104 protein-coding genes and 1 tRNA gene (1 of these 105 only partly in view) are annotated in these 115035 nt (G+C 70.3%); 47 read left to right on the top strand and 58 right to left on the bottom strand.

Annotation, left to right across the window (positions count from 1 at the left end; translation table 11 throughout):
• Positions 1-99 precede the first annotated feature (99 nt).
• Positions 100-5121, top strand: a complete 5022-nt coding sequence (locus tag GEV27_RS15950) for a hypothetical protein (protein WP_153935006.1) — start codon at positions 100-102, stop codon at positions 5119-5121.
• A 57-nt stretch (positions 5122-5178) separates the two neighbouring features.
• Positions 5179-5658 carry a hypothetical protein gene (locus tag GEV27_RS15945; protein WP_153935005.1) on the top strand — a complete coding sequence of 160 codons (480 nt, stop codon included), beginning with the start codon at positions 5179-5181 and terminating at the stop codon, positions 5656-5658.
• A gap of 152 nt (positions 5659-5810) precedes the next feature.
• On the opposite strand, the gene GEV27_RS15940 is transcribed toward GEV27_RS15945, so the two are convergent.
• Positions 5811-5884: transfer RNA gene (locus GEV27_RS15940), tRNA-Met, on the bottom strand.
• 122 nt (positions 5885-6006) lie between these two features.
• On the opposite strand from GEV27_RS15940, the gene ilvA reads away from it, so the two are divergent.
• Entirely contained in the window at positions 6007-7272 is a 1266-nt protein-coding gene (gene ilvA / locus GEV27_RS15935) for a threonine ammonia-lyase IlvA (RefSeq protein ID WP_309222315.1), read from the top strand.
• Positions 7273-7289: 17 nt separating this feature from the next.
• Here the strand turns inward: ilvA and GEV27_RS15930 are convergent, their stop codons facing one another.
• The 4 genes from GEV27_RS15930 to GEV27_RS15915 are packed head-to-tail and all read right to left on the bottom strand — an operon-like array spanning position 7290 to position 12298.
• Positions 7290-10208: a UPF0182 family protein gene (locus GEV27_RS15930; protein WP_153651833.1), complete on the bottom strand. Its 2919-nt coding sequence runs from the start codon at positions 10206-10208 to the stop codon at positions 7290-7292.
• Positions 10209-10238: 30 nt separating this feature from the next.
• A complete protein-coding gene (locus GEV27_RS15925; protein ID WP_208430683.1) occupies positions 10239-10748 on the bottom strand; it encodes a PPA1309 family protein in 510 nt (169 codons plus the stop codon).
• A complete protein-coding gene (locus GEV27_RS15920; RefSeq protein WP_309222314.1) occupies positions 10739-11818 on the bottom strand; it encodes a PDZ domain-containing protein in 1080 nt (359 codons plus the stop codon). Before GEV27_RS15920 ends, GEV27_RS15925 begins: the two co-directional genes overlap by 10 nt.
• A gap of 57 nt (positions 11819-11875) precedes the next feature.
• Positions 11876-12298, bottom strand: coding sequence for a molybdenum cofactor biosynthesis protein MoaE (locus GEV27_RS15915; RefSeq protein ID WP_153651832.1), 423 nt, complete (start codon positions 12296-12298; stop codon positions 11876-11878).
• 65 nt (positions 12299-12363) lie between these two features.
• Here GEV27_RS15915 and GEV27_RS15910 point away from each other — a divergent pair, with 65 nt between their 5' ends.
• Together GEV27_RS15910 and GEV27_RS15905 are read left to right on the top strand one after the other, a co-directional pair.
• Complete coding sequence (locus GEV27_RS15910; protein ID WP_153651831.1) at positions 12364-13659, top strand: zinc-dependent metalloprotease; 1296 nt, start codon at positions 12364-12366, stop codon at positions 13657-13659.
• On the top strand, positions 13656-14234 hold the full coding sequence (locus GEV27_RS15905; protein WP_309222313.1) for an NUDIX domain-containing protein: 579 nt from the start codon (positions 13656-13658) through the stop codon (positions 14232-14234). The genes GEV27_RS15910 and GEV27_RS15905 overlap by 4 nt, the downstream gene beginning before the upstream one ends.
• Here the strand turns inward: GEV27_RS15905 and GEV27_RS15900 are convergent.
• Entirely contained in the window at positions 14167-14658 is a 492-nt protein-coding gene (locus tag GEV27_RS15900) for a M48 family metallopeptidase (protein WP_153909358.1), read from the bottom strand. The two genes, GEV27_RS15905 and GEV27_RS15900, sit on opposite strands and share 68 nt — an antisense overlap.
• 309 nt (positions 14659-14967) lie before the next feature.
• Positions 14968-15126, bottom strand: a complete 159-nt coding sequence (locus tag GEV27_RS17610) for a DUF5679 domain-containing protein (protein WP_168217181.1) — start codon at positions 15124-15126, stop codon at positions 14968-14970.
• 184 nt (positions 15127-15310) lie between these two features.
• Between GEV27_RS17610 and GEV27_RS15895 the strand changes: the two genes are divergently transcribed.
• Both GEV27_RS15895 and GEV27_RS15890 read left to right on the top strand, forming a co-directional pair.
• Entirely contained in the window at positions 15311-16123 is an 813-nt protein-coding gene (locus GEV27_RS15895; protein WP_153935004.1) for a hypothetical protein, read from the top strand.
• 27 nt (positions 16124-16150) lie between these two features.
• On the top strand, positions 16151-17530 hold the full coding sequence (locus GEV27_RS15890) for an AarF/ABC1/UbiB kinase family protein (protein WP_309222312.1): 1380 nt from the start codon (positions 16151-16153) through the stop codon (positions 17528-17530).
• On the opposite strand, the gene GEV27_RS15885 is transcribed toward GEV27_RS15890, so the two are convergent.
• Positions 17498-19546, bottom strand: coding sequence for an ATP-dependent DNA helicase UvrD2 (locus tag GEV27_RS15885; protein ID WP_153651828.1), 2049 nt, complete (start codon positions 19544-19546; stop codon positions 17498-17500). The two genes, GEV27_RS15890 and GEV27_RS15885, sit on opposite strands and share 33 nt — an antisense overlap.
• 73 nt (positions 19547-19619) lie before the next feature.
• Between GEV27_RS15885 and GEV27_RS15880 the strand changes: the two genes are divergently transcribed.
• On the top strand, positions 19620-19862 hold the full coding sequence (locus GEV27_RS15880) for a mycoredoxin (protein WP_153651827.1): 243 nt from the start codon (positions 19620-19622) through the stop codon (positions 19860-19862).
• Positions 19863-19946: 84 nt separating this feature from the next.
• On the opposite strand, the gene nudC is transcribed toward GEV27_RS15880, so the two are convergent.
• The 5 genes from nudC to moeZ are packed head-to-tail and all read right to left on the bottom strand — an operon-like array spanning position 19947 to position 28751.
• The gene (nudC, locus tag GEV27_RS15875) at positions 19947-20822 is read right to left on the bottom strand and encodes an NAD(+) diphosphatase (protein WP_309222311.1); all 876 of its coding nucleotides are present in this window, start codon (positions 20820-20822) and stop codon (positions 19947-19949) included.
• Between the two features lie 4 nt (positions 20823-20826).
• Positions 20827-24000, bottom strand: coding sequence for an ATP-dependent DNA helicase (locus GEV27_RS15870; protein ID WP_309222310.1), 3174 nt, complete (start codon positions 23998-24000; stop codon positions 20827-20829).
• Complete coding sequence (locus GEV27_RS15865; protein WP_153935003.1) at positions 23997-27221, bottom strand: ATP-dependent DNA helicase; 3225 nt, start codon at positions 27219-27221, stop codon at positions 23997-23999. The genes GEV27_RS15870 and GEV27_RS15865 overlap by 4 nt, the downstream gene beginning before the upstream one ends.
• Positions 27222-27250: 29 nt before the next feature.
• Complete coding sequence (locus tag GEV27_RS15860; protein WP_153651824.1) at positions 27251-27550, bottom strand: MGMT family protein; 300 nt, start codon at positions 27548-27550, stop codon at positions 27251-27253.
• Positions 27551-27578: 28 nt separating this feature from the next.
• A complete protein-coding gene (moeZ, locus tag GEV27_RS15855) occupies positions 27579-28751 on the bottom strand; it encodes an adenylyltransferase/sulfurtransferase MoeZ (RefSeq protein WP_153651823.1) in 1173 nt (390 codons plus the stop codon).
• A gap of 149 nt (positions 28752-28900) precedes the next feature.
• On the opposite strand from moeZ, the gene GEV27_RS15850 reads away from it, so the two are divergent.
• Together GEV27_RS15850 and GEV27_RS15845 are read left to right on the top strand one after the other, a co-directional pair.
• Entirely contained in the window at positions 28901-29527 is a 627-nt protein-coding gene (locus GEV27_RS15850) for a TetR/AcrR family transcriptional regulator (protein ID WP_153654953.1), read from the top strand.
• Entirely contained in the window at positions 29524-29784 is a 261-nt protein-coding gene (locus GEV27_RS15845) for a DUF3107 domain-containing protein (RefSeq protein ID WP_309222309.1), read from the top strand. The genes GEV27_RS15850 and GEV27_RS15845 overlap by 4 nt, the downstream gene beginning before the upstream one ends.
• Positions 29785-29794: 10 nt before the next feature.
• Here the strand turns inward: GEV27_RS15845 and GEV27_RS15840 are convergent, their stop codons facing one another.
• Positions 29795-30493: a ferritin-like fold-containing protein gene (locus tag GEV27_RS15840; protein ID WP_153651822.1), complete on the bottom strand. Its 699-nt coding sequence runs from the start codon at positions 30491-30493 to the stop codon at positions 29795-29797.
• 114 nt (positions 30494-30607) lie between these two features.
• Here GEV27_RS15840 and GEV27_RS15835 point away from each other — a divergent pair, with 114 nt between their 5' ends.
• Complete coding sequence (locus tag GEV27_RS15835) at positions 30608-32065, top strand: DEAD/DEAH box helicase (RefSeq protein WP_153651821.1); 1458 nt, start codon at positions 30608-30610, stop codon at positions 32063-32065.
• 136 nt (positions 32066-32201) lie between these two features.
• Here the strand turns inward: GEV27_RS15835 and GEV27_RS17890 are convergent, their stop codons facing one another.
• Positions 32202-32885 carry a L,D-transpeptidase gene (locus GEV27_RS17890; RefSeq protein ID WP_153935001.1) on the bottom strand — a complete coding sequence of 228 codons (684 nt, stop codon included), beginning with the start codon at positions 32883-32885 and terminating at the stop codon, positions 32202-32204.
• Positions 32886-32925: 40 nt separating this feature from the next.
• Positions 32926-33708, bottom strand: a complete 783-nt coding sequence (locus tag GEV27_RS15825; protein WP_309222308.1) for a ParA family protein — start codon at positions 33706-33708, stop codon at positions 32926-32928.
• A 69-nt stretch (positions 33709-33777) separates the two neighbouring features.
• Here GEV27_RS15825 and GEV27_RS15820 point away from each other — a divergent pair, with 69 nt between their 5' ends.
• The 5 genes from GEV27_RS15820 (at position 33778) to GEV27_RS15800 (ending at position 38929) form a co-directional block, all read left to right on the top strand.
• Positions 33778-34536, top strand: a complete 759-nt coding sequence (locus GEV27_RS15820) for an SDR family oxidoreductase (RefSeq protein ID WP_153651818.1) — start codon at positions 33778-33780, stop codon at positions 34534-34536.
• A complete protein-coding gene (locus tag GEV27_RS15815; protein ID WP_153935000.1) occupies positions 34533-35360 on the top strand; it encodes an alpha/beta fold hydrolase in 828 nt (275 codons plus the stop codon). Before GEV27_RS15820 ends, GEV27_RS15815 begins: the two co-directional genes overlap by 4 nt.
• Positions 35360-35971, top strand: coding sequence for a sulfite oxidase-like oxidoreductase (locus tag GEV27_RS15810; protein ID WP_194944235.1), 612 nt, complete (start codon positions 35360-35362; stop codon positions 35969-35971). Before GEV27_RS15815 ends, GEV27_RS15810 begins: the two co-directional genes overlap by 1 nt.
• The gene (locus tag GEV27_RS15805) at positions 35968-36693 is read left to right on the top strand and encodes an FAD-binding oxidoreductase (protein WP_153934999.1); all 726 of its coding nucleotides are present in this window, start codon (positions 35968-35970) and stop codon (positions 36691-36693) included. The genes GEV27_RS15810 and GEV27_RS15805 overlap by 4 nt, the downstream gene beginning before the upstream one ends.
• A 97-nt stretch (positions 36694-36790) precedes the next feature.
• Positions 36791-38929 (top strand): M14 family metallopeptidase, encoded by a 2139-nt coding sequence (locus GEV27_RS15800; protein ID WP_153934998.1) that lies wholly within the window; start codon positions 36791-36793, stop codon positions 38927-38929.
• A gap of 46 nt (positions 38930-38975) precedes the next feature.
• On the opposite strand, the gene GEV27_RS15795 is transcribed toward GEV27_RS15800, so the two are convergent.
• The 9 genes from GEV27_RS15795 to GEV27_RS15755 form a co-directional block, all read right to left on the bottom strand.
• The gene (locus tag GEV27_RS15795; RefSeq protein ID WP_309222307.1) at positions 38976-39800 is read right to left on the bottom strand and encodes a PHP domain-containing protein; all 825 of its coding nucleotides are present in this window, start codon (positions 39798-39800) and stop codon (positions 38976-38978) included.
• A 29-nt stretch (positions 39801-39829) separates the two neighbouring features.
• Positions 39830-40543, bottom strand: coding sequence for a hypothetical protein (locus GEV27_RS15790; protein ID WP_153934997.1), 714 nt, complete (start codon positions 40541-40543; stop codon positions 39830-39832).
• On the bottom strand, positions 40540-41124 hold the full coding sequence (locus GEV27_RS15785; protein ID WP_153934996.1) for a histidine phosphatase family protein: 585 nt from the start codon (positions 41122-41124) through the stop codon (positions 40540-40542). The genes GEV27_RS15790 and GEV27_RS15785 overlap by 4 nt, the downstream gene beginning before the upstream one ends.
• On the bottom strand, positions 41121-42158 hold the full coding sequence (locus GEV27_RS15780) for a MaoC family dehydratase (RefSeq protein WP_153934995.1): 1038 nt from the start codon (positions 42156-42158) through the stop codon (positions 41121-41123). The genes GEV27_RS15785 and GEV27_RS15780 overlap by 4 nt, the downstream gene beginning before the upstream one ends.
• A 24-nt stretch (positions 42159-42182) precedes the next feature.
• A complete protein-coding gene (locus tag GEV27_RS15775; RefSeq protein WP_153651810.1) occupies positions 42183-42665 on the bottom strand; it encodes a general stress protein in 483 nt (160 codons plus the stop codon).
• 30 nt (positions 42666-42695) lie between these two features.
• Positions 42696-43889, bottom strand: coding sequence for an acyl-CoA dehydrogenase family protein (locus GEV27_RS15770; RefSeq protein WP_153651809.1), 1194 nt, complete (start codon positions 43887-43889; stop codon positions 42696-42698).
• A gap of 98 nt (positions 43890-43987) precedes the next feature.
• Positions 43988-44857, bottom strand: a complete 870-nt coding sequence (locus GEV27_RS15765) for a DMT family transporter (RefSeq protein WP_309222306.1) — start codon at positions 44855-44857, stop codon at positions 43988-43990.
• 48 nt (positions 44858-44905) lie between these two features.
• On the bottom strand, positions 44906-45835 hold the full coding sequence (locus GEV27_RS15760) for a TIGR01777 family oxidoreductase (protein WP_194944234.1): 930 nt from the start codon (positions 45833-45835) through the stop codon (positions 44906-44908).
• A gap of 72 nt (positions 45836-45907) precedes the next feature.
• Positions 45908-47284, bottom strand: coding sequence for a wax ester/triacylglycerol synthase family O-acyltransferase (locus GEV27_RS15755; RefSeq protein ID WP_153934994.1), 1377 nt, complete (start codon positions 47282-47284; stop codon positions 45908-45910).
• Positions 47285-47411: 127 nt separating this feature from the next.
• On the opposite strand from GEV27_RS15755, the gene GEV27_RS15750 reads away from it, so the two are divergent.
• From GEV27_RS15750 to GEV27_RS15735, 4 genes are read left to right on the top strand one after another with little or no spacing between them, the layout of a single operon-like run.
• On the top strand, positions 47412-48467 hold the full coding sequence (locus GEV27_RS15750; RefSeq protein WP_153651806.1) for an alpha/beta hydrolase fold domain-containing protein: 1056 nt from the start codon (positions 47412-47414) through the stop codon (positions 48465-48467).
• 12 nt (positions 48468-48479) lie between these two features.
• On the top strand, positions 48480-48917 hold the full coding sequence (locus GEV27_RS15745; RefSeq protein WP_153651805.1) for a hypothetical protein: 438 nt from the start codon (positions 48480-48482) through the stop codon (positions 48915-48917).
• 28 nt (positions 48918-48945) lie between these two features.
• Positions 48946-51309: an FdhF/YdeP family oxidoreductase gene (locus GEV27_RS15740; RefSeq protein ID WP_153934993.1), complete on the top strand. Its 2364-nt coding sequence runs from the start codon at positions 48946-48948 to the stop codon at positions 51307-51309.
• Positions 51306-51740 carry a DUF1810 domain-containing protein gene (locus GEV27_RS15735; RefSeq protein ID WP_309222305.1) on the top strand — a complete coding sequence of 145 codons (435 nt, stop codon included), beginning with the start codon at positions 51306-51308 and terminating at the stop codon, positions 51738-51740. Before GEV27_RS15740 ends, GEV27_RS15735 begins: the two co-directional genes overlap by 4 nt.
• Positions 51741-51759: 19 nt before the next feature.
• On the opposite strand, the gene GEV27_RS15730 is transcribed toward GEV27_RS15735, so the two are convergent.
• Entirely contained in the window at positions 51760-53283 is a 1524-nt protein-coding gene (locus tag GEV27_RS15730) for an OFA family MFS transporter (RefSeq protein ID WP_153934992.1), read from the bottom strand.
• Between the two features lie 127 nt (positions 53284-53410).
• Here GEV27_RS15730 and GEV27_RS15725 point away from each other — a divergent pair, with 127 nt between their 5' ends.
• Positions 53411-54673, top strand: a complete 1263-nt coding sequence (locus GEV27_RS15725; RefSeq protein ID WP_194839955.1) for a magnesium transporter MgtE N-terminal domain-containing protein — start codon at positions 53411-53413, stop codon at positions 54671-54673.
• Complete coding sequence (locus GEV27_RS15720) at positions 54666-55172, top strand: DUF1003 domain-containing protein (protein ID WP_153651801.1); 507 nt, start codon at positions 54666-54668, stop codon at positions 55170-55172. Before GEV27_RS15725 ends, GEV27_RS15720 begins: the two co-directional genes overlap by 8 nt.
• Before the next feature lie 76 nt (positions 55173-55248).
• Here GEV27_RS15720 and GEV27_RS15715 read toward each other — a convergent pair whose 3' ends face one another.
• Both GEV27_RS15715 and GEV27_RS15710 read right to left on the bottom strand, forming a co-directional pair.
• The gene (locus tag GEV27_RS15715; protein WP_153909374.1) at positions 55249-55854 is read right to left on the bottom strand and encodes a bifunctional 2-polyprenyl-6-hydroxyphenol methylase/3-demethylubiquinol 3-O-methyltransferase UbiG; all 606 of its coding nucleotides are present in this window, start codon (positions 55852-55854) and stop codon (positions 55249-55251) included.
• Positions 55851-57533 carry an ATP-binding cassette domain-containing protein gene (locus GEV27_RS15710; RefSeq protein ID WP_309222304.1) on the bottom strand — a complete coding sequence of 561 codons (1683 nt, stop codon included), beginning with the start codon at positions 57531-57533 and terminating at the stop codon, positions 55851-55853. The genes GEV27_RS15715 and GEV27_RS15710 overlap by 4 nt, the downstream gene beginning before the upstream one ends.
• 76 nt (positions 57534-57609) lie before the next feature.
• Between GEV27_RS15710 and GEV27_RS15705 the strand changes: the two genes are divergently transcribed.
• A complete protein-coding gene (locus GEV27_RS15705) occupies positions 57610-58749 on the top strand; it encodes an Mrp/NBP35 family ATP-binding protein (RefSeq protein WP_153934990.1) in 1140 nt (379 codons plus the stop codon).
• Positions 58750-58758: 9 nt separating this feature from the next.
• Positions 58759-59073, top strand: a complete 315-nt coding sequence (locus GEV27_RS15700) for a sec-independent translocase (protein ID WP_153651797.1) — start codon at positions 58759-58761, stop codon at positions 59071-59073.
• A gap of 10 nt (positions 59074-59083) precedes the next feature.
• Here GEV27_RS15700 and GEV27_RS15695 read toward each other — a convergent pair whose 3' ends face one another.
• Positions 59084-59890 (bottom strand): hypothetical protein, encoded by an 807-nt coding sequence (locus GEV27_RS15695; RefSeq protein WP_153934989.1) that lies wholly within the window; start codon positions 59888-59890, stop codon positions 59084-59086.
• Positions 59891-59922: 32 nt separating this feature from the next.
• Positions 59923-60504, bottom strand: coding sequence for an RNA polymerase sigma factor SigE (gene sigE / locus GEV27_RS15690; RefSeq protein ID WP_153909378.1), 582 nt, complete (start codon positions 60502-60504; stop codon positions 59923-59925).
• A gap of 135 nt (positions 60505-60639) precedes the next feature.
• On the opposite strand from sigE, the gene GEV27_RS15685 reads away from it, so the two are divergent.
• On the top strand, positions 60640-61269 hold the full coding sequence (locus GEV27_RS15685) for an O-methyltransferase (protein ID WP_153651794.1): 630 nt from the start codon (positions 60640-60642) through the stop codon (positions 61267-61269).
• Between the two features lie 291 nt (positions 61270-61560).
• Here GEV27_RS15685 and GEV27_RS15680 read toward each other — a convergent pair whose 3' ends face one another.
• Positions 61561-61905, bottom strand: a complete 345-nt coding sequence (locus tag GEV27_RS15680) for a hypothetical protein (RefSeq protein WP_309222303.1) — start codon at positions 61903-61905, stop codon at positions 61561-61563.
• Positions 61906-61919: 14 nt separating this feature from the next.
• On the bottom strand, positions 61920-62081 hold the full coding sequence (locus tag GEV27_RS15675) for a DUF3117 domain-containing protein (RefSeq protein WP_153651792.1): 162 nt from the start codon (positions 62079-62081) through the stop codon (positions 61920-61922).
• A gap of 105 nt (positions 62082-62186) precedes the next feature.
• On the opposite strand from GEV27_RS15675, the gene GEV27_RS15670 reads away from it, so the two are divergent.
• Positions 62187-62993, top strand: a complete 807-nt coding sequence (locus GEV27_RS15670; protein WP_228765278.1) for an enoyl-CoA hydratase/isomerase family protein — start codon at positions 62187-62189, stop codon at positions 62991-62993.
• Positions 62994-62998: 5 nt separating this feature from the next.
• Here GEV27_RS15670 and GEV27_RS15665 read toward each other — a convergent pair whose 3' ends face one another.
• The 6 genes from GEV27_RS15665 to GEV27_RS15640 form a co-directional block, all read right to left on the bottom strand.
• Complete coding sequence (locus GEV27_RS15665) at positions 62999-63592, bottom strand: hypothetical protein (protein WP_153934987.1); 594 nt, start codon at positions 63590-63592, stop codon at positions 62999-63001.
• Between the two features lie 76 nt (positions 63593-63668).
• Positions 63669-64235, bottom strand: coding sequence for a DNA-3-methyladenine glycosylase I (locus GEV27_RS15660; RefSeq protein WP_153651789.1), 567 nt, complete (start codon positions 64233-64235; stop codon positions 63669-63671).
• An 11-nt stretch (positions 64236-64246) separates the two neighbouring features.
• Positions 64247-64987: a TIGR00730 family Rossman fold protein gene (locus GEV27_RS15655; RefSeq protein ID WP_153651788.1), complete on the bottom strand. Its 741-nt coding sequence runs from the start codon at positions 64985-64987 to the stop codon at positions 64247-64249.
• Positions 64972-66033 (bottom strand): succinyl-diaminopimelate desuccinylase, encoded by a 1062-nt coding sequence (dapE, locus tag GEV27_RS15650; protein WP_375335594.1) that lies wholly within the window; start codon positions 66031-66033, stop codon positions 64972-64974. Before dapE ends, GEV27_RS15655 begins: the two co-directional genes overlap by 16 nt.
• Before the next feature lie 40 nt (positions 66034-66073).
• Positions 66074-66748, bottom strand: a complete 675-nt coding sequence (locus GEV27_RS15645; RefSeq protein WP_153934986.1) for a VOC family protein — start codon at positions 66746-66748, stop codon at positions 66074-66076.
• A gap of 40 nt (positions 66749-66788) precedes the next feature.
• On the bottom strand, positions 66789-67700 hold the full coding sequence (locus tag GEV27_RS15640) for an aminoglycoside phosphotransferase family protein (RefSeq protein ID WP_228765277.1): 912 nt from the start codon (positions 67698-67700) through the stop codon (positions 66789-66791).
• Positions 67701-67755: 55 nt separating this feature from the next.
• Between GEV27_RS15640 and GEV27_RS15635 the strand changes: the two genes are divergently transcribed.
• Together GEV27_RS15635 and GEV27_RS15630 are read left to right on the top strand one after the other, a co-directional pair.
• Positions 67756-68349 carry a hypothetical protein gene (locus GEV27_RS15635; RefSeq protein WP_153651784.1) on the top strand — a complete coding sequence of 198 codons (594 nt, stop codon included), beginning with the start codon at positions 67756-67758 and terminating at the stop codon, positions 68347-68349.
• A 10-nt stretch (positions 68350-68359) separates the two neighbouring features.
• A complete protein-coding gene (locus tag GEV27_RS15630) occupies positions 68360-68974 on the top strand; it encodes a pyridoxamine 5'-phosphate oxidase family protein (protein ID WP_153651783.1) in 615 nt (204 codons plus the stop codon).
• Between the two features lie 9 nt (positions 68975-68983).
• On the opposite strand, the gene purE is transcribed toward GEV27_RS15630, so the two are convergent.
• The 5 genes from purE to GEV27_RS15605 form a co-directional block, all read right to left on the bottom strand.
• Positions 68984-69496: a 5-(carboxyamino)imidazole ribonucleotide mutase gene (gene purE / locus GEV27_RS15625; protein ID WP_153651782.1), complete on the bottom strand. Its 513-nt coding sequence runs from the start codon at positions 69494-69496 to the stop codon at positions 68984-68986.
• A gap of 22 nt (positions 69497-69518) precedes the next feature.
• A complete protein-coding gene (locus GEV27_RS15620) occupies positions 69519-70634 on the bottom strand; it encodes a 5-(carboxyamino)imidazole ribonucleotide synthase (protein ID WP_309222302.1) in 1116 nt (371 codons plus the stop codon).
• A 9-nt stretch (positions 70635-70643) separates the two neighbouring features.
• Positions 70644-71633, bottom strand: coding sequence for an adenylate/guanylate cyclase domain-containing protein (locus GEV27_RS15615; RefSeq protein WP_153651780.1), 990 nt, complete (start codon positions 71631-71633; stop codon positions 70644-70646).
• On the bottom strand, positions 71620-72132 hold the full coding sequence (locus GEV27_RS15610; protein ID WP_153909386.1) for a PH domain-containing protein: 513 nt from the start codon (positions 72130-72132) through the stop codon (positions 71620-71622). Before GEV27_RS15610 ends, GEV27_RS15615 begins: the two co-directional genes overlap by 14 nt.
• A gap of 173 nt (positions 72133-72305) precedes the next feature.
• Complete coding sequence (locus GEV27_RS15605; protein WP_153651778.1) at positions 72306-73115, bottom strand: biotin--[acetyl-CoA-carboxylase] ligase; 810 nt, start codon at positions 73113-73115, stop codon at positions 72306-72308.
• Positions 73116-73181: 66 nt separating this feature from the next.
• Here GEV27_RS15605 and GEV27_RS15600 point away from each other — a divergent pair, with 66 nt between their 5' ends.
• Genes GEV27_RS15600 through GEV27_RS15580 form a run of 5 tightly spaced genes read left to right on the top strand, consistent with a single transcriptional unit; the run spans position 73182 to position 76530 of the window.
• The gene (locus GEV27_RS15600; protein WP_153654947.1) at positions 73182-74759 is read left to right on the top strand and encodes an acyl-CoA carboxylase subunit beta; all 1578 of its coding nucleotides are present in this window, start codon (positions 73182-73184) and stop codon (positions 74757-74759) included.
• Positions 74756-75007 (top strand): acyl-CoA carboxylase epsilon subunit, encoded by a 252-nt coding sequence (locus tag GEV27_RS15595; protein WP_153909387.1) that lies wholly within the window; start codon positions 74756-74758, stop codon positions 75005-75007. The genes GEV27_RS15600 and GEV27_RS15595 overlap by 4 nt, the downstream gene beginning before the upstream one ends.
• 3 nt (positions 75008-75010) lie before the next feature.
• The gene (locus tag GEV27_RS15590; protein ID WP_153934984.1) at positions 75011-75676 is read left to right on the top strand and encodes a hypothetical protein; all 666 of its coding nucleotides are present in this window, start codon (positions 75011-75013) and stop codon (positions 75674-75676) included.
• Complete coding sequence (locus tag GEV27_RS15585; RefSeq protein ID WP_153934983.1) at positions 75673-76263, top strand: nucleoside triphosphate pyrophosphatase; 591 nt, start codon at positions 75673-75675, stop codon at positions 76261-76263. The genes GEV27_RS15590 and GEV27_RS15585 overlap by 4 nt, the downstream gene beginning before the upstream one ends.
• Before the next feature lie 45 nt (positions 76264-76308).
• Entirely contained in the window at positions 76309-76530 is a 222-nt protein-coding gene (locus tag GEV27_RS15580; protein WP_153651773.1) for a hypothetical protein, read from the top strand.
• Positions 76531-76542: 12 nt separating this feature from the next.
• On the opposite strand, the gene GEV27_RS15575 is transcribed toward GEV27_RS15580, so the two are convergent.
• Positions 76543-77046 (bottom strand): DNA-binding protein, encoded by a 504-nt coding sequence (locus GEV27_RS15575; RefSeq protein ID WP_153651772.1) that lies wholly within the window; start codon positions 77044-77046, stop codon positions 76543-76545.
• Positions 77047-77163: 117 nt separating this feature from the next.
• Between GEV27_RS15575 and GEV27_RS15570 the strand changes: the two genes are divergently transcribed.
• Positions 77164-79062 carry a VWA domain-containing protein gene (locus GEV27_RS15570; protein ID WP_153934982.1) on the top strand — a complete coding sequence of 633 codons (1899 nt, stop codon included), beginning with the start codon at positions 77164-77166 and terminating at the stop codon, positions 79060-79062.
• Here GEV27_RS15570 and GEV27_RS15565 read toward each other — a convergent pair.
• From GEV27_RS15565 to GEV27_RS15555, 3 genes are read right to left on the bottom strand one after another with little or no spacing between them, the layout of a single operon-like run.
• Entirely contained in the window at positions 79059-80000 is a 942-nt protein-coding gene (locus tag GEV27_RS15565; RefSeq protein WP_153934981.1) for a serine/threonine-protein kinase, read from the bottom strand. The two genes, GEV27_RS15570 and GEV27_RS15565, sit on opposite strands and share 4 nt — an antisense overlap.
• Before the next feature lie 27 nt (positions 80001-80027).
• A complete protein-coding gene (locus GEV27_RS15560; RefSeq protein ID WP_153651769.1) occupies positions 80028-80372 on the bottom strand; it encodes a VOC family protein in 345 nt (114 codons plus the stop codon).
• Positions 80373-80418: 46 nt separating this feature from the next.
• Entirely contained in the window at positions 80419-81585 is a 1167-nt protein-coding gene (locus GEV27_RS15555) for an acyl-CoA dehydrogenase family protein (protein ID WP_153651768.1), read from the bottom strand.
• 147 nt (positions 81586-81732) lie between these two features.
• Between GEV27_RS15555 and GEV27_RS15550 the strand changes: the two genes are divergently transcribed.
• Positions 81733-83508: a biotin carboxylase N-terminal domain-containing protein gene (locus tag GEV27_RS15550; RefSeq protein WP_243838893.1), complete on the top strand. Its 1776-nt coding sequence runs from the start codon at positions 81733-81735 to the stop codon at positions 83506-83508.
• A gap of 82 nt (positions 83509-83590) precedes the next feature.
• Here the strand turns inward: GEV27_RS15550 and GEV27_RS15545 are convergent, their stop codons facing one another.
• From GEV27_RS15545 to GEV27_RS15525, 5 genes are all read right to left on the bottom strand, one after another.
• Positions 83591-83968 (bottom strand): phage holin family protein, encoded by a 378-nt coding sequence (locus GEV27_RS15545; protein WP_153651767.1) that lies wholly within the window; start codon positions 83966-83968, stop codon positions 83591-83593.
• A gap of 43 nt (positions 83969-84011) precedes the next feature.
• Positions 84012-85640 carry an N-acetylmuramoyl-L-alanine amidase gene (locus GEV27_RS15540; protein WP_153934980.1) on the bottom strand — a complete coding sequence of 543 codons (1629 nt, stop codon included), beginning with the start codon at positions 85638-85640 and terminating at the stop codon, positions 84012-84014.
• 48 nt (positions 85641-85688) lie between these two features.
• On the bottom strand, positions 85689-88592 hold the full coding sequence (locus GEV27_RS15535; RefSeq protein WP_153934979.1) for a SpoIID/LytB domain-containing protein: 2904 nt from the start codon (positions 88590-88592) through the stop codon (positions 85689-85691).
• A 152-nt stretch (positions 88593-88744) separates the two neighbouring features.
• Positions 88745-90115 carry an NAD(P)H-quinone dehydrogenase gene (locus GEV27_RS15530; RefSeq protein WP_153651764.1) on the bottom strand — a complete coding sequence of 457 codons (1371 nt, stop codon included), beginning with the start codon at positions 90113-90115 and terminating at the stop codon, positions 88745-88747.
• 52 nt (positions 90116-90167) lie between these two features.
• Complete coding sequence (locus tag GEV27_RS15525) at positions 90168-90818, bottom strand: heme oxygenase (biliverdin-producing) (RefSeq protein WP_153651763.1); 651 nt, start codon at positions 90816-90818, stop codon at positions 90168-90170.
• A 187-nt stretch (positions 90819-91005) separates the two neighbouring features.
• Between GEV27_RS15525 and GEV27_RS15520 the strand changes: the two genes are divergently transcribed.
• From GEV27_RS15520 to GEV27_RS15495, 6 genes are read left to right on the top strand one after another with little or no spacing between them, the layout of a single operon-like run.
• Positions 91006-92109, top strand: coding sequence for a hemin ABC transporter substrate-binding protein (locus GEV27_RS15520; RefSeq protein WP_194944233.1), 1104 nt, complete (start codon positions 91006-91008; stop codon positions 92107-92109).
• Positions 92106-93206, top strand: coding sequence for an iron ABC transporter permease (locus GEV27_RS15515; protein ID WP_243838891.1), 1101 nt, complete (start codon positions 92106-92108; stop codon positions 93204-93206). The genes GEV27_RS15520 and GEV27_RS15515 overlap by 4 nt, the downstream gene beginning before the upstream one ends.
• Entirely contained in the window at positions 93203-94009 is an 807-nt protein-coding gene (locus tag GEV27_RS15510; RefSeq protein ID WP_153909397.1) for a heme ABC transporter ATP-binding protein, read from the top strand. The genes GEV27_RS15515 and GEV27_RS15510 overlap by 4 nt, the downstream gene beginning before the upstream one ends.
• Positions 93997-95073, top strand: a complete 1077-nt coding sequence (locus GEV27_RS15505) for a hypothetical protein (RefSeq protein ID WP_153934978.1) — start codon at positions 93997-93999, stop codon at positions 95071-95073. The genes GEV27_RS15510 and GEV27_RS15505 overlap by 13 nt, the downstream gene beginning before the upstream one ends.
• Before the next feature lies 1 nt (position 95074).
• Complete coding sequence (locus tag GEV27_RS17605) at positions 95075-96406, top strand: hypothetical protein (protein ID WP_194944232.1); 1332 nt, start codon at positions 95075-95077, stop codon at positions 96404-96406.
• Positions 96407-96451: 45 nt separating this feature from the next.
• Complete coding sequence (locus GEV27_RS15495) at positions 96452-98155, top strand: Ig-like domain repeat protein (protein WP_153909399.1); 1704 nt, start codon at positions 96452-96454, stop codon at positions 98153-98155.
• A gap of 42 nt (positions 98156-98197) precedes the next feature.
• On the opposite strand, the gene GEV27_RS15490 is transcribed toward GEV27_RS15495, so the two are convergent.
• Positions 98198-98761 carry a TetR/AcrR family transcriptional regulator gene (locus tag GEV27_RS15490; RefSeq protein WP_153934977.1) on the bottom strand — a complete coding sequence of 188 codons (564 nt, stop codon included), beginning with the start codon at positions 98759-98761 and terminating at the stop codon, positions 98198-98200.
• 18 nt (positions 98762-98779) lie between these two features.
• Between GEV27_RS15490 and GEV27_RS15485 the strand changes: the two genes are divergently transcribed.
• The 4 genes from GEV27_RS15485 (at position 98780) to GEV27_RS15470 (ending at position 102581) form a co-directional block, all read left to right on the top strand.
• Positions 98780-99571 (top strand): purine-nucleoside phosphorylase, encoded by a 792-nt coding sequence (locus GEV27_RS15485; RefSeq protein WP_153651757.1) that lies wholly within the window; start codon positions 98780-98782, stop codon positions 99569-99571.
• The gene (locus tag GEV27_RS15480) at positions 99571-100353 is read left to right on the top strand and encodes an NAD(P)-dependent oxidoreductase (RefSeq protein WP_153934976.1); all 783 of its coding nucleotides are present in this window, start codon (positions 99571-99573) and stop codon (positions 100351-100353) included. The genes GEV27_RS15485 and GEV27_RS15480 overlap by 1 nt, the downstream gene beginning before the upstream one ends.
• 10 nt (positions 100354-100363) lie before the next feature.
• A complete protein-coding gene (locus tag GEV27_RS15475) occupies positions 100364-101983 on the top strand; it encodes a phospho-sugar mutase (protein ID WP_153934975.1) in 1620 nt (539 codons plus the stop codon).
• 64 nt (positions 101984-102047) lie between these two features.
• Entirely contained in the window at positions 102048-102581 is a 534-nt protein-coding gene (locus GEV27_RS15470; RefSeq protein ID WP_153934974.1) for a hypothetical protein, read from the top strand.
• 14 nt (positions 102582-102595) lie between these two features.
• Here the strand turns inward: GEV27_RS15470 and GEV27_RS15465 are convergent, their stop codons facing one another.
• The 3 genes from GEV27_RS15465 to deoC all read right to left on the bottom strand — a co-directional run bounded on the left by GEV27_RS15465 (position 102596) and on the right by deoC (position 110048).
• Positions 102596-105958, bottom strand: a complete 3363-nt coding sequence (locus tag GEV27_RS15465; RefSeq protein ID WP_153934973.1) for an ExeM/NucH family extracellular endonuclease — start codon at positions 105956-105958, stop codon at positions 102596-102598.
• Between the two features lie 87 nt (positions 105959-106045).
• A complete protein-coding gene (locus GEV27_RS15460) occupies positions 106046-109141 on the bottom strand; it encodes an Ig-like domain repeat protein (protein ID WP_194944231.1) in 3096 nt (1031 codons plus the stop codon).
• Positions 109142-109328: 187 nt separating this feature from the next.
• Positions 109329-110048 carry a deoxyribose-phosphate aldolase gene (gene deoC, locus GEV27_RS15455; protein WP_153934971.1) on the bottom strand — a complete coding sequence of 240 codons (720 nt, stop codon included), beginning with the start codon at positions 110046-110048 and terminating at the stop codon, positions 109329-109331.
• 36 nt (positions 110049-110084) lie between these two features.
• Between deoC and GEV27_RS15450 the strand changes: the two genes are divergently transcribed.
• Both GEV27_RS15450 and lon read left to right on the top strand, forming a co-directional pair.
• A complete protein-coding gene (locus GEV27_RS15450; RefSeq protein ID WP_194944230.1) occupies positions 110085-110663 on the top strand; it encodes a uridine kinase in 579 nt (192 codons plus the stop codon).
• A gap of 198 nt (positions 110664-110861) precedes the next feature.
• Complete coding sequence (gene lon, locus GEV27_RS15445; protein ID WP_309222301.1) at positions 110862-113192, top strand: endopeptidase La; 2331 nt, start codon at positions 110862-110864, stop codon at positions 113190-113192.
• Between the two features lie 182 nt (positions 113193-113374).
• On the opposite strand, the gene cofC is transcribed toward lon, so the two are convergent.
• Both cofC and GEV27_RS15435 read right to left on the bottom strand, forming a co-directional pair.
• Positions 113375-114046, bottom strand: a complete 672-nt coding sequence (cofC, locus tag GEV27_RS15440) for a 2-phospho-L-lactate guanylyltransferase (RefSeq protein WP_153909407.1) — start codon at positions 114044-114046, stop codon at positions 113375-113377.
• On the bottom strand, positions 114043-115035 hold the end of the coding sequence (locus GEV27_RS15435) for a bifunctional FO biosynthesis protein CofGH (protein ID WP_309222300.1). It continues 1536 nt past the right edge of the window; the window shows 993 of its 2529 coding nt (coding positions 1537-2529); the start codon falls outside the window, past its right edge; it ends in the stop codon at positions 114043-114045. Before GEV27_RS15435 ends, cofC begins: the two co-directional genes overlap by 4 nt.

Raw genomic sequence — 115035 nt, 5'->3', positions numbered from 1 at the left:
GCCGGCACCGCACGCTATAACAGATAGGTGACAGACCGCGCAGACGAGCAGACCGAGTCGGCACAAGATCCAGCCAGTCCAACCCGTCTCAATCCGGCGATGAGAAAGACGGCCGCCAGGACGTCCTCCAAGAATGCAACGGCCAAGGCCGACACCGTCGTCGCACCCTATGCAGGCGGAGGCGGCGGTTCCGTCCTTGGTCACCGCATCGCAACCATCTATCTCGCCAACATGCTCCTCGGCGGAGGCCGCCCCGAAACCGACGAACTCCCCATCACCGGTCTCGAGTTCCAGACCAGCCCGAAATACGAAGTCGATGACGTCATAGTCCGCGCTGGCAACGACGCCGCCGAACTACGACTCCACCTGGCAGGCAGACGCCGGCCTAACTTTGTAAAGAGCCACGAGAAGACCATCGTCCTCCTGAGTCACCTCCTCGCTGACGCCGAGAAGTTCGGAAGAGATGAACGCGCCTACGTTGCAATTGGCGTCGCAGACCTGTCCCCGCAGTATCGCGAAGTTCAGAGCCTCACTTCGCTCGCCCGCGACAACGCGAATGAGGCCGTATTCCACGACCAAGTCCACACCGACGGACGGCACTCCGCACTGAAGAACCGCTACGGGCACTTCAAAGGAATCGTCCAGAGGGTCCGCCCGGACGCGACCGAGACCGAACTTCGCGACGCGCTCTGGCTCCTCTTCAACCGACTCTGGGTACTCGTCTTCCGAGTGGAACCCGGAGACGAGACCGACTGGACCCAAGTCGCCACCCAGCTCAACCCGATCTCGCGCGACGGCACCTCCGGTGCCAAACTTCGGGACCGCCTCCATTCCGACTGCGGCACCCGTTTCGACATCCAGGGGACCGTAGTCGACAAGACCCTCGTTCGACGCCGCGCACATGACCTCATCGACCAGGCAGGCACACGCGACAAGGCAGCATGGGCCCGTCTAAACGAACGCCAACAGGCCAGCAAGGACATCGTCCGCTCCGAGATCTATAGGTCGAGCGGCGACCCGATACGACTTCCCCGCCCTACCGTTCTAGCAGCGGCCGCCCGAGCCATCCTTGAAGCAGGCCACAACGGCACAGCAGCACTCATCACCGGCGAATCGGGAACCGGCAAGAGCTCCGTGACCCTCGAGGTGGCCGAGGCCTTCATCACCATGACTGACGTCCTGGACGCCATCGTTCTCAACCTCCGACGCCTCCCAGAGACACTTTCAGCCCTGTCCACCGAGCTGGGACAAACCGTCGAGACGTTCCTTAACGATCTTTCCTTGGAAGCTCGTGTCCTCGTAATCGACGGCGCCGAAGCTGCGCAAGAGGGCCGCGGCCCTCTCCTGACCGAGCTGGCCGCCGCCGCTCAGCGAACCAAGACAGGCCTCGTCCTTGTATCGTCAGAGACAGCAGCTGACGACGTCGCCGCACGCATTGTCGCAACCCATCCCCAGCCCAAGCGCGTGGCTATCCCCGCGCTGACCGATGAAGAACTCACCGAGATCGCAGAGCAGATTCCAGCGATCGCTGGCGTCATCGCCAACGTCCCACCAGTCTCCCTTTACCGCCGACTCACCACCATCGACCTCCTCGCGCGCACCGGAACCACCGTCAGCAAACCACTCGACGACTGGTCCTGCGTCCAACTGGTTTGGAACGACCTCATCCGCAGAGACGGAGCCGGCCCCGCATTCGGCTCCCCTGAGAGCCGTATGCGAACCATGCTCGCCATTGCCGAACAGAACCTCGACCTCCCCGCAGAGCACCGCGCATTCGCGACGACGGACCCGGACTCCGTAGACAGGCTCCGCCAGGACCTTCTCATCGCCCCAAGCGACCCCATGCAACTCGAACCCCAGTTCGCTCACGACGAAATCCGACGTTTTAGCACCGCCTTCCGCCTGCTGCCAAGCAACCCAATTACCAAGACACTCAACGAAGCTAACGCACCCAGGTGGGCGCTCTCAGCCGCCAAACTCGCGGCGCAAGGACAACTCTGCGCAGCAACAGACCCCGCTACCGCATTCACCGCCATGCTCAGCGAGTTCAAGGCCCTCGGCGAGCAGTACACGCCACGCTGGAAGGACGTCCCACTCGAGGCAGCCCTTGAAGTTCCAGCCGCAGACATCATCCTGAAGACCCTGCAAGCTGGACCCGGAACCGACGGACTTCCCGACCTCGATGACCTCGTGCGTGTGGCCCGCTCGCACACGTCAAACCAACTAGGTCTCGCCGACGCGACAAAGGCCGAACCCGTCGCCGCCCGTCTCGTCGACTGCTACAACGAGCCGTGGGACATGCCTGATGAGTCCTTCGTGATGCTCCGTGAATGGCTTCTCGCCGTCGCTCTCACCAAACCCGAAGCCGGCAACAGGGTCCGACTCGCAATACGCGACAAACTCATCGCCCACTGGGAAACTCACTTCGACCCGACCCCACCACCACCTGCTCCCAAACCGATGCGGAGCCGAGTAGACCAACGGTTCTTCGACCGCGGCCGCCTTCCATACGAAATCACCCGAGAGAATTTTGTCGCCCTTCTCGCACTCATCGGAAAGGACGGCAGCCCCGCCGTCGCGGCAGTGTTACGAGCCATCGCATCAGACAGACCTAGCCACCTCAGCCCAGCTGTCGACGACCCAGTCTGCGCACGCGGGCTCGCACAATACGACCCGGCCCTCCTCGCTGAGCTCGTCGAAGCCCACTACATCGACACTCGCGAAGACGACCACGGATACGGCCGTTACCACAACGGGATCCGCGACCACCAGGCCCACCACGGCAGACTCGACATCATCGGTAGTCGATACGACGGCCCCTTCTGGATGCTCATCAACCACTCACCAGTCGATATTTGGGCACCAACCATCAACCGCATACTCAACCACGCCGCCGGCTACCGGGCTGGCGCGCGAACAGGCGCATCAGGCGGCCAACCAACCCAGCCCGACCCCGCCCACCTACACACCATGAACCTCACCGGTGAAGATCGGACCTACGTCGGAGATAGCGAAGTCTGGGCCTGGTACCGCGGCCGAAGCAACGCCCCCAGGCCATGCGAAAGCGCACTCGGGGCCATCGAGCTCGCAATCGACCTCTGGCACAGATACAAGGGAGACAGTGCAAAGCTCTATGGACTGCTCCTCAAGGACTGCCAGAATCTCGCGATTCCCGGGGTCATCGCCGGCAGCATCCTGCGCCACTTCGAGCCAGACACTACGGACCTTGACCTATACCTAGCAGAGCCGCTCACTTGGATCTGCGACATGAATCGATCTGTGTCCGAGTACGTAGGACTCCGAGGACTAGACGACCGCGAAATTGTTGGCGCCGACCGTCGCAAGATGTCGCTCCGCGATGCCGCAACCATCCTCGTTCTCAACGGAACCGATGAACGCAAAGAGCAACTACGTGCCATCGGCGAGAAACTCACCACCAAAGCCGAAGTTCTGGCGGTCAGTGACCCCGCAATAGCGTGGTCATCCGCGCTTGACTCCAACCGAATGACAGTCACCCAAGTCACCGGCGGACATCAGATCGAGTACGACCCACCCGCCGCTCTTGCGCACGATCAAGAACAAATGGCCGCTTCCGCCGCTCGGAACAGCACTATCTACGAAATCCAGAACCGCTACGTCATCTTCGACCTCAGCACGCAGCCAGACGACTGGCAGCCACCCACTCCGGCCCGAATATCCGATGACCTCACCGCCATCCAAGCCATCTACGAAAGTTCCAGCGACGACTGGACAGCGGCCGACCCAATCGTCCCCGCCGCAGGCGTCGCGTCGGCCGCAATCGAAGCCACCGCCGACGGGTTTGGCGACGCGCTTGCTGGCCACGCGAAATTCGCGGTCGACCTCGTTCTCGCAATCTGCGCCAGACTGGCAGGCGAGCATCTTCACCGCGACCGCGAAATCGACTTGGACCTCGGCTCCCAGAAGGCCGCCGCCTCAGCCCTCCCCAAACTGCTTCTCCCCGAGCTCGCCGACGCCCTCGCCGAGGCGGGTGTCACCCGGGACCAGGTTCTCGAAGCGGCGGACCTCGTCTCGGATCGCGCCAGCGTTGCCAGCTGCCTCGCATTCGTCCGCGCCGCCGACTCCATCTGGGAACGCACGTGCACCCACGGGACCTGCATCCACATCGAGCTCTTCGACCAGGTCATCAACACAGGACGCCACGCGGAAGTCGTATGGAGTGATGACGGATACGGCAACACCACCCGCCCACGAATTGAAGGGGCTCTATACGAACGACTTCGCGAGATCGCACCTGACCGCCTCGACACCTTCCGTCTGAGTGCAACCATCCGGGGCGCAGGCCGAGCCGCTGCTTCGACCGCGTGTGTCTCAGCACAAGCGCGCAACCTGCTCGACGCGCTTCTCACCGCGCAACAACTCGCCATCCTGGAACAAAGCAAAGAAGACGGCTTCAGGATCGACCACACGGACCCGCAGCTCCAATGTGCCGCTCGTGCATTACTGCATACCAGCAACGGCGGGACCGAACCCGGGAAGCTCCTCGCCTACGTCACCCCGTTCGTCGGTCTCCCCGATTTACTCGGCGGCTTCCTGTCCGATCTAGGAGGGGTCGGCTGCGAGACCGACGAACTAGCAGCCGCAACTCGCGCCATCTGGCCAACACTCATGGCGCACCTACTCGACGAACTACCCAAAGTCTCCGACACATACAGGGCCAACCACGACTTCTCCACAAGCGTGGCAATTTCCTACATTCTGCCCTCCAGCGACGGGGCGTCCGGAGCTCTCCATCTTGAACTCGGCCACCGACCAAAGAGTTGGATTGCCGCCGAAGACGTCATCTACCACCTTCCATCGTGGCTCGAATGGGCACAAGGCCGCAGCTGGTGCGTTATCCACCTACTCTCCTACCTCGGCGAACTCCCGGTCCGCAAAGCAGCCGAGTTCGGCATCCCATGGCTCGCGAAGATCTGTAAGAACCCGCACGACCCACTCGTCGCGTACACAAACGGCGTAGCCGATTGGGTCATCGGGATCCGTCCAGAGGCAGAAGCGGCCGGCCTCGAAGACGCATGGCAACACTTGGTCGACCAACTCGTAGTCGCAGGAAACATGAGCCTGGCCAAATTCTCCCGCTAGGGGCCTTGAGCAAATTCCATGAACACCGGACCCGAGCCTCGCACCTAGAGTGCCGACATGACGTCACCACGTCCTGAGACCATCACCTGCCTAGCTGCGCTGCGCCTCGCTGCGGCTCGCTGGGAGAACGCGACCGGGCTCGCCCAGACATACGCCGAGGACGAAGACACCATCCGGTTCGCCACAGTTGGCGAGGCGCTGTTCTGGGCTTCTGCTCTCGACGAGCAACTGCCGCGCGCCTCCCAGACCGAGGATGAACAGCTCCTCGCCGGCATGCAATACGCCCGCAACCGAATGACACACGGTTTAGTTGTCACCACGACCGAGCACGCCGGTGCAGTCTGGCCAATGACCTTTCCGACACATTGGAACCACTACCGGTGGAGGTCAGCCGACGACATCCCTCCTCCAACAACCGGCCAAGGCAAGTCAGATGCCGGGCAGCGACTGACCGCCTATCGAGCTGTCTGGGAAGGACAGCTCGTCAGTCAGACGCTGAACGCGCTCACCGCGCACTTTGAGAATCGGCTCACGTGACGATCGGCCGACACCGTATTTCGATGAGAGTTGTAGGGCGAAGATGCGCCTGGGCCGCACGTTGGGTTCGGATTCGAGGACCTCGCCGCACGGGAATGCTTGCGCACATGACGAAGGCCCTCACAGTTACCTGCGAGGGCCTTCGATTTTTGTAGCGGGGACAGGATTTGAACCTGTGACCTCTGGGTTATGAGCCCAGCGAGCTACCGAGCTGCTCCACCCCGCGTCGCATGCTCCACTTTACAGGTCCACCCCCGCCGCACCAAATCGGGTCATCGCACTCGACGCCCGTCCAGCAAGCGGCACCGGGATGCCGGGCCGAAGTGCCCGCGACTACGGTTGACCGACGTGACGACTTCCCCGATCTCGAACGCCCGAGTGACCGCAGCGACCGTCGACGAGGCGGCGACTCGCGTTGCTGACGTGGCCAGCCGTACGCCGCTGGAGCTCAACGCACGCCTGTCCGAGGCGACCGGCGCACAGGTCTGGCTCAAGCGTGAGGACCTGCAGCCCGTGCGGTCGTACAAGATCCGTGGCGCGTACAACCTCATCGTGCAGCTCGACGCCGACGCGCGGGCCCACGGCGTCGTGTGCGCGAGCGCCGGCAATCACGCGCAGGGGGTCGCTCTCGCCTGCCGACGGCTCGGCACCCGCGGACGCATCTTCGTGCCCGGCACGACCCCGCGGCAGAAGCGTGAGCGCATCGTGACCCTGGGTGGCACCGACGTCGAGGTCATCGTGGTCGGCGACTCCTACGAGGACGCGTTCCGCGCCGCTCAGCAGGATGCCGCGGACACCGGCGCGGTGCTCGTGCCGGCGTTCGACGACCCGCGGACGATCAGCGGTCAGGGCACCGTGGCCCCCGAGATCGTCGAGCAGCTGGGTCAGGCGCCCGATCTGCTGGTCGTCCCAGTGGGCGGAGGCGGGCTGATCGCCGGCATGGCGACCTGGCTGCACGAACGGCACCCCAGCACTCGCATCATCGGCGTCGAGCCGGCCGGCGCCGCATCGATGGGCGCTGCCCTCGCGGCCGGCGCACCCACTCCCCTGGCGGAGGTCGACCCGTTCGTGGACGGTGCGGCGGTCGGTACGGCCGGCGAGCACACCTTCCCCCTCGTACGCGACGCGGGCGCCGAGCTCGTGGCGGTCGAGGAGGGCCACATCTGCACCGAGATGCTGCGGCTCTACCAGTCCGACGGCATCATCGCCGAGCCGGCAGGAGCCCTCGCGACCGCCGCCCTCGACAGCATCCACGTCACGCCCGGCTCCACCGTCGTGTGCGTCGTCTCAGGCGGCAACAACGACATCAGCCGGTACGGCGAGGTGCTCGAGCGGTCCCTCATCCACCAGGGCCTCAAGCACTACTTCCTGGTGAGCTTCCCGCAGGAGCCGGGCGCGCTGCGCCGGTTCCTCGACGACATCCTCGGCCCCGACGACGACATCACGCTGTTCGACTACGTCAAGCGCAACAACAGGGAGACCGGGCCCGCGCTCATCGGCGTGGAGCTGGCGAGCGCGGACGACCTCGCGGGCCTCCTCGAGCGACTCGAGGACAGCCCCCTCGGGGTGGAGCGGGTGGCGCCCGGCAGTCCGTTGTTCCACTACCTGCTCTGACGGGCGCCCGCCCCCTGCTACTCCTTCTTCTCGGCCTGCTCCACGGCCCGCTGGGCCTTCTCGACCGCGTCGCCGACCTGGTTCATCCGACGCTGGTAGAGCGCGAGGTCGCCGTCCTTCAGAGCATCCTGCGCCTGGTCGTAGAACCGGGACGCGTCGTCCAGCAGCTGTGAGGCCGTCTGGTTGCCGGAGGACTCCGGTCGCTGCGTCGTCGGCCTCTCCGCGGCGTCGTCGGGGTTCGTCCCCTCCTCAAGACCCAGCGCGACCCGGAGGGCCTCGTCCAGGGTCTGTCCGAAGCCGACGTCCTTGCCGAACGAAGCGATCACGAACTGCAGGACCGGGTACGAGCCCTCGACCGCGCTGCGCTTGATGTAGACCGGCTGGACGTACAGCAGCCCGTCACCGACCGGGAGGGTCAGCAGGTTGCCGTACAGGATCGACGCGGTCTTGGACTGCTGATACTGCAGCAAGGCCTGCGAGACGCCCTTGTCGGTCTGGAAGTCGTTCGCGATCTGGCTGGGACCCGAGATCTGGGTCTCGCTCGGCAGCTGCAGGATCTGCATCTTGCCGTAGTTCTCGGTGTCCGTCGCCTCGGAGTTGACCGAGACGAACGCCGCCAGGTTCTGTCGCCGGTTGGGCAGGTAGACGCTGGTGACGCTGAACTTCGGCGTGTCCTCACCCGGCCGCGCGGTCGACAGGTAGTACGGCGGCTGCAGGGCGCTGGAGTTGCTCGGGGCCGTCGGGTCCTCGGGCACCTTCCACCGCTCGCCGTCCTCGTAGAACGTCTGCGCGTCGGTCACGTGGTAGCGCTGCAGCACGTCGCGCTGCACCTTGAACAGGTCGACCGGGTAGCGCAGGTGCTCCAGGAGCGCGTCGCTGATCTTGGCCTTGCTCTCCACGACGTCGGGGAAGACCTTCATCCACGTCTTGAGCACCGGGTCCTTGGTGTCCCACTGGTAGAGCTTGACCGTGCCGTCGTACGCGTCGACGACGGCCTTGACCGAGTTGCGCATGTAGTTGACCTGGTCGGTCGGCAGCGCCTTCTGCGCGCGGCCGTCGGTCAGCGTGTCGGCGGTGGCCTCCCGCAGCGAGCGGTGCTCGGAGTACGGGTAGGAGTTGCTCGTCGTGTAGCCGTCGACGATCCACACCACACGACCGTCCACGACCGCCGGGTAGGAGTCGCCGTCGACCGTCAGCCAGGGCGCGACCTTCTTGACCCGGTCGCGCGGCTCGCGGTCGTACAGGATCTTGGACTCGGAGTTGACCCGGTTGGACAAGATGATGTTCGGCTCGGCGAACTTGAACGCGTAGAGCGCCTTGTTGAACAGGCCGCCGATCGGCACGCCGCCCTTGCCGTCGTACGTGTTCTGGGTCGCGTTGACCTTGCCGTCCTCACCGGTCGCGCCACCGCGCGGGATGTCGACCTCGATCGCGGCGGCACCCTTCGGGCGACCCACGATCGAGTACGACGGGGACTGCTCGCCGAAGTAGATCCGCGGCGGGGTCGTGGTCTTGATCTCGCCGATCTGCGGGATGTCCTTCGCGGTGAAGACCGGCTCGCCGTTGGGGCCGCGCTGGTTGCCGCGGGCGGCGATGATGCCGTAGCCGTGCGTGTAGACCGTGTGGTCGTTCGCCCAGTTGCGCTGCGTGTCCTGCAGGCCGTCGAGGTTGAGCTCACGCGCCGCGATGATCGTGTCCTGCGGCACCTTCTCGCCCTCGAGCTTGTAGCGGTCGACGTCGAGCGTGCTCGGGACCGAGTAGTAGCCGCGCACCTGCTGCAGCTGCTCGAACGCGTCCGAGATCAGGGTCGGGTCGAGCAGACGCGTGCTGACGCGCGACTCCGCGGAGGCGGCGAGCTCGCTGTCCGTCAGGTCGGTCTTGGCCGAGTAGGACTCGACCTCGGTGTCCGCGACGTCGTACGCCTCCCTCGTCGCCTCGATGTTGCGGGCGATGTAGGGGCCTTCCTTGTCGGGCTCGGACGGCTTGACCTGGAAGCCCTGCATGACCGCCGGCCAGATCGCGCCGATGAGGATCGACGTCAGCGCGAGCAGACCCAGGCCGATCGCCGGGAGGGTCCACGAGCGGATGAAGATGACCGCGAAGAACAAGATCGCACAGACGATCGCGACACCGATCAGGATGTTCTTGCCCGGGATGCGGGCGTTCGCGTCGGTGTAGCCGATGCCGTCGAACAGCTTGGAGTTGCCGATCGCCAGGCCGAAGCGGTCGAGGTAGTACGAGACGGCCCGGGTCAGGACACCCAGACCCACCAGGACCGACAGGTGCACCTGCGCCGCGCGGGTCAGCTTGGGGCCGCGGCCGGCGATGCGGATGCCGCCGTAGACGTAGTTGAGGAACAGCACCGCCAGGACCGTGATGACGATCATCGCGAACGAGAACGACGTCAGGAAGCGCCACCACGGGTAGTCGAAGACGTAGAAGCCGACGTCCTTGTTGAACTGGGGGTCCTTGACGCCGAACGACGAGCCGTGGCGCCACATCTTGTACGTGTCCCAGTGGCTCGCGCCGACCGAGCCGGCGAATGCGCCGAGCACGAGGAACAGCACGATGCCGATCGGCTTGAGGATCGGGGTCAGCGCGAGGCGGTAGCGGTAGGACGGGTCGTCACGGCGCAGCGGCACCGTGTCGGGACGCGTCCGGTACGCGAGGTAGAGGTTGCCGATCACGAACAGGCCGAAGATCAGCCCCATCGCGACGAACAGTCCGACACGGGACACCAGGACGCTGCGGAAGACCTCGCTGTAGCCGACGGACTTGAACCACAGCCGGTCGGTCCACACGCTGATGAAGATCGAGCCGAGCAGGAGCAGCACGGCCAGGGTCACAAGGGTCGGGACGAGCACCCGCTGGCGTCGCCCGGACCCCGACGGGGGTTGGGGCTGGCGCGGACGGGGTGTTCCGAAGATGTCGCTCACAGGTCTCCTGGGTGAAGGGGTGTCAAGACTCTAGGTCAGGGTGGTGCGGAGGTGCTCGATCAGGCCGGGGACCAGGTCAGGGCCCTCCAGCAGCTCCGCGTCTGCGGGGTCCCTGGCGCGGACCGCACTGTGGGACCGGCCGTCGCGCGTCACCGCGGCGACGAGGCGCACCTCGCGGCGGTCGGGGTGGTTGATGGCCGCCTCGACGATCGCGTCGGGGTCCTCGGGCAGCGACTCCTCGGCCTCCGGAGGCAGCATGATGCGTTCGATCACGGCGGCGCAGCCCATCACGGCGTCGGGCCACTCGATCTCGGTCAGCAGGTCCTCGAGCTCACGTCCCTCGGGCAGCTCCTGCTCGATCGGCGTGATGCCGTCGGGGTCGCCACCGAGCTGGTCGGCGAGGCCGGGCTCGGCCGCGACGAGATCTGCCGTGGGCACCAGCGCGAACAGGCGCGGGGGCTGGTCCCATCCCTCGGCGCCCACGTGCGACTCGACCTCGAGGGCGGCCTGGCGGAGCGGGGAGTCGGGCATCAGCTGCATGAGGGAACCTTCGCCTTGGGGTCCTTGGCCAGCGCCTCGAGCGAGGAGATGGCGTCGTCGAGCTTCGTGATCTTGACCAGCTTGAGGCCGTGGTCGTCGCCGTCCGCGGCCTCGGCGCAGTTGGCCGCCGGCACGAGGAAGATCGTCGCCTTGGCCTCTGCCGCGCCGGCCATCTTCTGCCGCACCCCGCCGATCGCGCCGACCACGCCGTCCGCGGAGATCTCGCCGGTTCCCGCGATCGTCTTGCCGCCGGTCAGCTGGCCGGGGGTCAGCTTGTCGTAGATCGCGAGGGCGAACATCGAGCCTGCGCTGGGTCCGCCGATCTCGCGGCCCACGTTGTTGTCGACCGTGATCGGGAAGCTGAACTTGGTGCCGATCGAGATGCCGAGCCGCGGCACGTCCGGGTCCTGGGGGTCTGCGCGGGTGACGATCGAGACCGTCCGCGGGGTGCCCTTGCGCTCGATGCCGACCTCGACCGTGTCGCCGGGCTCGACCGAGCCGACCGCCTTGACGACGGCATCCGACGACGTGACCTCGGTGCCGTCGACACTCGTCACGATGTCGCCCGACTCGAGCTTGCCGGCCGCCGCGCCGCCCTTGACCACGGCGGCGATGACCGGGCGACCGGGGACGTCGTAGCCCGCAGCGCGCAGGGCGGCGACCTTCGAGGCGTCCTTGGAGCTCGCGAGCTGGGCGGCCGACTGCGCGCTCGACTCCTTCTCGGACTCATCGTCGGGATAGACCAGCGACTTCGGCACGACCGCGACGTCCTTGTCGGCGTACGACCTGATCGCATCGACGATGGACACCTGCGAGTCCGGCCGCGTCACCGACACCGTCGTGAAGTCGAGCGATCCGGTGGTCGGGTACGTCTTGACGTCGTCGCCGAACGTCAGCAGCGGCTTGCCTCCGGCGATGCGAGGGGACCCGAGCGTGTCGAACGCCGGGCCGGGACTCATCGTCACGTACGGCACCGGGACCAGCAACGCCACGCTCGTCAGCACGATCAACGAAACCGCCGCCACGACCAATGTCGTGTAACGACGGCTCAGCGAGGAGGGCTCGGGCACACGTCAAGAGTAGTGAGTCAGGACAACCCGGAGCGAATCCCCGTCGAGATGCCCACGCTAGGCGTGGTGCACCCACTCGGAGTCGCCCGACGTGAACGTCTGGTGCTTCCACACCGGCACGTCCGCCTTGAGCTCGTCGATGAGCCGGCGACACGCCTCGAACGCCTGCGCGCGATGCGCCGCGGAGGCCGCGACCACCACCGCGAGGTCACCGATCGTCAGGTCGCCGACGCGGTGGACGCCCGCCAGGGCCACGACGTCGCACTCGGCGGCGATGCGCTCGGCCACCTCCTGCAGACGCGCCACGGCGGTCGGGTGCGAGGAGTAGCCGAGGGCGCTGACGCCCTGTCCCCCGTCGTGGTCGCGCACGGTCCCGACGAACAGGCACGTGCCTCCCGCGGTGGGGTCAGACACCGCGGCGTAGACCTCGTCGAGGCTCAGCGGGGTCTCACGGATGTCGATGAGGCGTACGGCTGTCATGTCGATTCATCGTAGGGCGAACACGGAACGCTGGGGTGCGGGGAGCAAGTCGGTAGTGTTGTCACATGGCCGATGACGAGAAGAACGAGCCCGAGAACCCCTTCAAGGGCACGCCGATGGAGCAGATCTTCGGCGCGTTCTCCGGCGGCCCGATCGACATGAACCAGATCATGGGCCAGATGCAGAAGATGTTCGCCCCGCACGAGGGCAGCGTCAACTTCGATCTCGCCAAGGACGTAGCCCGCCACACCGTGGCCGCCGCGGGTCCCGATCCGAGCCCGACCAGCTCCCAGCAGGGTGCCGTGGACGACGCCGCCCGGCTCGCCGAGCTGTGGCTCGACACGGCGACCTCGATCCCCGCCGGCGCGACGACCGCCACGGCATGGAGCCGCGCGGAGTGGATCGAGTCCACCGCCGGCACCTGGCAGCAGCTCGTCGAGCCGATCGCCCAGCACGTGGTCACGGCCATGAGCCAGGCCCTGCCCGAGGAGGCCAAGGCCATGGCCGGTCCCCTGCTCGGCATGCTGACGCAGGCCGGCGGGGCGATGTTCGGCCAGCAGGTCGGCCAGGCCCTCGGTGGCCTGGCGGGCGAGGTCGTGTCGTCGACCGACATCGGGCTGCCGCTCGGCCCCGAGCGGGTCGCCGCCGTGATCCCCGAGAACGTCAAGGCGTTCGGCGAGGGTCTCGAGCACTCGGCCGCCGACGTCCTGCTCTACGTCACGCTGCGCGAGTGCGCGCACCACCGCCTCTTCCAGCACTCCCCCTGGCTGCGCTCGGCGCTCGTCGGCGCGATCGAGGAGTACGGCCGGGGCACCCGCATCGACATCTCGGCGATCGAGGAGCAGATGCGGAGCCTCGACCCCTCGCGGCCCGAGGACATCCAGGAGGCGCTCGCAGGTGGCCTGTTCGAGCCCCAGAGGACGGCCGAGCAGCAGCGTGCGCTCGATCGGCTGGAGACGCTGCTCGCGTTCATCGAGGGCTGGGTCGACGAGGTCGTGACCGAGGCGACCAAGGACCGCATGCCGGCCGCCGCCCCGTTGTCCGAGGCGATGCGTCGCCGCCGGGCCACGGGTGGCCCCGCCGAGCAGACGTTCGCCGCCCTGGTCGGCCTCGAGCTGCGTCCCCGCAAGCTGCGCGAGGCCACGACGCTGTGGGCCGCGCTGCGCGACCGCCAGGGCGCTGACGCGCGCGACGCGGTCTGGAGCCACCCCGACCTCATGCCCGTCGCTGCCGATCTCGACGATCCGCTCGGCTTCGCCCAGGGCGAGGGCCGCACGCAGGGCGACGACGACTTCGACGCCGCCCTCGGCGAGCTGCTCGACGGAGGCGACCACACCGGCGACGAGGACCGTCCCGAGTGACGCTGCACGGGGACGCGTACGACGTCCTCGCGCGGTGGACGGCCCCCGACGACGAGCAGGAGCGGCTCCGGCTGCTCTACCTCGCGCACCTCGACGCACATCCCGACGCGATGAGTCGCAGCTGCCACCCCGATCACCTCACCGCGAGCCTGGTCATCGTCTCGCCCGACCGGTCGCGCGTGCTGCTGACGCTGCACCGGATCATCAAGCGGTGGCTGCAGACCGGCGGTCACTGCGAGCCCGGCGACGCCACGCTCGTCGAGGCCGCCCGGCGCGAGGGGCTCGAGGAGAGCGGCCTGCACACGATCAGCGTGGACCCCGAGCCCGTGCTGCTGTCACGCCACGAGGTCCCCTCGTGCGGACCGATCCGCCCGTCGCACCACCTGGACGTGCAGTTCGTGGGCATCGCCACGGACGAGCTGATCGCGATCAGCGACGAGTCCGACGATCTGGCCTGGTTCGACGTGGACGACCTGCCCGACGGAACCGATCAGTCGGTGCGCGACCTCACCGCTGCTGCCACGAGACGCCTTCGAGGAATCCCTTCGCCTTCTCCGTCTCCGGGTAGGCGCTGACCAGCGCCCAGAACTGGCGGCTGTGGTTGGGCTCGATCAGGTGCGCCAGCTCGTGCACCAGCACGTAGTCCACGACGTACGCCGGCATGCCCTGCAGCCGGTGGGACAGCCGGATGCTCTGGTCCGAGCTCGAGCACGAGCCCCATCGCTTGTCCATGTTGGTGACCCAGCGGACCGACGACGGGACCGCCCGGCCGCCGAACCAGGACTGCGACAGGGCAGCCGCCCGGGCCATCAGCTCGTCATCGCTGGGGCGCACCCGCTGCTCGCGGCGGTCGAGCCGCTCCACGAGGTTGCGGACGTGCTCGTCCTCGGCGGCCTTGGACAGGTGCGCCGGCATCAGCACGATGGTCCTGCCGCCCTCGCGGTAGGCCCGCACCGTGCGCTTGCGCCGGTCGCTGCGCCGGATCTCCACCTCGCCCATGAGGTGAATCTACCGCCGCGAGGTGTCTTTTCTGCGTCCACAGGCGGGTACGGCCGAAAGTCCTGCTCACGCACCACGCACTGCCACCGGCGCCCGCTCACCGCACAGGTTGTGCACCGCTTCGTCCACAGGCTCGCTCGGCGTTCCCCACAACTTGTCCCCAGAGTTGTCCACAAGCGGTGGACAACGGTTCGACCCAGAGGTTGACGTGGACCCCCGCCGGGTGCACACAGGTGCGGAGGACCCGGCCGATGCCGGGTCCTCCGCAAGAGTGGGGGAAGTGCGGGGCGCGGGGCCCCACTGGTGGATTCAGGCCTTGCCGAGAATCCGGTTCAGCTTGGTGCCACAGACCGGGCAGACGCCCTTGGCCATGCGAGTGCCCTTGTCACTGACATGGACCTCTCCGGACGTCTCGCGCTTCTCCTTGCACTTGACGCAGTAGAACTCGCCACTCCATGTTTCCGACATTGCGGCCTCCTTGCCGATGTGGTGCTGATCACTGTCAGCATAGGTGCGACGGTGGCATTTCACGCTCGGAGCGGCCAAAAACCCCTCGGCGAGTCGCGGCGCGTCCCCACGGGTCGACCGACGTCCACAGCGCCGCTGTGGACGGCGGCTTGGCCCGGCACGACGACGCGGGCAGGCTGACGACATGGCCCTTCGACCTGCGCTCCGTCCCGGCGCACCGCTGCTGCGTCGGGACGCGACGCACCTGCAGGTCGGCACGTCGCCGGGCGTCATCCTCTCCGACCGACCCGGGCTGCTCGCGTTCCTGCGCCTCCTCGACGGGGCCCGGGACCTGCAACGGCTCGGGGCGCTGGTGCGCGAGCGGGTCCCGGAGCTGCAGGACGACGTCTCCGAGCTCGTGTCCCGGCTGATGGCGGCGGGGGCCGTCGTGGACACGTCGGCCACCGACCCGCGCGCGACGCACGAGCTGGCGGTGGTCGGCGATCCCGCGAGCGGCGAGGTGGTCGGCGCCATCCGCTCGATCCTCACCTCGGCGGGCCTGCACCGCCTCGACTCCACCGAGCCGGAGCTGCTCGTGCTCGTGTCGTGCGGCGAGCCGCCACGCTCGGCCTTCGAGCAGGCCTCGCTCTGGGGGATCGACCACCTGCCGGTCGTCATCGACGAGGACCGCGTACGCATCGGCCCCCTCGTCACCCCCGGCCGCACCCCGGGGCTCTGCTGCCACGACCTGCACCGCGCCGACTTCGATCCGGCCTGGCCCGCGCTGCTGCACCAGCTGGGTCGGGCCGCCGGCGGCGCCTCCGCTGCAGGGCTGCGCGCGACCACGGCGCACGCCGCCGCGGTGGAGGTCGCGGCGGCGACGCTCGACCACCTGGACGGCGCACGGCCCCTCACCGTCGGGTGCTGCCTGCTCGTGGGTCCCCGCCACGACGAGCGGACCCAGCGGCCCGTCCCCTTCCATCCGCGGTGCACGTGCGATCTGCTTGGGGCCGCGTGATCGCGACCGCCGGACTATCCTGAGCACGTGTCCGAGACCCCTGAGCAGGACCAGCCGAAGGGCCGCCCGCTGACGGGCAGCGCCTTTGCGCGTACGGCTCGACTCGCCTCTCTTCCGCTCGGCTTCGCCGGACGCACGACGCTCGGTCTCGGCAAGCGGGTGGTCGGCACCCCCGCCAATCTCGTCCTCGACGAGGTGCAGCGCCGCACCGCCGACCAGATCTTCAGCGTCCTCGGACAGCTCAAGGGCGGCGCGATGAAGTTCGGCCAGGCCATGAGCATCTTCGAGGCCGCGCTTCCCGAGGAGCTCATCGGCCCGTACCGCGAGACGCTCGTCAAGCTGCAGGACTCGGCTCCGCCGATGCCTCCTGCCACCGTGCACCGGGTCATGGCGCAGGAGTTCGGCGACGACTGGCGTGGGCAGTTCCCCTCGTTCGGGGACCGCCCGGCCGCCTCGGCGTCGATCGGCCAGGTCCACCGGGCGACGTGGTCCGATCCGGACGACCCGGGCGCCGAGCCCGTGGACGTCGCGGTCAAGCTGCAGTACCCGGGAGCCGCGAAGGCCCTGCTCTCCGATCTGCGACAGATCAGCCGGCTGGCCCGGATGTTCGGCGTCATCGCCCCCGGGCTCGACGTGAAGCCCCTCGTCCGCGAGCTGCAGGACCGCGTCGCCGAGGAGCTCGACTACTCGCTCGAGGCCGGGGCCCAGAACGTGTTCGCGGCCGAGTTCACCGACGATCCCGAGATCATCGTGCCGAGGGCGCTCGCCCACACCGAGCGCGCCCTCGTCTCGACGTGGCTGGAGGCGGACTCGTCCCTGGCCCAGATCATCACGAGCGGGACGCAGGACGAGCGCGACGGATACGGCGAGGCGTACGTCCGGTTCCTGTTCGCCGGGCCCCGCCGCACCGGCATGCTGCACGCCGACCCCCACCCGGGCAACTTCCGGATCATGCCCGACGGCCGGCTCGGCGTCGTCGACTTCGGCGCCGTGGCCCGCCTCCCCGAGGGGCTGCCACCCACGATGGGCCGACTGCTGCGCCACGCGGTCGACGGCGACTTCGACAGCGTCCTGGAGGGCCTCCGCGACGAGGGCTTCGTGCGATCGACCAACGATCTCGACGCGGACACGATCGCCCGCTACATCGGCCCGTTCGTCGAGCCGGCCCAGGTCGAGGCGTTCACCTTCAGCCGCGAGTGGCTCCGTGAGCAGACGCTGCGGGTCAGCGCCCCCACGGCCGAGGGCATGGGCACGGCGATGAAGATCAACCTGCCGCCGCAGTACCTGCTGATCCACCGGGTCTGGCTCGGCGGGATCGGCGTGCTCAGCCAGCTCGGCGCGACGGCGCCGTTCCGCGAGATCCTCGAGGAGTCCCTACCGGGATTTGCCGACGAGCTCCAGGACTGACGCGGCGTACTGCTCGATCTTGGCCGGACCGATGCCCGGGACGCGTTCGAGGGCCGCCTCGTCGGCCGGCTTGGCCTCGGCGATCGACTGCAGCGTCGCGTCGGTGAAGATCACGTAGGCCGGCTTGCCCTGCTCGGTCGCCTGCTCCTTGCGCCAGGCCCGCAGCGCCTCGTAGAGGTCCTCGTCGTACGTCGCGGGGCACGTCGAGCACCGCCCGAGCTTGCGGTCGGCGACCGCGAGCACCTGGTTGCAGACCCGGCACTTGGCGACCTTGCGCTGGCGGGCCTGGGAGGACACCTGCCGGGCCTGGTGGCCGGCCGGCAGCAGAGGGTCGAGGAAGCGCGTGGGCTGCCGGTTGCCGCGGCCGCCGGGCTTGCGCGCCGCCGCCCACGAGATCATCAGGTCGTGCCGCGCCCGGGTCACGCCGACGTAGAACAGCCGGCGCTCCTCCTCGACCAGCACGGGGGTGTCGGCGTGGATGCTCGGCATCATGCCCTCGTGCATCCCGACGCAGAAGACCGCGTCCCACTCCAGGCCCTTGGCCGAGTGCAGCGTCGCCAGCGTGACGCCGTCGACCGCGGGCGCGTGGGCCTGCTCGATGCGCCGGTCGAGATCGGCGACGAGCGCGGTCATGTCGGCGCCCGGCGTCGACTCCGCGAGGTCGGTGGCCATCGTGACGATCGCGTGCAGCGACTCCCACCGGTCGCGGACCGCACCGGCCGCGGTCGGTGGCTCGTCGGTGTGGCCCATCGCGGCGAAGATGGCCCGGACGTCGTCGACCAGGTGTCCGGCCGTCTCGCCGCCGCGCGCGGAGCCCCGCAGCAGCGTCACCGCCTGGCGCACCTCGGGGCGGTTGAAGAAGCCGGTCGCGCCGCGCATCGAGTACGGGATGCCGTGCTCGCCGAGCGCCTCCTCGAACGCCTCGGACTGGGCGTTGATGCGATAGAGGATCGCCATCTCGCGGTAGGGCACGCCGCGACGGTGCAGCAGCGCGATCTCGCTCGCCACGGCGTTGGCCTCGGCGAGCTCGTCGGGGAAGCCGACGTACGTCACGGGGTCGCCGGGCTCCTGCTGCGAGACCAGCCGGACCCCCTCGGTCGCGTTCGACCGGGCGAAGACCGCATTCGCGGCCGCGACGATCTGCGGTGTCGAGCGATAGTTGCGGACCAGCTCGATGCGCTGGGCACCCTCGTGGCGGCGGCCGAACGAGGCGAGGATCTGCGGCGAGGCCCCGGCGAACGAGTAGATGGTCTGGCGCGGATCGCCGACGACGCAGATGTCGTCGCGGCCGCCCAGCCACAGCTCGAGCAGCGTCGACTGCAGGGGGTTGACGTCCTGGAACTCGTCGACGACGAACCAGCGGTACTGCTGGCGCACGCGCGCGGCGATGCGCTCGTCGTCGGCCAGGATCGCGGCGGTGACCAGGAGGATGTCCTCCATGTCGATGCGGCCGCGCTCGCGCTTGACCTCCTCGTAGGAGGCCAGCACGTTGGCGACGTCACCGGCCGACAGGTCGGCGACCTCGCGGCGGGCCGGGCCGGCCGCCGCGGCGTACGCGGTGGGCGCGATGTTGGAGACCTTGGCCCACTCGATCTCGGAGGAGAGGTCGCGCAGCAGCGGGGTGTCGGCCCGCTTGCCCAGGCGGCGCATGGCCTCGGCGACCAGCGGGAACTTCGACTGGGTGATCTCGGGGAACTCGCCGCCGTAGACGTGCGGCCAGAAGAACCGGGCCTGGCGCAGTGCCGCGGAGTGGAACGTCCGGGCCTGGACCCCGGCGGCGCCGAGATCGCGCAGGCGTACGCGCATCTCGTTGGCGGCCTTGGTCGTGAACGTGACGGCCAGGACCTCGGTGGGCTTGTAGACGCCCGTCGCGACGCCGTACGCCATGCGGTGCGTGATCGCTCGGGTCTTGCCCGTGCCGGCGCCGGCGATGACGCTGACGGGGCCGCGCAACGCGAGTGCGACCTCCCGCTGCTCGGGGTCGAGCCCGGACAACAGGTCGTCGGCAGGTGGCACGCAGGCTCCTCAGGAATGGGGTGAACGGACGATGTGTTGAGATGTTCAGACTAGTCGTCGAAGGAGACACTCCATGCCCGGCACGTTCACGATCTACTCCACCCCCTGGTGCGGCTACTGCCACCGTCTGAAGAGCCAGCTGAAGCGCGAGGGAATCACGTTCGAGGAGGTCGACATCGAGCAGGAGCCGCAAGCGGCAGCGCTCGTCGAGAAGGCCAACAACGGCAACCAGACGGTCCCCACGCTCATCTTCGCCGACGGCAGCGCGCTCACCAACCCGAGCGTCGCCCAGGTCAAGGCCAAGCTGGCCTCCTGAGGGGCCGCAACCCTCCCCTCAGACGTACCGGAGGCGCGCGTCAGCGGACGGGAGGCGCGCGTCGGCGGACGGTGGGCGGAGGCGTCAGGTCCAGCGGCCGTGGATCGCGCCGCCGTGCCACTGGTGGAGCAGCCACCGGGAGATCGAGACGTCGGGCGGCAGCAGCAGCTGCGACGTGGCAGTCAGCTCGGTGACCTCCTCGCGGGAGAACCAGCGCGCCTCGGCGATCTCGTCCTGGTCGACCACGATGTCGTGGGTCAGCGCCCGACCGAAGAACCCCAGCATGAGGCTCGACGGGAACGGCCACGGCTGGCTCGCGGCGTACGTGACGTCGCCGACCTCGATGCCGACCTCCTCCATGACCTCGCGGCGCACGGCGTCGCCCAGGGTCTCCCCCGGCTCCACGAAGCCCGCGAGCGTCGAGAAGCGCCCCTCCGGCCAGGCACCCTGACGCCCGAGCAGGGCCCGGTCCTGGTCGTCGGTGATCAGCATGATCACCGCGGGATCGGTGCGCGGGAAGTGGTGCGCACCGCAGGCAGGACAGATGCGGACGTGCCCCGCCTGGGCGATGTCGCTCGGAGCCCCGCACTTGGCGCAGAAGCGGTGCGTCTGGTGCCAGCGGGCGATGCCGACCGCGTGCACCGCCATCGACGCCTCGTCCGCGGCGACCGTGGGGCCGATCACCCGCAGACTGGCCGGCTCGAGCTCGGCGGGCAGGCGGTCGACCATGACCGCGGCGTGACGGACGCCGTCCTTGACGCCGAGGAAGATCCACTCCCCGTCGGGCGCCTCGTCCGCGGGGATCCAGCGCAACCCTGCTCCGCCGTGCGTCGGCACGTGCTCACCGCCGATGACCAGCACGCGGATGTCGTTGCCGCCTCCGGGGCCCCGCCGCCACGCATCGTCCTTGCGGAGGTGTCCGGCGCGGTCGTGCTGGGCGTGATCGAAGGCGAAGTCCACCTCGTCAGGCTAGCCCGAGACGGTGCTCGAGCTCGGCCCGGTCCGGCAGGTCGTCATAGCGGTGCACCTCGCCGAGGCGGACGTAGTAGAACACCCCGTCGACCGACGCAGGATCGATGCCCATGAGCTCGGCCCACGCGAGGCGGTAGATCGCGAGCTGCAGCGGATCGGAGGTCGCCTGGTTGTTGGTCTTCCAGTCCACGACGTCATATCCCTTGGCGGTGCGGTAGACCGCGTCGATGCGCCCGATGACCTGCTGGCCCCCCAGCAGCAGCGAGAACGGCGCCTCGATGCGGTGGGGGGAGCTCCCGCCGTAGGGGCCCGCACGGAACTTCTCGATCATCTCGTCGAGCTCGGCGTCGTTGCCGATGTGCGCGTCGCCACGACCGGGCAGATCAGCTGGGTCCAGAAGCGTCTGCTGACCGAACTGCGCCTCGATCCAGGCGTGGAACCGGGTGCCGAACCGGGCGCCCGCGACGGGCTCCCGGGGCATGGGCCGGGCCAGCTCGGCGAGCACGTCGCCCTGCTGGTCCGCGAGCCGCAGCGCGGTGGTCGCCGACAGCGCCGGCGGCAGGGAGATCGTGCGGACGGGGTCGGCCGCCCGGTCCGCCTCGGCGACGAGCAGGGCGAGCTCGTCCTCGATCTCCTGGACGATCGTCAGCTCGGCCCGCTCCTCGGGCGTGCCGAACTCGGGCAGCGCCGGCGAGGACGGGTCGTCGATGTGCGCGTCGACCAGCGCGGCCAGCCGGTGCCGGGCTGTGAGGTCGGCGGGCGATGCGGGCCAGGTCACCGTGAGCCGCTGCTCGGCCAGGGGATTGCGGTCCTCGGCCTCCGGGGCGGGCGTCCAGACGGTCGGCTCCACCCCCCGCCGCTGCAGCCACTCACGGGTGTTGTCCAGGAACGGCGACGGACCCCTCGGCCGGGTCGCGGTGCGTCCCCACCAGTGCCCCGAGACGTGCAGCTCGAGCTTGGCGCGGGTGTACGCGACGTAGCCCAGCCGGCGCTCCTCCTGCAAGGCATCGGCGGCGTTGAGCGCGCGATATTCCTTGTCGCCCGCGTAGGTCCACTCCTCGATGTCGGGCAGCTGGTCGGCGTCACCGCGCAGGGCCACGGGCAGTGTCGTCGCGCTGCCCACCCATCGCGACCGGCCGCGCGAGTGCGGGAACACACCCTTGGCCATGAACGGGACGAACACCACGCGCCACTCCAGGCCCTTGGCCTTGTGGGCGGTCAGCAGCTTGACCGACTCGGCCTCCGAGGGCGTCGACACCTCCATGCCGTCGTTGAACCGCTCCTCGGCCTCGAGGTAGGCCAGGAGCCCTGCCAGCGAGGCGAAGGGGTCGTCGGAGGCATATGCCGCGATCGCGTCGAGCAGCAGCGCGACGTTGTCGAGTCCCGACGGGGTGCCGCTGGCCTCGAGCTCGACGTCGAGGTCGAGGGCGTGCATCGCGCGTCGCGCGAAGTCGTAGAGCGGCTCGCCGACGTGGGAGCGCAGGCTCGACAGCATGCCTGCGAGCGACTGGAAGCGGACCCGGGCCTCGGGCGAGTAGGGCAGGTCTCCCGGGTCCTCGACGGCGTCGGCGAGCGACACGATCTCGGTGGGGTCGGCGCCCTCGACCGCCTTGGCCAGCTGGTCGTCGAGGGACAGGTCGCCCTCGCGGCCGAACACCCGCCCGCTGAGCGCGGCGGCCCGGCGACCGAGCAGCGCCAGGTCGCGGGGCCCGATGTGCCAGCGGGGTCCGGTCAGCAGACGCAGCATCGCCGGATTGGCGGTCACGTCCTCGACGACCTCGAGCACCGAGACGAGGTCCTGCACCTCCGGCTGCGACAGCAGACCGGTCAGCCCGACGACCTCGAACGGGATGCCCGCCTCGCGCAGGCCCGCGACGATCTCGCCGTTCTCGGCCCCGACCCGGACGAGGATCGCGATCTCGGACGCCGGGTGCCCCGACTCGATCGCCGAGCGCACGCCGTCCACGACGGCCTCGACCTCGTCGGCGACCGTCGGGTGCAGCGCGACCGTCACCGAGCCGTCGGCGTTGTCGGTGTGGGCCTGCAGCGGCAGGACGTCCTCGGAGGTCGCGTAGAAGTCGGCGGCGAGCTCATTGGCCGCCCCGATGATCGTCTTGCCGCACCGGCGGGTCTCGATCAGGGAGAACAGGGAGCCGCGGCCGCCGTCGGCGCGCGGGAAGTGGTCGAGGAACTCGGTGAGGTTGCCGGCCGCGGCCCCGCGCCAGCCGTAGATGCCTTGGGCGGGATCACCCACGGCCATCACGCTGTGCCCGCGCCCGTGCTCGACGTCGGGCCCGGAGAACAGGTTCTTCAGCAGGTCGCGCTGCGCGACCGAGGTGTCCTGGTACTCGTCGAGCAGCACCACGTCGAAACGTTCGCGCAGGGACTCGGCCACCTCGGGCACGGCCGACAGCTCGGCTCCCCACGCCATCTGGTCGGAGAAGTCCATGACCCCGGCGGCGGCCTTGGCGGCCCGGTAGCGGTCCACCAGCAGGCTCAGCTCGATGCGCTTGCGGGCGGCGGCGATACCCGCCTCGTGCACCGCGTACGCCTTGTCGGCGGCCTGGAGCGTCTCGATCAGATCGGCGTCGAAGGCTCGCAGGCGGTCGGTCGGCACGAGGTGCTCGGACAGCTGGCCATCGAGCGCCATCACGTCGCCGACCAGGCGGGGCACGTTGGTGCTCACCTCGACGAGCTCGCCGTCGTAGCGCTCGATCGCCTGCGCGACGCGCTGGAACCTCGAGGCGTCGGACAGGATGCGCAGATCGGGCTCGATGCCCAGGCGCAGCCCGTGCTCGGCGATCAGGGTGCCCGCGAACGCGTGGTAGGTCGAGGTGGTCGGGTCGCCGTCGGCCTCGAGATCGAGGCCTGCGAGGGATCGCCGGACCCGGACGCCGAGCTCGGAGGCGGCCTTGTTGGTGAACGTCAGGCCCAGGATGCGCTCGGGGGCAACCCCGTGGTGCCCGACGAGCCACACGACCCGGGCGGCCATGACGGTGGTCTTGCCCGAGCCGGCGCCCGCGATGATCACGCTCGGACTGTCGACCGGTGCGGTGATCGCGGCGACCTGCGGATCGGAGAACCGGAAGGGCGCGCGCCCCGGCGCCGCCGGGAACATGCCCTGGAAGAGCCGGTCGAGGTCGTCGACCGTGCGCAGCAACGTCACTGCTCACCACCTCCGAGGATCGTGGCGCCCTCCGGCTGGGCCGGGCAGGCTCGTCGGAACTCGCAGTAGCGGCAGGACTTCTCGCTCGGCGTGGCCACGAACTGCTCCTCGGCGATCACGTGGACCGATCGCGACAGCTGCTCGACCGCGAAGAAGGGGACGTCGGGCGCGGGTGCGTCCTGCGGCTGGACGACCGGGTAGTCGGGCAGCTTCTTCTCGGCGTTGCGCAGCTGCACGAGCTCGGCGCCCGCTGCGGGCGCACCCGGGGCCAGGTCGGCGGTCGCACCCAGGTCGACCGCGAGCTGGTAGAAGCCCAGCTGCGGGTGCTCGGCGAGGTCCTTCTTGTCGGCGACGGACTTGCTGGTCTTCAGATCGACGACGTGGACCCCGTCGTCGTCCTGCTCGACCCGGTCCATCGAGCCGGCCAGCTCTACCGGGCGTCCCTCGACCGTCGTGGACACCCGGAACTCGTGCTCGGCCTTGAGCGTCGTCCGGCCGTGCTCGAGGTGCCAGCGGACGAAACGGACGAGGGCGTCGCGCGCCTCGGTGCGCTCGCGGCCGCCGATCCAGTCCGCCGCGAAGGCGAGCTGGTCCCAGACCTTGTCGACGTAGGCGCCGAGCGCGTCGGCGTCGGCGGGCAGCCGGTTCTCGGCGACCTCGGCCGCGACCGCGTGCACCACCGAGCCGAATCCCTGCGCGGTGGTGGTGCCGGTCGACGCCTTGACCTCGTGGTCGTAGAACCACTTGAGCGGACACTCCACGATCGAGCTGACCGAGCTGCCGGACAGCCTAATCGTGGCGTCGGGAGCTCGCATGGGGGTCTCGGACCGGGTGATCGCGCTCATGCCCCACCACCGCTCGGGCTGCGCGGGGCGGGTCGCCGAGCCCGGACGCTCGGCCAGCATCGCGAGCAGGCGGGCGACCCGATCGCGCACGACATCGCTCTCGGTGGTCTCGCCGAGGCGCCGCAGCGCCGCGATCGAGCCGCGCAGCGACAGCGGACGGTCGGGGCGGCGCTTGGGCTCGCGCTCCGGGACGGCGCCCGAGGCGTCGCGGTGCAGGTGGTCCCACAGCTCGCTGACGAACATCGACGGCTGGTCGCCGTCCTCCCGCCCGCTCTCGACGGCGGTGACGACCAGGTGCTCACGGGCCCGCGTGCACGCGACGTAGAACAGCCGGCGCTCCTCGCGCAGTGCCTCGCGTGCCGTGGGCGGGGCGATCTCGCCGTGGGGGCCGAGTCGCTCGGACCGCAGGAAGCTGCCGCGGTGACGCAGGTCGGGCCAGGTGCCGTCCTGCACGCCGGCGACGACCACGGTGCGCCACTCCAGGCCCTTGGACCGGTGCGCCGTCATGAGCTGGACCGCGTCGGGAGCGATCGCGCCCTGGGCCAGCGTGTCGGCGGGGATGTCCTGGGCGTCCAGCTCGGTGATGAACTCGGCCAGCGACCGGCGCGTGTGCTGCTCCTCGGCCCGGGCGGCCTGTGCGAACAGCGCGACCAGCACGTCGAGGTCGTGGTCGGCGCGCGCCGAGCCCTCGCCGTTGCCGAGGGCCTCGGACCGGAGCCGGTCGCGCCACGGCGTGCCCGACCAGATCGTCCACAGCACCCGCTCGGGCGACTCCCCTGCCACGATCTGCTCGGCGGCCCGGCGCAGCAGGGTCGCGAGGCGGGACGCCCTCGCGGCGGAGTGGGCCAGCTGGGAGCCCGGGGCGGCCAGGGTCAGCAGCACCGCGGGGTGGGACAGCGCCTCGGCGAGCAGCAGCCGCGACGCGCGGGGACCGCGGGCCTCGGAGCGGTCGGCCTCGCGCAGCGCCCGGCCGATGCGACGCAGGGCGGGTGCGTCGAGACCGCACAGCGGCCCCGCGAGCAGGGCGTCCGCGGCCGCGGGGTCGAGAGCCCGGTCGTGCGCGAGGTCGTCGGCGGCCCGCAGGGCGACCAGGAGCGTACGGACCGCGGGCTCCGAGCGCAGCGGCAGCTCGTCGCCGGCCACGACCACCGGGACCCCCGCCGCGCTCAGTGAGCGCTGGAACCGGGCGATGTCGGCGGCCGAGCGCACCAGGACGGCCATCTGGTCCCACGGGACCTCACGGGAGAGTCTCTGCTCGCGCAGGATCAGCGCCACGTGCTCGGCCTCGGCAGTCGGCGTCACGAAGGTCTCGACGTGGACGTCTCCCTCGAGATGGCGCCGCGGCGCGAGGTGGCGCAGCCCTTCGAAGTCACGACCGTCGACCGGGCCGAGGACGCCGCGGTTGGACACGATCGAGGCGACCGCGGCCGAGATCTTCTCGCCGTAGCGACTCGTGCTCGTGATCACCACCAGATCGGCCGGGGACCCGTCGGCCTGCGGGAACTCGTGCCGGAAGTCCAGGATGCCGCGCACGTCGGCGCCCCGGAAGCCGTAGATCGACTGATAGGGATCGCCCACGACCACCAGGTCGCGTCCGTCGCCGGCCAGCGCCTGCAGCAGCTCGACCTGCAGGGGGTCGGTGTCCTGGTACTCGTCGACCACCACGAGCCGGTAGGTCTGGCGCAGGCGCTCGCGGTGGGCGGGATCGCGCAGCAGCTGGACGGCCTGGAAGACGAGATCGGAGTAGTCGATCGTGTTCTGCAGGGCCGCGACGCCGGTGTACTCGTCGAAGAAGCGGGCGGCAGCCTTCCACTCCTCGCGTCCCGAGGCCTCGCCGAGCCGCAGAACGTCGACGTCATCCATGTTGCGGGACCGGGCAGTGGCCATGAAGTGCTGCATCTCGTCGGCCAGCCCCCGCGTGCGCAGGGCGGGCCGCATCAGGGCGGGCCACTGCTCGGCGTCGCCCTCACCGAGCAGCCGCTGGATGATCGCGTCCTGCTCGGGGGCGCTCAGCAGCTGCAGGGGCCGGGAGAACTCGCTCTCGGTCTGCAGTTGGCGCACCAGGGCGTAGCAGAAGGAGTGGAAGGTCATCGCCGGCGTCGTGGCCGTCGTGCGGTCGAGGCGCCGCGCGATGCGCGACTTCAGCTCGTCGGCGGCCTTGCGGCTGAAGGTCAGGACGAGGATCTCCTCGGGCGCGTAGCCCCGGTCGACCCGATCGGCCACGACCTCGACGAGCGTCGAGGTCTTGCCCGCGCCGGGGCCCGCGAGCACCAGGAGCGGACCGCCGGGGTGCTCGACGACGCTGCGCTGCTCGACGTCGAGCCGAGGGACCGAGGGTGCGGCCTGCGGTGCACCCAGCTCGTACTCGATCGTCATGACCCCATCTCACCAGACGGGTCCGACACTCAGCGCTCGAACCGCCAGAGCGCCTCGCGCATGTCGACCGCCGAGCCGTTGGCGCGCATCGGCGTGCCCTCGTCGCGGTAGTGCGCCTGGGCGTCGATCGCGTGCGAGGCGGGCAGGCTGCCGTCCACGCGGACGACCCGCCACCACGGCACCGCTGCGCCCTCCAGGGCCATCACCCGGCCCACCTGGCGCGGCCCACCGTCCTGCAAGATCTCGGCGATCAGCCCGTACGACAGGACCTGGCCGGGCGGTATCCGCTCGACCAGGTCCAGGACCCGCTCGGTGAAGTCCGGGCTCATCGCCTGCTCCTCCAGCGGGGTTGCTGCGTCAGTACGTCGGCTGGCTGGGGTCGATCTGGTTGACCCAGGCCACGACACCGCCGCCCACGTGCACGGCGTCCTTGTAGCCCGCGCCCTTGAGCACGGCCAGCGCCTCGGCGGAGCGGACGCCGGACTTGCAGTGCAGCACGATCTGCTTGTCGTCCGGCAGCTGCTCGAGCGCCTTGCCGTTGAGGAACTCGCCCTTGGGGATGAGCACCGAGCCGGGGATCTTGTTGATCTCGTACTCGCCCGGCTCGCGGACGTCGACCAGCACGAAGTCGCGGCCGCCGTCGTTCCGCTCCTTGAGCCACCCGTCCAGCGTCGCGACCGAGATCGTCGAGTCCGCGGCCGCGTCGGCGGCCTCCTCGCTGATCGCGCCGCAGAACGCCTCGTAGTCGCTCATCAGCTCGGTCGGCAGGACGCCGTTCGGGTCCCGGCGGATGTTCAGCGTCTGGTAGCGCATCTCCAGCGCGTCGTAGACCATCAGGCGGCCGATGAGCGGGTCACCGATGCCGGTGATCAGCTTGATGGCCTCGGTGACCATGATCGAGCCGATCGAGGCGCACAGCACGCCCAGCACGCCACCCTCGGCGCACGACGGGACCATGCCCGGCGGCGGCGGCTCGGGGTAGAGATCGCGGTACTGCGGTCCCTCCTGCGCCCAGAACACCGACACCTGACCCTCGAAGCGGTAGATCGAGCCCCAGACGTACGGCTTGCCGAGGATCACGGCGGCGTCGTTGACGAGGTAGCGCGTCGCGAAGTTGTCGGTGCCGTCGACGATGAGGTCGTACTGGCTGAAGATCTCCAGGACGTTGTCGTTGTCGAGGCGCTCGTTGTGCACGATCGTCTTGACGTACGGGTTGGTCTCGGCCACCGAGGCCGCAGCCGACTCGGCCTTCGGCTTGTCGATGTCGGACTGGCCGTGGATGATCTGGCGCTGCAGGTTGGACTCGTCGACGACGTCGTCGTCGATGATGCCGAGGGTGCCCACGCCGGCCGCGGCCAGGTAGAGCAGGGCAGGGCTGCCGAGGCCGCCGGCGCCGATGACCAGCACCTTGGCGTTCTTGAGGCGCTTCTGTCCGGTCATCCCGACGTCGGGGATGATCAGGTGCCGGCTGTAGCGACGTACCTCGTCGATGGTCAGCTCTTCGGCGGGTTCCACGAGTGGGGCGACCACGGGTTCTCCTCTGGTGGTGCGATGAAGCTCTGGTGTTCGGCACAACGCCGACGCTGCCCTCCATTGTTCCCCGTCCCGCACCCACCTGCGCCTCCCGTCCGGATCGTGGGCGGGGCCAGTAGGCTGATCGCGTGACTGAAGCCATCCCGATGCGTACGCGCACGAGCCGCCTGCCGCGCACCGCGCGCCGGGCCCAGCTGCTCGAGGTCGCGCTCGAGGTCTTCGTCGAGCAGGGCTACCACTCGGCCTCGATGGACGAGATCGCCGAGCGTGCGGGCGTCTCCAAGCCCGTCCTCTACCAGCACTTCCCCGGCAAGCTCGATCTGTACCTCGCGCTGCTCGAGACGTCCTGCGACACCGTCATCGACGGGGTCCGCACGGCGCTCGCCTCCACGCAGGACAACCGCCGACGCGTCCAGGCCACGATGGAGCTCTGGTACGACTACGTCGGCGACCGCGGCGCCGCGTTCCGGCTCGTGTTCGAGTCGGACCTGACGAGCGATCCGTCGGTGCGCGAGCAGGTCGACCGGGTCGTCGAGGAGTCCGCCGCCCTGGTCGCCGAGGTCATCCGTGACGACACCGGACTGCCGGACGCGGCCTCCCACCTGCTGGCCGTGAGCCTGGTCGGCATGGGCCACGTGGGCGCGCGCAACTGGCTCTCCCAGGACTCCAGCCTGACCCGCGACGAGGCCGTCCAGCTCGTCGCGGCACTGGCCTGGCGCGGGATCGGCGGGTTCCCCCGCAACGAAGACGACAACATGCAAGGAGATGAGTGACCGTGGAGGTCAAGATCGGCGTGCAGTACGCGCCCCGTGAGCTGTCCGTGTCGACCGAGGAGGAGCCCGCCGCCGTGCTGGCGCTGCTCGACCAGGCACTCAAGGACGGCACCGTGTTCACCCTGACCGACGCCAAGGGCCGTACGGTCGCGGTTCCGGCCGAGAAGGTCGCCTACCTCGACTTCACCTCCGACGTGGGCCGCAAGGTCGGCTTCGGCCTGGCGGCCAGCGAGGCCGTCACCGTCGCCTCGAAGTAGCGCCCCCGGCCTACGCCGCGAGGCCCAGCTTGTCCATCCTCGCGGCGTGGGCCTCGGTGAGGCGGGTGAACATCCGCCCGATCGCGGCCAGGTCCATGCCGGGGTGGTCGACCCCGCCGACCAGCACCGTGCTCAGCGCATCGCGCTCGGCCACGACCATCTGCGCCTGGCTGAGGGCCTCGCCCATCAACCGGCGACCCCACAGAGCGAGCCGTCCGCCGACCCGGTGGTCCTCGTCGATCGCCCGGCGGATCGCGTCGACGACGAAGTCGGAGTGGCCCGTGCCGCTCAGCGTGTCCAGCACCAGCGTGCGGGTGTCCGGATCCAGGTACGCCGCGATCTCGCGGTAGAAGTCGGCCGCCAGCCCGTCGCCGACGTATGCCTTGACGAGGCCCTCGAGCCAGTCGGACGGCCTGGTCTGGCGGTGGAACCGCTCGAACGTCGCTGCGAAGGGCAGCATGACCGCGAACGGGTCCTCGCCCATCTCGACGAGCCGGTCGCGCAGCTTCTCGAAGTGGTGGAACTCGGCCGTCGCCATCGCGGCGATCTCGACCTTGTGCTCCAGGTCCGGGGCCATCTTGGCGTCCTCGGCGAGCCGCTCGCACGCGCTGATCTCGCCGTACGCGAGCAGGCCGAGCAGCTCCAGCACGCCCGTCCGGTAGACCGGATCATCCATCGTCGAGGGGGGCTGAACGTCCTTGGTGGCCATGACTGTGCAGCGTAGCGCGTGGCGTGCTCGCCCCAGACGTTAGACTGGGAGCGGAAATCCCACGAATCTGAAGAATTCGAGAAGACCCTGACTACGTTCAAAGATCTGGGCGTCATGCCCGAGATCGCCGACGCACTCGTTGACGTCGGCATCATCGAAGCTTTCCCCATCCAGGAGATGACGCTCGGCGTCGCCCTCATGGGCACCGACCTCATCGGCCAGGCACGCACCGGCACGGGCAAGACGCTGGCGTTCGGCATCCCCGTCATCCAGCGCACGGTCGCGCCCCACGACCCCGACTACGACCAGGTCGTCGCGGGCAAGCCCCAGGCGCTCATCGTCGCGCCGACCCGTGAGCTCGCGATCCAGGTCGCCAGCGACATCGCGGTCGCGTCGAAGCGTCGCGGCACCCGCAACCTGACGATCTACGGCGGCGTCCCCTACGAGACGCAGCTCGACGCGCTCGAGGCCGGCGTCGACATCGTCATCGGCACGCCCGGTCGTTTGCTCGACCTGGCCAACCGCGGCGTCCTCGACCTGTCGCACGTCAAGTCGCTCGTCCTCGACGAGGCCGACGAGATGCTCGACCTGGGCTTCCTGCCCGACGTCGAGTCGCTCCTGGCCAAGACGCCCGAGACGCGCCAGACGATGCTGTTCTCCGCGACGATGCCCGGCGCGATCGTCGGTCTGGCGCGCAAGCACATGCGCCACCCGATGAACATCCGCGCCGAGTCCGGCGACGACGACAGCCAGATGGTGCCGGCGACGGCACAGTTCGTCTGGCAGGCGCACGACATGGACAAGCCCGAGATCGTGGGCCGCATCCTGCAGGCCGACGACGTGGGCCGCGTCATCATCTTCACCCGCACCAAGCGCACGGCACAGCGGGTCGCCGATGAGCTCATCGACCGCGGCTTCCCGGCCTCGCCGCTGCACGGCGACATGGCGCAGCCGGCCCGTGAGAAGGCGCTGACCCGCTTCCGCGAGGGCAAGATCGACATCCTCGTCGCGACCGACGTCGCCGCCCGCGGCATCGACGTCGCCGGCATCACGCACGTCATCAACTACAACTGCCCCGAGGACGACAAGACGTACGTCCACCGGATCGGTCGCACGGGCCGCGCAGGCGCGTCCGGCATCGCGGTGACGTTCGTCGACTGGGCCGACATCACCCGCTGGAAGCTCATCAACAAGGCGCTCGGGCTGCCGTTCGACGAGCCGCAGGAGACGTACTCGACGTCGGACCACCTGTTCCACGACCTCGGCATCGACCGCAACGTCAAGGGACGCCTCAAGCCTCCCGCGCCGCGCGAGCCCAAGAAGGACGACGACCGTGGCGGCCGTGGCCGCAGCGGCGGTGGACGCAGCAGCGACCGCGGCGGCCGCTCCGGTGGCGACCGCAGCTCGAGCAACGGCAGCGACCGCGGCTCGAGCAACGGTGGCGGCGACAAGCAGGCGCAGCCCTCGTCGGCGTCCGCCCCCGCGGGCGACGGTGCGACCCGCACCCCCCGCAAGCGCAACCGCAACCGCACGCGTTCGCGCGGCGGCGACCCGGTCGCCAAGTCCGAGTAGGACCGATCTGACGACGTTGACGTCGTCAGAGCAGCACCAACGTCGAAGGATCCGTCCCCCCGGGGACGGATCCTTCGGCGTTCAGGCTGTGCCGGCTGCCGAAAGGCCGAAAGATCGGTGCCGGGGCCGGGAGGCGTCAGGCGGTGACGACGACCTGGGTGCCGACGGGGGCGAAGTCCCACAGCGCGATCGCGTCGGGCTTCCACTGGCGCACGCAGCCCGCCGAGAGCCGCTGACCGAGCTGCGAGCGGGTCTGCTCGAGCTTGCCGGAGTTGTCGCGGGGCACCGAGTGGAACCCGATCGGCTCGCTGAACCCGGTCGCGAACCGCACGAAGTACTCCATCGTGCCGCTCGCATCGAACGCGGTCGCGTGGCGCGTCTTGGACAGCACCTCGTACGAGCCGGGCTCGAGGTTCTCGAACTTGCTGCCCGAGACCCGGTAGGTGCGCTCGACCGATTCGTCGCTCCGGATCAGCCACACCCGCTGGTCGCCCTGGTCGAACACGATGCGCCGGCCCTCACCCGATCCGGGCGGCGGCGCGGGATCGGCCCGGTCGGCCGCGGCGGACACCTTCGCGGTGCGCTCGGCGTCCGCGGACGCCGGGCCGGTGGTCAGGATCTTGTCGAGCGAGGCCGTCTCGATCGGCGACGACGCTGACGGCAGGCTCGCGGCCTGATCGGCCGATGCCTTCTCCGCGGTCAGCTGCGGCAGGACGCCGACTGCTGCGCCGCCCACGGCGAGGGTGACGCCGAGAGCAAGGGCGAGGGCGCCGGCCCGTCCACGACGAGCGGCCAGTCGAGGCGCGCGATGCTTGGACACGTCACCATCCTAGCGAGGGCACCGCCGGCACTCCGCGGGGTCAGGCCCTCGTGCCGGCCGTGTCCTGGCCGGACGCGAGCAGGCCCGCCGCCACCTCGCGGTACGCCTGGGCGCCCTTGTGGTTGCGAGCGGTCGACAGGACCGATCGGCCGATCGCGGGGGCCTCGGCGAACTTGATCGTCTTGGGGATCGGCGGGCGCACGACCGGCAACCCGTAGGTCTCCTCGATCGCGGCGAGGACGTTCTGGGCGTGCCGGGTGCGACCGTCGTACATCGTGGGCAGCACGCCGAGGATGTCCAGGCCCGGGTTGATGAACTGCCGGACGTCGTGGATCGTGTCGAGCAGCTGCCCGACCCCCCGGTGCGACAACGTCTCCGCCTGCAGCGGGATCAGCACCTGGTGGGCCGCGGACAGCGCCCCGACCGTGAGGACACCGAGGGTCGGCGGGCAGTCGATGACGATCCAGTCGTAGTCGTCCGCGACCTTGTCCAGCGCGACCCGCAGGCGCTGCTCGCGTCCGGTCCGCCCGAGGAGGCTCTCCTCGGCCTGGGTCAGCGTGATGTTCGCGGGCAGCAGGTGCATGCCGTCGTCGGTGATGACGATCGCGTCGTCGGCCAGCTTGGTGCCGAGCAGCACCTCCGCGACGCTCACGTCGAGGTCCTCCGGATCGATGCCGAGGGAGAACGTGAGGCTGCCCTGCGGGTCGACGTCGACCAGCAGGACGCGCTGACCGAGCTCGACGAGCGCCGCCCCGAGGGACACCACGGTGGTCGTCTTCGCGACGCCACCTTTCTGGTTCGCCACTGCGATCGTCGTCGTCACGCGGCCATTGTGTCATCGATGACGGCGGCCTGGCCCGCGATGCGCTGACACGTTTGGCATGCTTGGTCCATGACACGTCGTGCGCTGGTCACCGGGGCAACTTCAGGGATCGGCAACGCCTTCGCGAGGGAGCTAGCCAAGCGAGGGCACGACCTGGTGATCGTGGCCCGCACCACCGACAAGCTCGAACAGATCGCGGCCGATCTTCGCAGCAAGCACCGCGTCGAGGTGGACGTCGTGACCGCCGACCTGGCCACGTCCGAGGGCATGCAGGCAACCGCGAACGCGCTGACCGACACCGCCCGGCCGGTCGACCTGCTCGTCAACAACGCCGGCGCCTCCCTGGCGGGGTGGTTCGGCACGACCGACATCGTCGACGAGGACTACCAGCTCGATCTCCTGGTCCGCGCGCCCATGCACCTCATGGACGCCGCGATCAAGACCATGGCCGGTCGCGGCGGTGGCAAGATCATCAACGTGTCCAGCGTCGCGGCATTCACCCCCCGCGGGGTCTACTCCGCGCACAAGGCGTGGCTGCTCAACCTCTCCCAGTGGGCCGACATCCACTACGACGACGTCAACATCTCCGTGCAGGCGCTGTGCCCCGGCTTCGTCCGCACCGAGTTCCACCCGCGCGGCCAGATGGACGTCTCCGACGTCCCCCGGTGGATGTGGCTCGACGCCGACCGGGTCGTCGCGGCGTCGCTGCGCGACCTCCAGCACGACAAGACCGTCTCGATCCCGTCGTTCCGCTACAAGGTCCTGGCCAGCCTCGCCCAGCACATGCCCAAGTCGCTGGTCACCCGCATCGCCCGGCGCGGACGATGAGCGTCCCGCGCACGCTCGAGCTCCCCGCGGGCGTACGCAGCGAGGTCCTCGCGGGACTCGATGGAGACATCGCAGCCCTCAGCACGTCCGCGGTGGGCACCCGGGTCGGTCACGTGCTGCTGGTCCCGGGCTGGACCGGCAGCAAGGAGGACTTCACCCCCGTGCTGCCCCTCCTGGCGGCGGCGGGCTACGACGTCACGGCGTACGACCAGGCCGGCCAGTACGAGAGCGCGCCGGCAGCCGACTACTCCCTCGAGCGCTATGCGGCTAACGCGCTGCACCTGAGCCGGGCCGCCAGCGCGGACGGCAGCCACGTGCTGGGGCACTCGTTCGGCGGCCTCGTCGCCCAGCAGGCGGCGCTCCTCGGCGCGGCAGACCTGCGGACCCTCAGCCTGCTCTGCTCGGGCCCCGGCGCCCTCGGCGACGACGACCGCCGGCCGCTCAAGAAGCTCGTCGCCGCGATCGGCAAGGTGCCGCTGCTGCAGCTGCACGAGCTCCGGGAGCAGGGCGTCAAGCGTCCCGCCCAGATCACCTCGTTCCTGGCCAAGCGGTTCACCGCCAACGACCCGCGCTCGCTGCGGGCGATGACCCAGCTGCTCATCGACGCACCCGACGTCGTCGAGCAGGTCGCGGCCACCGGCCTCCCGGTCTGGGTGGGGCGCGGCGCCGACGACGACGCGTGGCCGCACGACGTCCAGGCCGACATGGCCGGACGCCTCGGGACGCGGATCCACGTCGTCCCCGACTCGGCGCACTCCCCTGCCGTCGAGAATCCCGCAGCCCTGGTCGATGCATGGCTGCCGTTCCTGAAGGAGCACAGCTGATGCCCGTGACCCGTGGATTCACCGGACGCCCCCGCCCGGGCGGCAACGACCGGCTGCCGCCCGGCCAGCACGACACCGGGGCGGGGTGGCCGACCCTGACCGCCGAGCTGACCCCGCAGATCGACGTCGACGAGTGGACGTTGACGCTCGACGGCCTCGTCGAGCAGCCCACGACGTGGGACTGGCGCGGCATCCACGCGCTGCCCGCCGACTCCTACTTCGGCGACATCCACTGCGTCACGACGTGGTCGAAGTTCGACACCACGTTCTCGGGTGTCAGCGTCGACTCGCTGCTCGAGGTCACCGGCGTCAAGGCCGAGGCCACGCACGTGTTCGCGACCTCGACCACCGGCTACACGACCAACCTGCCGCTCGCGGACATCACCGACGGCAAGGCCTGGATCGTGTGGGACTTCGACGGGAAGCCGCTCACGCCCGAGCACGGCGGCCCGGTGCGTCTGCTGGTGCCCCACCTGTACTTCTGGAAGTCCGCGAAGTGGATCACCCGACTCGAGCTGCGTGACCACGACGAGCAGGGGTTCTGGGAGCGCAACGGCTACCACGACCGCGGCGACCCGTGGCTCGAGCAGCGCTACCAGGGCGACGCATGACCCAGATCGTCCCGACGCCGGTCGCGAGCTCGTGGACCACCGCGGTGGTGCGCGAGGTCGAGCGTCTCGGCCAGGACTTCGTCAAGCTGCGCCTCGAGGTCGCGGACCGCACACCACACGTCCCCGGGCAGCACTACGTCGTCAGGCTGCGCGCGCCCGACGGCTACACGGCCCAGCGCTCGTACTCGATCGCGTCCGATCCCGACGACCGGCTCGTCGAGCTGATGGTCGAGTGCCTGCCGCGGGGCGAGGTCTCCTCGTTCCTGCACGAGGTGGTCGAGGTGGGTGACGTGCTGGAGGTGCGTGGCCCGATCGGGCGGTGGTTCGTCTGGGGCGGCACCACCCCGGCGCTGTGCGTGGCCGGCGGCTCCGGCGTCGTCCCGTTCGTGTCGATGCTCAGGTACGCCCGGCGCACCGGGACCGAGCCCCTGCTGCGGATCGCCGCCTCGGCGCAGACCCGGGAGCGGCTGCCGTACGCCGACGAGCTCGAGGCCTACGGCGCGTTCATCGCCCTCACCCGGGAGAACCACCTGCAGACCGACGGCAGCGAGCGGGTCGCCGCGCACATCTACCCCGAGGAGATCGTGCCCCTCGCGGAGGGCATCGAGCGGGCGTACGTGTGCGGTTCGGTCGGCTTCGTCAGCTTCGTCGGGCGCATCCTCGGCGAAGCAGGTGTGCGCAGCGACACCGTGCGGGTCGAGCAGTTCGGCCCCACCAGCTGATCCCTCGACCCTTGCCATCTCGCGGCCGCGGTCCTAGGTTGCGAGAAGAGTCTCGGGGGGTATCCGATCTCTCGAGGCGCTCGCCTCGGAGGCAGCCATGTCCAACGACCCCGCACGTCCTGCCCGCACCGCACACCGTCCACGCCGGGGGCGTCTCGCCGCCGTCGCCGGGCTGGGTGCCCTGACCCTGGTCGCGACCGGGCTCGCGACCACACAGGCGAACGCCTCCCCGGACGATCCGCTCGTCGGTTCCGGCCGTGACCAGAGCGGCAAGGTCCAGGTCGTCCACGTCGAGGCACCCACCCCGGCAGCGCGGACCAAGGTCAGCAAGCTGGGGCTGGACATGACCGAGCACGGCGACGCCACCGGTGTCGAGGTCGTGCTGCACGGCAGCAAGGACGCCGCCCGGCTCCGCGGTGCCGGCTTCGACTGGAAGGTCAAGATCCCCGACCTGCAGGCACGGACGGAGGCCAACCAGGCCAAGGACCGGCGCTACGACAAGGCGGTCGCGCAGTCGCCACTTCCGAGCGGACGCACCGCCTACCGCAACCTCGACGACTACAACCGCGAGATGACCCGGCTGGCGAAGCGCTACCCCAATCTGGTGAAGCCGCTGACGCTGCGCAACCGCTCGATCGAGGGCCGACCGGTCCGCGGCATCGAGATCACCACCAACGCCCGTCAGGTCAACGACGGCAAGCCGGCGTTCTTGATGCTGGGTGCCCACCACGCACGCGAGTGGCCCTCCGCGGAGCACGCGATGGAGTTCGCCTACGACCTGGTCGAGAACTACCGCACCGACCGACGTACGCGTCGCATCGTGCAGCGCTCGCGGACCATCGTCGTCCCGGTCGTCAACGTCGACGGCTTCGTCGTCTCCCGGACTGCCGCACCCCTGGGCGACTTCAGCGCGTTCGACTACGAGATGAAGCGCAAGAACTGCTCGACCTCGGTCCAGACGCCGGCGGACCGTCGCGGTGGCACCTGTGCGAACAACCCGGCCGGGCGGCTGCGCGGCACCGACCTGAACCGCAACTACCCCGGGTTCTGGGGTGGTCCCGGTGCGAGCGCGCTGTGGTCCTCCGACACCTTCCGCGGCGACGCGCCCGGGTCCGAGCCGGAGGTCGACAACATCCGTCGCCTGATCTCCCAGCGCCAGGTCACCAACCTGATCACCAACCACACCTACGGCAACCTGGTGCTGCGGCCACCGTCGATCCGCTCGACCGGCTTCTCCCCCGACGAGCCGGCCTACCGCGCGCTCGGCGCGGGCATGACGGACGCCAACGGCTACGCCAACTGGGCCTCGTTCCAGCTCTACGACACGTCCGGCTCCACCGAGGACTGGAGCTACTGGAACACCGGCGGCCTCGGTTTCACCTTCGAGATCGGACCCGATGAGTTCCACCCGCCGTTCCAGCAGGGCGTGGTCAACGAGTACCTCGGCCTGGCACCCTCCGCGGGCGCGGGCTTCGGCGGCAACCGCGAGGCGTACTACGTGATGGCGGAGGCCACGGTGAACGCCGGACTGCACTCCACGATCGTCGGCAGCACCCGTCCCAACCGGAAGCTGACGGTCAGCAAGTCGTTCATCACGGCGACCTCGCCGGTCATCCAGACCGACGGGTCGACCGGGGCCCCGCGCTACTACCGCGACACCCTCGCCTCGAGCTACCAGACCAAGGGCGGGCAGTTCAGCTGGGCGGTCAACCCGTCCACCCGGCCGCTGGTGGTGGGACGTTACGGCCGTGACCCGCAAGGTCCCCCGCAGCCGGCCCAGACGCTCGTGAACCCCGCGGGCACCCCGGCAGAGGGTGCGTACGAGACTGCGACCTTCACCGTCGCCGGGCAGCCGTCGTACGACAACGGCACCGCCACGGTCGTGATCAACTGGCCGGACGCCCAGGTCGACTGGGACGTCGAGGTCTACGACTCTCGCGGCCGGCCGGTCGCGACCGCGGCCACGCTGGACGACCCCGAGCAGGCGGTGCTGATCGACCCGGCGCCCGGCACGTACACGATCCGGTTGATCAACTACGGCGGTGGCGCCACGTCGGACTGGACCGGCCGGGTCGACTACGCGTCCCCCACCCCGGGCACCTACTCCGGGCTCAAGGAGGCGTGGAACCTCACCTGCAGCAACCGCAACGGTCGCGTGCTCTCGACCCGAGAGGTCGTCGTCGACCGCGGTGAGACCGTGCGCGTCGGGGACCCCTGCCGGAGGAAGGGCCGCTAGCAGCACCGTCCTGGCCCGGTGATCCGCCGGGCCAGGACGCGCTCCATCAGCCCAGCAGGCGCTCGTACTGCTCGGGATCGGTCGTGTGCACGCCGAGGTGGAACTTCTCGCTCTTGCCCGTGCCGTGGTAGTCGCTGGACCCCGTCGTCACGAGATCGAGGTCGGCGGCGATCCGGCGCAGCTCGCGCCGGGCCTCGTCGTCGTGATCGTTGTGGTCGACCTCGAGCCCGTCGAGTCCCGCCGTGGCCAGCTCCTCGAGCGCCTCGGGGGTCAGCACCTTGTCGCTGCCCCGCGACCACGGGTGCGCGATGACGGCCCTGCCGCCGGCCTCCTTCAGCAGGCGCACCGCCTCGAACAGCGGGGCGGCATAACGGTCGACGTACGCCTTGCCGCTGGAGTTGAGCCAGCCGTGGAAGGCCTCGTCGCGGTGGCCGATGTAGTGCTTGGCGACCATCGCGTCGGCGATGTGGGGACGCCCCGAGGCCGCGGCGTCACCGGACTGGGCAGCGACGTCAGCCATCGTGATGTCGATGCCGTGCGACGCGAGCTTGTCGAGCATCTGCGGGAGGCGCTCCTCCCGGCCGTGCAGGACGCGGCGCAGCTCCTCGACCAGGGGCTGGTGGTCCGGGTCGAACTCGTAGCCGAGCAGGTGCACGCTCTCGCCGTGCAGCTGCGTGGAGATCTCGATGCCTCGCACGACGTGGACGCCCAGCGCCTCCCCCGCCGCCAGGGCGTCGTCCCACCCGGTGGTCGCGTCGTGGTCGGTCAGCGCCACGACGTCGAGACCTGCGGCCTTCGCGTTGGCGACCAGCTCTGCCGGCGTGTCCGTGCCGTCCGAACGATTCGAGTGGGTGTGGAGGTCGATGCGCACGGCCACAGGCTATCGGCTGCGACCGACGATCAGGCGAGACGACCGATGTACTCCTCGGCGACCTGGCGAGCGAGCGCCTCGGCGTCACCGGCCCGCTCCTCGGCGTCGAGCACGGAGGCGACGACCTGCACGGTCGTGTTGCCGTTCGAGACATGCAGGGTGATCGAGACGACCGGTGCCGAGTCGGTGTCGCCGTCGGGGTTGGTCAGCACCTCCTCGCGGCGTCCGACAAATCCCTCCCACTCGCCCATCGTCAGGTCGTCGACGGTGCCCACCCCCTTCGAGCCGAACGTGTAGGACGTGTCCGAGGTGTCCTTGCCCTTGGTCGCGAACCTGCCGACGAAACGCCTCTGCTCGGCGCGAGCGTCCGCCACGGCCTGCTCGGCCGCAGACTCGTCCTTCCATGCCTCCGCCGTCACCTGGAGGTTCTCCGGCAGGACGTACACGTCGTACCGCTTCTTGACCTGCTCGTCGGTGAGTGACGGCTCGAGCTGCACGCCGACGCTCACCCGGTCGGGGTGGGCCCGGCAGGACTCCTCCCCGGGGCACGAGAACACCTTCTCGTCACCACCGGGGACCTGGTTCGTGCGCGGCAGCGCGGCCTCCAGCTCGGCCACGGTGCGCACCGCGGGGCCGGCGGTCGTGGCCGCCGTCCTCTGCGGCGCACCCTCGTCCGACGCCGAGCCGCCGCACCCCGCGAGCACGGCGAGCGTCACGGCGAGAGTGACGACGAGGCGGGTCACGGCTGGACGTTCCACCGGCGAACGACCGGGGTGCCCCGGTCGACACCCAGCACCGAGATGGTCGAGGTGTCGAGAGCGAAGTGGCGGCCCTCGGCGACGTCGACCTCGAGCCACCTGGCTGCCAGCGCGCGCAGCGAGTGCCCGTGCGCGAAGACCAGCGTCTTCCCCTCTGCCGCACGTGCCCGCGCGACGACCCGGTCGAGCCGCTCGCTGACCTCGGCCGCGGTCTCGCCGCCGGGGCTCGGGTGCGACCAGATCGACCAGCCGGGCACCGACTCCTGGATCTGCGGCGTCGTGAGCCCCTCGTAGTCGCCGTAGGACCACTCGACGAGATCCTCGTCGGGCTCGGCGTCGGGGAACCCCGCGAGCTCTGCGGTCCGACGGGCGCGCTGGCGCGGACTGGTCAGCACCTGCGTGAAGTCGAACTCGGCGAGAAGCGGCGCGAGCGTCCGCGCGCCGGCCTCCCCGCTCGCGGTCATCGGGAGATCGGTCGTGGAGGTGTGCTGCCCGCTCAGGCTCCACTCGGTCTCGCCGTGGCGGACCAGCCAGAGCTGGTCCTCGAGATCGCCCGGGGAGCTCATCGCGGCACGAACGCCCAGTAGTCCAGGTCGAGCAGGACGCCCGGGGCGTACTTGCCGTCCTCGCCCCGCAGGGTCGTGGTCTCGTCGCGCCCCTTGGTCGCGACGAGGCGAAGCCGCAGCGCACCGACCCCGGGGGCGGGCGTCTCAGCCTTGTCGAGCACCTCGGACCACGCGTAGACGGTGTCGCCCGCGAACGCCGGGGCGGTGTGCGCACCCGCATTGATCGCGGCGATGAGCTGGGCGTTGGCCAGGCCGTTGAACGACAGCGCGCGAGCCATCGAGATGACGTGCCCGCCGTAGATCAGCCGGGTGCCGTCAGGCCGCGCCTCGGTGCTGAAGTGGACCTTGGCGGTGTTCTGCCACAGCCGGGTCGCCAGCATGTGCTCGGGATCGGTCAGGGTCACGCCGTCGACGTGATCGATCGTCTCGCCCACCGCGTAGTCGTCGAAGCGGTGCGTCTCCCCCGCGGCCGCGAAGTCGTACGACGTGAAGTCGAGCCCGTCGGGGACGATGAGGTCCGCGGCATCGACCGCGGGCGCGAGATCGGGCACGACCGTCTCGGGCGCGGGGGCCTCGGCGTCCCGCTTGTGCACCATGACCCACCGGGCCCAGTCCAGCGCGACCTCGCCGCGCTGGTTGGTCGCGGTCGAGCGGACGTACACCACTCCCGTCCTGCCGTTGGAGTTCTGCTTGAGCCCGATGACCTCCGAGGACGTGCGCAGCGTGTCGCCGGGCACGACCGGACGGTGGAAGCGGCACTCCGCGTAGCCGAGATTGGCCACCGCGTTGAGCGACACGTCAGGGACCGTCTTGCCGAACGCGATGTGGAACGCGATGAGCTCCTCGACCGGGGCGGGGCTCAACCCGACCGACGCCGCGAACTCCGCCGAGGACGGCACCGCGAACCTCGTGGGGTACAGCGCGCCGTACAGCGCACGGTCCCCCTCGGTCACGGTGCGCGGCGTCGCGTGCTCGAGCACCTGCCCGACCTTGAAGTCCTCGAAGAAGTTGCCGGCGTTGGTCTTGGTGGTCATTGCGGTGTGCGCTCCCGGGTGAGGTCAGGCGAAGGGCGAGGTGGTGTTGCCGGGCATCTTGGCCAGCAGGGCCTGTCCGGCGGCGAGGTGCTTGTGCTCGACGAGGATCTCGTACTTGGTCGCCACGACCTTCTGCACCGAGCTGAAGTCCCGCTTGCCGCGCGTGGCCGCGTAGCCGAGCGCACCGGAGATGAGCCCGAACACGATGCCGAACACGATGCCGCCGATGATCGTGACGACCGCCGAGCTGCCCTCCGCGAACAGGCTCAGGAACAGGCCGATGAGCAGACCGAGCCACGCACCGGACGCGGCGCCGGCCGAGAGCACGCGGCCCCAGGTCAGCCGGCCCGTGACCCGCTCGACCTGGCGCAGCTCGGTGCCGACGATCAGGACGTTCTCGACCGGGAAGCCCTCGTCCGAGAGGTAGTCGACGGCCTTCTGCGCGTCGGCGTACTTGTCATAGATGCCAAGCGACTGCGGGTACTCCAACGAGAAGATCTCAGCCATGGTTGCCTCCGAGGGCGACGTCGGTAAGGGCTACAGCTTGTAGTCCTTCAGGAGTGCGCGGCCGATGATCATCTTCTGGATGTCGGACGTTCCTTCACCGATGAGCATGAACGCGGCCTCACGGTAGAGGCGCTCGATCTCGTACTCCTTGGAGTAACCGTAGCCGCCATGGATGCGGAACGAGTCCTGGACGACCTCGTTGCAGTACTCCGAGGCGATCATCTTGGCCATGCCGGCCTCGACGTCGTTGCGCTTGCCGGCGTCCTTGAGCCGTGCGGCCTTGACGACCATCGCGTGCGCGGTCTCGACCTTGGTCGCCATCTCGGCGATGCGGAACAAGATCGCCTGGTGCTGCGCGATGGGCTTGCCGAACGTCTCGCGCTGCTGCGCGTACGCGACGCCGAGCTCGAAGGCCCGGTTGGCGATGCCGACCGCGCGGGCGCCGACGTTGACCCGGCCGACCTCGACACCGTCCATCATCTGGTAGAAGCCCTTGCCCGGGACGCCACCGAGGATCTGCTCGGACGTCGTGCGGTGCTTGTCCAGGATCATCTCGGTCGTGTCGATGCCCTTGTAGCCCATCTTGTCGATCTTGCCCGGGATCGTGATGCCCTGGGCCGTCTCGCCGAAGCCGGCTTCCTTCTCGATGAGGAACGTCGTCATGTTCTTGTAGACGCTGTCCTCGCCCTCGTCGGTCTTGACCAGGACCGCGACGAGGGTGGACGAGCCGCCGTTCGTCAGCCACATCTTCTGGCCGCTGATCTCGTAGCCGCCGTCGTCGAGCTTGGTGGCCTTGGTCGAGATCGCCGAGACGTCCGAGCCCAGCGACGGCTCGCTCATGCTGAACGCGCCCCGGACCTCGCCGGTGGCCATCTTGGGCAGGTACTTGGCCTTCTGCTCGTCCGTGCCGTGCTGCATCAGCAGGTACGCCACGATGAAGTGCGTGTTGATGACGCCGCTGACGCTCATCCAGCCGCGCGCGATCTCCTCGACCACCAGCGCGTACGTCAGCAGCGACTCACCCAGGCCGCCGAACTCCTCGGGGATCATCAGCCCGAAGATGCCCAGCTCCTTGAGGCCCTCGACGATGTCGGTCGGGTACTCGTCCTTGTGCTCCAGGTCGGTGGCGACCGGAAGGATCTCCTTCTCGACGAACTGCCGGACGAGCTTCAGGATCTCCTGCTGATCCTCGGTGAGACCTTCGGTGCTGACCAGACGACCCATCGTGGGTGCTCCCTACGTTGCTGCGGCGATGACACGCTGACTGTACCGAGGGTGCGCTGCCCCCGTCGCGGGGCCGGTGGGGTGACGTGGGCCACCCGTCACTCGGCGAGCACGACCTCCGGCGGCGTGCGGCGCGCGACCACCACGACGAGTCCGGCGAGGATCAGGACGAGGCCCACGTAGACCCCTGCAGGAGGGGTCTGGTCGAGGAAGATGCCCGCCAGGATCGCCGCCCCGGGCACCTCGAGGAGGAGCAGCAACGAGATCAGACCGGGGCTCATCACCGCCAGCAGGTGGTTCAGGACCGAGTGCCCCAGCAGCTGCGCGCAGATCGTCACCGCCACGATCGCGAGCCACGTGCGCCCGGTGAAGTCGACCATCTCGACCTGCGCCACGAGGGCCCCGACCGCGAGGGTGACCGCGCAGATCCCGTAGCACGCGAACGTGTAGGCCGACGTCGAGATGCTCTCGCGCACCCGACTGCCGGCCATCAGGTAGAGCGCCGCGGTCAGCCCGCCCAGGAGGGCGAGCAGGTCACCGGCGAGCGCGCGCCCCGACAGGGAGAAGTCGACCCCGGTGATCACGAGCACCCCGACGACCGCGACCCCGATGCCGACCATGACGGCAGGCGCGGCCGAGTCGCCGCGCAGTCGGTCGATGATCACGACGAACACGACCTGCATGCTGACCATCGCGGTCGCGGCGGCGACCGAGGTCATCTTCAGCGACGTGCACCAGGTCGCGAAGTGCGCCGCGAGCATCACGCCGGCGAATCCGACCGTCCGCCAGCCGTCGCGCCCGAGCCCTGCCAGCTCGTGCCTGACCGGCACCGCGAACGGGGCGACCGCGAGCGTCCCGAGCGCATTGCGCCAGAACGCGATCGCGAGAGCCGGGGCGGCGGCCCCGGCCATGAGTGGCCCCGATGCCGAGACTCCCACGATGGCGACGACGGCGAGGAGCGCATTCACCGGACCAGTGTGCAGTGCCCCGGAACCCCCGGCGACCCGGGCCGCTGCTCAGCCCAGCGCGACCGGGAGGAGCCCGCGGCGCGTCTGCCCGGCGATCTGTTCGAGCGCCGACCGCAGCGTGGCGTGCTCGAACACGAAGCCGGACTCCCGGAGCATCCGCGACTCGACCCAGCGGCTCTTGAGGACCAGCTCGGCCTCGGTCCGGATGATCCGGGCACCGACCTCGAGCAGCCAGCGCGGCTCGGCCAGTCCGTGCCGGCGTCCCATCGTCTCTCGCACCAGCCTCATGAGCTCGGCATTGCCGACGACCTCGGGAGCGGCCACGTTGACCGGACCGGCGATCTCGGGGTGCTCGTGCAGGTGGACGATCGCGCGGGCGACGTCGTCCGCGTGCACCCAGCTGAAGCGCTGCTCGCCGTCGCCCATCGGCCCTCCGAAGCCCATGCGGGCCAGGTTGATGAACGGGTTGACCGCCCCGCCGCCGGCCCCCAGGACGATCGTCATGCGCAGCGCGATCCGGCGCACGTCGGTGGCTGCTGCGAAGAGCTCGTGCTCCCAGGCGCGGGCGAGCTCGACCGACAGCCCCGAGCCGATGTCTCCGCCGACCTCGTCCATGGGGCGGTCCCGGGAGTCGCGATAGATCGTCCCGGTGCTCGCATTGACCCAGAGGGCCGGCGGGCTCGCCGCCGCGGCGGTCGCCCGACCCAGTGCGGCCGTCGTCGCGATGCGCGACCTGAACATCTCGTCGACGTTCGACTTCGTGTAGCGGCAGCTCACCGAGCGGCCCGCGAAGTTGACGAGCAGGTCGGTGCCGTCCACGGCCCGCACGAGCGCGTCGGGGTCGTCCCACGTCGCGTCGCTTCCCGCGCCACGTCCGATGGCCCGCACGGTGACGCCCTGCGCCTCGAGGTGCTGCCGCACGTACGTGCCGACATGCCCGGTTGCCCCCGCGATCGTCGCGGTCCTCAGATCGTGCATGCCGCCTCCTCGTTGAACGTGTTCACTGCACCCTAGCGCAGTTTTGAACATGTTCAACCCTGCGGGACGTCGTCAGCCCCAGGACTGCTCCAGCTCGGCGAGGGACGACTCGAGGTGGAGCAGCAGCCGCTGGAGGTGCGGCACCGAGGCGCGGCAGCCGATGAGACCGAAGTCGAGGTACTTGTCCCGGCTGGTGAGCGTGATGTTGAGCGCCTGCCCGTCGAGCACGATCGACACCGGGTACAGGCCGTCGAGTCGCGAGCCGTTGAAGTACATCGGCTCCTTGGGCCCCGGCACGTTGGACACGATGACGTTGAACGGCGGGTGGGTGTACTTGACGAAGCCCGGCACCGGGCCCAGGGCGAGGGGCAGCACCTGCAGCGCCGAGAACGCGAGGATCTGGGTGGGCGTCAGGTCACCCATGATCTTCTTGGCCTGCCGCGAGGAGTACGCGATCTCCTCCAGGCGGCTGGCCCCCTGCTCGCGGTCGGTGGCGAGGTTGACCACGATCGCGCCTGTCGCGTTGCCGGGCTCGGAGTCCTCCTCCGCCGAGCCGGCTCGCAGCGACAGGGACACCGGCACCATCGCCGTCATGGGGTCGTCCGGCAGGGCGTGCTGCTCGAGCAGGTACTGCCGCAGGGCGCCGGAGACCATGGCCAGCACGACGTCGTTCAGCGTCGTGGCCGATGACTTCGCCACGCGCTGGATGCGCTCGATCTCCCACGACTGCGCCGCGAATCGGCGCGATCCCCCGACCGGACCGTTGAGGATCGTCTTGGGAGCCCGCGGCAGGGTGACGTCGCCGTCGCGCAGGACCTGGCTGCCGATGCGAAGCGAGGCGGGCACCAGGCCGGCGATGTCACCGAGCGCACCCGCCCCCGTGCGCAGCAGGCCCATCGGGTCCAGGCCGCGCTTCGACCCGCCACCGCCGTGCGGCATGACCCCCCAGGGCGGTATGCAGTCGCGGGCGTCCGGGTCCGCGCTCAGCGTCTTCTGGATCAGCCGCAGCGCCGACACGCCGTCCAGCATCGAGTGGTGGACCTTGGTGTAGACCGCGATCCGGCCGTCGGCCAGCCCCTCGACGACGTGCGCCTCCCACAGCGGCCGGTGCCGGTCGAGCAGCGAGCCGTGCCACCGGGAGGTCAGCTGCAGGAGCTCCCGGATCCGGCCCGGCCGCGGCACCGCGGAGTGCCGGACGTGGTAGTCGAAGTCGATCGTCTCGTCGGCGGCCCACCACGTGTTGCCCAAGGTCCCGACCGGCTCCGCCGGTCGCTTGCGGAACAGCGGGGACACCTCACCGAGGTCGCGGAACGAGGCGACGGTCTCGCTCACGTAGTCGGGCCCGGCGTCCTCCGGCGGGACGAACAGCTGGAGACCTCCGACGTGCATCGGCTGGTCCCGCGACTCCGCCAGAAGGAACATCGAGTCGGTGGGGGGCATGAACGACATTCAGGTTCCTTCGGCTGCGGGCGGGACGTACCGGGAGTACGCTAACGCTCCGTGTGGCGCACGTCACTCGTTGTGACAAATTTGGTCGAGCGATCGTCACCGGCTCGACGCCGAAGGAAGGACACCCATGGCGCACCTGTCGCTCGCCGCTCAGCCGCAGTTCTTCCGTGGTTCGAGCCTGCAGTCCAAGGCGCTGGGACTCGGGCTCCGCCACACGGTCCGACCCCTGCTCGGGTTGTGGGCCCACCTCCCGTTCGACGTCTTCCCTCCCAACGTGATCGAGCACGCCGCACGGCTCCTGCCCGTCCACGAGGGCACGATGTGGCGCCCGGTCGAGATCGACCTCACGACGAGCGAGTGGCTGCAGGCCAAGGGCGTCGAGGACATCACCGGCGGCAACGAGCGCGCGATCCTGTACTTCCACGGCGGAGCGTTCCTGACGTGCGGGCTCAACACGCACCGCCGGCTCGTCTCGCGCATCTCGTACGCCGCGAAGCAGCCCGTCCTCAACGTCGGCTACCGCCAGATGCCCTACGAGCCGATCAACGAGTCGATCGCCGACGGCGTCGCCGGCTTCCGCTGGCTGCTCGGCCAGGGGTACGCGCCCGAGAACATCACGATCGCCGGAGACTCCGCGGGCGGCTATCTCGCGTTCAGCGTGGCCCGAGCGGTGATCGACCACGGCCTCGGCCGCCCCTCAGGCGTCGTCGCGCTGTCCCCGCTGCTCGACTTCGACCCCGCGGGCAAGAAGGCGCACCGCAACGCCCACCGCTGCCAGACGTTCCCCCTGCACGCGGTCGCGAAGCTCGCCGACGTGTCGCTGCGGATGGACACGCGCCGCGGCGTCACGACCCCGCGGACCGATCCGGTCAACATGCCGCTCGGCGACCTGCCCCCGGCGCTGATCCACGTCGGCTCCCGCGAGGTGCTGATGGCCGACGCCGAGCTCATGGCCAACCGTCTCGTCTCGGCCGGGGTGCCGTGCGACCTGCAGGTCTGGGAGAAGCAGGTGCACGTGTTCCAGGCTGCCGCCTCGTGGGTCCCGGAGGCTCGCGCCGCGATCGAGGAGATCGGCGCGTTCGTGCGTGGTCTCGCCGAGCGGGACGCGACGGCGACCGCTCCCACCATGGTCTCGACACCCCCGACCCGCAGCGCCCGCGGCGCACGAGCCTCCGTCGTGTGATGTGCTGAGGTCGTGACCGCCACGAACCTCGTCGCCGAGCTCGCCAAGAAGTCCGGCCTCGTCTGGATCGCGTACGGCGGGCGCACCCACGCCGTGTGGCACGAGTGGGTCGGCGACGCGGTCTGCGTCGTGTCGGGCGGTGGTGAGCAACGTCTGCCCGGCATCGCCGACCAGTCCTCGGTACGTCTCCTGCTGCGCAGCAAGACGACCCGCGCCCTCGCCGCCGAGGCGGACGCGCGTGTCGAGATCGTGCCGCCGGGCTCCGAGCACTGGGACCCGGTGACGACCGCGCTCAAGGCCGGTCGTCTCAACCTGTCCGACAGCGATCGTGCGATCGAGCGGTGGGCCGCCGAGTCCGTGGTCGTCCGCCTGGTGCCGACGGACCGGGTCGTGGTGGCGTCCGACGTCGACGACACGCTTCATCCGACTGCACCGCCGTTGTCGGGGTAACGTCATCACCGAACCCCCGGGAGGCAGCATGAGCAAGGCCAAGGACATCGACGAGGACCAGCTCGAGGTCCACGCACCGAAGCAGGCAGCAGCGGGCATCACCGGGGTGAGGGTCGCGTTGCAGCGCTCGCTCTCGCTCATGGGGCCCACGCGCACTGCACGGACACTGCTCAAGCTCAACCAGGCGGACGGCTTCGACTGCGTGAGCTGCGCCTGGCCCGATCCGGACCCGGAGAACCGCCACGCCGCGGAGTTCTGTGAGAACGGCGCCAAGGCCGTGGCCGACGAGGCCACCACCGACCGGGTCACCCCCTCGTTCTTCGCGCGGCACAGCATCGAGGAGATGGCTGCGCACGACGACTACTGGCTCAACATGCAGGGCCGCATCACCCACCCCATGGTCAAGCGCCCCGGCGGCACGCACTACGAGCCGATCGATTGGGACGACGCGTACGAGCTGATCGGTGAGCACCTGCGCACCCGGACGTCCCCCGACCAGGCCACGTTCTACACGAGCGGACGGGCCTCGAACGAGGCGGCATTCCTCTACCAGCTGTTCATCCGGGCCTACGGCACCAACAACCTGCCGGACTGCTCCAACATGTGCCACGAGTCCAGCGGCACGGCCCTGACCGAGTCGATCGGCATCGGCAAGGGCAGCGTCAGCCTGCGCGACATGTACGACGCCAAGTGCATCGTGATCGCGGGCCAGAACCCCGGGACCAACCACCCCCGCATGCTGTCGGCGCTCGAGATCGCCAAGCGCCGCGGCGCGAAGATCATCTCGGTCAACCCGCTGCGCGAAGCCGGCTTGGTCAACTTCCGCAACCCCCAGGTTGCGCGCGGTGTGGTCGGCAAGGGCACCGACATCGCGGACCTCCACCTGCCTGTGCGCATCAACGGCGATCTGGCCCTCTTCCAGGGCATCGGCCGCCTGCTGGTGGAGTGGGACGCGCTCGACCACGAGTTCATCGACCGGCACGTCAACGGCTTCGAGTCCTGGCGCGACCACGTGCTTGCCGCGGACTGGGACGAGATCGAGGCCGCCTCGGGACTGACCCGCGAGCAGATCACGGAGGCCGCGGAGATCATCCGCGACTCCGACGCCACGATCTACTGCTGGGCCATGGGCCTCACGCAGCACCGCAACGCTGTTGCCTCGATCCGCGAGATCTGCAACGTCGCGCTGGTGCGCGGCGACATCGGCAAGCGGGGAGCCGGACTGTGCCCCGTGCGGGGACACTCCAACGTGCAGGGCGACCGCACGATGGGCATCTGGGAGCGCGCACCCGAGCACTTCCTCGACTCGCTCCAGGCGGAGTTCGGCTTCGATCCGCCGCGCGAGCACGGTCTCGACACCGTCGACTCGATCCGCGGGATGCGCGACGGCGACATCACGTTCTTCATGGGGCTCGGCGGCAACTTCGTGAAGGCCGCCCCCGACACCGACGTGACGGCCGAGGCGCTGCGCAGCATCGAGATGACCGTCCAGGTCTCGACCAAGCTCAACCGCTCGCACCTCGACTGCGGCGAGACCGCCCTGATCCTCCCCGCGATGGGTCGCACCGAGCACAACGCGACCGGAGCGGGCGAGCAGTTCATCACGGTCGAGGACTCGATGTCGGCGGTCCACGCCTCGCGTGGTGCGATCCCGCCCGTCAGCGACCACGTGCGCTCGGAGATCGCGATCATCGCGGGCATCGCGCAGGCGACGATCGGTGACCGGCACGGGATCCGTTGGGCCGAGATGGCCGAGGACTACAACATCATCCGCCACCACATCTCCCGTGTCGTCCCGGGCTGCGAGGAGTACACGCACAACGTCGACCGTCCGGGCGGCTTCGTGCTGCCGCACGCTCCGCGCGACTCGCGGATCTTCGAGACCAAGTCCGGAAAGGCCGAGGTCATCGCGTCACCGCTGGAGGTCCTGCAGGTCCCCGAGGGGCACTTCGTGCTCCAGACCCTGCGCAGCCACGACCAGTTCAACACCACGATCTACGGGCTCAGCGATCGTTACCGCGGCATCGAGGACGGCCGCCGGGTCGTGTTCATGCACCCCGACGACATCTCGGCGCAGGGCTTCAAGGACGGCGACATGGTCGACCTCGTGACGCGCTGGGACGACGACGACGTCGACCGGGTCGCCGAGAGGTTCCGCATCGTCTCCTACGAGACGCCGCGTGGCTCGGCCGCTGCCTACTATCCCGAGACCAACTCGTTGGTGCCGCTGGACTCGACCGCTGAGGGCAGCAACCAGCCCACGTCGAAGTCGGTCATCGTCCGGGCGGTCCCGGCCGGGCAGGGCCGCTTCGCGAACGCCGGCGGGTCGCAGAACGGTGTGGGCGCGGACGAGTCCCACAAGACGGACCGTCAGCCCCACCACCTGTCGTGACGGCGGACGCCGCAGACGACCCGTTCGACCTGCAGCGGTTCGTCGACGCCCAGGACAACGGCACGTACGAACGGGCCGTCGCCGAGCTGCGAGACGGGCACAAGACCACCCACTGGATGTGGTTCGTGTTCCCGCAGGTCGCGGGGCTCGGCCGTAGCGAGACGGCGGTGCGCTTCGCGGTCTCGGGGCGCGACGAGGCGAGCGCGTACCTGGACCACCCCGTGCTGGGTCCGCGTCTCCTGGAGTGCGCGGCGCTGATGACCGAGGTCGAGGGCAGCGCCACCGACGTCCTCGGCGGGGTCGATGCGCAGAAGCTGCAGTCGTCGATGACCCTGTTCGGCGCCGTGGCCGATGACCCCGCCCCGTTCCGGGCGGTCCTCGACCGGCTCTTCGGGGGCCAGGACGACCCGGCGACGCTGGACCGTCTCTGACCCCCTGCCCGTCCCCCGATCAGAACAGGTCGGCAGCCTTGACGACCGTCTCGTAGATCCCGTACACCAGCGGGACCGCGACCACGACCCAGGCGATGACCAGGAGCGGCACGGAAGCCTTGACGGCCACGTCACCGTCCTGCGAGCTCGGCGCCGCTGCCTCGGTGGCCACCTGGTTCTCCTTGTTCCTCGGCTCGTGGAACCGGTCGGCGACCGGCCGGATCAACAGGTTCGCGACGAAGCCGACCGCGAGGATCGCGACCATCGTCAGCAGCGCCGGCCGGTAGTCACCCGCGTTGAGCTTGCCCGGCTCGCCCTGCGCGTCGAGGATGCTGTTGACGATCAGCGGGCCTGCGACGCCGGCCGCCGACCACGCGGTCAGCAGTCGGCCGTGGATCGCACCGACCTGGAAGGTGCCGAACAGATCGCGCAGGTACGCCGGGACGGTCGCGAAACCACCGCCGTAGAAGCTGAGGATGACGCCGGCGAGAAGAGCGAACAGGGTCGTGCTGGTCGAGCCCTTGGTGGCCAGGATCGCGTACAGGATGAGTCCGACGCCGAGGTACATCACGTAGATGTTCTTGCGGCCCACGATGTCCGACGTCGACGACCAGATGAACCGGCCGGCGAGGTTGAACAAGGACAGCAGGCCGACGAACCCGGCTGCCGACGCCGCGGTGACCGTGGACGTGGACCCGTCGCGGAAGAAGTCCTGGATCATCGGCGAGGCCTGCTCCAGGATGCCGATGCCGGCGGTGACGTTGCAGAACAGCACGACCCACAGCAGCCAGAACTGGCGGGTCTTGACCGCATTGTCGGCCGACACGTTGTCGGTCGTGACGAGCGCCTTGGTCTTGACCGTTGACGGGTCGAAACCGGCCGGCTTCCAGCCGTCCGCGGGCACCCGGATCAGCCACGCGCCGAACAGCATCAGGACGAGATACACCAGGCCGAGGGTGACGAACAGCTTGGCCACGGCCGAGCCGGACGCGATGCCGGTCGCGGTGTCGTAGTTGTCGTCGTAGATGCCGAGCAGCTTGGACGACAGCGGGCTCGCGATCATCGCGCCGCCACCGAAGCCCATGATCGCCATGCCGGTCGCGAGGCCGGGACGATCGGGGAACCACTTGATCAGCGTGGAGACCGGGGAGATGTAGCCGATGCCGAGGCCGATGCCGCCGATGAACCCGTAGCCGAAGTAGACGAGCCACAGCTGGTCGGTCGCGATGCCGAGCGAGCCGATCATGAAGCCGCCGGACCAGAACAGGGCTGCGGTGGCCATCGCGCGGCGCGGGCCGCCGGAGTCGACCCAGGTGCCGAAGATCGCGGCGGACAGGCCGAGCATCACGATCGCGATCGAGAAGATGATGCCGATCTTGGTCAGGCTCGAGTCGAAGTGCTGGACGAGTGACGCCTTGTAGACGCTCGTCGCGTAGACCTGCCCGATGCACAGGTGGACCGCGAGCGCAGCCGGCGGGATCAGCCAGCGGTTGAAGCCGGGCTTGGCGACGGTGTGACGCCGGTCGAGTACTGCAAGTGCCATGATCTTTCCCCCAGATGGACGCGTGATGCTCATCTCAACCTAGGGCCGGAAGTCCCGCCTCGCACGCGGACACACCTGGCCCGGCGTCGTGGGCGAAGTGGTGCCCGCGCCCCGGTACAGTTCGACCGTGAGCGCAACGACCGGTCGGATCTTCTTGTCCCGCATCGTCGGGCAGGCAGTCTTCGACCCCGCGGGCGACCAGGTCGGCAAGCTGCGCGACGTCGTGGTGGCCGTGCGGTCGGCCAAGCAGCGCCCGCGCGTGCTGGGCATCGTGGTGGAGGTCCTCGGACGCCGTCGCGTCTTCTTGCCCATCACCCGGGTGACGTCGCTCGACTCGGGCCAGATCATCACGACCGGGGTCGTCAACGTCCGCAGGTTCGAGCAGCGCAGCACCGAGACGCTGGCCATCCACGAGCTCCTCGACCGCACCGTGACCCTGCCGGACGGCAGCCCCGGCACGGTCTACGACCTCGCGATGGAGCAGGACCCCCGCCGCGACTGGTACATCTCGAATCTCGCGGTCCAGGCCGCCGGCAAGCGGTTCGGCCGTCGCGGCCCCCACCAGGTGCTGGAGTGGGACGAGGTCAAGGGCCTCACCTCCGAGGAGACCACCCAGGGCGCGACCCACCTGCTCGCGACGATGGACGAGATGCGCCCCGTCGACGTCGCCAACGCGCTGCGGGATCTCGCGCCCAAGCGCCGCATGGAGGTCGTGTCCGAGCTCGACGACGAGCGCCTCGCCGACGTCCTCGAGGAGCTTCCCGAGAAGTACCAGATCGAGATCCTGGGCGTGCTGGACCCGGGTCGCGCGGTCGACGTGCTCACCGAGATGGACCCCGACGACGCGGCCGACCTGCTCGGCGAGCTGCCTGCCGCGACCGCCGAGGGTCTGCTGCTGCAGATGGAGCCGCAGGACGCTGAGGACGTGCGCCGCCTGCTGTCGTACGAGGAGCGCACCGCCGGCGGGATGATGACGACCGAGCCGGTCGTCCTGTCCCCCGACGCCACGATCGCCGAGGCTCTCGCGCGCGTCCGCAACCCTGACCTGAGCCCCGCGCTCGCGTCACTGGTCTACGTGTGCCGTCCTCCGTTGGAGACGCCGACCGGCCGGTTCCTCGGCATCGTGCACTTCCAGGCTCTCCTGCGCGAGCCCCCGTCGACGCTGGTCGGCGCGATCGTCGACAACGACATCGACTGGCCGCGCCCGGGCGCCTCGCTCCAGCACGTCGCCAACCTCCTGGCGGCGTACAACATGGTCGCGCTCCCCGTCGTCGACGAGAACTCCCACCTGCTCGGGGCGGTGACCATCGACGACGTCCTCGATCACCTCCTCCCGGAGGGTTGGCGCGAGAGCGACCCCGACAACGCGGAGGCGGTCACCCATGGCTGAGCGCGCACGTCTGGACCAGCCCCGCGAGGTCCGCCGATCCATCCGGCCCCGACGCCGCGAGCCCGATCCCGAGCGCTTCGGCCGGTTCGCCGAGTCGACCGCGCGCTTCCTCGGGACGGCCACGTTCATCGCCTGGATGACCGTGTTCGTCGCGGTCTGGATCGGCTGGAACATGCCCTACGGCCCGGACCGCCACCGCTGGGACGACTACCCGTTCATCTTCCTGACGCTGATCCTGTCGCTGCAGGCCTCGTACGCCGCTCCGCTCATCCTGCTGGCCCAGAACCGCCAGGAGGCCCGTGACCGCGTCACGCAGGAGCAGGAGCGCGACGCCACCGCGCAGGCCGCCGCCGACATGGAGTTCCTCGCCCGCGAGGTCGCGAGCCTGCGCCTCGGCATCGGGGAGGTCGCGACCCGCGACTTCATCCGCAGCGAGCTGCGCAACCTCGTCAACGACCTGGAGCGGCGCGACGACCACGACGAGCCCGAGACCCCCTAGCCCCGATCTGCGGACTCCTGCACGCTTTTTGGCGCGAATTCCGTGCAAGACCCCGCACATCTGGGCGGGGCGTCGGTCAGCGGCGGACGGCCTGGACGATCGCGTCGTGCATCGTCCCGGAGTGGCCCTGACGGCGAACGGTGGTGACGTCGATCGACGACCACTCGGCGGGCTCCAGCCACCCGGCCGCCTCCTCGCCGGTCCAGCGGAAGTCCGGGAAGTCGTGGTCGCCGGGCCTCTCGTCGATCGGGTGGTGGCCGACCAGCAGCAGCGTCCCGCCGGGGGCCACGGCCGCGCCCAGCTGGCGATAGAGCGTGGTCAGGGCCGGCTGCGGCAGGTACATGAACTGTGCCGACACCAGGTCGTACGCGCCGGGGTCACCCAGCCAGCTGCTGAGATCGACGCGCTGCCAGGTGATCCGGTCCGCGACGCCGGCGTCGACCGCGTGCCGGACTGCCTTGTCGAGCGCGACCTGGGAGACGTCCAGCGCGGTGACCGTCCAGCCCTGGCGGGCCAGCCAGATCGCGTCTGCGCCCTCACCCGCACCCACGTCCAGCGCGCGTCCGGGGGCCATGCCGGTCACCCGGTCGACCAGCTGAGGATTCGGCTGACCGCTCCAGATCCGCTCCTCCGACGCGTAGCGCTCGTCCCAGTAGTCCTCGGTGAACAGGTCCTGGCTCATCTGTCCCTCACCACTCTCGACTCGTCCCACACCGGCTCGTCCGACTCGTACAGCCTGCCATCGGAGCCAAAGACCAGGAACCGGTCGAAGCTCCGCGCGAACCACCGGTCGTGGGTGACCGCGACGACCGTGCCCTCGAACGTCGACAGGGCCGCCTCCAGCGCCTCCGCGGACTCCAGGTCGAGGTTGTCGGTCGGCTCGTCCAGCAGGAGCATCGTCGCGTGCGCGAGCTCGAGGAGCAGGATCTGGAACCGTGCCTGCTGGCCGCCCGAGAGCTGGTCGAACACCTGCTCACCGGCCTTCGCAAGACCGTACCGGTCCAGCGCCTTGGCAGATCCCTCGTGGCCCATCCCCCGGCGGTGGCCGTCGCCGTGGTGGAGGATCTCCAGGAGCGTGCGGCCCATCAGCGAGGGGTGCTCGTGCGTCTGGGCGAACCAGCCCGGACGCACGCGCGACCCCAGGCGGGCCATGCCGCTGTGCTTCACCGGGGGCGGCACGACGTCGCCCACGGGCTCGTGCTCGACGTCGGGACGCGAGCCTCCGCCCGCGAGTAGGCGCAGGAAGTGCGACTTGCCCGAGCCGTTGCTGCCGAGCACCGCGATCCGCTCCCCGAACCAGATCTCCAGGTCGAACGGCTTCATCAGCCCGGTCAGCTCGACCTGCTCGGCGACGACCGCGCGCTTGGCCGTACGCCCACCCTCGAGCCGCATCCGCAGGCTCTGGGCGATCGGCACGGCCTCGGGCGGGCCCTCGCGCTCGAATCTCTCCAGGCGTGTCTGGGCGGCCTGGTAGCGGGCGGCCATGTCGGAGTTGTACGCGGACTTCTGTCGATACATCAGCACGAGCGCCTTGAGCTTCGCGCGCTCCTCGTCCCACCGGAGCCGGCGCTCCTCGAGCTTGGCGTTGCGGTCCAGCCGCGCGTCCAGGTACGTCGAGAAGCGGCCGGGGTGCACCCACAGAGTGCTGCCCGCTGCTCCCGGCTCGAGCGTCGCGATGCGCTCCGCGACGCGTTCGATGAGCTCGCGGTCGTGGCTCACGAACAGGACGGTCTTGGGCGTCTCGACGAGCCGCTCCTCGAGCCACCGCTTGGCCGGCACGTCGAGGTAGTTGTCGGGCTCGTCGAGCAGCAGCACCTGCTCGGGCCCGCGGAGCAGCGCCTCGAGCACGAGCCGCTTCTGCTCACCACCCGACAGCGTCGTGACCTGGCGGTACTGGGCCTGCTGGAAGGGCACGCCGAGCGCCGCCATCGTGCAGATGTCCCACATGTCCTCGTGGTCGTAGCCGCCCGCATCGCCCCAGTCGACGATCGCCTGGGCGTACGCCATCTGGTCGCGCTCCTCGTCCCGCTCGATCATCGCGAGCTCGGTGCGGTCGACCTCCGCTGCCGCCGCACGGACGACGGGTGGGGCCACCGAGACGAGCAGGTCACGCACCGTCGTGTCGTCCCGGACCGAGCCGATGAACTGGCGCATGACGCCGAGGCCGCCGCTGACCGTCACGGCACCCGCGTGGGGGTCGAGGTCCCCGGTCGCGATGCGGGTCAGCGTCGTCTTGCCGGTGCCGTTGGGGCCGATGAGCGCGACCTTCGCCCCCTCGCCCACACGGAGGCTGACATCGGTCAGCAGCGGCCGCCCGTCGGAGAGCGTGAAGCTGATCGAGCTCAGGTCGAGGTGTCCCACGCGTCCATCGTCGCAGTGCAGACCTGTTAGGTCACACTCACCCGTCCGGTTGCCATACCCCCCGTACGATGGGGACATGGCAGTCGTCACCGAAGAACAGATCCGCGCCGCGCTCGGCACGGTCAACGATCCCGAGATCAAGCGTCCCATCACCGAGCTCGGCATGGTCGACACGATCACGATCGAGGAAGCGCAGATCACCGTCCGCCTCCTGTTGACGGTCTCCGGCTGCCCCCTCAAGGACACCCTGACCCGCGACATCACCGCTGCGGTCGCCGCGGTCGCGCCGGCGTACGGCGTCGTGGTCGACATGGGCGTGATGACCGATGAGCAGCGCAAGGACATGCAGGCGATGCTGCGCGGCGGTCGCGCCGATCGCGAGGTGCCGTTCGCGCAGCCCGGCTCGCTGACCAAGGTCTATGCGATCGCGTCGGGCAAGGGCGGTGTCGGCAAGTCGACCGTCACGGTCAACCTGGCCCTCGCGATGGTGCGTCGCGGGCTCAAGGTCGGCATCGTCGACGCCGACATCTACGGCCACTCGATCCCCGACATGCTCGGCGTCGGCGACATCCGCCCGACCCAGGTCGAGGACATGATCATGCCGGTCCCGATCAAGGGCCTCAAGGTCATCAGCATCGGCATGCTCAAGCCCCGCAAGGACCAGGTCGTCGCATGGCGCGGCCCGATGCTCGACCGTGCGCTCGTGCAGATGCTGAGCGACGTCTACTGGGGCGATCTCGACGCCCTGCTGCTCGACCTCCCCCCGGGTACCGGCGACATGGCGATCAGCCTGGGCCAGCACCTGCCCAACGCCGAGGTCGTCGTCGTGACGACCCCCCAGCCTGCCGCGGCCGACGTGGCCGAGCGCGCCGGCACGATGGCCTCGATGATGCACCAGCGCGTGGTCGGTGTCATCGAGAACATGTCCTACCTGCAGGTCCCCGGCGGCGAGCGCATGGAGATCTTCGGTTCCGGCGGTGCGGCCAAGGTCGCCGAGACGCTCAGCGGCCGCTTCGGCTACGACGTCCCGATGCTGGGCCAGATCCCGCTCGACCAGACGCTCCGTGAGGGCGGCGACGTCGGCGACCCGATCGTCATGTCCGATCCGGACTCGGAGTCGGCCAAGATCCTTCAGGGCATCGCCGATCAGCTCAGCGGACGCTCGCGCGGCCTGGCCGGCATGCAGCTGGGCCTGGCACCTGCCGGCCGCCTGTAGGCTCCCACCATGTTCGGCATGGGCATGCCCGAGATCGGCCTGATCCTCGTGGTCGCCCTGCTCGTGTTCGGACCCGAGAAGCTCCCCGAGCTCGCCAAGCAGGCCGGCGGCTTCGTCCGCACCCTGCGCAGGATGGCGGACAACGCCAAGAACGACCTCGGCCGGGAGATCGGCCAGGACCTGTCCGGGCTGGATCTGAAGGATCTGGACCCGCGCGAGGTCGTCCGGCGCAACTTCCTCGAGGACACGACGCCTGCGGCGACCAAGGAGACCCGGATCCTGCGGCCGGGCGAGATCCCGCCGTTCGACCCCGAGTCCACCTGACCGGGTGGGTCTAGGCCGCGCCCAGCCAGGACGTCATGCGGGTCAGGCCGTTGCCCACCCGGTCGACCGGGCCGGGCTGCTGGCCCATGCTGGGCAGCTCGGCGACGGCCCGCGCGACGCGCTCACGGTCGACGTCGGTCACGACGGTGAACACCGTGCCGTCCCGGTCCCAGGTCACGACCAGCGGACTGCCCTCGCGCACCCACACCTCGGACCCGCCCAGGCGTGCCTGCTCGAAGTCGTCCAGCCCGGACCGGTCGAGCGCCCCGGTCTGCTCGAAGAGGTCGAGCGAGGAGCGTCCGTCGCTGTAGCTCAGGGCGATCACCTCCCCCGCCTCGGCGTAGGAGCCCGACACGCGCTGAAGATCGCCTGCGAGCGTCTCGTGGCACGGCCACCCCGAGCTGCTGAGCTCGCTCATGGCCGATGCGGTGATCGTGCCCCCGCTCTCGGCGCGGGGCGCACCCGCGAACTCCGCGACGTAGCGCTCGTACGGCGGGGAGACCTCGTCGCCGACACGATCGGGCGTCCCCACGGCGTACGCGGTAGCGACGACGGCGATCGCGGCGCCGACCAGCACGAGGCCCGACCGGAAGGGTGCGGACCTGACCAGGCGCTCCCACCAGGCCTCGCTCGGGGGCGGGGCCGACGCCAGGTCGGCCAAGGAGGCGAGCAGCGCGGCCGGCGGCGCGGGCGCTGCTGACGTCGACATCCGCGACTTCAGGAGACGCTGCTGGCGTACGGCGCGCTCGCACTCGTCACAGGCCAGCAGATGTGCGGACGCCTCCTGCATCGCGGAGTCGGACAGCTGTACGTCCACGAATGCTGCGACATCGGCACCCAGGTGAGGCATCAGACGCCCACGGGCCCCACGAATCGGGTGCGTCCCTTGGACGGGGCGCGGTGCGCCAGGGCCTCCCGCAGCTGCGTGCGGCCGCGATGGATGCGCGAGCGCACGGTGCCGAGCTTGACGCCCAGCACGTCGGAGATCTCCTCGTAGGACAGCCCCTCGATGTCGCACAGGACCACCGCGACGCGGAACTCATCCGAGAGCGACGCGAGGGCGGCCTCGATGTCGGGATCGAAGTTGGCGTCGTGCACCGCGGACTCCGGCAGCACCTCGCCGCTGAGCAGCCGCTCCTCGGCGCCGTCGCCGAAGCCGTCCATGCGCAGGCGGGACTTGCGGCGTACACGGTCGAGGAACAGGTTGGTCGTGATGCGGTGCAGCCAGCCGCCGAAGTTGCCCGGCTCGTACGTGTCTAGCGAGCGGAAGACGCGGATGAAGACGTCCTGCGTGAGGTCCTCGGCGTCCTGACGATTGCCGGTGAGACGGTAGGCCAACCGGTAGACCCGGGCCGAGTGCTCGCTGACGATCCCTTCCCAGTCCTGGGGGGCTCGCTCGAGCGTCGTGGTGGCCACGTCTTCTGCCTTCATGGTGTCGATCGTTGTCCCTGCACCTGAGAGAACGCACAGAACCACCTGACGGTTCCCCATTTCCTCGTCCGAGCCTCCCCCTTCCGCGGGCTCCCCGCCGATAGGCTGGACCCACCACCGACCAAGGAGCCCACCATCACCACCGCAGCCAGCCTGGCGTTCGCCGAGGACCACCTGAGCGAGGACGACCATCTCGCCGCTGCCCGGCAGCGCGCCGACGAGGTCGGCGTGGTGCCCATCGGAACCGGCGGCGGTGCCGTCCTGTCCTTCCTCGCCTCGGCCATCCAGGCCAAGGCCATCGCCGAGATCGGCACCGGCACGGGCGTGTCGGGGCTGTGGCTCCTGCGCGGGATGCAGTCCGACGGGGTGCTCACCTCGGTCGACCTCGAGGCCGAGCACCAGCGTCTTGCCCGCGAGACGTTCACCGAGGCGGGCTTCGCCCCGCAGCGCTTCCGGCTCATCGCCGGAGCGGGCCTCGACGTGATGCCGCGCCTCACCGACGCCGGCTACGACCTGGTCTTCCTCGACGGCGACAAGGTCGAGTACGGCGAGTACCTCGAGCAGGCCGTACGCCTCGTGCGGCCCGGCGGGCTCATCGCGTTCGACAACGCGCTGTGGCACGACCGCGTGGCCGATCCGTCGCAGCGCGACCCCGAGACGACCGCGATCCGCGAGGTCGTGCAGCGCGTCGCCACCGACGACCGCCTACGCAGCATGCTGGTCCCCTTGGGCGACGGACTCCTCGTCGCCCAGCTCCTCACCTGACCCGCCCCCATCCGCTGAGGCGCGCCTCCCGTCCGCTGACGCGCGCCTCCCGTCCGCTGACGCGCGGCTCCCAGTCCGCTGACGCGCGGCTACGGTCCGCTGACGCGCGGCTGCCGCCCGCCGAGGCGCGCTCCCAGTCCGCTGACGCGCGGCTCCCGTCAGCCGAGGCGCGCTGCGGGGCTCCCCTCAGCGGACGGGAGGCTCCCGTCAGCGGACGCAAGGCTCCCCTCGGCGGACGCGGGGCTCCCGTCGGCGGACGGGAGGCGCGCCTCAGCGTTGGGTGTGGGTGGGTCAGTCGCCGTGGGGGGCGTGCTCGAAGCGGCCGGAGCTGCGGAAGCCGGCCGGGCCGCGGACGACCCCGATGACCTCGCTGGGCTCGATCGTGACCGGCGGCGAACCGATCAGCTGGGACACCACCGAGTCCGCGGCCACCACCTCGAACGAGCGCTGGAACGCCTCACGGGCCTCTGTGGACACGAAGACGTAGCTGCCCTCGAACCACTGCCCCTTGACGGCGCGCCACGTCTTGAACCGCAGCCCCTCGAGGCCGGCGAACTTCGCGTACGACTCGTCCTCGACATAGGCCCGCAAGGCCTTGAGCGTGCCTTTCGGTGCGTCGGTCAAGGACCAACGCACCGTCAGCCCGTACATCAGATGGCTTTGAGCGCGTCGCCGAGTGTGGCTGCTTCCTCGTTGTTGAGCTCTACGACCAGGCGTCCCCCACCTTCGAGAGGGACCCGCATCACGATGCACCGGCCCTCCTTGGTGACCTCCATCGGCCCGTCTCCGGTCCGTGGCTTCATGGCGGCCATCAGTTCCCCTCTCGTCCTGGCGCCCCCACCGCGTCGGTCAAGGCATGCCTACCATTATCGCCTATACCCCGACCGGTTTCGACCGCAGTCCCAAAGGAGACACCCTTGAGCGTTCCCACAGCCTCTCCGATCAGGTACGTGGTGGCTGACGGCGTCGGGACCGTGGCCCTCGATCGACCCGCCGAGATGAACAGCCTGACACTCTCGACGAAGGTCGCGCTCCGCGACGCCCTGCACGAGGCAGCGGCTGACAGCGCGGTGCGTTGCGTGGTGCTGAGGGGCGCCGGACGGGCCTTCTGCGTGGGCCAGGACCTGCAGGAGCACCTGGCCGGGATGGCGAGCGAGGAGGACCCGTACGGCAGCGCGAGCACCGTCGAGGACCACTACAACCCGATCGCCACGGCCATCGCGACGATGCCCAAGCCGGTCATCGCCGCGGTGAACGGGATCGCCGCCGGTGCTGGAGCGTCGATGGCGTTCGCCGCGGACTTCCGCGTCGTCGCGCGCTCGGCAGGCTTCAACACGGCCTTCGCCGCGATCGCGTTCTCATGCGACACCGGCGCCTCGTGGACCCTCCCCCGTCTGGTGGGAACCACCCGGGCGACAGATCTGCTCATGCGCCCGCGCACCATCTCGGCCGACGAGGCCCTCGAGATCGGCATCGCGACCTCGGTCGTGGACGACGACGCATTCGACGAGGCCGTCGCCACGCTCGCGCACGAGCTGGCCCACGGCCCCACGCTCGCGTACGGCGCCATCAAGCGCTCGCTGGCCTTCTCCGCGACGCACGACCTGGCGACGTCACTGCAGCACGAGGGCCAGAAGATGGCGCTGACGGCCGCTTCGTCGGACCACGCGGCCGCGGTCAAGGCGTTCCTGGCCAAGGAGAAGCCGGAGTTCACCGGCCGCTGAGGGACTCAGGCGAGCTTGCGGTCGTGCCCGGCCTTGCTCTCGTCGGACGCGGCTTCCTGCCACGCGAGCAGCTCGGCCCGCACCTGCACCTCGGCGGACTCGCTCGCGGCGAGCGCCTCCTGCGCTGCCAGCAGATCGACCCGCGCCGACTCCAGGTCGGAGCGCGCGCTGGTGACGTCGGCCTCGAGCGCCGCACGCCGGGCCCGCTCGGCGGACACCCGCTCGCGGGCCTGAGCGAGCTCGATCTCGGCGGTGACCAGAGCGTCGCGAAGGCTCGCGATCTGCGCATCGCGCAGACTGATGCGCTGGCTCATCTGGTCGGCGAACTCGATGTGCTCGCGCGAGCGGACGACTGCGATCTTGCGGTTGTCGTCGGCCAGGGTCGCGCGGTCGCGCGCCCAGTCACGGCGGACCTGGGCGATCTCGTTGGACAGCAGACGTGCGGCGACCCCACCCGCGACGACCGCGTAGGACGTCGCGACGACCAGCACGGGCACGGTCGCGACGATGAGCCCGACCACGGCGACGACGACGGCCGAGACGAGCAGGACGAGGGCGCCGACGGCGCGGCGGGAGCGGGGGATCCTCCGGTTGGACATGCTCGGATCGTAGGACGACAGGGCGCCGGATTTGCGGAGCCACGCCCTGAGGGCGGGCGACGGATGCGACACAGCGTCACGCGACGCCGGATGCTGGCCGCGCGACGCAGTCGGCGAGGTGGTCGTTGACCATCCCGGTGGCCTGCATCAAGGCGTAGGCCGTCGTCGGGCCGAAGAACCGAAATCCCTTCTTCTTCAGGGTCTTGGCCATCGCGATCGACTCCGGCGTCGTGGCCGGCACGTCGGCGAACGAGGTCGGCGCAGGACGCGGCGGCGGTGCGAACGACCACAAGAGGTCTGAGAACGACTCGTCGAGGGCGAGGAGCGTACGTGCGTTGCTGATCGTCGCCTCGATCTTCCTGCGGTTGCGGACGATGCCGGCGTCGTCGAGCAGCCGGGCCACGTCGGGCTCACCGAAGCCGGCCACGACCTCGGGGTCGAAGCCGGCGAACACCTCGCGGAACCGCTCGCGCTTGCGCAAGATGATGGCCCACGACAGCCCCGACTGGAACGCCTCGAGCGACATGCGCTCGAACAGCTCGCGGTCCCCGCGCAGCTCACGGCCCCACTCGGTGTCGTGGTACGCCGTCATCGCAGGGTCCTCGCCCCACGGGCACCGGACCACCGGGGTCGGCTCAGCCATCGATGGGCGCCTCAGTCGGCCCGGTTGACGAAGTAGGAGACCGCCTCGTCGATGTCGTCGGTGACGTGCAGCATGTCCACGTCGCCGGGAGTGATCTTGCCGTCGGTCTCCATCGTCGCGCGCAGCCAGTCCACGAGCCCGCCCCAGTAGGCCGAGCCGAACAGCACGATCGGGAACGAGGTCACCTTGCCCGTCTGCGCGAGCGTCAACGCCTCGAACAGCTCGTCCATCGTGCCGAATCCGCCGGGCAGCACGACGAACCCCTGGGCGTACTTGACGAACATCGTCTTGCGGACGAAGAAGTAGCGGAAGTTGACGCCGAGGTCGACCCAGTCGTTCATGCCCTGCTCGTGGGGCAGCTCGATGCCGAGGCCCACCGACACGCCGCCACACTCGCTCGCTCCGCGGTTGGCGGCCTCCATCGCGCCGGGGCCGCCCCCGGTGATGATCGCGTAGCCGTGGCCGCACAGCTGCGCCGCGATCTGGCGTCCTGCCTCGTACATCGGGTCGTCGGGCTGCGTGCGGGCCGAGCCGAACAGGCTGACCGCGGGGCCGAGCTCGGCGAGCGCGCCGAAGCCCTCGATGAACTCGGCCTGGATGCGCAGGACCCGCCACGGGTCGGTGTGCACCCAGTCGGTGGGCCCGCGCGAGTCGAGCAGCCGCTGGTCGGTCGTGCTGTCGGGCACCATTGCACCCTGGAGCCGCACGGGGCCTCTCTGGTGGACGGGACGGTCGTTCATGCGCTCAGCCATTTCTCGAGGGTCGCGAGCACCCGGACCAGGTGCTCGACGGGGACCTGCTCGTCCGCCTTGTGGGCGTAGACAGGGTCGCCGGGGCCGTAGTTGACCGCGGGGACGCCCAGCAGCGTGAACTGGGCGACGTCGGTCCAGCCGAACTTGGGACGCGGCTCGGCGCCCACCGCCTCGACGAACGCCGCCGCAGCGGGCCGGGTGAGGCCGGGCAGCGCACCGGGTGCCGTGTCGGTCACCGTCAGCTCGAAGCCGCCGAACACCTCGTTGAGGTGGGCGAGCGCGTCGTCCTCCGAGCGATCGGGGGCGAAGCGGTAGTTGACCGTCACGACCGCCTCGTCGGGGACGACGTTGCCCGCCACGCCGCCGCTGATGCCGACCGCGTTGAGCCCTTCGCGATAGACCAGGCCGTCGATCTCGACGTGCCGCGGCTCGTACGTCGTGAGGGTCGCGAGCACCGGCGCGAGGGCGTGGATCGCATTGCTGCCCATCCAGGACCGCGCCGAGTGGGCCCGCTCCCCCGCGGTGCGGATCTCGACCCGCATCGTGCCCTGGCAGCCGGCCTCGACGCCGGCGTCGGACGGCTCCATCAGGATCGCGAAGTCACCGGCCAGCAGCTCGGGACGCTCGCGGGCGATGCGGCCCAGCCCGTTGAACTCCGCCGCGATCTCCTCGGCGTCGTAGAACACGTAGGTCACGTCGCGCACCGGCTCGGGCACCGTCGCCGCGAGCGTCAGCGCCACTGCGACGCCGCCCTTCATGTCGCACGATCCCAGGCCGTGCAGGATCCCGTCCTCGAGCCGGGACGGGAAGTTGCCGTTGGCCGGCACGGTGTCGACGTGGCCCGCGATGACGACGCGCTCGGAGCGGCCGAGGTGGGTGCGAGCCACGATCGTGTGACCGTCGCGGACGATCTCGAGGTGGTCGAGGGGGCTCAGGGCCGCCTCGATCGCATCGGCGATCTCCTGCTCGTGGAGGCTCTCGGAGGCGATGTCGACGAGCGCGGCGGTGAGGCCGACGACGTCGGTGGTCAGGTCGAGTGCGGGCACAGGACTCATTCCATCACGCGCGGGTGACGAGGCGGCGTCGTCATGGCGTCGGGAAGACGCAGAACTCATTGCCCTCAGGATCTGCCATGACCGTCCACTCCTGCTGGTCGCCGGCGGGGGCCAGGACGTTCGCGCCCGCCCCGACCAGGTCGTCGACGGTGACGCCCTCGCGGAGGGTGACGTCCCAGTGGATGCGGTTCTTGACCGTCTTGGGCTCGGGCACCGGCACGAAGTCGATCGACTCGAGCGGGGAGGCGGGGATCTCGTCGAGATAGGAGTAGCCGTCGTCGTGGCCGAGCACGCCACCCATGACGTCGGCCCACCAGCGCGAGATCGTCTCGTGGTCGGCCGAGTCCACGACGACGTCCTTGAGCCGCTTGGCGGGGGGCTCGTCGTAGGTGAAGACGCACATCTCACCGCCCTCGGGATCGGCGAAGGTGGTCCACGCGAACTCACCCGGCGCGCTCAGCTGCTCGAGGCCCGCGAACGGCTCGAGGGACTCGGCACGGACGTCGAGGTGCACGCGCTGCTTGACCGTCCGCGGCTCCGGCACGAGGTTGATCCAGACCTCCTCGCCCGGATCGGGGCCGCGCAGGACCGCGTCACCGTCGTCGAGCTCCGCCAGCTCGTAGCCGAGGGTGCGGGCCCAGAATCCCTGGACGGCGGACACGTCGGAAGCGTCGATGCACAGCGCCTTGTACGTCACGAGAGCCATGCTCCCGAGGCTAGCGGCGGGGGCGGACGTCCGCGAGCCCTCAGTCCTGGACCGCCTTGACGATCGTGATCGCCGCGGTGACCGCCCCCGTGACCGCGCCGGGCTCCCCGTCCTGGATCGCCCACATCGCGCGGATCGCCTCGCGCACCACGACCCAGTCGCGGGCCCGGTCCTCGTCGAGGCCCGCGTCGTCGACCACCGTGTGGAACCGCCGGCGGATCGCGGTGCGCAGGTCCCCGGACGCCACGATCTCGTCCCACCGGTTCCACAGCAGCGGAGCGATCTCGTAGTGCGGGTCGCCCGACACGGGCTTGGGGTCGATCGCCAGCCACGGGGACCGGTCGCCCGCCAGCACGTTGCCGTAGTGCAGATCGCCGTGCACGAGCCGCCCCACGCTGGCGTCGTCGCCGACGAACGCCCGTCCGAGGTGGACGGCCTGCTCGACGACCCGGCGCGGCAGAGGCGCGCCGCGAGGCAGCGCGGCGAGATCGTCGGTCCACCTCGAGACGTACGCCGTGAGCGGCACGAGCTGGGCGGGTGCGGGCACGTGGAGCCGTCCGAGGAGCCCCGCGACGACCGAGCACGCCTGCAGCACCGGGACCGAGCCCAGGTCACGCGTCTGCAGCCGCTCGAGCAGCATCGCGTCACGCCGGGGATCGGCCCGGACGAGACGCACGGCTCCGCGCCCGTGCCAGTGCTGCAGCGCGAGCGCCTCGTGGCGGGCCTCCTCGTGCGGCATGACGACCTTGAGGACGAGCCGCTCCCCCGCGGCGACGACCGGCACCACGAGCGCGGTGTGCCCGTGCAGCGGGTCGCCGTCGACCGTGAGCTCCCACTCGTCGATCAGCTCACGCACGACCCGCGGCAGACCGGCGACCCACCGGAACCAGTCGTCACCGCGGGCCGCATACGCCTGGAGCGCGGGTGGCAGGTCGAACGGCAGGAGAGCCATGCGGTCAGCCTGCCACCGCGTGCCACCTGTGGAGCCATGGGACACACTTCGGTGCATGACGCACTCCTTCGAGGGGCACATCGCCGGGCTGGGCACCACCTCGGGCACGCGCATCGTCGTCGGCATGTGGGACGAGAGCCCCTACGGCACGTTCGCCGACGTCATGGTCGAGCAGCCCTCGGGCCACCGCATCCTGATCGCCCCCCGCCAGGAGATCGCCGACTTCGTGGCCTCGACGTACGACTTCGACGAGGTGCGCATCGAGCCCGTCTCGCTCGAGACCGGCCCGGAGTGGTCCGTGCACACCCGCTCGCTGCAGGTGCGGTTCACCCCCGGCCGGCGGATCTGGATCTCGCCCCTGCTGTCGCTCGTGCCGTCGCACCTGCGCCGTCAGTCGTCCTGGGCCCGGCTCTGCAACCCCGTCGCACGGCGCGTGATGCCGGGCGTGCAGACCTACGGGACGGCCGGCAACGACCGGGTCGAGTGGTACGCCGCGACGAGCGTGCGGCACCTGTCCTGCGCCCGGGCGACGTGGGAGGGCGAGGAGCTGGGCGATCTCGCACCGGTCACGCCACCCGTGCGGTTCGGCTTCGCCTCCGCACCGGCCGAGCCCACGCTGACCACCCTCACGTCGTACGTCCGTGAGTAGCCTGAGCACCATGAGGACCGAGATCACGACCGAGGCGCAGTTGCGCGACCTCCTCGGGCACCCGATGCAGCGGGCGATCGACAAGGAGCGGCAGAGGCTCGCCCCTGAGCACCGGGACTGGCTCGCAGCGTCGCCGTTCTGTCTCGTGGCGACCTCGGACGCCCACGGCCGCCTCGACGTCTCGCCCAAGGGCGACCCGGCCGGTTTCGCGCTCGCGCTGGACGACACGACGATCGCGATCCCCGAGCGCCCGGGCAACCGTCGCGCGGACGGTTTCGTCAACGTCCTGCAGAACCCGCACGTCGGGCTGCTCTTCCTCGTCCCGGGCCGAGGCGACACGCTGCGCATCAACGGGCGGGCGACCCTGCTGGCCGATGCGCCGTACGCCGACCGCATGGAGGTCAAGGGGCACCGGCCCGGCGTGATCCTCGAGGTCGCGGTCGAGCAGGTGTTCTTCCACTGCGCCAAGGCGTTCCTGCGCTCGGACCTGTGGCAGCCCGAGACGTGGCGCCCCGACGCGGTCATGAGCCGTGCCCAGATCGCCAAGAACCTCGAGCGCCCCGACGAGTCGCTGGAGCAGATCGAGGCCTACTACGGGCAGCAGTACGCCCAGAACCTGTACTGAAGCAGGAGGTCAGCGGAAGCCCGCGCCGCCGCCCGTGGGGTTGCGGACCTTCTCGCCCTTGGCCCGCGCGACGTCCGCGAGCTCGGCCTGGAACGCGATCATCCGCGCCGTCAGGTCGCTGTCGCCCGCTGCCAGGATGCGCACCGCGAGCAGCCCTGCGTTGCGGGCGTTGCCGATCGAGACCGTCGCGACGGGCACGCCCGCGGGCATCTGCACGATCGACAGCAGCGAGTCCATGCCGTCGAGGTGCTTGAGCGGCACGGGCACACCGATGACCGGCAGCGGCGTCACCGCGGCCAGCATGCCCGGCAGATGGGCGGCGCCGCCGGCCCCGGCGATGATGACCTCGAGGCCCCGCCCGTGCGCATCCCGTCCGTACGCCAGCATCTCGTCGGGCATGCGGTGCGCCGAGACGACGTCGGCCTCGTACGCGACGTCGAACTCCTTGAGCGCGGTCGCGGCGGCCTCCATCGTCGGCCAGTCCGAGTCCGATCCCATCACGATGCCCACGCGTGCGCTCATGGGCAAGGACCCTACCGGGACGTCAGCCGTCGATGAAGAGCGCAGCCGCACGACGGGCGCGGGCCAGCACGTCGTCGAGGTCGTCGCCGTACGCCGTCACGTGACCGACCTTGCGACCGGCCTTGACCGCCTTGCCGTACAGGTGGATCTTGACGTCGGGCTCCGCGGCGAGGACGACGGACCGCTGGGCCTGCAGGTCCTCGACGCTGCCACCGAGCACGTTGACCATGACCGACCACGGCGCACGGGCGTCGGTGCTGCCGAGCGGCAGGTCGAGCACCGCACGCAGGTGGTTCTCGAACTGGCTGGTGTGCGCTCCGTCGATCGACCAGTGGCCCGTGTTGTGCGGGCGCATCGCGAGCTCGTTGACGAGCAGCCGGCCGTCGGTGGTCTCGAACAGCTCGACCGCGAGGATGCCCGTCACGTCGAGCTCGGTCGCGATCGTCACCGCCAGGTCGCGGGCGGCCTCGGCCAGCGCGGGGTCGAGATCGGGCGCGGGGGCGATGACCTCGTTGCAGACGCCGCCGGCCTGGCGGGACTCCACGACGGGGTACGCGCGGACCTCCCCCGACGGCGAACGGGCGACGAGCGCCGAGAGCTCGCGGCGGAAGTCGACGAGCTCCTCGGCCAGGAGCGGGGTCCCGGCCGAGAACGCCTCCTCGGCGTCGGCGACGGAGCGGACGACCCAGACGCCCTTGCCGTCGTAGCCGCCGCGAGTGGTCTTGAGGACCGCCGGGAAGCCGAACGACTCGAGGTCCTGGGCCGACGAGATCGGCGCGTTGCGCGGGCAGGGTGCGCCGAGGGCGCCGAGGCGCTCGCGCATCGAGCCCTTGTCCTGGGCGTACAGCAGCGCGTGCGGGCCGGGGCGGCACGCGTGCCCCTCGGACTCCAGCGTGCGCAGGTGCTCCGGCGGCACGTGCTCGTGGTCGAACGTCACCACGGGGACGTCCGCGACGACTTCGCGCAACGTCTCCAGGTCGGTGTAGTCACCGACCCGGTGGTCGGGGACGACCTGTGCGGCCGACACGTCCGGCCCCTCCGCGAGGAGGCGGATGCGAACGCCGAGGGCCGTCGCGGACTGCTGCATCATCCGGGCCAGCTGGCCTCCGCCGATGACGGCGAGCTCAGGTGTGGGCACGCGCCCACCCTAGCGGGACCGGAATCCGCGGCGCTCGGTCACCGTGATGGGCGAGACGTTGCCGAATCCGCGCAGCGGGCGCGGCGGCAGGGCCCGGGTGTCGAACTCCTCGGTGATCGCCGCCGCGGTGGCGTCGTCGACCAGCACCCGGTTGCTCCGCGCGACGTGCGAGAGGCGCGCCGCGAGGTTGACCGGCGGACCGAACACGTCGCCGAGGCGACTGACGACGGACCCGGTCGCGAGCCCCACGCAGATGTTGGGCAGCTCGGACCGCAACGCGATCTGCTTGACCAGGTCGAGGGCGGTACGGGTGGCCTCCGCCGGGTCGTCGGACACGAACAGCACCGCGTCGCCGAGCGTCTTGATGACGCGCCCGCCGTGCGCGGTCACGATGTCGGAGCACCGGGTCTCGAAGTTCTCCACGAGCGCGCCGAGGCTGTTGTCGTCGAGCCCGTTGGACAGCGACGTGAAGCGCGACAGATCCGCGAAGCCCACGGTCATGACCGTGGACAGCAGCTCCTCGTCCGCGGCTCCGAGCGCCTCCATGCGGGCCGTCGCCGCCTCCAGGTGGCGCCGCCACGCGTAGACCATGAGGTGCTCGAACCCCGGGCCGGCCGACTTGGCCAGCTGGACGGCCGCGTCGAGACGTGTCGGTGCCTTGCCCTCCTGGACGTCGCGCTCGATCTGCTCGATCAGCGTCGTCACCTGCCAGTCCGCGAGGCGGGACATCGTCGTGCCGAGCGCCCGGGTCATCCGGAAGACGGTCTGCTCGTCCATGACCTGGTCGTGGATGGTCGAGGCGACAGCCGCGATCGCATCGACGTCGGCGTCGCCGTACGCGATGCTGTCGCCGGTGTCGGCGAATCCGAGCGCACGCCACAGTCGCTGGCCGTCCTCGACCGAGAGCCCGCCCTTGTCGGCCGCCTCGGCGCTCGTGAGGGTGAGCTCGCCGCCCAGGATCAGGCGGACGAGCTTCTCACGCAGGTCAGACCGATTCATCGTTCCTCGCGGTCCCGTGCTGCTCGAAGACCAGGTTGGAGACTGTGCGGTGGAACGCCTCGATCCTCGGGATGTCGCGCAGCTGCAGACCGGCCTGCTCGCTCGCGTCGTGGATGATCAGCGTCCCGCAGCCGAGCAGACGGTCGTTGAGGTTCTTCTCGTACGCGACGTCGTTGACGCGGCTCAGCGGGATCACCCGGCCGGTGCGGGTGAGGATGCCCTTCTGCTCGAGGAGGCGCTTGGTGGTCAGCGTGTACGTCCACAGGTACCACTTCAGGAACGGCAGGAGCACGCCCCAGATCAGCAGCACCGCCGCGACCGCCACGACGATCCAGCCGACCACGCCGTCGCCCTTGTCACCGACCCGCGGGACGAGGAACCCCGCAGCGACCGCCAGGACGAGCAGGATCAGGAACGGCACGAACAGCACCTTCACGTGGGTGCGGGTCGTCTCGACGGTCTGCTCCCCGTCGATCATCAGCTTGCGCGACAGGCTCATGCCATCACCTCCCGAGGAAGCGCACAGTAGGTCGGTGCCGGCATGACTGCTTCACTGTTCACTCGCTGGCGCTCGCTCATGCCGCCACCTCCCGAGGAAGCGCACAGTAGGTCGGTGCCGGCATGACTGCTTCACTGTTCACTCGCTGGCGCTCGCTCATGCCGCTGATTGTCTCACCCCGCCGGGCGCACGTGGGTGACGTCGCCCGCGCTGATCGCCCGGCCGTCCACGAGCAGTCGGCCCATCTCGTCGATGCCGGTGGCCAGTCCCTCCAACGGCTCGTCGTGGGGCTGGGTCACCCGGACGCGCTGGCCGATCGTCACGCACCGTCGGACGTACGAGTCGCGGATCCCGCCTGCGGGGTCGCCGCCCGACGCCGACCAGGCCCGGTAGAGCGCCTCGAGATTGCGCAGGAACGCCCGGATGACGATCGTGCGGTCCGTCTCGGTGGCGCCCTCCAGCAACAGGGACGTCGCCGCCGGAGTCGGCAGCTCGTCGCGGCGCAGCGAGACGTTCAGGCCCACCCCGACGACGGCGGCCGGACCGATCGGCGTCTCGGTCCGCTCGAGCAGGATGCCGGCGATCTTGCGGCCGTCCACCAGCACGTCGTTGGGCCACTTCAGGGACGAGCCCACGCCGCACTCCTGCACCGTCGCGTCGACCGCGAGGCCCGCGAGCAGCGGCAGCCACACCCAGCGGGCGGGCGGGACGCCGTCGGGGCGCAAGAGCACCGACACGATCGCGCCGGACCCGGCGGGGGACTCCCACGTCCGGTCGAGACGCCCCCGGCCGGCGGTCTGCGCATCCGTGACGTGGACGAGCCCCTCCGGCGCGCCGGACCTCGCGGCGGCGGCCACGTCGGCGTTCGTGCTGCCGGTCTGCGCGGTCACCACGACCTCGGAGAAGAACCGCTTCGGCCCCGTCAGCGCCGACCGCAGCGCGGCCGTGTCAAGGGGCGGGCGGTCGAGGTCGCGATAGGACATGAGAACAGACTCACATATCCGATGGGCCCCGCTGTCGTTACTCTGACCTGCGTGACTGAACACGAGATGGAAGCCAAGCCCGAGCTGCACACCACCGCCGGCAAGCTTGCGGACTTCATCGAGCGGCGCGACACAGCCCTCGTCGAGATGGCCGAGCGCGCGCACGAGAAGCAGAGTGCCCGCGGTCGCCAGAGCGCCCGCGAGCGCATCGACCAGCTGCTCGACGAGGGCTCGTTCGTCGAGCTCGACGCGCTGGCCCGGCACCGGGCGACCGATTTCGGCCTGGACAAGAACCGGCCGCTCGGCGACGGCGTCATCACCGGATACGGCACGATCGACGGCCGCCAGGTGTGCGTCTTCAGCCAGGACTTCAGCGTCTTCGGCGGCTCGCTCGGCCAGGTGTACGGCGAGAAGATCACCAAGGTCATGGACCTCGCGATCAAGTCCGGCTGCCCCATCATCGGCATCAACGAGGGCTCGGGCGCGCGCATCCAGGAGGGCGTCGTCTCGCTCGGCCTGTACGGCGAGATCTTCAAGCGCAACGTGCACGCGTCAGGCGTCATCCCGCAGATCTCGCTCATCATGGGCGCCAACGCCGGCGGCCACGTCTACTCCCCCGCGGTCACCGACTTCGTGATCATGGTCGACAAGACGTCCAACATGTTCATCACCGGCCCCGACATCATCAAGACCGTCACCGGCGAGGAGGTGACGATGGAGGATCTCGGCGGCGCCCGCGCACACAACACCAAGAGCGGCAACGCCCACTACATGGGAGCCGACGAGCAGGACGCGATCGAGTACGCCAAGGCGCTCATCTCGTTCCTGCCGCAGAACAACATGGAGGAGGCCGAGGTCTACCCCGAGGTCGCCGATCTCGAGCGCAACGAGACCGACCTCGCCCTCGACACCCTCATCCCCGACTCGGCCAACCAGCCGTACGACATCAAGACCGTCATCGAGGCGGTGCTCGACGACGGCGACTTCCTCGAGGTCATGCCGCTGTTCGCCCAGAACATCGTGATCGGCTACGGACGGGTCGAGGGCCGCAGCGTCGGCATCGTCGCCAACCAGCCGATGCAGCTGGCCGGCTGCCTCGACATCGACGCGTCCGAGAAGGCCGCCCGGTTCGTGCGCACCTGCGATGCTTTCAACATCCCGGTCCTGACGTTCGTCGACGTGCCCGGCTTCCTGCCCGGCACCGACCAGGAGTGGGACGGCATCATCCGCCGCGGCGCCAAGCTCATCTACGCGTACGCCGAGGCGACGGTCCCGCTCATCACGGTCATCACCCGCAAGGCGTACGGCGGTGCGTACGACGTCATGGGCTCCAAGCACCTCGGCGCCGATCTCAACATCTCCTGGCCCACCGGCCAGATCGCGGTCGTCGGCGCGACGGGCGCAGTCGGCATCCTCTACCGCAAGGAGCTCGCGGCGTCCGACGACCCCGACGCGCTGCGCGCCGAGCTCATCACCGAGTACGAGGACACGCTCTGCAACCCGTACCTCGCGGCCGAGCGCGGCTACGTCGACGCGGTCATCGAGCCGAGCCAGACTCGCGCTGAGATCGTCAAGGGCCTGCGCCTGCTGCGCACCAAGCGCGAGACGCTTCCGCCCAAGAAGCACGGGAACATCCCCCTGTGAGCGGCGACGAGACCGCGGCCACCGAGGCGACGCACACGCCGATCCTGCGGGTGGTCAAGGGCGACCTGGGCGCCGAGGAGCTGGCCGCGCTGGTGGCCGTCGTGGCGGCGCGCAACGCGGCCGCGGCCAACGCCGCCTCGCGCACCAAGCCGAGGCTCCGCTCCGAGTGGGGACACCCGGCCCGTCAGGTCCGGCCCGTGCACACCTTCGGGCCCGATCAGTGGCGTCGGTCCTCGTTCGGCCGCTGAGCAATGACCCTGCGCCCGCTGTCCGACCTCAGCCCCGCTGACTGGCTGCTCGACGACCCGGCGCCGGCCGCGCTCAGGGCGCACCTCGGACCGTCGGGCTTCGCGGCGTACGCGCGGGTGCTCCACTCGCCGACGGGTGAGGGCGACCGCTTCGAGGGGCACCTCGACGGCGCCCTGCTCGCGGCCCTCGTCGACGTCCTGGCGCGGCACACCCGCACCCCGGACGACTGCTGCTTCGCGCTGTGGGAGGGCTACGGCGACATCCACGGTGGCGAGGCCGCGGGCTTCCTCACCGCGTTCTCGGGTCCGTCACGGTGGCCCGGACGGATCTTCACCAAGGACAAGCCGAAGGCCCCGCCTCCCCCCGCGTTCCCTCCCGACGTCATGGCCGGTCCTCTGCTGACCGTCAACGGCGAGGAGCACTTCCTCTTCGCCGGCCCCCTGGCCGACGCCGGCCGGTGGGGAGCTGCGAGCTACGGCGGCGGCGTGCCGCGTGACATCAACAGCCCCAACCTGATGTGGCCCGCCGACCACGCCTGGTTCGTGACCACCACCATCGAGGGCACCTGGACCGGCGTGGGCGGCACCGAGTCGCTGATCGCCGAGCTGCTGCACGACCCTCGCCTCGAGGTCGTCCGACAGCGCTACGACGAAGGAGCCCTGCGATGAGGGTCGTGCTCGCGTCCCAGTCCCCCGCCCGGCTCGCGACGCTGCGCAGCGCCGGCATCGAGCCGGACGTGATCGTGTCGGGCGTCGACGAGGACCAGGTCACCACGACCGACGCCGGCAATCTCGCCGCCGCGCTCGCCCAGCTCAAGTGCCGCGCCGTCGCCGCACAGGTCGAGCCGGACGCCCTCGTCATCGGCTGCGACTCCGTGCTGGCGTTCGAGGGCGAGATCTTCGGCAAGCCGGAAGGGCCCGACGAGGCCGTGGGGCGCTGGCGCCGCATGCGGGGGCGCAGCGGCGTCCTGCACACGGGGCACTGCGTGCGCCGCGGCGAGGACGAGCTCATCGAGACCGCGTCCACGATCGTCCACTTCGCCGACGTCACCGACGACGAGATCGACGCCTACGTCGCGACCGGCGAGCCGCTGCACGTCGCCGGCGCGTTCACGATCGACGGCCTCGGCGGGGCGTTCATCCGCGGCATCGAGGGCGACCACCACAACGTCGTCGGCCTGTCGTTGCCGGTCCTGCGCGACATGGCCAGGGACCTTGGAATCCCATGGACCTCCCTCTGGACCCTGTCAAGCTGAAGCATTTGTTGGTAAGAGGACCCAAGAAGTGGGACAATGGCACTGATGGCAACCACACCGCGCAAACGCCGCTACCACGCTTCCAGTCCCTTCCAGGCAGGTCCTGAGGTGATCGACGAGGTGTACGAGGTCGGCGCCCGCGTCTCCCACGACACCTACGGCATGGGACGCATCGTCAGCATCCAGGGCACGACCTCGGCCCAGGTCGACTTCGGCGACGGACCCAAGCACATCCCGCTGCCCTGCTCGAAGATGACCGCCCTCTAGGCGGCCCCTTCGTCACCGGCTTCCCGGGTCCCGCAGGCTCTCGAGGTGCTCACGCGCCTCCGCAGTGCGCCCGGCGCCGTAGACCCTGAGCATCTCGGCGATGTCCGGGTGGGTGTCGGCGAGACGCTCGGCCGCGTCCAGATGGTCAGGCGCGCCGGCCACCCGCCGGAACAGGTCCTGGATCTCGGCGACCGCATCGTCACGGGTGGATCGCCGGGTCGTCAGGATGTCCCCTCCCCCGTGCACGAGCGCGACCCGCGCGAGTGCGTCCTCGCGCCCCATGGCGCCCCGCTCCACGGCGTCCACCGCGTCGTGCAGCACCTGCAGCCGCTGGGCGGCCACCGGATGGCCGATCTTGACCCGGCGCGCATTGATCAGCTGGGAGAGCATCGGCGCGGAGATCCCGAGGATCCCCGCCAGCTGCGACTGGTTCATCCCGAGGACGCGGGCACATCGGCCGAGGATGTCGCCGAGCGGCTCCCCGTAGATCTCGGCCTGCGCCGCCCGACCGTCCATGCGTCCCCCTCGATTTGCGTTCGCAACGCCATGGCATCTTGACACAGCGACAAGGTGTCCGCGAGACTCGTGCCGACATTTGCTTTTGCAAACTCCGCTCTCACTTCCGGGGACACCATGATCCGTACGTCGACCGCCCTGATCGCCGCGGCCCTCCTCGCCGCCCTGCTGCCCCTGCCCGCCGCGTCGGCAGCGCCGGCCGCTGACGACGAGACCGCCGGGCGGATGATGCTCGTCCTGGACTCGTCCGGGTCGATGAAGGAGAAGGCGGGCGGCGGGCAGACCAAGATCGCCGCGGCCCGGCAGGCACTCGCACAGGTGGTCAAGGGTCTCCCCGCCGAGCAGGAGGTGGGCCTGCGCGTCTACGGCGCGAAGGTCTTCTCGGCCTCGGACAAGGGCGCGTGCACCGACTCGCAGCGGGTCGTCGACCTCGACACCGCCAACCGCGACGAGCTCACCAGAGCCATCAAGGCGTACAAGCCCTACGGCGAGACCCCGACCGGCTACGCCCTGCAGCAGGCCGGCAAGGACCTTGGCCAGGACGGTCGCCGCACCATCGTGCTGGTCTCCGACGGGGAGTCGACCTGCGACCCGGACCCGTGCGCCGCCGCGGCAGAGCTCGCCGAGGACGGGATCGATCTGCGGATCGACGTCGTCGGGCTCGACGTCTCCGGCAAGGCCCGTGAGCAGCTCAAGTGCGTGGCGCGCTCCGGGCACGGCACCTACTACGACGCCGACAGCGCCGCCGAGCTGACGCAGTCGCTCACCACGACCCGCATCCGGGCCTCGCGCCCCTTCGACCTCACCGGCACTCCCGTCAAGGGAGCACCGGTCGCGACCGACGCGCCGACCCTGGAGACCGGGGCCTATCTCGACTCGTTCGGAACCGGTGACGGGCTCTGGTACAAGGTCGAGCGCACCGTCGCCAACAGCACCTTCCACGTCGGCGTCACCCACCGATCGGCCGGCACCGGCAACTCCGGCGACAAGGCGTACGTCGGGATCTACGCGGGACCCGACGAGGACCGGTGCGCGTACAGGACGTCATTCGCCCGCGGCAACATCGCCTACACCGCGGCGAGCAGCTGGCGGCCCTCGCCCAACGCCTGCAACACCGCCAAGACCCTGTGGGTCAACGTCAAGCAGGTGTCCACACGGCGCGACTTCTCCGCGGAACCGGTCGAGATCGTGGTCTACGAGGAGCCGCCCCTGGCCGACCCCTCCGGCGCGGACCTGCCGCCGAAACCCGCCACGCCCACCTGGAGCACGCTGACGCCGGCGAGCAGTCCACAGGTCGGAGTCGTCCCCGGCACGTCGATCTCGAGCGCCCCCGTCGTGAGCGACGGCACGTACGCCCTCGACATCAACCCCGGTGAGACACAGGTCGTCGCGGTGCCGCTGGACTGGGGACAGAACGTGCAGGCCCAGATCGATGGCAAGCTGACCGCGGCGCACCACGAGTCGACGTTCGACGCTCCCTGGGTGCAGGTCCTCGGCCCCGTCCGGGAGGCTGTCGACTCCGACGAGTACGGCACCGACACGCCGCCCGGCGACTGGACCTCGCGGTTCTCGAGCCTCCCCGACGACCTGAACACCTACCGCTCGGGCTCGCAGTCGTACACGGTCGCCTATCGCAATCGCGCCGAGGCCGAGGCGCACCTCAGTGGGTCGGGCACGGCCGGTCTGCGCTACGTCCAGATCTCCTACGGCGCCGACAACGAGGTGCCGCTGGCCTATTCGTTGACGCTCAGGACCAACGGCACGGCGGGCGAGGGTGCGCCGACGTACGACGAGGTCCAGGGCCTGACCGCACCCACGGCCGACTCGCCGCTCGTGACGGGGACCGGCGCCGTGAGCGACGCCGCAAAGCCGGCATCGAGCAGCAAGGCGGCGACGAAGCCGGCCAAGGACGACAAGGACGGCCTGCCGGTGGCGCCGATCGGGCTCGGCGTGGTCGGGGTCGGGCTGCTCGTCGGCGCACTCGTGGTGCTGCGGCGCTCGCGCTCCGCCAGCTAGCCGAGCAGGAGGCGCGCAGAGGCCGCGACGAGCCCGAGCCCCGCGACGGCGAGTCCTCCGGCGAGCAGCCGCAGGCGTGTCCGGGCGTCGATCCGGTGCCTCCGTGACGACGGGCCGTCCGGACCCCAGCCCGGCGGGAGCTCCGGCAGCTGGCGGAACACCTCGATCGGGTCTCCCGGCTCGTCCAGTGGGTCGATCGACAGCAGCGCGGCCCGGGCCTCGGCCGCCGACGCGTAGCGCTCGTCCGGCCGCGTGGCGCAGAGCCGCCCGCACCACGTCGCGAACGGTCCGTCGGCCGGCACCGGAGGGCCTGCGTGGGTCGGGCGTGAGCCGGTGAGCATCTCGGCCAGCACCGTGCCCACGGAGTAGAGGTCCTGCAGAGGACTGGGATCGGCCCGCTCCTGCACCTCGGGCGCCGCGTAGCCCGGGGTGTGCACCATCTCGGACGCCCGGGTGAGGCGCGGCTCGTCCCTTGTCGTCGCGATGCCGAAGTCGGACAGGCGTACGTGAGGAGTGCCGGTGCCGGTCGCCTCCAGAAGGATGTTGGCCGGCTTCACGTCGCGGTGCACGATGTCGGCGCGGTGGACCGCGTCGAGGGCGTCGAGCAGCTGCAACCCGACCTCACGGACGAACGAGGGTGGAAGTGGGCCGTAGTCGGCGATGAGCGTCGCCACCGATCCACCGTCGACCAGCGGCATCGCGAACAGCACCCGGTCGTCCTCCGCGGACCAGCCCGTCGGGGCCACGACGTGCGGGTGGTCGACCCGGGTGCCGATCTCGCGGACGAACCGCAGCAGCGACGCCCCGTCGGACTGGCGCAGCATCTTGCCCGCGCGGTAGGTGCGGTCGCGCAGGTCCCACACCCGCCAGACGACGCCCATGCCGCCGGAGTCGAGCACGTCGACCAGCTCGTAGCGTCCCGCGAAGACCTCGCCCATGCCCCTCAGCCTAGGCAGTGCTGCCGCTCAGCCGGCGAGGATGCAGAACTCGTTGCCCTCGGGGTCGGCGAGCACCACCCACCTGTCACCGGGCCGCCGGTCCTCCAGCACGCTGGCGCCCAGCTCCACCGCGCGCGCGACCTCCTCGTCCTGGGTCGCGCCGACGGGGCGCAGGTCGAGGTGCACGCGGTTGCGCACCTGCTTGCCGTCCGGGACCTCGATGAACAGCGTGGTGAACCCGTTGTCGTCGATCAGGTAGACCTCGCCGGGCTCGGAGTCCTGCACGCGCCAGTCGGCCAGGGCGGACCAGAACGCCGCCAGTCGCTCGGGGTCGACCGCGTTCACGGTGGTGTGGGACAGGTGAAGGCTCACGGGTGGCTCCGTCCGGTCGGGAACGAGGCCATCGTGTCAGGGAGTCTCACTCCACCGGAAGACCGAGGCCCCGCGCGATGAGCATGCGCTGGATCTCCGAGGTGCCCTCGCCGATCTCCAGGATCTTGGCGTCGCGGTAGAAGCGCGCCACCGGGTACTCCTCCATGAATCCGTAGCCACCGAAGACCTGTGTCGCGATGCGCGTCGCGGTCACGGCGGCCTCGGACGTGTAGAGCTTGGCGATCGAGGCGGCCTGCTTGAGCTCCTTGGCCGGCGCACCGGCGTCCTTCATCGCGGCCGCCTGGTAGGTCAGCGCGCGACCCGCCTGGGCCATGACGGCCAGGTCGGAGATCTGGAACGCGACGCCCTGCTTGGTGCCGATCGGGACGCCGAACGTCGTGCGCTCCCCGGCGTACTGCACCGACATGTCGAGGCAGGCCTGGATGCAGCCCACGGCGAGCGCCGCGATCGCGATGCGTCCGTCGTCGAGCGTCGCGAGGAACTGCGCATAGCCGCGGCCCCGCTCGCCCAGCAGGTGGTCCGACGGCACGCGCACGTCGGTGAACGACAGCGCGTGCGTGTCGGACAGGTGCCAGCCGAGCTTGTCGTACGGAGCCTCCGCGACGAATCCCGGCGTGCCGGACGGCAGCATGATCGCCGAGATCTCCGGTGAACCGTTCTCGCGCGTTCCGGTGCGGGCGGTGACCGTCACGACGGACGTGATGTCGCTGCCGGAGTTGGTGATGAACTGCTTGGACCCGTTGACGACCCACTCGTCACCGTCCAGCTCGGCGCGGGTCCTCGTCGCGCTCGCGTCGGAGCCGGCGCCGGGCTCGGTCAGGCCGAAGCCCGCGAGGGTGCGCCCCGCGACGAGATCGGGGAGCCACGCCTCCTTCTGCTCCTGCGTGCCGTACTCGAGGATCGGGGTGATGCCCAGCCCCACGCCCGCCTCCAGCGTGATGCCGATCGACTGGTCGACCCGGCCGAGCTCCTCGATCGCGACGCACAGGCTCGTGAAGTCTCCGCCGGACCCGCCGAACTCCTCGGGCGCGGTCAGGCCGAACAGGCCCATGCGGCCGATCTTGTGCACCGCGTCGACGGGGAAGTGGTGGTCCTTGTCCCACCGGGCGACGTGGGGCGCGATCTCCGCCTCGGCGAACTCGCGGACGCTGCGGCGGAAGGACTCGTGCTCGCTCGAGAGGGCAAATGTCATGTCCGCATCGTAGCAAGGATCAGTTAATGACCATTAACCGAAGCTCGCGACACGACCGCCGGGCGCGTAACCAACCTCATACGTCACCCCGGCATTCGAACCCCTAGACTGCGGCAGGCAGTCCCCCGCACCGAGGAGAGTCATTCAGTGAGCAAGCCCCTGGCCAAGGTCCTGATCGCCAATCGCGGTGAGATCGCCGTCCGCGTGATCCGAGCGTGCAAGGACTCCGGCATCGGCAGTGTCGCCGTGTACGCCGAGCCCGATCGTGACGCCCTGTTCGTCCGCCTCGCGGACGAGGCGTACTCGCTCGAGGGCTCGACGCCCGCCGAGTCGTACCTCTCGATCGAGAAGATCATCGCGGTCGCGAAGCGCTCCGGCGCCGACAGCGTCCACCCCGGCTACGGCTTCCTCGCCGAGAACGCCGACTTCGCCCAGGCCGTCATCGACGCCGGGCTGATCTGGATCGGCCCCCCGCCGGCCGCGATCGAGAGCCTCGGCGACAAGGCCAAGGCCAAGCAGATCGCCCTCAAGGCCGACGCCCCGCTGGCTCCCGGCACCAAGGACGCGGTCAAGGACGCCGACGAGGTCGTCGCCTTCGCCCGCGAGAACGGCCTGCCGGTCGCGATCAAGGCCGTCTTCGGCGGCGGCGGCCGCGGCCTCAAGGTCGCCCGCACCCTCGAGGAGATCCCCGAGCTCTACGAGTCGGCCGTGCGAGAGGCCGTGAGCGCCTTCGGTCGCGGCGAGTGCCTGGTCGAGAAGTTCCTCGACCAGCCGCGTCACGTCGAGACCCAGTGCCTCGCCGACAGCCACGGCAACGTCGTGGTCGTCTCGACCCGCGACTGCTCGCTGCAGCGCCGTCACCAGAAGCTCGTCGAGGAGGCGCCCGCGCCGTACCTGACCGACGACCAGATCGAGCGTCTCTACACGTCCTCCAAGGCGATCCTCAAGGAGGCCGGCTACGTCGGTGCGGGAACGTGCGAGTTCCTCGTTGCCCGTGACGGCACGATCAGCTTCCTCGAGGTCAACACCCGCCTGCAGGTCGAGCACTGCGTGTCGGAGGAGGTCACGGGCCTCGACCTGGTCCGCGAGATGTTCCGCATCGCGGCCGGCGAGGAGCTCGGCTACGGCGATCCGGAGATCCGCGGCCACTCGATGGAGTTCCGCATCAACGCCGAGGACGGTGGCCGCGGCTTCCTCCCGGCGCCCGGCACCCTGACCAAGTGGGCTCCCCCGTCGGGCCCCGGCATCCGCCTCGACGGCGGCTACGAGGAGGGCGAGACGATCCCCGGGTCGTTCGACTCGCTCATCGCCAAGCTCATCGTCACCGGCACGAGCCGCGAGCAGGTCCTGGCCCGTTCGCGCCGCGCGCTCGACGAGTTCATCGTCGACGGCATGCCCACGGTCATCCCGTTCCACCGCTCGGTGGTCGACGACCCGGCCTTCACCGCCGCTGACGGCAACTTCTCGGTCTACACGACGTGGATCGAGACCGACTACGTCAACGAGCTCGAGCCCTACGCGGGCACGTCCGAGGACGCCGAGCCCGAGGAGCGCGAGCGCGTCACGGTCGAGGTCGGCGGCAAGCGCGTCGAGGTCGTCCTGCCCGGCGGCCTGGGAGCATCGGCAGCAGCGGCCGGTGGTGGGGCCAAGAAGGCCAAGCGCAAGGCCGGCAAGGGTGCGGGCGCAGCCGCGAGCGGCGACTCGCTCGTCGCGCCGATGCAGGGCACCGTCGTCAAGGTCGCCGTCGAGGAGGGCCAGGAGGTCGCCGTGGGCGATCAGGTCATCGTCGTCGAGGCGATGAAGATGGAGCAGCCCATCAACGCCCACAAGGCCGGCATCATCACCGGCCTGACGGTCACCGTCGGCGGCCCGATCGGCTCCGGCGAGGTCGTCGCCGAGATCAAGGACGCCGCCGCCGAGTAACCCCCGGCCAGATTTGCGGAACCCTGCACCTTTTTCCTCCGGAAAAACGTGCAGGGTTCCGCAATTCTGGGCTGGGGCGGGGCTAGCGGCGCTTGGGCTCAGGCTGGACGCTGTCGACCTCGCCGTACGCGATCCCGGCGGCCCACACGATCAGCGTGACACCCAGCCAGGTGCCCCAGCCGTCGATCGAGAAGCCCGACCCGGGCACCACGGCCTCGGTCAGCAGCAGGCCGAGGAACGTCAGCACCAGACCCCCGAGGATCGTGTAGCCGCGGGCGTACCGGTTGACGGTCGTGACGACCACCCCGCGCAGCACGACCGTCAGCGCCGTGAACAGCGCGACCGCGACCACGAACCACCACAGGTGGATGTCGAAGCGATCGAAGATCCAGGCGGCGATGGCCAGCGAGACGATGTTGGCGACGGCCGAGATCGCGATGGACTTGAGGACGTCGGGCATGATCTGAAGTATCCCAGACCGGGCTCCTGCGGCCCCCCGCGGATCACGACCGCGTGACGGTCACCGAGCCGTTCGCCTGGCGGGTGATGGTGCCGTACGCGAACCAGGCGCGGTAGCGGTTGCCCGAGATCCGGGTCATCCGCCGGGTAGGTGCCCCGAGCACGCTCTTCTCGCGCCCGATCCGGTGATACTTGGTCTCGACCGATCCCCACAGGGCGTAGCCGCGCTTCGAGCTCCGCTTGACCTGGTAGATCGTGCCGTTCGTGAACCGCTGCAGACGCACCGAGGAGCGGCTCGTAGACCGCGGGCTGCTCGTCGGAGCGCCGAGCGCGCCGGACTGATCGCCCATCGCGGCGTACTCACGACGGAACCGGTCCCCCACCGAGTAGGTCCCGGCCCGCGAGGAGTAGATGTCGACCTTGCCGAGGCGCGCCTTCCGGCCGCCCGCGCCGGTCGAGAACGGGTACTCGCCGACCTTGACCGGCCCGGTGACCGACTGGGTCAGCATCCTGAAGCGCGACTTGATGGGCGAGGAGTAGTCCGAGATGTAGGCCGCGACCCGGTCGCGGAGCCCGCCGGACGCGCCGAGCCAGCTGTACGCCGCCTGCCCGGGGCAGGAGGTGCCCACCACGTTGCGGTGGCCGGCGATGCGCTGGAGCCGGAACGAGCCGACCCGATAGGTGCCCGTCGCGGGGTGGAACGTCGTGCCGAGGCGCCAGCCGATCAGCCGGACCATCGCGGCCTGGGTCGCCTTGGTGGGTCGTGACGACGAGAACGTGCCCATCATCGAGACGCCCATCGTGTACGTGTTGACGGCCTTGTCACCTGCGTGGGCCGCGCGCACCGGCTTGTCGACGCCGCCGCTGCGTCCCTCGAAGACCTGGCCGTACTTGTCGACCAGGAAGTTGTAGCCGATGTCGCACCAGTCGCGGCCCTTCATGTGGTACGCCTGCACGGCGCGCACGATCGCTGCGGACTGGGACTTGCTGTACTTGTTGCTGCCGGCCGTGTGGTGCACGACCGCCCCGCGGGTCTCGTTGCCCGTCCGGGGCGAGTCGCAGCCCGAGCTCTTGCGCGCGCCCCACTTGGAGCGGGTGACGATCGAGGGCTTCGCGGTGTACGTCGGTGAGTTGTCGGCAGCCTGCGTGAGCATCCGGCTCGACCCGTCGTAGAGAGCCGTGCTGGCCGTCGAGGCCTCTGCGGTCGTCGTGCCCGGATCGATCGTCGACACGGCCAGGCCGGCCGGACGCTCGCCCGTCGGGCTGGTCACCTCGACCGCGACCCCGTCGGCGTCGCCGGCCCACAGGGGCTCGGTGCCGGCGCGGCCACCCTCGCCGTCCGCGTCGTCGACGTGCAGCTCCTTCCACGAGCCCCAGTCGCCCTCGGCCCGCAGCCGGACCTTCACGGACAGACCGGTGTCGTCGAAGCCGCGCTGCCACGTCACGCCGACCAGGTTGAAGTCGTCGGTGCGGCGCGGCTCGAGCTCCGCGACGACGTCCGGCGCGGTCTGCTCAGGCGCCGCCGGCACCGCGGCGATGCCGACGTCGACGGGCGAGGTCAGCTGGACCTCGTCGGCCCGAGGCTCGCCGGTGGGCAGCTCGTCGGCGTGGGCGACGTACGTCGTCGAGCCCGCCAGCACGAGCCCTGCGATCGTTCCGGTGATGAGACGCATCGTTCGACCCTAACCCGCGCGCCGGCGCCCACGAGCCAGGCGCGGGCCCTAGAAGCGGAACCAGTTGGACTTGAGCCCGAAGGCCCAGCGGGCGTCGTCGCCGGAGATCGTGACGGTCTTGGCCGATCCGATCAGGTTGATCGACGTGACCCGGCCGCCCCAGTCACCCGCACCGGAGCGCTTGGTGATCTTGAGCTGCTTGAGCTTGCCGATCGACGGATACGCCTTCTGGATGGTCGCGGCCGACACGGTCGTGCTCCACGCGTGGTTCGCGTTGCCTGACCAGTTGTCGTACGGGTCCACCCCGGCCTTGAGGTACGGCTGGGAGCCCTTCGCGGTGTACCCACCCGACGAGGACGAGAACTGCGTGAACGCCGGCACCCCGCCGTAGGTGAGGATCTTGCCGCTGGTCGCCCGGACCGCGGCGTCGGTCGTCGCGGTCTCGCGCGACGCCCCGCCGTAGACCTGGCAGGCCGTGGTGCTGCAGATGTCGTAGTAGCGGGCCGCGCTCATGCTGCGCACGCCGTAGGTGCGGGCCGCGACGGCCTGGGCCTTCAGCGCCTCGGGCTTCCACCCGGCCGGCATCTCGGCCGCGATGACGCCGCGGACGTAGTGGTCGATCGGCAGGACGTTGACCGTGTCGCGCTTGGTCGAGCCCTTGGCGGGGAGCGCCGAGCGGATCGCACCGCGGTACTTCACGCTCGAGCCGCTCGGCATGACCAGGCCGATGCGGGACGGGCCCTCGAACTGCCCGTCACCGGTCCAGCGGATGTTCTTGTACGCCTTGTAGCCGCCCGTGGTGCGGTACTGCAGCGCCGACTGCGTCTTGCGCGAGGACACCTGCACGATGCGCCACCTGGTGACCTTGGCGCCGCTGATCGTGGTGGGCAGCTTGGCCTTGAACCCGCTCGTGAGCTTGCGGAAGATCAGACCCGAACCGGCGACCACGTCGACCGCGTCGGTCGTGTCCTGCGAGATCAGCACCCGGATGCTGCCGCCCTTGGAGGACAGCTTGGTCCCCGGGTAGTAGGTCGAGAGGATCTTGTCGTACTTGACCCCGCTGCGGGCAGCGCCCTGCGCGCCGTACTGGCTCATGCCGATCCCGTGACCGTAGCCGTGACCGCTCACGGCGATCCGGCCCGAGCTGGGGACGGTCGCCGTGGTGCCCACCGACGCCCCGGCCAGGGAGAACGGGACCTCGGCCGACCAGGCACCGACAGCGGTGCCCCGGGCGGCGCGCACCTTCACGAAGTAGCCGGTGCTGGTGGCCTTGAGGTCCGACAGCAGCGTCGTCGAGCTCTTCGAGACGTCCACCCAGCGCGTGCACGAGCTCGCGCCCTTGGCCGTCGTGAGGCAGATGTCGTAGTCGCTCACGCCACTGACGGGGGCCCACCGCACGCGGGCGGAGTGGCTGCCGGCAGTGACCGTCACGCCGGACACGGTCGCAGGCTTCTCGACGACCTCGGCCTTGAGCTGCACCCTCTTTGCGGTGGCTTGCCACGCGGTCAGCGGATTGCCGGAGGCGTCGAGCGCCCGGACCCACGCATACTGCACGCTGCCGGCCTTGAGGCTCCCGATGGTGGCCTTCGGTGCCGCGCCCTTGACGCAGCCCGTGGTGCAGGTCGCAGGCACGGCCGCGGTCGTCGAGGTGCGGACCTCGTACGTCGTGGCGCCCGAGACCGCACGCCACGACATCGTGAACGCGGTGGAGGACACGCCTGACACCGTGCGCCCGCCGATCTCGGTCGTGACGGAGCCGGTCGCGAGGCGGCTCTCGACGCTGTCGCGAAGACCGCCCTTGGCCGACAGCCAGGCGTACGCGGCGTTGCCCGGGCACTCGGTGCCGACGACGTTGCGGTGGCCTGCGACCCGGTTGAGGGTCTTGCCGCCGAGGGAGTAGGTGCCCTTGGCCTTGAGCTTGTAGGAGGCGAAGCGCCACGACACGAGGTTGACGACGGCCGACTTCATCGCGGCCGAGGGGGCCGTGGTGCTGAACGTGCCCATCAGGGAGACGCCCATGGTCTCCTGGTTGACCGCGTCATTGCCCGAGTGCGCTGCGCGGACCGGCTTGGTCGTGCCGCCGGCGCGTCCCTCGAAGATCTGGCCGTACTTGTCGACCAGGAAGTTGTAGCCGATGTCGCACCAGTTGCGGGACTTGACGTGATAGGCCTGCGTGGCCTTGACGATCGCCTTGGACTGGGCCTTGGTGTACGTGTTGTTGCCCGCCGTGTGGTGGATGACCGCGCCTCGCGTGGTCTTGCCGTAGACGGGGTTGTCGCACCCTCCCGAACCCGAGGCGCCCCACGAGGCGCGCGAGACGATCGAGGGCTTGGCGACCGCCGCGGCCTGCGTCACGGCGACGGCGGGTGACGCGGTGGCGGCCCGGTCGTCGGTGGTGTCGGCCTCGGGATCGATCGTGCTGAGCGAGAGGCCGCGGGGCTTCGCGTCCTCGGTCGAGGCGACGCGCACCTCGGCGCCGTCCGCGGAGCCGACCCACTGGGGCTCGGTGCCGGGCCGGCCGCCCTCCTCGGGCGCCGGGTCGGTGTGCAGCTCGGTCCAGTCCGACCACGTGCCGTCGCTGCGCCAACGCGCCTCGACGCGGGTGTGGTCCTCGTCGAGGCCGCCGTCCCAGGTCACTCCCAGCATCGAGAACGGACGCAGGTCGGTGTCCTTCAGCTGCGCCACGATGGTGGCCGCACCGGTGTGCCCATGCGCGTCGTCGCCCGTGACCTCGGGCGCGGGCACGCGCTCGGCGGGGGCGCTGGACGGGATGTCCCGCTGCGTCACCTGTGCCGGGCGAACGGGTGCCGGCGGGGGCGCCACGGCGCCCGGAGCGCCGCCGGAGACCTGGGTGCCGTCGGCCTGGGCCGCGCCGGGCATGAGCACGCCGAAGGTGACCGCGGCAGCGACGAGGAGGCAGGGCGTGCGACGAGCCGTGTGCCAGGAAAGCATGGGGGAAGTCCGTTCCTGTGGCAGATGTGACTGGTGTGACAGATGGGTCGAGGGATGATTATGCTCACATATTTTCGCGAAATGCGAGCGAAAAATCATAGTTCAAGGAACTACACCGGTGTCATTCCTGCAATGGCAACAGCACGTCTTGGTCACACCAGGGGGTGCAGGCGCCGCGCGGCCTCGGCGACCGACCCGGACATCGAGGGGTAGACCGTGAAGGCGTCGGCGACCTGGTCGACCGTCAAGGACGCCGAGACCGCGATCGACAGCGCATGGATGAGCTCGCTGGCCTTGGGTCCCACGACGACCCCGCCGACCACGACGCCCATGCCGCGGCGAGAGAAGATCTTGACGAATCCGTCGTGCACGCCCTGCATCTTGGCCCGGGCGTTGCTGGCGAGCGGGAGCATCGCCATGTCGATCTGGAAGTCGCTCTCGTCGACCTGCTTCTGCGACATCCCCACGGTCGCGATCTCCGGGGAGGTGAACACGTTGCTGGAGACCTTCGCGAGGTCGAGCGGATGCACCGCGTCACCGAGCAGGTGGGACATCGCGATGCGGCCCTGCTGGGCTGCGACCGACGCGAGCATCAGGACGCCCGTGCAGTCGCCCGCGGCGTAGACGCCGCGCACGCTCGTGCGCGACACCCGGTCGACCTTGATGAAGCCGCCGTCGTCGAGCACCATGCCGAGCTGCTCGAGTCCGAGGCCCTGCGTGTTCGGGATCGATCCGAGCGCGAGCAGGCAGTGTGAGCCCGAGACCGTCCGGCCGTCGGTCAGGGTCACGAGCACGCCGTCGTCCGTACGCTCGACCGACGCCATGCGCGAGTTGCCCATCACGTTCATGCCGCGCCGCGTGAAGACGTCCTCGATGACGTTGGAGGCATCGGCGTCCTCGCCCGGCAGCACCCGGTCACGGCTCGAGACGAGGGTCACCGCGGCGCCGAGGCCGTTGTAGGCGCTGGCGAACTCCGCACCTGTGACGCCCGAGCCCACGACGATCATGTGCTCGGGGAGCTCCTGGAGGCCGTAGACCTGCTCCCAGGTCAGGATCCGCTCACCGTCGGGCTGGGCGTCGGGACTGACCCGGGGGTGCGCACCGGTCGCGATGAGGATCGCATCGGTCTCGACGCGCTGCTCCCCCTCCGCGGTCCGGACCACGACTGCGCCCGGGCTCTCGATCGTCGCGGTGCCGGCGATCATGACGACGTCGCTCGCGGCGAGGCGGTGGGCGATGTCGGCCGACTGGGCCTGAGCCAGGCTCAGCACGCGCGCATCGACGACTGCGAGATCCGCGCGGACCGACGACGGGACCTTGACCCCCAGCTCGGCCGAGCTGCTCACGTCGGTCAGCAGATCGGACGTCGCGATGAGGGTCTTGCTCGGCACACAGTCGGTCAGCACCGTCGAGCCACCGATGCCGTCGCGCTCTATGAGCGTCACCTCGGCACCGAGCCGGGAGGCGACCAGCGCCGCCTCGTATCCACCGGGTCCGCCGCCGACGATCGTCACATGAGCCACGCGCCCATTGTCGCTCACCGCAACCGACGCAGGCCAATCGCGGTCGCCGGACCTAGCGGGCGTACTCGTCGAGGTACGTCGTCATCTCGGCAAAGAGGCCACCGTTGAGCGCAAACACGGCCTTGACCTCGGCGAGGACGCGCTCGCGCTCGGCGGGGTCGAGCGGGAGGGCGTCGAGACGCGCGCGATAGGCGTCCTTGTAGAGCTTGGGCTTCGGCACGGCGTCGAATGCGTAGAACGCGACACCGGCACCGTCCAGGCCGAACTCGCGGCTGATGATCCTGCCGATCGCCTGCCCCCCGGACAGATCACCCATGTAGCGCGTGTAGTGGTGCGCGATGAACAGGCCGCCCCACGCGGTCGAGGCCCGGATGCGCGCGACGTACGCGTCGGTGGCCGGGCTGGGCCGGCGCGGATCGCCCCAGTGCTGGATGTCGGCGTCGATCGCGCCGAGCCGCTCGATCGCCGGATCGATCACGCTCGAGGCCAGCGGATCGTCCTTCATGACCTGGGCTGTCTCCTCCAGCGCCTCGTAGACCCGCCGCATCAGGCCGAGGAAGTGGGCGTAGCCCGCCTCGTTGATCCGACCCGCCATGAGCTCGGACATGAAGGTCGAGCCCTCCGCGGCGGTGTGCTCTGCCTGCGAGCCGGTGCGCAGCAGCGCGGACAGGGAGGTGGCCGGGTTCTCGGCGGTCACGGTCATGGTCACGCTCCTGCGTCAGGTGGTGGGTGTCCGATGATCATGACACATCGTCATCTTGATCTGACAAGTCGTCATGAAATATGTCACAGTTTGGCAAGGCGGCCCTAACCAATGTTAGCCTCACCTTACTCTCCGATCGGGGGATTTCCGAGAGCTCCTGCAGAACCGACATCGAAGGACTGGACCCTTGCCCCGCTCCGCCATCCTCACCTCGCGACGAATCGCCGCACTCCTGCTCACCGCCGCGATCGTGTCGGGCTGCGGCGGGACGTCCGGCGGTCACGCGGGCGACGACGACACGGCGGCCGTCGACCTCGCCGCCGCGAAGATCCTCGAGGACCCCAAGGCGTACGAGGGCGAGACCCACGCCTCGCTGGCGAGCACTGCGATCCGCCCCGTGAGCGACTCCCCCGCCCAGCAGCTGCCGGTCACCGTCACGGACGCCCAGGGCACCCGGGTCACGATCACGGACACGAGCCGCATCCTGGCGCTGGACATCTACGGCACCCTCGCGCAGACCGTCTTCGAGCTGGGCCTGGGTGACCAGGTCGTCGGACGTGACCTGTCCACCCAGTTCCCCGAGGCCAAGGATCTGCCCCTCGTGACCAGCAGCGGCCACGACCTCAGCGCCGAGTCGATCCTCGAGCTCGATCCGACCGTGATCCTCACCGACACGTCCCTCGGGCCGTGGGACACGATCTTGCAGATGCGCGACTCCGGGATCCCGGTCGTGGTCATGGACTCGCGCCGCAGCCTGGACAACATCGACTCCCTCACGACCGGGGTCGCCGAGGCGCTCGGCGTGCCGGCCGAGGGCAAGAAGCTCGTCGAGCGCGTCGAGGCCGAGACCGACGAGACGCGCGCCGAGATCGCGAAGATCGCACCGACCACGGTGCAGGACAAGCTGCGGATGGTGTTCCTGTACGTGCGTGGCCAGGCCGGCGTCTACTACATGTTCGGTGAGGGGTCCGGCGCGGACGGCCTGATCGAGGCGGTCGGCGGCTACGACGTCACGCGGGAGATCGGCTGGAACGGGATGAAGCCGGTCAACGACGAGGCCATCATCGCGGCGCAGCCCGATCTGATCGTCATGATGTCCGACGGCCTCAGGTCCGTGGGCGGCGTCGACGGGCTGCTCGACCGGCTCCCTGCGATCGCCAACACCCCTGCCGGCCAGCGCCGCCGCATCGTGGACATGAAGGACAGCCAGGTGCTGAGCTTCGGGCCGCGCACCGCCGAGGTCCTCAACTCCCTCGCCGTCGCGATCTACGCACCGGAGTCGATGAAGTGACCGCGACCCTGCCGGACCAGCTCCCGACCGGGAGGGGCGCCGCGCCCACCCTCCCCCGGCGCCACAGCGCCCGGGCCACGACGTTGTTCGTCGTCCTCGCGGCCGCCCTCGTGGTGCTCACGGTCTACGCGGCCGGACGCGGACAGCTCGCGATCCCGGCGAGCGAGGTGTGGGGCTCGATCATGCACCGCCTGGGGCTGGACTGGGGACCGATGCCCGCCCACCCGCAGGGCGACAACACGTTGTGGCAGGTCCGATTCCCGCGCATCGCCATGGCGATCGTGGTGGGTGCGGCGCTCTCGAGCGCGGGCGCGTTGATGCAGGGCATCTTCGGCAACCCGCTCGCCGAGCCGAGCGTCGTCGGCGTCTCGACCGGCGCGGCCTTCGCCGCCGCGATCGTCATCGTCTTCCAGATCCAGCTCATCGGCAGCTGGACCGTGGCCCTGTTCGCGTTCGCGGGAGGCCTGATCACGACGCTGCTGGTCTACGCCCTCTCCCGCTCCGACGGTCGCACCGAGGTCGTGACACTGGTCCTGACCGGGATCGCGGTGAACGCGGTGTGCGCGGCCGGCCTGGCGCTGATGATCTTCCTCGGGGACACGCAGGAGCGCGAGCAGATCGTGTTCTGGCAGCTGGGCAGCCTGAACGGCAGCCGCTGGGAGCACGTCGTCGTCGTCACGCCACTCGTGGTCGTCGGACTGATCGGTTCGATCCTGATGGCGCGCAAGCTCGACGTGCTGGCGCTGGGTGACCGTGCGGCCCGCCACGTGGGCATCGACGTCGAGCGTCTGCGCCTCGTCGCGATCGTCCTCGTCGCGCTCCTGACCGCCGCCGGGGTCTCGTTCGCCGGCATCATCGCGTTCGTGGGCCTCGTCGTGCCGCACCTGATCCGGATGCTCGTCGGGCCCGGGCACCGCGTCCTCGTCCCCGCGAGCGCCCTCGCCGGCGCCGTGCTCCTGCTCGGTGCCGACCTCATCGCGCGCACCGCGATGACGGGTGCGGACCTGCCGATCGGGATGCTGACCTCGCTCGTCGGCGGACCGTTCTTCTTCTGGCTCCTGCGCCGCACCCGCAAGACGGCGGGGGGCTGGGCATGACGACGACCACGAGTCCTCTGCGGCTCAGCCACGTCTCGGCGACCCTCGGCGGCCACCAGATCCTGCACGACGTGACGCTCGAGGTCCGCCCCGGCGAGCTCATGGCCCTGGTCGGGCCCAACGGCGCGGGCAAGACGACCCTGCTGAGCGTCATGGCCGGCGACATCGTGCCCACCAGCGGCGAGGCGGTCCTGGACGGCAGGCCGCTCGCGCGGTGGAAGGTCGCGGCGCTGGCCCGCAGCCGCGCGGTCCTGCCCCAGGAGCAGCGGCTCGCATTCGGCTTCCGCGCGGTCGACGTCGTCCGCATGGGCCGCGCACCATGGGCCCGTCTCCCGCAAGAGGACCTCGACGACGTCGTCGTGGCCGACTCGATGCACCGCACCGACGTCCTGTCGTTGGCCGAGCGCTCGTTCCCGACGCTGTCCGGCGGGGAGAAGGCCCGGACGTCCTTCGCCCGGGTGCTCGCCCAGCAGACCTCGCTCGTGCTGCTCGACGAGCCGACCGCCGCGCTGGACATCCGCCACCAGGAGCAGGTCCTCTCGGAGGCTCGGCGGCTCGCCGCCGACGGCCACGCGGTCGTCGCGGTCCTCCACGACCTCACGGTCGCGGCAGCCCACGCCGACCGCATCTGCATGCTCGCCGACGGTCGGCTGCGGGCCGACGGGCCGCCTCAGGAGGTCATCCGTCCCGAGATCCTCCGTGACGTCTACGGGCACCCCGTCGACGTGATCGACCACCACGGACGCCTCGTCGTCCTGCCCCACCTGCTCACCCACGACCAGGAGCCCACGTGCGCACCTTGATCACCACCGCAGCGGCCGCCCTCGTCGCGGCGCTGCTCCTCGCCCCCAGCGCGGCCCAGGCCGACAGCCGGGTGACGGTCCGCAACGACTTCGGCCGGGCCGAGGCCGACACGACGTACTCGACGAAGATCACGGTGACCGGATCGGGCTTCCAGTCGATCAGGAATGCGCACGGCGGCGTGTACGTCGCGTTCGGCACGGTCTCGGGCACCTGGCGTCCCAGCCAGGGCGGCGTGACCGGCAAGAACTACCGCTACGTCCCGGACAGCGAGACCCGCAGCAACCAGGGCTTCCTCCGCTACGTCGCGTACCCCGGCAGCGACACCGCCGCCAGCGCCAACGGCGGAATCCTCAAGGGCGGCGGCTTCAGCACGACCCTGACGATCCCGGGGCCGGTCTTCAAGACGTACGACCGCGACAACAAGATCACGACAGTCGACTGCCGCAAGGTCCGGTGCGGCGTCATCACGTTCGGCGCGCACGGCATCAAGAACGCCAACAACGAGACGTTCACCCCCGTCACGTTCAAGAAGATCATCACGAGCGACACCGCCCAGCAGGCGCCGGCGGCCGACGAGGCCGCACCGGGCGCCGTCGCCGACGAGGAGTCCGCGCCCGAGGCCGCGGCGAAGGGTGCACCGGCGAAGAAGGGCCGGCCCGCGGTCCGCGTCGACCAGCGCACGGCCGTGCAGGGCCGGGTGCTCGCGTTCAGCGGGACCGGCTTCACGCCCGGCGAGCAGGTGCTGGCGATCCTCGACGACGGTGCGGCCGCTGCGGGTCCCATCGTGGTGGGTGCGCGGGGTGACGTCGCGGCGGTCATCCAGATCCCGGCGAGCGCGAAGGCCGGGACCCACACCCTGCGGCTGAGCGCGACGACGTCGGGCACCGAGGTGGAGCGCAACTTCGCGATCGCCCCCGACACCTCGCTCGCCGCCGCCACGGACGAGGAGACGACCGACTGGGTGCCGTGGGCCGCAGCGGCCGCCGCCGCCGTGATCCTGCTGCTGTCGCTCGTGCTGGCGGTCGTGCGGCTGCGCCGGATCCGCGCCGGACGGGCGGCCTGACGTGCGTACGCCCGTGCGACCCGTGCTCGCCGTGGCCCTGACGCTCGTCCTCGGTCTCGCGGTCACCGCGGGACCGGCCGGCGCCACCGATGAGCCCGCGGCGGCTGCCGCCACCACCGCCGTGCCGACCCAGCCGGAGGACGCCGCCCCCACGACGGCTGCCCCCACGACGCCTGCTCCCACGACACCCGAGCCCACGACACCCGAGCCGACAACCCCCGCACCGACCACCCCAACTCCGACCACCCCCGCACCCGAAGGCGGGACCGGGCCCCAGCAGGTCTCCGACGCCCAGCTGCGCTGGGGACTGCAGCCGCAGCTGCACCGCAAGCCCTACTACGGCAAGAACTTCCTGACCGCCGGCGCCCTGCCGGACACCAAGGGCGCCGACATGCCCTCCAGCAGGTGGAAGCAGTCCGAGGGCCCGGTGTCGATCGTCCGCGCGAAGGACTCCTCGTACGTGCCCGCGACCTGGGCAGGATTCGGCACCGGCGCCGATCACCAGGTGGTCGTCACCGGCGGCACCGGCACGGTCGACGCCGAGGCCGGCACCGCGACGATCCGCTGGACCGGACGGTTCGGCGTCGCGCGCTACTCCGGACAGACCGGCTTCACGGTCAGCGATCCCCGCATCGTCGTCACCGACGGCAGGGGACGTCTCGAGGCGACGCTCGACGGCTACGGCGTGTCCCGGGACGGCAACGGCTCCGGCGGCGCGTCCGGCCCGCTCCGCAGCACGACCGTGGTCCTTGGCCAGCTGGGTGCCGTGAGGCTCACCGGCAAGGGCTTCACCAGCTCCCCCACGTTCTACGGCGTGGATGTGCAGCACCCCGAGCAGAAGCCGGACTCCCAGGGCCGTACCGGCTCGTTCCCGTCGTCGTTCATCGACTTCGTCGACCAGGTCGGGCAGGCACCGTTCTGGATGACCAGCGGGAGCTCCGACGACCACCTCAAGGCGCCCAGCCCGGTGACCGTCAGCTTCAGCGCGCGGGACGCCGTCGCGGTTGAGACCCCCGCACCCGTCGACGGCACCTCCGACCCGATCGACAACCGGACCCGCACGGCGCCCACCCCTCCGGTCCAGCGGCAGGCTGCGCTGCCACCGCCGGCCACCCGGTCCGCTCCTGTCCCGCAGCCGGCGCCCGTCGCGGCACCGGTCGCGCAGGCGGCCTTCACCCAGCCGGTGTCGGCGTCACTGACCGGGCTGCCCGGCGTCCTCGTCGGACCGGACGGCCGCTCCACGCTCGGCTGGTGGCTCGCGGTGACGTTCCTGCTCATGGCCGCGGTGGCCCTGGCCCTGCCGGCACTCGTCGCCCGCTCCCGATCCCTCTGACCTGCACCACCCCCGCGGCAACCGCCGCACCGAGAAAGGACATCCATGAGCTCGACCCTCACGCGACCCAGCCTCCGGCTCCGCCGGACGCTCGCGGGCGCCCTCACGACGGCCCTGGCCGCCTCCACCGTGGCACTGCTGCCCACCAGCGCCCAGGCCGCGGACCCGGCCCCCGAGCCCACGCTGACCTGGAAGATCTCCCAGCAGTTCATCGACCACCTGTCGAGCCGGACGCTGACCGACGGTGTCACGTTCGACGCCGCGAACGGGTTCACGTTCGGCGGAGGTGAGGGCAGCTTCAACGCCGCGAACGGCGTGACCACGATGGCGTACGACGGGACCGTGCGAGGCGCGTTCGCGATCGGGACCACCGAGTACTACTCCGTCACGGTCAGCGATCCGGTCGTCGCCGTGGACGCGGCCGGAGAGGGGACCATCACCGCAGAGGTGTCGGCCACCAACGGAGCCCAGGGATCCACCCCCGCCGCCTCGACCACCCCGGCACGGGTCACCGTCACCACGTTCGACGCCGCTGCCTCCGACTGGACGGTGACGGGCGGACTCGAGAGCCTGACCGACACCCCCGACTGGGACGGCGTCCTGGCGGCGGGCAGCGAGGCGGCCACGGCCCTCGGCCTCGCGGACGACAAGCCCGTCGGCGGCAAGTCCTTCGCCCCCTCGTTCCTCGGCCAGCTCACGACCGGCGTCCGTGCCCACTTCTACGCCAGCGGCGCGGGCTCCGACACCAAGAAGAACCCCGCCCAGTTCACGGCCACGGCACCCGTCCCCGTCGCGACGATCACCTCGGCCGCCGTCACCCAGCAGACGCCCACGTCGCTGAAGGTGGCCGTTGCCGGCACCGGCTACAAGCCCGGGTCACCCGGCATCTACATCTCGATCGGCGAGACCGGCAGCACCGACGTGATCGATCCCAGCAAGTACCTCGGCACGGTCTGGTCCGGCAACCCCGGCACGCCGGACGCCGCGGTCAAGGCCGACGGATCGTTCAGCACCACGCTCGCCCTCGACGCCGAGGCCATCGCCCAGCTCGACCCCACGAAGTCCTACTCGGTCATCACGTTCAAGGCCCACGGCCAGGCTGCGAGCGACCCGTCGCAGACCGCCTCCGCCCCGCTCGCGATCGACTTCGCCGGATTCGATCCCCTCGCGTCCACGCCGGTCGTCTCGGCCCCGGCCTCGTCGTTCGGCAAGGCCGCGAAGGTCACCGTCACCGTCCCCACGGTCCAGGGTGTCGGTCCCACCGGCACGGTCCGGCTGACCGGTGGCGGAAGCGCCCAGACCAAGGCGCTGTCCGGCGGCAAGGCCACGTTCACGCTGTCGTCGACCCTCCCGACCGGCGCCCGGACGCTCACTGCGGCGTACGCGGGCGACGCGAACTACCGCGCGACCTCCGGCACGACGTCACTGACGGTCAAGAAGGCCACGGTGTCGATCAAGGACAAGGTCACCAAGAAGCCCACCCGCAAGAAGTCGGGCAAGGCAACCGTGACGGTCACGTCCAAGGTCTCGGCACACAAGCCCGGCGGCAAGGTCAAGGTCTACTTCAAGAAGTCCGGCCAGAAGACCGTGACCACCTCGACCAAGACCCTGAAGTCCGGCAAGGCCACCGTGACGGTGCCCAAGCTGAGGAAGAAGGGCACCTGGAAGGTGTACGTGAAGTACTCGGCCGGGACCGGCTACTCGTCGGTCTCCTCCAAGTACGTCGGGACGCTCAAGGTCACCAAGTAGGCATCATGGCCGCGCTGACGGCGGGTCCCTCTGGGCCCGCCGTCAGCCCGCGCCGAGCGCCCGGAGCACGAAGTCCTGGACCGCGCGCGGCGGGACCCGCCGGTTCTGCAACGTCGTGTGCACCAGCGACATCGTGGAGTCGACGTCCTCCACTGTGAAGACCCCCGCTGCGCGGCCGTCCTCGAGGATCGTGCGCAGGACCGACTCGACCGCCACCACGTGCTCGCGGATCTCGGCCAGCGACTCGCGCGACAGCATCGCGTAGAGCTCGGGACCGAAGCCGAAGTGGAACTCCTCCGACGAGGAAAGGTGCGCCGCGACGTAGATGCGCAGCGCGTCCGCGGCGTCGGTCGCCGGCGCGAGCGCATCGGCCAGCCGCTCGAGGTAGCGGTCGGTCTCCTCGCTCGCGAACGCCACGACCACTGCGTCCTTGTCGGCGAAGTGGTTGTAGATCACGGTGCGCCCGATGCCCGCGGAGGCGGCCAGGTCGGCCATCGTCAGCGCATCGAACGAGCGCTCGGCGAGGAGTGCCGTGAGCGCCTCGAACACCCGCCGCCGGGTCTGCTCGCGGTGCTGCTCGAGCGAACCACCGATGATCTTGGGCATTGTCGTAATGTACGGCAGGTGACCACCACCGAACTCGCCCGACAGGCTGCCGACGCACTGCGCGAACGTACGGGCGGAGGTGACCACGACATCGCCCTCGTGATGGGATCCGGCTGGCTCCCTGCCGCGGACGCTCTCGGCGCGCCCGACCATGAGGTGCCCCTCGCCGACCTCCCCGGATTCAGTGCTCCTGCGGTCGCCGGCCACGGCGGGACCGTCCGGTCGGTCACGGTCGGCGACAAGCGCCTGCTGATCTTCCTCGGCCGCACGCACTTCTACGAGGGCAAGGGCGTCGCGGCAGTCGTCCACGGCGTGCGCACGGCGGCCGCTGCCGGCGTCAAGACGCTCGTGCTGACCAACGGCTGCGGCGGGCTCGACCCCGCGTGGGCGCCCGGCACGCCGGTGCTCATCAGCGACCACATCAACATGACGGCGACGTCGCCGCTCGAGGGTGCCAACTTCGTCGACCTCACCGATCTGTACTCCTCGCGTCTGCGTGCGCTGTGCAAGGAGGCCGACCCCAGCCTCGACGAGGGCGTCTACGTCCAGCTGCCCGGCCCGCACTACGAGACCCCCGCCGAGATCGGCATGGTGCGCGCGATCGGAGGCGATCTGGTCGGCATGTCGACCGCGCTGGAGGCCATCGCCGCCCGCGCGGAGGGGCTGGAGATCCTCGGCATCTCGCTGGTCACCAACGCCGCGGCCGGCATGACGGGCGAGCCCCTGAACCACGAGGAGGTGCTCGCCGCCGGCAAGTCCGCCGCGACCCGCATGGGCCGGCTCCTCGGCGACGTGCTGCCGAGGATCTGATGAGGATCCTCCTCACGGGCGCGGCCGGCTCGATCGGCCGCACGCTCGTGCGGGGGCTCCCACCGCTCGGCCACGAGATCCGCGGCCTGGACCTGGTGCCCGGTGAGGCGGACGCCTGCGCGCTCGGGTGGATCACCGGCGACTGCCTCGACCCGCAGGTCGTGGCGGAGGCCGTCCGCGGTGTCGACGCGGTCGTCCACCTGGCGGGCAACCCCGACGAGGACGCCCTGCCGGCGAGCCTGGAGTCCCACGTGCACAGCACCGCGCGCCTGCTCGAGGCGATGGTCGAGCACGGAGTGGGCCGCATGGTCTACGCGAGCAGCAACCACGCGGTCGGGCGTACGCCGCGCGGCGATCGGCTCACCACCGACGTCCGCCCGCGCCCCGACACGTTCTACGGCGTCGCGAAGGTGGCCGCCGAGGCGCTGCTGAGCCTCTACGCCGACCAGCACGACATCGCCTCGACCGCGCTGCGCATCGGCACGTTCGAGCAACGACCCAGCACCGTGCGCGCCCTGTCCACCTGGCTGTCGCCCGACGACGCGGTCCGCCTCGCCGACGCCGCGGTCACCTCGACGACGCCCGGCCTCGCGATCGTCAACGGCATCTCGGCGAACAGCCGCGGCTGGTGGGACCTGGGTCCGGGCCGCGCCATGGGGTACGCACCCAAGGACGACGCCGAGACCTACGCCGACCAGGTGAGCCCCCGCCCCGAGGACGAGGACGAGGCCGCCCACGTCGGCGGCTCGTTCGCCACCGACCCACCCCGACCCGCGTTCTGAAAGGAACCCCATGACCGACGACCTCGCCGCCCGCGCCCAGGACTGGCTGAGCCAGGACCCCGACCCCGTCACGCGCGCCGAGCTGCAGGAGCTGCTCGACGCGGGTGACACCGACGCCCTCGCCGACCGCTTCGCCGAGCGGCTCCAGTTCGGCACGGCCGGCCTGCGCGGCGCGCTGGGCGCCGGACCGAACCGGATGAACCGGGTCATCGTGGCGCAGGCCGCCGCAGGGCTCGCCGCGCACCTGCTCGAGCACGGCTCGTCACCGTCCGTCGTGGTCGGCTACGACGCGCGGCACAACTCCGACGTCTTCGCGCGCGACACCGCCGAGATCATGGAGGGGGCGGGCGTCCACGCATTCCTGCTGCCCACCCACCTGCCGACCCCGGTCCTCGCGTTCGCGATCCGGCACCTCGGCTGCAGCGCAGGGGTCATGGTCACCGCGTCGCACAACCCGCCGCAGGACAACGGCTACAAGGTGTACCTCGAGGACTCCAGCCAGATCGTCCCGCCCGCGGACGCCGAGATCTCCGCAGCGATCGACGCGGTCGGCCGGGTCGACGAGATGCCGCGCAGCGACGCCTACGAGACCCTGGGCCCCGAGGTCGCCGAGGCGTACGTCGAGGCAGTCGTGGCCCTGCCCGAGGACGGACCGCGCGAGGTCGTGGCGGTCTACACCCCGATGCACGGCGTCGGCCGCGACACGCTGGTCGAGGCCGTCGACCGCGCGGGCTTCCCGCCGATGCACGTGGTCGCCGAGCAGGGCGATCCCGATCCGGACTTCCCGACCGTCGTGTTCCCGAACCCCGAGGAGCCGGGCGCGATGGACCTCGCGCTCAAGCTCGCGTCGAACGTGGGGGCAGACATCATCGTCGCCAACGACCCCGACGCCGACCGCTGCGCGGTGGGCGTGCGGGACGGCGAGTCGTACCGGATGCTCAGCGGCGACCAGGTCGGCGCACTGCTGGCGGAGTTCCTGCTCCGGCGGGGCGTCACCGGCACGTACGCGGCCTCGATCGTCTCCTCCGACCTCCTCGGGCGTCAGGCCGCGGCGTACGACCAGCCGTGGGAGCAGACGCTGACCGGCTTCAAGTGGATCGGCAAGATCCCCACGCTCGCCTTCGGCTACGAGGAGGCGCTCGGCTACAGCGTCGCTCCCGACATCGCGCGCGACAAGGACGGCGTCTCGGCGATCGTGACGGTCCTGGAGATGGCGGCGCGACTCAAGGCCGAGGGCCGCACCCTGGTCGACCAGCTCGACGACATCTACCGCACCCACGGACTGCACGCGACGTCGCAGCTGTCGGTGCGGGTCGACGACCTGTCGATCATCTCCCGCGCGATGGACGTCCTGCGCACCTCTCCCCCGACGTCGCTCGGCGGCCTCGACGTGACCGCCGTGGACGACCTGGCCGACGGCTACCACGGGCTGCCGCCGACCGACGGGATCCGGCTGGGCCTCGACGGGGGCGCCCGCATCATCTGCCGACCCTCGGGCACCGAGCCCAAGCTCAAGTGCTATCTCGAGGTGGTCGTCGAGGTGAACGACTCGATCGAGGCGGCCCGGGACGTGGCCGAAGGACAGATCGATCGCATCAAGACCGATCTCGCGGCCGCGCTGGGGATCTGAGCGCAGCCCACTTCCACCCCCGATCGCCGGTCAGGTGCGACCGATCGCCCCTACGCTGTCCCCCATGAGCACCGCTCCCCCGGTCGCACGCCGACCCAGTTCACGCCGTTATGTCGTCGCGGGCCTCCTGGCCGCGGTCGCCCTCGTGGCCGGGACGGTCGTCGCGGTCATCATCGGCCGCGCCCTGGTGGGCTACGACATCACGCCGTTCACGAACGGCAGCACCACGACCGTCACGGTCGGCGACCGCGGCGAGGCGATCTGGTCGTCACCTGAGCGGGTGGTCGTGAGGTGCGCCTCGGTCGACGACGCGACGGGCGAGGCGTCCATGTCGGGCGGGACCGCCAGCATGACGACCACCAGGAGCGGACGGACGTGGACGCGCGTGGGCATCGTCGAGGGCGAGCCCGGCTCGCGGCACACCGTCCGGTGCGCTGCCGGCGGCGGGGACGCCCTGTTCGGCCACGCGCCCAACCCGCGCATCGCGCGCTATGTCACGCTCGGCGTCGTCGGCGGAGGCGTGGCAGGGCTGCTCGCCGTCGCCGCATTCGTCCTGGCCCTCGTCACCGCGATCCAGCGCAGCCGCCGCCCCGCCTGAGCCACCGCCCCTGACTACCTCGCCAGCACCCTCACGGTGAAGCTGGTCGAGGACGCCTTGGCGACACCGTTGCCGGCGAACGTCGCGGTGACCTTCTTGGCCGGGCCCGACGAGGTGAAGGCGCCGAGACGGATCCTGACCTTGCCCCCACGGACCGTCCCGGTGTGGTTCCTGCCGCTCGCGCGGACCGTCACCGTGCCGCCGTCGACCGTGAAGCCCGCGCCCGTGACCGAGAGCTCGACGAACGGCTTGGTGCGTCCCTTGACGATCGTGGCCGGGCTGACCGAGATCCGCTTGATCGTGGTCGCGGCCTTGCGGACCTCCAGCGCGACCTTCGTGCTGTCGGGGTCGTGGGCCGAGCTGCCGGCGTAGAACACCCTCAGCTGGTTGGTGCCCACCGGGATCGTCCGGGACAGCACGATCCGCGCCGTGCCGTTCGTGAGCGACCCGCTGCCGACCTGCACGTCACCGAGCGAGACCAGCACGCGCCCGGACGCGCCGGGCGCTCCGGTCACGTCGAGCACCGCGCCGGTGCCGTAGGTCGAGGGCCCGGCCGAGGCCGTGAGGCCCGCGGTGGACTTGAGCACCGTGACGGCGACCGAACGGCTGGCCCCGCTGTGCTCGGAGTCGCCGGCGTACACGACCTCGAGGACGTGCCGACCGATGCCCAGGTCGGCGGCCCGCAGCGTGACCGTGCCGTCCTCGAGCGTGCCGGACGCCAGCTCGGTCCCGCCCTCGACGAGCGTGACCTCGCCGGTCGGCACGGGTCCCGTGCCGGACGCGACGGTGGCCCGGACGACGACGTCCTCGCCGGCACGGACGGTGGCCGGGGCCTCGACCGTGACCGACGAGCCGAGGGCAGCGGCGTCGAAGCCGACGATCTCCGGGTCGTGGTCGCTCGCCCGGAACGGGCTCGCGTCGTAGAGATCCGTCGCGTTGTAGTTGTAGCGGCTGTACTCGCGGGCCACCGACTCGTACGCGTTGATGTTCCAGATGTCCGCGCCCGTGATCGTGGCGTCGGCCGCGGCCGAGGCGAAGACGTGGTCGAGCGAGCCGACACCGCCGTCGAACTGGTACGTCTCCTTCGTGGTGCGCTCGGCTGCGACGTTGACGAAGCCGGCCTCCTCGATGATCCGGACCGGGTCCTCGCGGTTGTACGCGTTGAAGTCGCCGGTCAGGAACACCGCATCGGTGCCGGCGCGCTCCTCGACCGCCCGCGCGAAGTCCACCAGAGCGGTGGCCTGCTGCACGCGGGCCGCGTTGGACGCACCCTGGCCGTCGCCCTGGTCGGCGTTCGCCCCGTCGCCCGAACCCTTGGACTTGAAGTGGTTCACGATGACCGAGAACGTGCCGCTCGCGGGACGGTCCACCTGCGTGAACGTCTGGGCCAACGGGGCCCGGGCGCTCGCGAACGCGGGGTCGTCGAGGATCGTGGACGTGCCGACCGGCTTGATCGTCGCGGGGCGATAGATCAGTGCGGTCCGGATGACGTCCTCACCGGTCGTCGGCACGGTCGCGGGCGACGGGACCGCTGCCCAGGTGCCCTCGCCGGCCTCGGCGTTGAGCGCCGCGACCAGTCCGTCGAGCGCGGTGTCGCGGGGCAGGCCGAGCTTCGCGGAGTTCTCGATCTCCTCGAGCGAGACGACGTCGGCGTCCAGGGTGTTGATCGCGTTGACGATCTTGGCCTGCTGACGCGCCAGGTTGGCCTGGTCGGCAGCACCGCGCGGGCCGTTGCCCGACGACGCGCTGGGCGAGCCGCACGCATTGGTCGTGACCCGGTTGCCGTCGCGGTCGTTGAAGTAGGTGCAGGCCCGGCCGGGGGCGCCGTCGACGTAGTCCACGCCGGTCGTCGTGAAGTAGTTCAGCACGTTGAACGTCGCGAGCTTGACCTGTCCCCCGACGTCCTCGGGAGCGGCCTTGCGCGTCGAGCTGAAGGTGACCGGCTCCGTCCCGTCCGCGGTCAGCTGCTGCTGCGGCTGCAGCTTCCAGGAGTTGTTGCGGTAGTCCAGCACGACGCTGTCGGTGAAGCTGACCCGCGCGCCGACCCGGACCTCGTTGTCGGCCCGGAGCCACGGCAGGGCGATGCCCTGGTTGGCGGCCGACAAGAAGTTGAGGCTCGCGCCGTCGTCCAGCGTGATGAGGTCGGCCGCGTTCTTCTTGGCCAGCGCCACGGCGTCCGCGCCTGGGGCCACCTTGTTGGTCGGGTTGTCGAACGGCTTGGTGCCGGGCGCAAGGCCGATCTCGGCGTACTGGTTGGTCGTGAAGTTGTTGGTGACCGTGTAGTCGCCCTGCGGCGCCAGGAGCATGCCCTCGAGCGACTCCTTCTGCTCCTCCGACAGGGGGAAGACGACTTTTGCCGGGGCCACGGGCGCGTGCTCGTCCGTCAGGACCGTCCACGTGGGGCCGGTGAGCTGGGTCATCCCCTGGAACTCCGCGACCGTGCCCGTCACCTCGACGAAGTCACCCTTCGCGACCGCGGCCGCGAAGCTGCTGCCGAACACGAAGATGCCGTCCGAGGCGTCCTGCGCCCCGAGGTCGATGCTGCCGCCGGTCCCGGCCGTCTGGATGAACGCGCCGTTGAACCCGCCGGTCCGGTAGACCGCCGTGACCACGCCACGGGTCGTGGCGGCTCCGCGCTGCTGCGGGCTCTGGGGCCCCTCGCCCTGGATCTGGGCGATCGTCCCGGTGAGCGGGGCGGGCACGGGCAGCACGCACGAGGCGCCGCACGCGGTCGGCGTCGCGCCGCCGACGGCCGAAAGGGTGAAGTCGGCCGAGTTGTCGTCGGTGTCGGCGAAGCCCGTGCGGTTGATCGAGCGCGCGTTGGTCGTGGTGCCGGGGCCCGGCGCCGCAGCGGTCTCGAACGTGTTGGTGGTGCCGAAGCCGATCAGGTCGACGATGTCGTTGGAGGCCGACGGACTGCCCTTGACGTTGCCGGTGATGGCCGGGAGCAGGTCGGTCGAGCCGACCAGGGCGATCGTGCCGCCGCCGGCCGCGGGGGCCAGCGTGGTGGTCTGGTCCGGGGTCGGGAGGTCGGCGCCGTTCGCGCCGTTGGACCCGCCCGCGACGAGGAAGTGCCGGCCGGGCTGGATGACGCCCGTCAGGTCGTACTTGGTCGTCGCGGCGAAGGCCGAGCCGCTGCCGCCCGAGCGGTACTGCAGGGACCACGTGCTGATGTCGACGGCGCGGTCGGTCGGGTTGTAGAGCTCGACGAACTTCGTCTTGTACGTCTGCCCGGCGCTGCCGCCGTTGACGTAGACCTCGTTGATGACGACGTGGTCGGCGGGCGCTGCCGAGGCGGAGGTCGCCGGGAGGGCGACGAGGGACGCGGCGGCGACGGCCGACACGGCCATCCCTCGCGTGAGGATCGAGGTGTTCATGCAGTGGATGTCCGGTCTCGTGAGGATGAGGGTGGAGCGAGGTGCGGTGCCGGGCCCGGGGCGTGCGTGCCCCGGGCCCGGAGCCGATTACTTCGAGGCGACCTTGACCGTGAAGCTGGTCGAGGACGGCTTCGCGACCGCGTTGCCGGCGTACGTCACCGTGACGGCCTTGGCCTTGCCCGACGAGGTGAAGACACCCAGGCGGACCCTGACCTTGCCGTCCTTGACGGTGCCGGTCACGGTGTTCTTGCTGCTGACGCGCACCGTGACCTTGCCGCCGTCGACCGTGAACCCCTTGCCGGTGACGCCCACGGTCACGTAGGCCTTGGTGCGGCCCTTGACGATCGTCGTCGGGCTGACCGAGATCTTCTTGGTCGTGGTCGCACCCTTGGCGATGTCGACCTCGACGGTGGTGTCCGCGCTGTCGAACGTGCTGCTGCCGCCGTAGTAGACGTCGAGCTCGTAGCTGCCGGGCTTCAGTGCCGTCTTGGCGATCGTGATGTTCGCGACGCCGTCCTGCAGGAAGCCCATCGCGATCGGGTCGTCACCGTTCGCGACGTAGATCAGGCCGGAGGCTCCCGCAGGACCCGTGACCTTGATCGTGGCCGAGGTGCCGTACGCGGCACCCTTCGACGTCGCCGTGAGCTCGGCCGTGCCCTTGAGCACGTCGACGTCGACCGTGGAGGACGAGGCCTCGTGGTCGGCGTCGCCGGCGTAGTCGACGCTCAGCGTGTGCCGGCCGAGCGACAGGCCTGACAGGTCGGTGCTCACCGTGCCGCGACCGTCGGCGATCTCCTCGGTGCCGAGGACCGTGTCCCCGTCGGAGATCGTCACGGCACCCGTGGGCGCGGTCCCGGTCGCCGAGGCCACCGTCACCTCGACGTCCGCGGGGACGTCGACCTGGGACGGCTCGGGATCCGCGGCCGACGTCGTGGTGCCGGCCTTGGCGATCGTCACCGTGACCGTGCCGCTCGCGGCCGCATAGCTGCCGTCGCCGGCGTACGCGATGGTCAGTGGCGTCTCTCCGGCGCCGACGTCGGTGGTGTCTACCGTGATCGTGGCCGTGCCCGCGCCGTCGAGGGTGCCGGTGCCGACCTCGGTGTCGCCCTTCTTCAGCGTGACCGTGCCCGAGGGGGTCTCCTCGGGACCGGCGACCTTGACGGCCACCTGGACGTCGTCGCCGTACGTGCCGGAGACGGCCGTTCCGGTGACGGCTGCGCCCGTGACGTCCAGCGGGACGACGACCTTGGTGCCGGTCGGGTACGCGGTGGACTCGACGCGCATCGCGCCGCTCGCGCCCTCGGGGAGGGTGAACGCGATCGGAGCGCTCGTGCCGGTCGTGACGCTCCGGGAGCCGAGGTTCCTCGACTTCTCCTGGCCGTCCTCGGTCCAGAACAGCTTGGACGACACCGAGGTGTTGGCCGGGCTTCCGGTCGAGGTCAGGTTGAGCTTGGACAGCGTGAACGAGACGTTGCCGCCGACGCGGTACTGGCTCTTGACCCCGGTCGTGCGGACCGAGCGACGGGCGAAGTCCGGCGAGATCGGGCTGTTGTCCTCGAAGTACGCGACCCAGCCGTCCCGGTCGACCAGGCCCGTGTCGGTGTTGACGCCCTGCTTGAACGAGCGGAAGTTGTCACCGCCGGTGGCCAGGAACGAGAAGGTCGCGACCTTGTACTGCGCCTCGGGATCGTACTCCTTGCCGTTGATGCGGATCGACTGGATCCGGCTGCCCTCGGGCCTGGAGTCGTCGTACGTGTAGGTCAGGTTCTTGGAGGTGCCGAGCTGCAGGTACGGGCGCGAGGGCACGTTGCCGCTCGCATCACGCTGCCACTGCTCCTCGAGGATCTTCTTCAGCGTCGCACCGCTCAGCTTGACCGAGTTGAGGTTGTTGGCGAACGGCAGCACCGCGTTGAGCTCGGCATAGGTCACGACACCGTCGGTGTTGACCGGGTCACCGGCCACCCCGGCGTACGTCAGGTCCGGCGGCCGCAGTCCTCCCGGGTTGACCAGGGCGATGTCGGCTCCGGCCGGCAGGTTGCCGACGGTCTTGAGCAGCGCATCCGCGACGAGGCCACCCATGGTCGACTCGCTCGCGCGGTCCTCGACGCCGTTGAGGAAGGCGCGGGTGATGTCGGCGGTGATCTCGCCCTTCTGGACGTTGCCGACCTCGGTCGCGTACGCCACCGCGTCGTCACGGATCTTCTTGATCTCGGGCAGGCTCGAGGACGGGAACTGCGTCAGCAGCGCGGCGTCGGCGGTGGCCACGCGTGCGACGTTCTGCTTCGCGTACGTGACGACCTCGCCCGTGTCGGGATCGACGTTGAGGACGATCTGGCCGACGTTCTCGCCGTAGTTGCCGGTCTGGATGACCGGACGGGTCCTGCTCGAGCCGGGGACCGGCGCGTCGTACGCGTACTTCTGGTGCGTGTGGCCCATGAAGATCGCGTCGACCTCGGACGAGGTGTTGTTGATGAGCTTTTGGAAGACCGCGCTCGCGGACATCGCCTGCGTGAACGTCATGCTGCCGTCGGGCGCGCCCTCGTGGTAGGACGCGACGATGACGTCGGGCTTGTCGGCCGCGGGCAGTGCGTCGAGCTCGGCGACGGCCTCGTTGACGGCGGTGGAGGGATCGCCGAAGCTCAGCCCCTCGATGCCGGCGGGGCTGACGAGCGTGGAGGTCTCCTGGGTGACCGCACCGACGACCGCGACCTTGACGCCGGCGACGTCGAACGTGTCGTACGCGTCGAGCGCGCGCGAGCTGTCGGCCTTGCGGACGTTCGCGCCGAGGATCGAGTAGTCGGCGCGCGGAATGATCCGATCGACCAGGTCGGCGTAGCCGGAGTCGAACTCGTGGTTGCCGACCGCGGAGGCGTCGAGGCCCACCGCGTTGAGCACGTCGATCGTCGGGTTGTCCTTCTGGATCGCCGAGGCGAACAGGGAGGCGCTGACGTTGTCGCCCGCGGACACCATGAGCGAGTTCGCGGCGGGGAACTGCGAGCGCACGGTCTCGACCGTGCCGGCCCACTGCAGGGTGGACGCGTCGATGCGCCCGTGGAAGTCGTTGATGCCGATCAGGTTGATCGGCACGGGATCAGCGGCCTGCGCCGACGTCGCGGCGATCAGTGGTGCACCGAGCAGCGTCGTGGTGGCGACGGCCAGAAGGCGACGGGACAGAGAACTCACGCAGGTACCTCTCCGGGTCGATCGGTGAGGAGGACGCACGTGGTCCATCCCCCCGATGAGATGCCCCTGAGAGAGCTCTCAGGATGTCTTCAGCAAGGACATCCCGGTCCGCCTGCGAAGTCAACGAGTTTGACCAAGACGGCACATGTCGAAACGGTGAAGTTGTGCTGTCCGGCCGCAGTCTCGATCAGTAGGAGGACTCGTCGGTCGAGCCGCTGGTCGTCCCGCCCGCCTCGCGCGCGGCGGCGTCGTCGAGGATCGTGGCCGTCGCGCTCGTCCCGAACCGCGTCACGCCGAGGTCGCGCATCTCCAGCAGGGTGTCGAGACCGCGGACACCGCCGGAGGCCTTGACCTGCACCGCATCGCTGACCGTGGCGCGCATGAGCCGCAGGTGCTCGATCGTGGCTCCTCCGCCCGCGAACCCGGTCGACGTCTTGACGAACGCCGCTCCGGCCCGCTCCGCCGCCTGGCAGCCCGCCACGATCTCGTCGTCGCTGAGGAGTGCGGTCTCGAGGATGACCTTGACGACGTGCTCCCCCGCTGCGGTCACGACCGCGCGGATGTCGTCCTCGACGTCGTCGACGAGCCCGCTGCGCAGGCGTCCGATGTTGAGCACCATGTCGAGCTCGGCGGCACCGTTGCCGAGCGCCTCGGTGGCCTCGGCGACCTTGGTCTGCGTCGTGGTGGTGCCGTGCGGGAAGCCGATCACCGCGCACACCGCGACGCCCGAGCCCTCGAGCACCCGGGACGCGTACGAGACGTCGCTCGGGCGTACGCACGCGCTGAAGACGCCGTAGCGAGCGACGAGGGCCAGCTGCTCGTCGACCTCCGCGCGCGTGAGCTCGGGCTTGAGGATGGCGTGGTCGATGGTCGCGGCGATCTCGGCGGCGGTGACGGGTGAGGACATGAGTCCATCCTAGGAGCGGCCGACTAGGCTCGTGCGGTGGCAGCATCCTCCGGAGTCGTGATCGTGGCAGGACCATCGGGCTCGGGAAAGTCCCACCTCGCGGCGCGGCTCGGGTGGCCGGTGCTGCGACTCGATGACTTCTACCGCGACGCCGACGCGCCCCACATGCCCCGGTCGACCCTCGGCATCGTCGACTGGGACCACCCCGACTCGTGGGACGCCGTCACGGCGGTCGGCACGATCGCCGAGCTCTGCGCGTCCGGCACGGCCGAGGTGCCGGTCTACGACATCGCCGCGAGCCGGCGGACGGGCACGCAGACCCTGCACGTGCCGGACGGCCAGTTCATCGCGGAGGGCCTGTTCGCCCCGATCATCGTCGACGCGTGCCGGGAGGCCGGTCTGCTCCGGGCCGCGATCTGCCTGCGCCGCCCGGCCTCCGTCACGTTCGCGCTGCGGCTGTCGCGCGATCTGCGCGAGGGGCGCAAGTCCCCGAGCGTCCTCGTGCGCCGCGGCTGGCGACTCCTGCAGGACGAGCCCCGCATCGTCGCCGAAGCCGTCGCCCACGGCTGCGACCCCATGACCCCCCGCAACGCCCGCCGCCTCCTCGCCGGGTGACGGTTTCCCACGGGACCGTGGGGTTTGTGCACTTCCCTCGCGTCTCAACACGAGGGGAGTGAGCAATTCCCACGGTCCCGTGGGAAACCGACCACCCGCGGAAGCCGGCGTCAGCCCTGAGCGAACGGGAGGCAGTCTCCGGAACAACCGGTCCGGAGCTGTAGTTGAGCCCATCAGACTCAACTCTCAGGAGACATCGTGAGCACATTGCAGCAGTTCCCCGTCCTCGCCCTCGAGGACGTCGTCGTCCTCCCCGGCATGGTCGTCCCGATCGAGCTCGACGACGCGTCCCGGGCAGCCGTGGACGCCGCCCGCACCAGCAACGACGACCGACTCCTCGTGGCCCCGCGCCTCGAGGACCGCTACGCCACCCACGGCGTCATCGCCACGATCCAGCAGGTCGGTCGCCTCCCCGGCGGCGGACCCGGCGCGGTGCTGCGCGCCGAGCAGCGCGCCCACATCCAGGGCGGCGTCACCGGTCCCGGCGCGGCCCTCTGGGTCGAGGCCGAGCCCATCTCGGACGCCGAGCCGACCGACGCCGTCCGCGATCTCGCGCAGGACTACAAGAGCCTGCTCGTCACGATCCTGCAAAAGCGCAACGCCTGGCAGGTCATCGACTCGGTGCAGCGCCTCACCGACCCCGGCGAGCTCGCCGACACCGCGGGCTACGCGTCGTACCTCGAGCTGGAGCAGAAGCGCCAGCTGCTCGAGACCGAGGACGTCTCGGAGCGCCTGGCCGCGCTGATCGGGTGGTCGCGCGAGTACCTGGCCGAGACCGAGGTCAACGAGAAGATCTCCGAGTCCGTCCAGGAGAGCATCGACAAGAACCAGCGCGAGTTCGTCCTGCGCCAGCAGCTCGCCGCGATCCGCAAGGAGCTCGGCGACGACGAGCCTGAGGACACCAAGGACTACCGCGAGCGCGTCGAGGAGGCCGACCTCCCCGAGGACGTCCGCAAGGCCGCCCTGCGCGAGGTCGGCAAGCTCGAGCGCGGCAGCGACCAGAACCCCGAGTCCGGCTACATCCGCACGTGGCTCGACACCGTCCTCGAGATCCCGTGGAACGTGAAGACCGACGACAGCACCGACATCGCGGCCGCACGCGCGGTGCTGGACGCCGATCACCACGGGCTGGACGACGTCAAGGACCGCATCGTGGAGTACCTCGCGGTGCGTGCACGTCGCAAGGACCGCGGGCTCGAGGTCGTCGGCGGACGCGGCTCCGGCGCGGTCATGGCGCTCGTCGGCCCTCCCGGCGTCGGCAAGACGTCGCTCGGCGAGAGCGTCGCGCGCGCCCTCGGCCGCAACTTCGTCCGGGTCGCCCTCGGTGGTGTCCGCGACGAGGCCGAGATCCGCGGCCACCGGCGTACGTACGTCGGTGCGCTCCCGGGGCGCCTGGTCCGCGCGATCGGCGAAGCGGGCTCGATGAACCCGGTCGTCCTGCTCGACGAGATCGACAAGGTCGGCGCCGACTACCGCGGCGATCCCGCGGCGGCGCTGCTCGAGGTGCTCGACCCGGCGCAGAACCACACGTTCCGCGACCACTACCTCGATCTCGACCTCGACCTGTCGGACGTGCTGTTCCTCGCGACCGCCAACGTCATCGAGCAGATCCCCCAGCCGCTGCTCGATCGCATGGAGCTGGTCCAGCTCGACGGCTACACCGAGGACGACAAGGTCCAGATCGCCCGTCGCTACCTGACCCCGCGCCAGCTCGAGCGGGCCGCGCTGACCGAGGACGACGTGACGATCACCGACGGCGCGCTGCGCGAGATCGCGGCGTCGTACACCCGTGAGGCGGGCGTGCGTCAGATGGAGCGGCTGCTCGCGAAGGTGTTCCGCAAGGTCGCCACCAGGCTCACGCATCCCGCGGCGGACAAGCCGGTCGTGGTCGACGAGCGGACCCTCGTCGACTTCATCGGGCGGCCGCGGTTCGTCCCCGAGGTGGCCGAGCGCACCGCGGTGCCGGGGGTCTCGACGGGGCTCGCGGTGACCGGGCTCGGCGGCGACGTGCTGTTCATAGAGGCCAGCGCGTACGACGGCGAGCGCAACCTCGCGATCACCGGACAGCTCGGCGACGTCATGAAGGAGTCCGCGCACATCGCGCTGACGTACGTCAGGTCGCACGCCGACGCGCTCGGCATCGACCCGGCCACCCTCGAGCGGTCGATCCACCTGCACGTGCCGGCCGGCGCGGTGCCCAAGGACGGCCCGTCCGCGGGCGTCACGATGGTGACGGCGCTGACGTCGCTCGCCCTGGGTCGCAACGTACGCGCCGACGTGGGCATGACCGGCGAGGTGACGCTCAACGGACGCGTCCTGCCGATCGGCGGCGTCAAGCAGAAGCTCATGGCTGCGCAACGAGCCGGGCTGAAGACCGTCTTCATCCCGGCCCGCAACGAGGTCGACCTGGTCGACGTGCCCGAGGAGGTGCTCGCCGAGCTCGACGTCCGACCGGTCGCCGACGTCGCGGAGATCCTCGCGTACGCCCTGGAGCCGGCGGTGGAGGCGGTCACGGTCAACGCGGCCTAGCCGTAGCCGCTCACCCCGTCCGCCCAGCCCGCCGACGAGTCACGCACGACACGCGACGAGTCACCTACGGCAAGCGAGGAGTCACCTACGGATCCGTAGGTGACTCCTCGGCGTCCGTGCGTGACTCCTCGGCGTCCGTACGTGACTCGTCGGCGTCCGTACGCGACTCGTCGGCGGCCGGGTCAGCCCGAGGCCATCCGCAGGCGGCGGCCGTCGCTCGTGACGCGGGTCATCTGGGCGAGGGCCGCCGTCGTGTGCGGCCCGACCCCCAGGTGACGCGCCTGCGCCAGGTCTGCCGCGGTGTCGACGTCGCGTCGGCAGCGCGGGTCGACGTCGGGTGTGGGCCGAAAGCCCGCGTCCGAGTGCAGCAGGGCCGACCGATGACCATACGACGGCGTCATCAGCGCAGGCCGGGCGACAGCCAGCAGCGTGGTGCCCATCCCGGAGGCGTCGGGGACGAACGACCGCTCGTGCGCGGCGAGCAGCTCCAAGGCGTCATCGAGGAGCTGGGCGGTCAGCGCGGGCAGGTCTCCCGGCACGACGACGAACGGCGCAGCGGGGGCGTGCACCTGCGCCCACTGCCGTCCCGCGTCGATCGCGCGGTTGAGCAGCCCGCGGGCCAGCATCGGACGATCCACGATGACGTGAGCGCCGGCACGGCGGGCGATCGTGCCGAGCTGGGTCTCGGCCGTCACGACCACCACCCGATCCACGTGCTCCGCGGCCAACACGACGTCCAGGACGTCGAGGGAGAACGCGCGGGCCAGCTGCATGCGCTCCTCCCCCGGCAGGTCCAGCCGGCTCTTGGCCAGGCCCCACGGCTTGACCGGCACGACCGCGGTCCACCCCGTCATGACGCAGCCCTCTGGGAGTGCTCCACGTGACCGTACGTCGTGGTGCGCTGACGCGCCGGGCGTCCCGCCGCGTGAGCCATCGCCTCGAGCTCGGCACGTTCCTTGCGCGAGCCGTTGGTCGAGCCGGCCATCCGGCTGATGGTCTCCTCCATCAGCGTGCCGCCGAGATCGTTGACGCCCCCGCGCAGGACCTGGGTGACCTGCGCGGGCCCGAGCTTGACCCACGAGGTCTGGATGTTCGGGACGAGCCCGTGCAGCATGATGCGCGCGACCGCGTGGACGGCCCGGTTGTCGCGGACGCTGGGCCCGGGACGGGCGACACCGGCCAGGTAGATCGGGCTCGACTGGTGCACGAACGGCAGGGGCACGAACTCGGTGAACCCGCCGGTCTCCCGCTGGATGCCGGCCAGCACCTGCAGGTGCTTGACCCAGTGCCCGGGGTGGTCGACGTGGCCGTACATCATCGTGGCCGTCGTCGGCAGCCCCACGCGGTGCGCGGTCGAGACGACCTCGATCCACTGCGCGGTCGGCAGCTTGCCCTTGGTGAGCACCCACCGGACGTCGTCGTCGAGGATCTCGGCCGCCGTGCCAGGGAGCGAGTCGACACCTGCCTCCTTCGCGGCGGTCAGGAACTCCGCGATCGACAGCCCGGTGCGGGCCACACCGTTCATGACCTCCATGGGGCTGTACGCGTGCACGTGCAGCGACGGCTCGGCCCTCTTGACCGCCGCCGCGATGTCGAAGTACGCCGTCCCGGGCATCTCCGGATCGATGCCACCTTGCATGCAGACCTCGGTCGCCCCGACGCTCACGGCGATGCGCGCGCGGGTCGCGATCTCGTCCAGCGACAGCGTGTACGCGTCGGCGTCGGTCTTGCGCTGCGCGAACGCGCAGAACCGGCACCCGGTGTAACAGATGTTGGTGAAGTTGATGTTGCGGTTGATCACGTACGTGACCTCATCCCCGACCGCGTCGCGGCGCAGCTGGTC

The organism is Aeromicrobium sp. S22, assembly GCF_009661045.1.
Taxonomy (GTDB): domain Bacteria; phylum Actinomycetota; class Actinomycetes; order Propionibacteriales; family Nocardioidaceae; genus Aeromicrobium; species Aeromicrobium yanjiei.
This window is presented reverse-complemented; position numbering and strand designations above follow the sequence as displayed.

Bases quoted from the DNA above. Each gene is read 5' to 3' on its own strand.
- GEV27_RS15950 (WP_153935006.1), top strand. From the start codon at position 100: ATGAGAAAGACGGCCGCCAGGACGTCCTCCAAGAATGCAACGGCCAAG.
- GEV27_RS15945 (WP_153935005.1), top strand. From the start codon at position 5,179: ATGACGTCACCACGTCCTGAGACCATCACCTGCCTAGCTGCGCTGCGC.
- GEV27_RS15925 (WP_208430683.1), bottom strand. From the start codon at position 10,748: ATGCAGCTGATGCCCGACTCCCCGCTCCGCCAGGCCGCCCTCGAGGTC.
- GEV27_RS15915 (WP_153651832.1), bottom strand. From the start codon at position 12,298: ATGACAGCCGTACGCCTCATCGACATCCGTGAGACCCCGCTGAGCCTC.
- GEV27_RS15910 (WP_153651831.1), top strand. From the start codon at position 12,364: ATGGCCGATGACGAGAAGAACGAGCCCGAGAACCCCTTCAAGGGCACG.
- GEV27_RS15900 (WP_153909358.1), bottom strand. From the start codon at position 14,658: ATGGGCGAGGTGGAGATCCGGCGCAGCGACCGGCGCAAGCGCACGGTG.
- GEV27_RS17610 (WP_168217181.1), bottom strand. From the start codon at position 15,126: ATGTCGGAAACATGGAGTGGCGAGTTCTACTGCGTCAAGTGCAAGGAG.
- GEV27_RS15895 (WP_153935004.1), top strand. From the start codon at position 15,311: ATGGCCCTTCGACCTGCGCTCCGTCCCGGCGCACCGCTGCTGCGTCGG.
- GEV27_RS15880 (WP_153651827.1), top strand. From the start codon at position 19,620: ATGCCCGGCACGTTCACGATCTACTCCACCCCCTGGTGCGGCTACTGC.
- GEV27_RS15865 (WP_153935003.1), bottom strand. From the start codon at position 27,221: ATGACGATCGAGTACGAGCTGGGTGCACCGCAGGCCGCACCCTCGGTC.
- GEV27_RS15860 (WP_153651824.1), bottom strand. From the start codon at position 27,550: ATGAGCCCGGACTTCACCGAGCGGGTCCTGGACCTGGTCGAGCGGATA.
- GEV27_RS15850 (WP_153654953.1), top strand. From the start codon at position 28,901: ATGCGTACGCGCACGAGCCGCCTGCCGCGCACCGCGCGCCGGGCCCAG.
- GEV27_RS15840 (WP_153651822.1), bottom strand. From the start codon at position 30,493: ATGGCCACCAAGGACGTTCAGCCCCCCTCGACGATGGATGATCCGGTC.
- GEV27_RS15835 (WP_153651821.1), top strand. From the start codon at position 30,608: ATGCCCGAGATCGCCGACGCACTCGTTGACGTCGGCATCATCGAAGCT.
- GEV27_RS15820 (WP_153651818.1), top strand. From the start codon at position 33,778: ATGACACGTCGTGCGCTGGTCACCGGGGCAACTTCAGGGATCGGCAAC.
- GEV27_RS15815 (WP_153935000.1), top strand. From the start codon at position 34,533: ATGAGCGTCCCGCGCACGCTCGAGCTCCCCGCGGGCGTACGCAGCGAG.
- GEV27_RS15810 (WP_194944235.1), top strand. From the start codon at position 35,360: ATGCCCGTGACCCGTGGATTCACCGGACGCCCCCGCCCGGGCGGCAAC.
- GEV27_RS15805 (WP_153934999.1), top strand. From the start codon at position 35,968: ATGACCCAGATCGTCCCGACGCCGGTCGCGAGCTCGTGGACCACCGCG.
- GEV27_RS15800 (WP_153934998.1), top strand. From the start codon at position 36,791: ATGTCCAACGACCCCGCACGTCCTGCCCGCACCGCACACCGTCCACGC.
- GEV27_RS15785 (WP_153934996.1), bottom strand. From the start codon at position 41,124: ATGAGCTCCCCGGGCGATCTCGAGGACCAGCTCTGGCTGGTCCGCCAC.
- GEV27_RS15780 (WP_153934995.1), bottom strand. From the start codon at position 42,158: ATGACCACCAAGACCAACGCCGGCAACTTCTTCGAGGACTTCAAGGTC.
- GEV27_RS15775 (WP_153651810.1), bottom strand. From the start codon at position 42,665: ATGGCTGAGATCTTCTCGTTGGAGTACCCGCAGTCGCTTGGCATCTAT.
- GEV27_RS15770 (WP_153651809.1), bottom strand. From the start codon at position 43,889: ATGGGTCGTCTGGTCAGCACCGAAGGTCTCACCGAGGATCAGCAGGAG.
- GEV27_RS15760 (WP_194944234.1), bottom strand. From the start codon at position 45,835: ATGCACGATCTGAGGACCGCGACGATCGCGGGGGCAACCGGGCATGTC.
- GEV27_RS15755 (WP_153934994.1), bottom strand. From the start codon at position 47,284: ATGTCGTTCATGCCCCCCACCGACTCGATGTTCCTTCTGGCGGAGTCG.
- GEV27_RS15750 (WP_153651806.1), top strand. From the start codon at position 47,412: ATGGCGCACCTGTCGCTCGCCGCTCAGCCGCAGTTCTTCCGTGGTTCG.
- GEV27_RS15740 (WP_153934993.1), top strand. From the start codon at position 48,946: ATGAGCAAGGCCAAGGACATCGACGAGGACCAGCTCGAGGTCCACGCA.
- GEV27_RS15730 (WP_153934992.1), bottom strand. From the start codon at position 53,283: ATGGCACTTGCAGTACTCGACCGGCGTCACACCGTCGCCAAGCCCGGC.
- GEV27_RS15720 (WP_153651801.1), top strand. From the start codon at position 54,666: ATGGCTGAGCGCGCACGTCTGGACCAGCCCCGCGAGGTCCGCCGATCC.
- GEV27_RS15715 (WP_153909374.1), bottom strand. From the start codon at position 55,854: ATGAGCCAGGACCTGTTCACCGAGGACTACTGGGACGAGCGCTACGCG.
- GEV27_RS15705 (WP_153934990.1), top strand. From the start codon at position 57,610: ATGGCAGTCGTCACCGAAGAACAGATCCGCGCCGCGCTCGGCACGGTC.
- GEV27_RS15700 (WP_153651797.1), top strand. From the start codon at position 58,759: ATGTTCGGCATGGGCATGCCCGAGATCGGCCTGATCCTCGTGGTCGCC.
- sigE (WP_153909378.1), bottom strand. From the start codon at position 60,504: ATGAAGGCAGAAGACGTGGCCACCACGACGCTCGAGCGAGCCCCCCAG.
- GEV27_RS15675 (WP_153651792.1), bottom strand. From the start codon at position 62,081: ATGGCCGCCATGAAGCCACGGACCGGAGACGGGCCGATGGAGGTCACC.
- GEV27_RS15665 (WP_153934987.1), bottom strand. From the start codon at position 63,592: ATGTCCAACCGGAGGATCCCCCGCTCCCGCCGCGCCGTCGGCGCCCTC.
- GEV27_RS15660 (WP_153651789.1), bottom strand. From the start codon at position 64,235: ATGGCTGAGCCGACCCCGGTGGTCCGGTGCCCGTGGGGCGAGGACCCT.
- GEV27_RS15655 (WP_153651788.1), bottom strand. From the start codon at position 64,987: ATGGCTGAGCGCATGAACGACCGTCCCGTCCACCAGAGAGGCCCCGTG.
- GEV27_RS15645 (WP_153934986.1), bottom strand. From the start codon at position 66,748: ATGGCTCTCGTGACGTACAAGGCGCTGTGCATCGACGCTTCCGACGTG.
- GEV27_RS15640 (WP_228765277.1), bottom strand. From the start codon at position 67,700: ATGGCTCTCCTGCCGTTCGACCTGCCACCCGCGCTCCAGGCGTATGCG.
- GEV27_RS15635 (WP_153651784.1), top strand. From the start codon at position 67,756: ATGACGCACTCCTTCGAGGGGCACATCGCCGGGCTGGGCACCACCTCG.
- GEV27_RS15630 (WP_153651783.1), top strand. From the start codon at position 68,360: ATGAGGACCGAGATCACGACCGAGGCGCAGTTGCGCGACCTCCTCGGG.
- purE (WP_153651782.1), bottom strand. From the start codon at position 69,496: ATGAGCGCACGCGTGGGCATCGTGATGGGATCGGACTCGGACTGGCCG.
- GEV27_RS15615 (WP_153651780.1), bottom strand. From the start codon at position 71,633: ATGAATCGGTCTGACCTGCGTGAGAAGCTCGTCCGCCTGATCCTGGGC.
- GEV27_RS15610 (WP_153909386.1), bottom strand. From the start codon at position 72,132: ATGAGCCTGTCGCGCAAGCTGATGATCGACGGGGAGCAGACCGTCGAG.
- GEV27_RS15605 (WP_153651778.1), bottom strand. From the start codon at position 73,115: ATGTCCTATCGCGACCTCGACCGCCCGCCCCTTGACACGGCCGCGCTG.
- GEV27_RS15600 (WP_153654947.1), top strand. From the start codon at position 73,182: ATGGAAGCCAAGCCCGAGCTGCACACCACCGCCGGCAAGCTTGCGGAC.
- GEV27_RS15590 (WP_153934984.1), top strand. From the start codon at position 75,011: ATGACCCTGCGCCCGCTGTCCGACCTCAGCCCCGCTGACTGGCTGCTC.
- GEV27_RS15585 (WP_153934983.1), top strand. From the start codon at position 75,673: ATGAGGGTCGTGCTCGCGTCCCAGTCCCCCGCCCGGCTCGCGACGCTG.
- GEV27_RS15580 (WP_153651773.1), top strand. From the start codon at position 76,309: ATGGCAACCACACCGCGCAAACGCCGCTACCACGCTTCCAGTCCCTTC.
- GEV27_RS15575 (WP_153651772.1), bottom strand. From the start codon at position 77,046: ATGGACGGTCGGGCGGCGCAGGCCGAGATCTACGGGGAGCCGCTCGGC.
- GEV27_RS15570 (WP_153934982.1), top strand. From the start codon at position 77,164: ATGATCCGTACGTCGACCGCCCTGATCGCCGCGGCCCTCCTCGCCGCC.
- GEV27_RS15565 (WP_153934981.1), bottom strand. From the start codon at position 80,000: ATGGGCGAGGTCTTCGCGGGACGCTACGAGCTGGTCGACGTGCTCGAC.
- GEV27_RS15555 (WP_153651768.1), bottom strand. From the start codon at position 81,585: ATGACATTTGCCCTCTCGAGCGAGCACGAGTCCTTCCGCCGCAGCGTC.
- GEV27_RS15545 (WP_153651767.1), bottom strand. From the start codon at position 83,968: ATGCCCGACGTCCTCAAGTCCATCGCGATCTCGGCCGTCGCCAACATC.
- GEV27_RS15540 (WP_153934980.1), bottom strand. From the start codon at position 85,640: ATGCGTCTCATCACCGGAACGATCGCAGGGCTCGTGCTGGCGGGCTCG.
- GEV27_RS15535 (WP_153934979.1), bottom strand. From the start codon at position 88,592: ATGCTTTCCTGGCACACGGCTCGTCGCACGCCCTGCCTCCTCGTCGCT.
- GEV27_RS15525 (WP_153651763.1), bottom strand. From the start codon at position 90,818: ATGACCGTGACCGCCGAGAACCCGGCCACCTCCCTGTCCGCGCTGCTG.
- GEV27_RS15510 (WP_153909397.1), top strand. From the start codon at position 93,203: ATGACGACGACCACGAGTCCTCTGCGGCTCAGCCACGTCTCGGCGACC.
- GEV27_RS15495 (WP_153909399.1), top strand. From the start codon at position 96,452: ATGAGCTCGACCCTCACGCGACCCAGCCTCCGGCTCCGCCGGACGCTC.
- GEV27_RS15490 (WP_153934977.1), bottom strand. From the start codon at position 98,761: ATGCCCAAGATCATCGGTGGTTCGCTCGAGCAGCACCGCGAGCAGACC.
- GEV27_RS15480 (WP_153934976.1), top strand. From the start codon at position 99,571: ATGAGGATCCTCCTCACGGGCGCGGCCGGCTCGATCGGCCGCACGCTC.
- GEV27_RS15475 (WP_153934975.1), top strand. From the start codon at position 100,364: ATGACCGACGACCTCGCCGCCCGCGCCCAGGACTGGCTGAGCCAGGAC.
- GEV27_RS15470 (WP_153934974.1), top strand. From the start codon at position 102,048: ATGAGCACCGCTCCCCCGGTCGCACGCCGACCCAGTTCACGCCGTTAT.
- GEV27_RS15465 (WP_153934973.1), bottom strand. From the start codon at position 105,958: ATGAACACCTCGATCCTCACGCGAGGGATGGCCGTGTCGGCCGTCGCC.
- deoC (WP_153934971.1), bottom strand. From the start codon at position 110,048: ATGTCCTCACCCGTCACCGCCGCCGAGATCGCCGCGACCATCGACCAC.
- cofC (WP_153909407.1), bottom strand. From the start codon at position 114,046: ATGACGGGGTGGACCGCGGTCGTGCCGGTCAAGCCGTGGGGCCTGGCC.